The organism is Tautonia marina, from assembly GCF_009177065.1.
In the GTDB taxonomy this organism is placed as follows: Bacteria; Planctomycetota; Planctomycetia; order Isosphaerales; family Isosphaeraceae; genus Tautonia; species Tautonia marina.
The window spans coordinates 57,672-173,014 of sequence record NZ_WEZF01000013.1; the positions used below are offsets into that span (position 1 = coordinate 57,672).

Below are 115,343 nucleotides of genomic sequence, written 5' to 3' on the forward strand. Positions count from 1 at the left end.
CAGCCGGGAATCGGGGCAGGTGACGGCCGATGGCCAGACCTATCTGTTCTCCTGGCTCCAGTTCTTCACCTTCCGCGAGGGCCGGCTCTGCTTGATCCGCGAACGAATCTCCTAACCGGCCTTCGCCTCGGCTCGACTCGGCTCGTTCGAGTCAGGGGGTTGGCAAGGGAGGGCGGATGGACGGGGTCGGCTCGACCGGAGTTTCGGGATCGGGGGTCGGCCGAGGCTCAGGGCGCCGCAGCGGTTCCAGACCCGGCTCGGCCCCGGTGTTCGGCTGGGGCAAGGGCTCGGCGCGGGGCAGCGGTTCCAGAATCGGCTCGGAGCGCGGATCGCCGAGGGGCCTGTCGGTCGCGGAGCCGGGAAGAACCGTCGTGGTGGTCCCCTCCGGCGCGACCAGTTCATTGAAGACCCGCGAGACACCGACGGTCGAAATGGCCAGCGCCGCGGCCCGATCGGCCGCCTCGGGGCTGGGCACGCTCCCTCGCAGAATGACCACCCCGCCGGGCCGGGCGTCGATAACAAACCGGCTGCCGGTCAGTTCCTTCTCCCAGAGCAACCGGCTGTAGACGCGGGAGGTGACTTCCATCGACTCGACCGCGCCTCGGGTGCGGGCGAAGGCGGTTCGCAGGCTCCGCTCGACCGCCCGGCCGGCCGTGTCGAGTGCCCCACCGACGACCTGACCCACCTGCTGCGCCGGCCCCTCCGACCGAATCACCTGCGCCTCGGCGGTCGCCGCCGTTCCGCTCAGGGCCAGGGCTGCCAGCCAGGCCCCTGCATGCTTGACCTGTCTCATGAGATGTTCCTCCGTGATGGACGTTTGCGTGCTCGATCCCTGCCGCCAAGCGGGTTGCAAGGCGGCCCGTCGTGCAAGTATGGCATGCCCTCGGCTGGCGTCGAGCCGAATTCCGGGCAAGGGACGACGCGGGCCGGTGCGCCCCAAGGTGCGCCGCTTCGGATGGCTCCGGTGCGCTCGGCACGCTCGACGCTTCTCCTGACCGGAAAACCTGTTACGCCGACCTCGACCGTTCGTTTCGTCACGGTGCGCCGGGGTGGGAATCGACGAGTCCCGCCAGGGCCAACGCAGGCAGCAGGATCGAGCAGTTCGGGGGCGGATTGGGGCAGGTGCGCGGTGCGGTGCGCCACTCGGTGCGCCCAGGGTGCGCCTGGCGAAAATGCTGTTATCGTTTGTGGAGGTTGAAGTTACGTCGATGGCCATCGGTTCGTTTCGGGGAATTCAAGCGAGCGGTGCGCGTTGGGACGCCTGGGGAACGTGTCGAGCCGAGAGGATCATCCAGCCACGAGAAGGGCGCGCGCCGCGGTTGAGTCGCTGACGTGGGAGAGTCGTTCGGCGGAGGAGGGCTGGCAGGACCGGCGGCGCTGCTGACTCTTTGTAATCATCGTGATTTGGAGGAGGTTCAGTCACACAATCCGTCGAGCGATTGGGGGATGAGGTGTTCGCGTCGGCAAGGTAGATGGGGCGCTGGCGAGGGCACCATTCCCATTGGCTCCACACCCTGGTTCGCCCTTTCGATCGGCCTGTGCCATCCGCCCGGTGCTCGGGGCGATTGGGCCAATTGGGGAACGTCTGCAAAGAACCTGAGAAGATTGTGGGAGGCTGGGGCGCGAGCCTTGTTCGGCACGGGGGGCGGGGCTAAGGTGGGCTCCGGATTGAAGGAAAGAGGATCAACCCCGAGAGGATCATCCGATGAGATGGGGATGGCACATGGTTTCAAGGTCTGGGCGGCTCGCTCGCGAGGCGATCGCGGTGGCGGGGGTGTTGGGATTCACACTCCAGGCCGAAGCGCTGGGTCAGGAGGCGATCGGTCCCGATCGGGAAGCCGTTGCGGCGATCTGGCCGGGGATCACTCCGGAAGGGAGCGTGGTGCTGCCGAACGGCTGGTCGCTGAAGCCGGCCGGCAGTCAGGTGCCGCTGGCCGGCGACTTCCCGGTCTTGATGGCCAGGCACCCGAGCGAGCCGGTGCTGGCGGTGCTGTTCGCAGGATATCGTACGCATGAAGTGGTGACGATCGACCTGGAGTCGAACCGGGTGATCGGCCGGGTGGCGCTGCCGGCGTCGTTCTCGGGCCTGGTTTGGTCGCCGGGGGGAGATCGGCTGTTCGTCGGCGGCGGGTTCGACGACCTGATTTACCGCTTCGAGCATGACAGCGGGCTGCTCTCGGGGAAGGTCGAGATCCGCTACCCCGGGCCGCTGGTCGCGGCCGACCCGCCTCCCGAGAACGAGCAGGACATCCGCCGGACCGGCCAGCGGGTGCCGGGCGGCCTGGCCCTGTCGGGCGACGGCAAGACGCTCTGGGTCGCGAATGTTTGGGGCGACACGGTGGCGAAGTTCGACGCCGAGACCGGCGCACTGCTCGGCGAGTTCTTCACCGGAGTCCGGACGTACCCCTACGGCCTGGCGATCGACGAGGCGCGCGGGCGGGTGTACGCGAGCCTCTGGGGAGCGTCAGCCGTGGTGGCGATCGAAATGGAGACGGGGGACCGGGTCGCGCGCTGGGAGACCGAGGAGCACCCGAACGAACTCTTGCTGGCCAGGGAGGGGAAGATCCTCTACGTCGCCAACGCGAACCGGAACACGGTGAGCGTGATCGACACCGACGAGGGCCGCACCCTGGAGACAATCGGCACGGCGATCGCCCCGGATGCCCCGGCCGGCTCGACGCCGAACGCGCTGGCGCTGTCGCCGGATGAAGCGGTCCTGTTCGTCTCGAACGCGAACACCAACCACGTGGCGGTCGTCAACGTCGAGCAGCCCGGCCGCAGCCGGTCGATGGGCTTCCTGCCGGTCGGCTGGTATCCGACCTGCGTGCGGCTCTCCGAGGACGGCAAGACGATTTATGTGAGCAACGGCAAGGGAGCCATGTCGCGCTCGAACCGGCAGGGGCCGCAGCCAGTCGCAGGCCCGAGGCCGCCGACGGTCGAGTACATCGGCGGATTGTTCGAGGGGACGTTGTCGGTCATCCCCATGCCCACGCCCGACCGCATGGCCGAGCTGACCCGGACAGTCTACGAGTGCAGCCCGATCGACCGCGAGAGCCCGACCGCCGTCATCGCCGAGCGTCCCGAGGGAAACCCGATCCCGGCGAAGGTGGGGGACCCTTCACCGATCAAGTATTGCATCTATATCGTGAAAGAAAATCGAACGTATGACCAGGTGTTCGGCGATCTTCCCGAGGGGAAAGGTGCCCCGGAACTGTGCCTCTTTCCCGAGGAGGTGACGCCGAACCACCACGCCCTGGCGCGGGAGTTCGTCTTGCTGGACAACTTCTACGTGGAGAGCGAGGTCTCGGCCGACGGGCACGAGTGGACGATGGCGGCCTACGCGACCGACTTCGTCGAGCGGACCTGGCCGCTGGGTTACCGGGGGGACCGCCGCGTCCCCTACCCGTCCGAGGGGAACTTCGAGATTGCCCGCCCGGCCGGCGGATACCTCTGGGACCGCGCCCGGGAGGCGGGGGTGAGCTACCGATCGTACGGTGAGTTCATCAGCAACGGCCCGACCCCCGACGCCCCGGGCGTCGCCACCGTCGAGACGCTGGAAGGGCACTTCGACCCCTTCTTCCGCAGCTACGACCTGAACTACCCCGACGTGAAGCGGGCCGAGCGCTTCCTGGAGGAGCTGGCGCGGTTTGAGGAAGAAGGGGAGATGCCGCAATTGATGATCGTCCGCCTGCCGAACGATCACACCGCCGGCACGAGGGTCGGCGGCCTGACCCCTCGGGCCATGGTCGCCGACAACGACCTGGCGCTCGGGAAGCTGGTCGAGGGGGTGAGCAAAAGCAAGTTCTGGCCCGAGACGGCGATCTTCGTGGTCGAGGACGACGCCCAGAACGGCCCGGACCATGTCGATGCGCACCGGACCGTCGCCTTGTGCATCAGCCCGTACACCCGAGGGACCGGGAAGGACTCGACGATGTATTCCACCTCGTCGATGCTGCGGACGATGGAGCTGATCCTCGGCCTGGAGCCGATGAGCCAGTTCGACGCCGCGGCCCGCCCCATGTACGCCAGCTTCCGGCCCGAGGCGGACCTGCGGCCTTATGATCATTTGCCCGCGCGCATTGATCTCGAAGAGGTCAACCTCGCCACCGCCTGGGGGGCCGAGCTTTCCGAACGCCTCGACCTGACCAAGGAAGACGCCGCCGACGATCTGTTGTTCAACGAGATCATCTGGCGATCGGTCAAGGGGGCCGACTCTCCCATGCCCGCCCCGGTGCGCTCGGCGTTCGTCCTCCAGGTCGAGGGGGACGAGGACGACGAAGACGAGGATGAGGACGAGGACGGCGAGTGATCCTCGGCCGAAGGGTTGCCCTGGTGGGGTGGCTGGTTTCGCAAAGAGCCCAGTCACCCCGCCGATGGGTTGGGGGCGTGCTCAGGTGCCGACGAACTCGATGTAGAGTCGGCCGTTGGGGCGATCGACCCAGATGCGGCTGAGCCCCGGGGAGTCGTCGAAGTAGACCTCGGGCAGGGCCTCGATGCGGTCGTGATCCCACCAGGCGGGAAACCCGTAGCGGGCGCTCATCGGCCGATCCCCGGGCGGGGGCGTTTTGAGCCCCCTGGCGGCGATGAGGCGATTGAGGTAGGCGTTGTCGATCGGCTCCAGGACCCAGGCGAAGGAGGGGTCCATGCCCCGCGACTCGCCGTAGTAATGCACGATCCTGACGGTTGCCGGCGGCGCGGCGCCGAACAGCCCCTCCAGCGGCTCGATCGCCTCGTCTCGCGACGGGCCGCACCCGACGCAGGCCAGCACGGCGACCATCGCCCACCGCCCTGCTCTGCCGGCCCGTCGTCCTGATTCGCCCGCGGTGCGCTGCATGGGCATGAGGATCCCTCCTGACGCGGTTGTCGCAACTTCGAACGGTCGTCGGGTGATGGCATCACCCCGATGCTTACGTCTCGAAGTTGGGCAGGGTTCGGCGACAGGGTGGCTTGAGCGCGGGCGGAACCTCAGAAAAGCCCCCCGGTCGGGTGGCACGGGTGACCTCACCAGTGGGGCCCCCATTGCAGGCAGAACCAAGGGAGGACACCCGGGTTTGCCCGGCGTTCGGCTCGGGGATGGGCAGAGCCTGGAGACGCTGGACAGGGGACGAAGGCGATCGCGTCGGCAAAGTGGGCTGAACACTGGTGAGGACACCAGTGCCACCCAGGCCATCATGTGTTGACAACTATGTTCCCACCAGTGCCACCTGCCCGTCTACTTGAACACGCCACCAAGCAATGTCAACCAGTCAATTTGGACAAATCAATCTTCTTAACCGTCTCGTCATTTTCTTTAAGCAACATCACTCTAATGCACATTCTGAATTTGGGATCTTTAAAAACGTAAGAATCGCCTTTTGCTGACCGTTTTATCACTGCTTTTTCCCCTCCAGCAAGCTCGGAAAGCATCCCACTAATATTCAATTTTGTTCCGCAGGTGGAACTCGGGAATTCTCTTCTCACGATATCCTCTATGTCTTGCAACTTAATTTCATCACCATCCATTTTTCCAAGCGAAAACAATACTTGATTCCTTCTTCCTACGCGTGTATCTTTGTTATTCATCAAACTCTCTATGACCGAATAATCATGGGAAAGCGAAGAACTTACCCATTGCCGATCAGCTTCTTCTAGCAAATCCAAATTTATAACATTTCCATTTTTTGCAATAATTCTCGAAAGCTCGAGACAATATTCATGAATTCTTTGGGGTACTCGATCTGTAACCCAGCTAATATAATGAACAAGCTGATCAAGATCTTGGGAACTAGAGGCTCTAAACTTGAGCTCTCCTATCAAACCCCGCACAATCAAAGCCGACGCCTGATCATACGAGAGCCTTGAAACTTCTGGCAATTCATACAGACGATTTGAAATAGTATGCATATTTGGAGTACTAGCAAAATACTCCTTTACCCCGCTTGGCACACCGACAATCAACAATTTTACACGATATCTAGAATAGCGCTCATCGTCAAGCAATGTAATTACATTTGCGAGCTCTTTCATCAAACTTTTATCATCGAACACAGATTCTAAATTGTCTAAAACAACAAATGCATCTGAATCGTTGGCTTTTCTTCTTGCCAGGGCAAAACAGCGTTCCAAAGGATCTATCTCGGCCAATTGATACTCAGCATCGTGACCAAGACCTCCTTCGACACCAGGAACCGATAATGTTGCTGCTTTCGACTCGCGATAAGCAACCTTACGAAAAGGGTCTAAAGTCGCGATTATATTTGAAATTTCATTTGTTATTGATCCCATTCTGGACGCATTAGCCAAGTTTGCAGGAAAGTAAACGTAGGCCAATTTAGACATTACACTTTTATACAACCATGATTTCCCTGTGCCACTTTCCCCATGAATGATGGTGTGGAGTGAGCCTCTCAAGCTTGATTCGAGCGCATTCTCAAGAAACGGCCTATCTACATACATAATTTCATTCACATTGGCAGATCGTGGTGTAAACACTTGTTCGGGATATTTCATTCTATTTACCAAGATAGAAGTTTTGTAAAGATTGTGTTCAAATCTTCCCGGGCGGCGAAGCCGTAAGAGGCGTTCTGAGACCGATCGGTGATTGCTGAAAGAATGGTCCTTGTCGCGCCGCGAGCTGATACCCGGCGATCAACCGACTGGGGCAAAGGGGCGGACGGAGAGGATCTCGTCGGCGCGGAGCGATTCAATCTCCGATTCTCTGACCGTGACGACGGCGATCGACTCGCCGAGGGCGTTGAAGACTTCGAGGATCGCGCCATCCTCGCCGCCCTTGGGATCGGGGATGTAATCGACGAGGGTCACAACATCGCCGCATTTAAGGCCGTACTCGGCGATGTCGCGAAGGAGGGACACACGCTCGTAGAGAGAAGGTCTCATGGTTGGCGGCTCTTGTCGGGCTTGAGTGTCACAAAGCGGTATGATCCGTCAGCTTGCAGGTGGATCCAGACCGTGACCACCTTCAATGATCGGCCGTTCGGACCCGTGATCGCCCCTCGGACAAGGTAGTAGGTTCCTTGCGAGTTGACTCCATCTTCCACCGCATCCACGCGAGCGGCAAGGGCACGAAGTTCATCACGCAACGAGTCGGCACAGGAGACGTCGAATCCAGCCAAGCCGAGGAACTTGGATTTGTCGTCTTCAGGGCGGTGGATCAGTAGGTACTTGGTCAGTTTGTCATCGGCAATGATCGCATCTTCGGGAATCTTCATCGGAGAATCGACCCGCGGGGCTCGCGTGTGCGGATTCAGAGGGGGACGCGTGCGGGGCACGCAAGGGCGGGCCCCACGGGTCGTAGTGCGGGGGGGGTGAGGGTGGGGATGGAGACCCCCTCACCCGGCCTGCGGCCACCCTCTCCCCCGCAGACGGGGGAGAGGGAAGGGAAAGGAAGGCTCAGGAGCAGCCCATCGAGTTGCCGCAGTTGAAGCAGCGGTAGCAGGTGCCGCAGCGGACGGTGAGGGCGCCGCAGTTGTCGCAGGAGGGGGCGTCGGACTGGAAGCGGGCGAATTCTTGTTGCTGGGCGCCGAGGCCGATCTCGTGGGAGGGGACGAGGGAATCGGTGCGGGACGACGAGGAGGACGAGTGAGAGGCGGTGGCCTCGGCGTCGTCGAGGTCGGCCATGGTGGCGGTGCGGTGGCCGTTGGTCTTGATGACGGGGGTGCTCGGCGCGGTGGGGGCGTCGAGGTCGGCGGAAGGACCGGTTAACGCGGCGGCGGGAGCGGGGGAGACGGTGATGGGGCTCGTGGGCTCGACACCGTCGCGGCGAGGGGTGTTGGCCTCGCGGTAGCCGGGGATGAACTGGATGCCGAGCCACCGGAAGATGTAGTCGGTGACGCTCTTGGCGATCGGGATGTCGGGGTTCTTGGTGAACCCGGCCGGCTCGAAGCGGCTGTGGGCGAACTTGTTGACGAAGACTTCGAGCGGGACCCCGTATTGCAGGCCCATCGAGACGAGCGTGCCGACGACGTCCATCAGGCCGCCGACGGTGGAACCCTCCTTGGCCATCGTGATGAACAGCTCGCCGGGGCGGCCGTCGTCGTAGAAGCCGACGTTGATGTACCCCTCATGACCCTGGATGTCGAACTTGTGGGTCATGCTGCGGCGGGTGTCGGGCAGGCGCTCGCGGCGCGGGGGGCCGATCTCGGCGGGTCGGCCGCCGACGGGGGCGGGAGGCTGCGCGGCCGCGGCGGGCTTGAGGCCGGCACGCTCGCGCTGGAGGCGTTCGTGCTCGGCATCGAGGGCGGCGCGGGCGGCGTTGACCTCGTTCCAGGCTTTTTCCAGGTCGGTCTTGGCCTTGGCCAGCTCGGCGGCGATCTTCTGATCCTCGCTGGAAGTGCTGACCGGCTGCGATTCCTTCGAACCGTCGCGGTAGATGGCCAGCGCCTTCAGTCCGAGCCGCCAGCCTTCGAGGTAGGCGTCGCGGATGTCGGCGACGGTGGCCTCGCGGGGCATGTTGACGGTCTTCGAGATCGCTCCCGAGAGGAACGGCTGCGCGGCGGCCATCATGCGGACGTGCCCTTCCCAGGCGATCGTCCGGACACCGTTGCGCGGCGGGAAGGCACAGTCGAAGACGGCCAGGTGGTCGTTGTCGAGGCCGGGGGCCCCTTCAATCGTGTCGTGCTCGTCGATGTAGTCGAGAACGCCGCGGATGACCGGCTCGTCGTAGCCGAGGGTCTTGAGCGCCATCGGCACGGTGCGGTTGACGATCTTGAGCATGCCGCCGCCGGCGAGGCTCTTGTACTTGACCAGGGCGATGTCGGGCTCGATGCCGGTGGTGTCGCAGTCCATCATGAAGGCGATGGTGCCGGTCGGGGCGAGCACGGTGACCTGGCTGTTGCGGTAGCCGTTGGTCCGGCCGAGTTCGAGGCACTCATCCCAGACCTTGCGGGCCTCGGTCAGCAGCGCGTCGGGGCAAGACGGGTCGATCGACTCGACGGCGTCGCGGTGCATCTCCATGACGCGGAGCATCGGCTCGCGGTTGATCCGGAAGCCGTCGAAGGGTCCGAGGCGGCCGGCGTGCTCGGCGGAGGTCCGGTAGGCCTCGCCGTGCATGATGGCGGTGATCGCCCCGGCCAGGGCCCGGCCTTCGGGAGAGTCGTACGGCCGGCCGGTCGACATGATGAGCGCGCCGAGGTTGGCGTAGCCGAGCCCGAGGGGCCGGAAGGCGTGGCTGTTGGCGGCGATCAGGTCGGTCGGGTAGCTGACGTGGTCGACGAGGATTTCCTGAGCGGTGATGAAGATGCGGCAGGCAGCGCGGAAGCCTTCGGCGTCGAAGCTGCCGTCCTCGCGGCGGAACTTCATCAGGTTGATCGACGAGAGGTTGCAGGCGCTATCGTCGAGGAACATGTACTCGGAGCACGGGTTCGACGAGTTGATCGGCGCCGTGTTGGGGCAGGTGTGCCACTTCTGGATCGTGTCCTCGTACTGCATGCCGGGGTCGCCGCAGGTCCAGGTCCCCTCGGCGATCTTGTCGAGGAGATCCTTGGCGCGGTAGGTGTCCATCGGCCGGCCGGTGGTGACGGCGCGGGTGGTCCATTCCTCGTCGTTGACCGCGGCGCGGAGGAAGGCGTCGGTGGCTCGGACAGAAAGGTTGGCGTTCTGGAAGAGGACGGAACTATACGCCTCGCCGTTGAAGTTGGCGTCGTAGCCTTCGCGGATCAGGGCGTGGGCTTTTTGTTCCTCGTTGGTCTTGGCCGTGATGAATTCGAGGATGTCGGGGTGCCAGCACTTGAGCGTCTGCATCTTGGCGGCGCGTCGGGTCTTGCCGCCCGACTTAACGACGCTGGCGACGGCGTCATACACCCTCATGAAGCTGACCGGGCCGGAGGGTCGGCCGCCGCCGGAGAGCTTCTCGCGGCTGGAGCGGAGGGTCGAGAGGTCGGTACCGGTGCCCGAGCCGTACTTGAAGAGCATGGCCTCGGCGTGGGCCAGCTTCATGATCCCTTCCATGTCGTCGGAGACCGACTGGATGAAGCAGGCCGAGCCTTGCGGGTACTTGTAGGCGTCGTCGACGGCGACGACCGAACGGGTTTCCTCGTCCCAGCGGTAGTTGTTGGCGTCTCCGGAGACGCCGCGCTGGTGGTAGAGGCCGACGTTGAACCAGACGGGGGAGTTGAACGAGCCGTACTGGTTGACGCAGAGGGCTGACAGTTCGTCGTAGAAGGTTTCGGCGTCGGCGTCGGAGGCGAAGTAGCCGTCGGCCTTGCCCCAGTCGGTGATGGTCCGAGTGACGCGGTGGACCAGTTGCCGAACGCTGAATTCACGCTCGGGCGTGTTGACCTCACCGTAGAAGTACTTGCTGACGACGACGTTGGTGGCGAGCTGGCTCCAGGAGCGCGGCACCTCGCAGCCGGTCTGCTCGAAGATGACCTTGCCACGCTCGTCCTTGATGGCCGCGGTGCGCTCGTCCCACTCGACCTGATCGAACGGGCTGACCCCCTCGGTGCTGAAGACGCGAGGAACCACCATCCCCCGCCCCGCCGTCCCGGCCCCTTGGCCCCGATCCTGCCCGAGCTCTTCCCGATGATCAACGGTCGCCATCGCCGGCCTCCGCCTGTGATCGAACGTATCTATTATCAGGTATTCGGAGTGAGTCGAATCTCCTGGAGGTGGGCGCATGATTACTGGACTTGCGACCAGTGTCAACAGGTTATTCGACTATGGCCTGATGCTGGTGCTCGATCGAGTCTGAAAGTTCGTCTCGATTGGTTCCTCCGAAAGCGTCGCCATCCATGTGGAAATATCTGCCAGATGAGAGCGACGCCAGAAGACAGTTTTCGCCATGTACACCCTAGAGGGAATACGAGCACCACACAGTTTCGCAGAACATTTTAACCATTCTTCCAAAAATACCAATTTTTCCGAACTGCTGCCAAGTTTCAAAAAAATTTAAAAACAAAGTTTACCATACCGCAATAAAAATAAGCCGTTGCTCGCGGTATATACCGCGAGAAACGGCTTGATCTGGCACAATCGACAAACGTCACTCAGGCGGTCTTGATGCTGACGATCTGGACCGTGGTGAAGGGCTGACGGTGACCGCGCTTGCGGCGGTACCCTTTGCGCCGGCGGAACTTGCGGATGACGATTTTCTTGTCGCGGAACTGACGGACCACCTTGGCGACCACCTGGGCCCCTTCGACAACCGGGGCGCCGATCGTCGGCTCGCCGTCGGTGCCGGAGATGAGCAGCACCTTGTCGAAGGTGATTTCGTCGCCGTCATCTCCATCGCGGCGATCGACGGTCACGAGGTCGCCCTCGCTGACGCGGAACTGGTGGCTACCGTCCTCGAAGATGGCGTACATGGCGCTCGATTCGACTCTCTTGGGCCGGACGATCGGCGACCGCGAAGCCCTTCGGCCCAAGTGGCCGAGTCCTTCGCGATGGCGGTCCTGACCGCTTGGGGGACGAAGTCGCCGGTGGCCGGGACCGGGCGACTTGCCCGATGCTTTGGAAGGTTCCGGTGTTCCTGGCGAAGCGAACCATCATACCGCGTGATTTGTCTGGCGCGAAGAGGGTCTCTTGGCCGCGTACGCAAACATCAGAACGGAGCGTTGATCGGCCCCGGATCAGGACATTCGGTGCGGCGGTTGACGTCGATCGGACGAGATCATGGGGTCGGAATGATGAGATTTCGCCTCTTTTGCTGACGCCGGCCAGCGTCCATGCCCCCGTGTTGCTTGAAATTTGGGAAGACTCTGGCGAGAAGACGGTGCCGAAGCCGGCCGGTTTCTCTATACTGAAATGTTATCGGGAGAGAGCGGTCTCCTTCGGCTGAGCCGGAATGCGCGAAGAATCGGGATATGGCTGGCCCGGCCGTTGCGTTAGGATAGGAGACTGACGCGAGACATCGGGCCTCCCTACGACCCCCGCGCCGGCTCGCGAGGGATCGATCCGATGTCGTTTTTCTCGCCGCCTCCTGGGCAAGCAATCGGGGCCGGGCCGCGTCGTGCGCTGCCGCGCCAGTCGCGCCCGAAGATGAGACACGCTGCGATGAATCGCTCGACGGTCGCCAGTCGGTGGAACCAGGACCTGATCGAAGCGCATTACCTGCGGTGGCAGCAGGAGCCCGAGACGCTCGATGCGTCGTGGCGGCACTTCTTCGAAGGGTTCGAACTGGGCCGGGTCGATGGCGCCCCACCGGGAACCGAACCACCGGGAGACGGTCGGCCCTCGGCCTCCACTCCGGTGGAGGTCGAACCCGAGGCGCTGGAACTGGCCCGAGCCCAGGCCGCCGTCACCCGCCTGGTCGATACCTACCGAGAGGTCGGCCACTACCTCGCCGATCTCGACCCGTTGAAGCTTGCCGGTCGCCGCGAGACGTACGACCCGCTCGATCTGAGCGAGTTCGACCTGGGGGATCAGCACCTGAACCAGCCGTTCTTCACCCGGCTGTTCGACCCGCCGCAAGCGACCCTCAAGGAGCTGATCGAGGTCCTTCGCCGGACCTATTGCGGCACGATCGGTGTCGAGTACATGCACATCCGCGACCGGAAGATCCGCACCTGGTTGCAGGACCGGATGGAGCCGGTGCGCAACCACCCACGGTTCGACATCAAGAAGAAACGGCGAATTCTCTGGAAACTCAATAACGCGAGCCTGTTTGAAACCTTCCTGCATTCCCGGTACGTCGGCCAAAAGCGCTTCTCGCTCGAAGGGGGCGAGATGCTCATTCCCTTGCTCGACGCGATCATCGAGCGGTCGGCGAACTTCGGGGTCAAGGAGATCGTGCTGGGCATGCCGCACCGAGGGCGGCTCAACGTCCTGGCGAACATCCTGAACAAGCCGTACAGCCTGATCTTCCACGAGTTCGAAGGGAACATGCCGAAGACCGTCGCCGGAGACGGCGACGTGAAGTACCACCTCGGCTTCTCGGCTGATCACGTCGGGGCCAATGGTCACCCGGTCCACCTCTCCCTGACGGCCAACCCAAGCCACCTCGAAGCCGTCAACCCGGTCGTCGAAGGGCGGATTCGGGCCAAGCAGCGTCTGTTCGAGGACCGCGACCGCAAGCTCGGCCTGCCGATCCTGATTCACGGCGACGCCGCCTTCGCCGGCCAGGGGCTCGTGGCCGAAACCTTGAACCTCTCGCAACTGCCCGGCTACCGCACGGGCGGCACGATTCACATCGTCGTCAACAATCAGATCGGCTTCACCACCGCGCCGTTCGACGGCCGATCGAGCCGATACGCGACCGACGTGGCGAAGATGATCGAGGTGCCCATCTTCCACGTCAACGGCGACGACCCCGAGGCCGTCGTCTACGTCGGTGAGCTGGCGACCGAGTTCCGCGAAACGTTCGGGCTGGATGTCGTCATCGACATGGTCTGCTACCGCAAGCACGGCCACAACGAGAGCGACGAGCCGGCCTTCACCCAGCCGGTCATGTACGAGGCGATTCGCAAGCATCCCCCCGTGCTCGAAGTCTACACGAAGCAACTGATCGACTCGGGCGACCTGACGCAGGAAGAAGCCGACACCCTCGAAGAAACCTTCCGCGAAAAGCTCGAATCCATCTATAAAGAAGTCCACGACGCCACCGAAGGCCCTGAAATCGCCCAGCCGGGCTTCAAAGGCCCCTGGGACGGACTTCGCCCTGAGTACGACTGGAACCCGGTCGAATCCGGCGTGCCTGCCGATCGGCTCGCCCTGATCACCGATCGCATGGCTTCCGTGCCCGAAGGCTTCACCCGCAACCGCAAGCTCGACCGCATCTTCGGCGCCCGGGTGCAGGCCATGACCGACGGCGGGCCGATCGACTGGGCCTTTGCCGAGCTGCTGGCCTTCGGCTCGTTGATGCTCGAAAAGACCCCGGTGCGCCTCAGCGGGCAGGATAGCCGCCGCGGCACCTTCAGCCAGCGGCACGCCTCGGTCGTCGACGTGCAGACGGGCGAACGCTATTACCCGCTGAACTTCATCGACCCCGGCAACCAGGCCGAGTTCTGCGTCTTCGACAGCATGCTCTCCGAGGCCGCCGTCCTGGGCTTCGACTACGGCTACTCGCTCGACGCCCCGCATATGCTCATCTGCTGGGAGGCTCAGTTCGGCGACTTCGTCAACGGCGCCCAGGTCATCATCGACCAGTTCATCGTCTCGGGCGAATCGAAGTGGGGCCGCGCCTCGGGCATCGTCCTGCTCTTGCCGCACGGCTACGAGGGCCAGGGGCCGGAACACTCCAGCGCCCGGCTCGAACGCTTCTTGCAGCTCTGCGCCGAAGACAACATCCAGGTCGTCAACTGCACGACCCCCGCGCAGTACTTCCACCTGCTCCGCCGCCAGGTCCGCCGCAACTTCCGCAAGCCCCTGGTGGTGATGACCCCCAAGAGCCTCTTGCGGCACAAGCGTTGTGTCTCCGGCGTCGATCAGTTCACCTCCGGCCACTTCCGCGAGGTGCTTGACGACGAGACGACCACGCCCGAATCGGTCCGCCGGGTGGTCCTCTGCTCGGGCAAGGTCTATTACGACCTGCTGGCCCGCCGCGAAGCCCAGAACAAGAACGACGAGGTGGCGATCCTCCGGCTCGAACAGTTCTACCCCTTCCCCGCCGCCCTCTTGACCTCCGCCCTGGAGCGTTATGAGAACGCGACCGAGTGGGTCTGGGCGCAGGAAGAATCGCAGAACATGGGTGGCTGGACGTTCGTCTCTCACCGCCTGCACGAGCTGACCGGCCGTCCCTTCCACTACGTCGGCCGGGACGCCAGCGCCAGCCCCGCCACCGGCTCGAACGCCGTGCACAACCGCGAGCAAGACGAGCTGGTCGAGGCCGCCCTCGGCGCCCCCGTCCTGCCTCACCTCGTCACCGCCATGGCCGGTCGCAAGACCACCGCCCCGGCGAGCGTCAACGGCCAGCGCTGAGCGATTCATCCGGCCGTCTCGCTGGCGGTCGAATGGTTTTCCTCCCTCTCCTCGCCTCTGCGGGGAGAGGGCCGGGGTTGAGGGGTCCTCGCGTTCGGAGTCGAGCCTCGCGTCTCGTCCCCGCCCCCCTCACCCGGCCTTCGGCCACCCTCTCTCCCGTACGCGGGGGCGAGGGTTGAGTGTGTCCTGGAGGCGGCGGGTGGTTGATCGCGGAAAACAGGCCGCCGAGGATGACTCGACCTCAGTGACTCCGCCATCAAGAGATGCTCGTATGGCCGATCGCCCGACCGACGCGCCCGACGACAATCCGTACGCCGCGCCGGAGTTGGGCCGCAAGGAACGGCTGACCGACGTCCTCCAGTTCGACAGCAGGCGGATGACCTTCGGCGAGTCCTGGCAAGGCTCCCGGAATGTGATCAACTTCCTGGTGCTCGCAGCCTGCAAGCTGCTCCGGATTCGCCTCCACTACCAGTTCGCCCTGCCCCGGGTCGATCGGCTCGACCTCCGTGACCGCGAGCGCCTGCCGGCCGCGGTGCTCGACACCCTCCGGCCTCTGGAGGACGCCTGTCAGGCCTCTGGCCTCGGCTTCGGCCTGGCCTATCGGACGCAGGTGGTCGGCCCCGGCCTGGACCAGCATGTTCTGCTATGGCGATCCGACAACGGCCGCATGGTCGCCTTCCTGACGCACAGTTGCTATCGGTTCGGGGTCGGTCAACAGGTCGAATCGCATATGTCGGTGTACACCCGGCTCGACGGTGGGCGATGGCTGCTGACGATTGACCAGGACGTTCGCCACGCCACTCCCCCCGAGATCGACCTGGCCCGGATGCCTGGCCGCCCTCCGCTCGAACTGCTGGCCGAACACCGTCGCCGGATCGAATCGCCGTCGTTGGCGATCGTCCCGATCGCCGCCGAGGAACTGCCGCGCATTCCGCTCGACCTCGATCGGATCTCCCGATCCTGGTACCAACGTACCGGCCTACTTGTCCCAATCACCGAGACCGAGTTGTCTCGCCTGCTGCGGCTGGCCGAGTCTGCGACTCCGCCGAGGTCCCCGCACCCGTGGGCGGTCGCCCTGGTCCGGGCCTATTCGGTGGTCATGATCGGGGGTTGGCTTCTCGGGATCGTGACCCTTGTGATTGCGCCGCTGGCGAATCGTGAAACCGTGCCGTTCGAGAACGGGCGGGCTGTGCTCGTCTTCGGGATCTTTACCCTGGTCAGCATCGCGTTCTTCCGCCATGTCCTGGGAATGCGACCACGCCCCCGAGCCGAGGGTCCTCGCGCTCGCGAGCATCGCCGCGAGTGAAACCGACGCCAGGGACATTGACATCGGTCCTCCTTCTTTGAAATCGAAGGCAGGGCCATGCCTCTTGGCCGAAATTATTTGTTATGCTGGACACAAGCCCCGCGTCGCAGCCCGATCGGCGAGCGCGCGAGGGCCTCTCGGCGAGCCCCGCCAGGCCGGCCGAAGCGATCGGATCGAGCCTCGCCCGATCTGACCGAACCGCTTGAATCGAAACCACTTGCAATCGAACCGCACCGGCCGCCCCTCCGTGCGCCTCGGCCCGGCGATGGGAACGGGGAGGCCCTCGAACCGAGTCTTCCCGCGATGGCAGCAGTCGAGATCAAAGTGCCGAGCGCCGGCGAGTCCGTCACCGAGGGGATCCTGTCGCGCTGGCTGAAGCCGGACGGCTCGCAGATCAAGTCGGGCGAGCCGCTGTTCGAGGTCGAAACCGACAAGGCCAGCACCGAAGTGCCCGCCCCGGCCGACGGCGTCTTGAAAATCAGCGTTCCCGAAGGCGAGACCGTCGAGGTCGGCGCGACCGTCGGCACGATCGACCCCTCTGGCACCCCGACCGAGGCCCCGAAGCCCAAAGCCGCCAAGGAACCCGAAGCCCCGAAGGCCGCCGCCGAGCCCGCAAAGGCCGAGGCGGCCCCCTCCCCTGCCCCGTCTTCGGGAGGCAACGGTCCGATGGCGGGCTCGCCGTCCCCCTCGGCCCGGCGATTGGCGGAGGAGGAGAAGGTTGATCTGGCCAGCGTCGAAGGGAGCGGCCGAGGGGGACGGATCACCAAGGGAGACGTGATCGGCGCGGTCGAGTCGCGCGGATCGGCCCCGGCGGCCGCCGAGCCCTCAGCCCCTGCCCCGTCGGCCGCACCGCGAACCGGCCGGCAAACGCGCCAGCGACTTCCGCTCATCCGCCAGAAGATCGCCCAGCGGCTGGTGCAGGCCCAGCAAACGGCCGCGATTCTGACGACCTTCAACGAGGCCGACATGTCGGCCGTCATGGCCTTGCGCGGCAAATATAAGGATGCGTACAAGGAGAAGCACGGGGTCAACCTCGGCTTCATGTCCTTCTTCGTCAAGGCGACGGTCGAGGCGCTGAAGGCGTTTCCGGCGGTCAATGCTCAGATCGACGGCACCGAGATTGTTTACAACAATTACTATGACATCGGCGTGGCCGTCAGCACCGAGCGGGGGTTGATGGTTCCGGTGATCCGTGATTGCGACACCCTGTCGTTCGCCGGGATCGAGCAGACGATCGCCGGGTTCGGCAAGAAGGCCCGCGAGAACAAGATCTCTGTCGATGACCTGCAAGGGGGCACCTTCACGATCACCAATGGCGGTGTCTTTGGCTCGTTGCTCTCGACACCGATCCTCAACCCGCCGCAGAGCGGCATCCTCGGCATGCACTCGATCCAGAAGCGCCCGGTTGCCGTCGGCGATCAGGTCGTTATCCGACCGATGATGTATCTCGCCCTCTCCTACGACCACCGGATCATCGACGGCCGCGAAGCCGTCAGCTTCCTCGTTCGCATCAAGGAATGCATTGAAAACCCGGAACGCATGATGCTTGAGATCTGAGGGCAGTAGGCAGTAGGCGGTAGGCAGAGGGGAGGGGAAGCGGGGATCGGGATTGCCTCGAATTCGCCCCTTTCCTTCCTCAGACGTTGGTCTGTCTTCCGTCTCCTGCCTTCTCTCCCCTCCGTCTTTTCTGTCTTCCGCTTTCTCTGCCTCCTGTTTACTGCCTCCTGCTTACTGAGAAAGGACCAGCAGTGTCGGACCGTTACGACTTGGTTGTTATCGGCGCGGGACCGGGCGGCTATGTGGCCGCGATCCGGGCGGCGCAGCTCGGGATGAAGGTCGCCTGCGTTGAGAAACGGCCGACGCTGGGAGGGACCTGCCTGAACGTCGGATGCATTCCGAGCAAGGCACTTCTGGATTCGAGCGAGCTGTACGAACTGGCCACGCACCGCTTTTCCAAGCACGGGATCACGGTCGATGGCGTCGGGCTCGACCTCGGCGCGATGATGGGCCGCAAGGATCAGGTGGTCAAGGAGCTGACCCAGGGGGTCGGCGGCCTCTTTCGCAAAAACAAGATTGAACCGGTATACGGGGTCGGCAAGGTCGCCGGCCCGAACTCGGTTCACGTCGCGCTGAACGAAGGCGGCGAGCGGACCCTGGAAACCAACGCCATCTTGCTGGCGACCGGCAGCGAGCCGATCGAGCTGCCCTTCCTCAAGTTCGACGGCCAGACGATCGTCGGCTCGACCGAGGCGTTGGCCTTCGAGCAGGTGCCGGAGCATCTGGTCGTGGTCGGCGGCGGCTACATCGGCCTGGAGCTGGGATCGGTCTGGAAGCGGCTCGGTGCGAAGGTCACGGTCATCGAGTTTTTGCCTCGGATTGTGCCGATCGTCGATCACGAGCTGGGCAATCAGTTGTACAAGATCTTGCAGAAGCAAGGGCTTGAGTTCCAGCTCGAAACGAAGGTCACCGGCGCCGAGGTGAAGAACGGCAAGGCCACCCTCTCGGCCGAAACCAAGGACGGCAAGACCCTGACGTTTGACTGCGACAAGGTGCTTGTCTCGGTCGGCCGACGCGGCTATCTGGACGGGCTCGGCCTGGACGCGGTCGGGGTCGAGCACGACCCGAAGGCGGGCAAGGTGACGATCGACGCGCACTTCCGCACGACGGTTCCCTCCATTTACGCCCTGGGCGACATCGTCAGCGGGCCGATGCTCGCACACAAGGCCGAGGAGGAAGGGGTGGCTTTTGCCGAGCTGCTCGCCGGCAAGGCGGGGCACGTCAACTACGAGACGATCCCGAGCGTCATCTACACCTGGCCCGAGATCGCCAGCGTCGGTCTGACCGAGGAACAGCTCAAGGAAAAGGGGGGCGATTACCGGGTCGGCAAGGCCCCCTTCATCGCCAACGGCCGGGCCAAGGCGATGGACGAGAAGGACGGCATCGTCAAGGTGCTGGCCGATGCGAAGACCGACCGCGTACTCGGCGTGCATATCATCGGGCCGAGGGCCTCGGACATGATCGCCGAGGCGGTCGCCGTCATGGAGTTCGCCGGCAGCGCCGAGGACATCGCCCGCATCTGCCACGGGCACCCGACCCTCTCCGAAACGCTCAAGGAAGCCGCCCTGGCCGTGGATAAACGCACGATCAATTGCTGATTCCAAAGCCGATCGATGACGCCCCGTCTGGGCTCGCTGGGGTCAGGATGACCCCAGCCACCCCGACGCAGTGGGAATCGAAGCCGGGCGATTGGCTCCGATCAGTCCTCGTCGCCGCTGAGCAGGTGGCGGCTTGACTGAAAGTAGCGGCGCTGGCGGGTTTGCGAGGTGGGGGCGTCGGCGGCGAACTGGCCGCGAAGGTCGTCGAGGTTCGCCCGGCAAAAGGGGCACTCGATGACATCGACATGAAACGTGATGTAGTCGTGATAATCGGGATCGAGTGCCTCGATGACATAGCTGCCCAGGTCTTCCCGAGAAGGACAGGAGAGCCGGGCGCGCCGCCAGATGGCGCCAAGGGTGTGAATGGCGCTTTCGGGGCGATCCTGCCGGACGTCTTCAAGGCGCTGCCGGAGCGAGGCCGAGCCGCGCAAGGCCCGCTCGACCCGGGCCATCTCGGCGCCGGAGAGGGTCTCGGCCAGGTAGGCCCGAAGCGTCTCATCGTCGATGGCGAGGGGGGCGGGGTCGGCCATGAGGATAGGGTTCCGTTCCGTTCCAGGTCCGGTCAATCAGTCCAGGCCGCCGAGGCTCATGCCGGCGCGGCGGGCCATTTCCTTCAGGCGGCTGATGGTCTGGAACTTGTAGCTGGCGACGGCCTGTTCGGTCAGGCCGAGATGAGTGGCGACGTCCTTGTTGGCCCACCCCTTGACGATCAGGAGTTCCAGGCATCGCAGGCGAGGGAAGTCTCCCTTGGCCTGCCAATCCTGAATGATCTGGCCGAGGGCTTCAGTCAACAGGCGTTCCTCGGCGTCGCGGCGTTCGGAGCTTCGGGCGATGCTGCTGGCGGCTCGGGCAGGGCCGGCGACTTCTTCGAGGGGGCGGCCGTGGTCGTCGGATCCGAACTGGTCGATCGGCCGGCGTCCTTGACGTCGGAGCTGGTCGGTCAGCTTGTGAGCGGCGATTGAGAACAGATAGGCTTCCAGGTCTCGGCGATCGTCGAAGTTCGGCAGGCTGGTCAGAAAGCCGATGAAGGTTTCCTGCACCACGTCCTCACTGGTGGCCCGGTCGTGCAATCGGCTATCGACAAAGGCGAGCAAGCGTCCCTCGTAGCGCTCGATGAGCACCTGCCAGGCTCGCATATCACCCTCGCGAATCTGGGCGATCAACAGCATGTCGGCTTCGGAAGCAGCCATCAGACCTCGGTCGGCATCAGCCCCGGACGGAGAATCAAGATCGAGGGTCGAATCGAATCGGATCGCGTCGGGTCGGGACGTGTTCCGACCATGATACGATGAGCCGGGGGGATCGAGCCAACGAATTCTCTCGGACGAGGCTCGATTCTCTCCAATTTCTGGATGATCCGGGCGGCGTTCCGAGGCCTCCGGAGTCATTCCGACGAAAATCGACCGATGGCGAAGGTCATGACATTGATGTACCGGTACCCCCCTCCGGTCGCGTTGGCCAGCGTGCGCAACGGGACGGACAGGCCGGAGTCGGGGCCGATCCCGAACTCGATGGCCTGAACACGGATCGAGCCGGCGGCCCGGATGAGCTGCTCGGCTTCGCGGTCGGTCATGTCGTCGGCGTCGGTCAGGAAGAAGATGACCTCGGGTTTCATGGCGTAGGCGGCCAGCAGGGCGTCGACGTGGTTGGTGCCGCCGTCGGCGGGAATCGCGGCCAGCCTCGACTCGAACCGGGCCTTGTTCGCCGAGTCGGCCGGCATCAGCCGAGGCTGACCAGCGGCATCGAGAAACGGGTTGGCACGCTCGTTGTAAAAGACGACGCCGAAGCGGGCGTCGGCGGGCAATCGGCGGAGGCTGGCGAGCAGTTCGCGCTTGGCCATGTCGATCGAGCTGCGGTTGGTCATGCTGGCCGATCGGTCGATGACGTAGACGAACGACGTGGCCCGTTCCTTCGCGCCGAAGAACTCGGTCCCGGCACCGATCCCCTGCCCCTGGCCACCGCCGGAGCCGCCGCCGTCGCCACCGCCGCCGCCGGTGCCGGGTCCGGGCAAGACACCGACTCCGGGCATCTCGGGCAAGGGTAAGGGATCGGCGTTCTCATTCGGAGTGGCGGCCGTCGGCGTGGCGAGAATTTCGTCGATCAGGGAATCGGCCAGGGCGTTGGGATCGGTGGTCGTCGCCTGCACGTCGACCATCGGGCCGAGCCGTTCCATCTGCTCGGGGGTCAGGGTGCCTCCCAGGTCCCCCGGCCCACCGCCGGGAGCCACGCCCGAGGCCCGGTTATCGACCGGCCCGATCTCGCCGACCAGGCCGGGGGGTTCCTCCTCCGAGGCGCGACCGGGCAAGACCGCTCGCAGGACGAACAGCGAGCAGATGATTACGAGCGCGCCGTGAAAGGCCGCCGACCCGAGCAAGGCCCGCAGATCGGTCAGGGGAGATCGGCCGAGTTCAAGGGGCATGGCGCGGTCCTCCTCGGTCGGGGTCCGATCGTCCGTCCGAATCCGGGGAAGGCTCCCTCGCTTCAGCCGCGTCGGCATGAGCCGGACCGTCGAGGAACTCGGGGGGCGGGCCGTCGATCGCCTCTCGGACCCGTCGGCGAGGGCGAGGCCGCGCGAGGACCTGGCGGACGATCACCGAGACGACGGCCGCGGCCACGATCAGGCCGACGAGCCAGTCCACCTGCCGGAACGGGCCGATTGGCTGCCAACGGCCTCGGGCGGGGCCTCGGATCAGCTCGGGAGCCTCGGGGCCGACGAGCAAGGGGGCGAGCCTCGGCTCGTCGGCAGCCTCGTAGCGAACGCGCTTGTGATAGGTGCCGACGAATCGGACGGTGCCGCCCAGTGGGGTCGGGTCGCCCCCTTCGGGCTCGGGGTAGACGAGGCAGGTCGGGTTGCCAGTCCTTGAGGCGATCCAGAGCTCGACCAGCGGGGGATACTCGCCAATCGCCCCTTGATGGAAGCGTCGAGCGGCCCGCCCCTCGATCACGACCCGGCGGCCGAGCCAATCGTCGGGCCGCTCCCAGAGGTCGGCGAAGGTCACGGGCTGGGGATCGGCCGAGCCCGGCTCGTCGGGTTGCAGGGCCTTGCGGTACGCGTCGAGGTCGGCCAGCGTGAGCGGGTCGTCGCCGACCTGATCCTGAACCGCCAGGGTCGAACCAGACAGGCCGATGAGGAGGAGCAACAGAAGCCCGCCCCGACAAACACAAAGGAGCGATCGCCGAAGCGCAAAGCGTCGCGCGATCATGGCAGGGCCTCCCCTCCCGGATCGTTGTCGGCCGGGCCGGCGAGGCGGACGGAATCGACCCCGGCAGCCGAGCAGGAGCCGATGATCCGCGCGGCCTCCTCGTAGCGGAGGCGGTCGTCGGCTTCGAGCCGGACCTTCACCGGCTCACCGGCCAGTTGCTCGCGGTAGCGTTGCAGGCGGTCGCGGAGGGCCCGGGTATCAGGAACGGGAGCCCCCTGCAGGGTCAGCGAAACGAGGTCGCCCAGTTCGTCGGCCTCGGCCCGGACAAGCAGATCGGTTTCCAGGTCGGGCATCGAGGCGGCCGATCCGGGGCGAGGTCTTCCCTCCGAGCCCTCGGGAGCCACGACCAGGGCGGCCGGGGCCGAGGGCAAGTACAGGTCGATCCGCGTCTCGCCGCTCGGGGCCTGAAAGGTGAGGATGAAAAAGGCGAGGAGCTGGAAGGACATGTCGAGCATCGGCGCAACCGGAAACTCGACCATGTGTTCGGGAGATTTCTTCCATCGCGTCTGCGGGGCGGTCTCGGGTCCGAGCATGGTCATGGCCGCGCCTCCTCCATCATGACGACCAGGCTGAACCGGGCGAACCCGGAGCGCTGGGCCGCGGCCAGGCTCGACCGCACGGCCCCATACGGCGCGTCGCGATCGGCCCGAATGATGACCTGGGTGGTCAGCTCATCGAGCGATTCACCGAGCAGCGAAGCCCCCCGGAAGCGCCGGGCGGCCTGCTCGGTCCACCATTCTTGCGCCTCGGCCCCGCTGCGTTCGCGGTTGCCGGCGATCAGGCGGCCGGCGGCGTCGATGACGACCACCAGGCGATCCTCACTGGCCAATGCCCCCGGCAAGGCGGCCGGAGCGACGGGCAAGCGGACCTCGCGGTCGGCCGCCTCGATCTGCGTGCCGAAGTGGACGAGCATCATGAAGAACGTGATGAGCTGCAAGACGACGTCGAGCAGCGGCGTCAGGTTCATTTCCAGGCGGTATGGATCGCCTTCGGGGTCGCGTCTCGGCATGGGGCTTGACCGGCCTGATCAAAAAAGGCGCTGGCTGAGTGGAAGCGGAACAGCGCGAATCAGTCGTCTCGCGAGGGCGGAGGCCCGCCGAGCGGGGTCCGAGGCGGGTTCGGCGAACTCGGCGGAGGCATCGGCATGGCCCCGGTGCTGGGAGCGACGGCCAGGGGATGGGGCGATCGCACTCCCGAGGCGAATTGCTCCAGGAGCGACTCGGCCGCCAGCTCGACCTCAAGCGAGAGCCGGGCGATCCGGTTGCGAAAGATGGCGTAAAAGGTGATCGCCGGGATGGCCACGCCGATCCCGAGCAAGGTGGCAAAGAGGGCCGTCGAGATCCCCCCAGCCAGCAGGCTGGCCTCGGGCTGCCCTTCGGCCGACATGGCCCGGAAGGCGATGATCATGCCGTAAACCGTGCCGAACAGACCAATCAACGGGCCGAGCGTGCCGACGGTGGCCAGATAGGCCGTGCGGTGCTCCATCTCCATCGTCACGTCGTCGTTGACCATCTGCATCGACCGCAAGGCGGCCGGCTGGCCGTTGGGCAGCTTGCGAACGCCGGCCGACAGCACCCGGGCGAGGAACGACCGATCGCTGTTGACGATCTCGAAGGCCGTCGAGTACTGCCGTTGCATCAGTTGCGTGTTCAGGTCGCGGGTCAGGCGCTCCGGGATCGCCACCCCCCGGCGGTACTCGAAGTACATCCAGACGACCAGGGCCACCAGATAGAACGACATCAACAGCAAAACCACGCCGATCGGCCCGGTCGAGGTGACCATGAGCTTCAGGAACGACGTGTCGAAGCCACCGCTCGATTCCTCGGCGGCAGCGGCGGGCATCTCGCCTTCCTGGCCGAACACAACGAGGGGATCGAACAGCACGGCCAAGAGGATGACCGAGGCCGCGATCACACGCCGTCGGCCGATTCGGGGGCACAGCATCCTGGGCACGGATCGGGTCCACCTTGGGTCGGGCGCGGCGTCTCGACCGGCAGCCGATGACCCGAACGGGCCGATTCGGCTGCACGAAGACATTCATCTTAGTCCAATTCTTAACTTGCGACAACGCCAGCCGATTGGGCCCAAAGACGAGTGCTGCGTTCTGGAGGAAACCGTTTTGTCGGGTGCGTCAAGTCTTCGAAGACGTACCGATCCGCCTCTGGGACTTCTCGGCGAGCCTTCGAAGACTCGATCCACCCGACACGACGATACGGCCAAGATGGCCCCAGTCACCTCCGACAGCCGATTCCACAAGAATTCCGCAACCCCGAAGGTCGGCGGGCGTTCGGGTCTCGCGTCGGAAAAAATGGGGGCGGCGGTCGTGGCGATTCCGGCGGGTCGCTCGGGCTGTTCGGGTTTGTCGGTAGGTCAAGTGGGCGATAGCCTTGCACAAAGGCCCCTTGGCGGGGGATGATGGTGCAGTGACCGATGGGGACCCCGTCGAGGTCGCCTGTTTTCAAGGCGATCGAACCGAAGTCCGGCCTCGGTCGTAGAAGCCGCAAACTCCTCCCGCTCCGATCGCTCTGCGCCCCGATCTCGGGGCTCGCGTGGTTGCTCCGGCCGTTCGGCCGGAAAAGGCAAATGGGGGGCGTCTGATCGGATTCTTCCTCGATCGAATCGATCCATCGTCTGCATTGGGGGTCGCGACGCCCGTGGACCCGGAATTGCTCGGGTCGGGCGGAGCCCTTCGCTCGCATTTTCGTTCTTCTTTTTTGAACTCATCCAGCATGCAGGGCGCCTGGCGATGAACTCCGACGTCATCATCGAAACCCGGAACCTGACCAAGGTCTACCGCGATTTCTGGGGGCGCCCGAAGGTGCTGGCCCTCAAGGCGCTGGACCTGAAGGTTCACCGAGGGGAAATCTTTGGCTTGCTCGGCCCCAACGGCTCGGGCAAGACCACGACGATCAAGCTCTTGCTCGGCCTGCTCTTTCCGACCGAGGGGGAAGCCTTCCTCTTCGGCGAGTCGGCCACCAACGTCGCCAAGAACGAGCGGCTCGGCTACCTGCCCGAGGAGTCGTACCTCTACAAGTTCCTCAACGCCGAGGAAACGCTCCACTTCTACGGCCGGTTGTTCAAGCTCAGCCCGAGCGAGCGGAAGAAGCGGGTCGATCAACTGATCGACATGGTCGGCCTGACCGCCGCCAAGCACCGGCAGATCCGCGAGTACTCGAAGGGCATGCAGCGCCGGATCGGCCTGGCCCAGGCACTCATCAACGACCCGGAGATGATCCTGCTCGACGAGCCGACCTCGGGCCTCGATCCGATCGGCACCTCCGAGATCAAGGACCGCATCCGGGAACTCCGCGAGCGCGGCAAGACGATCATCCTCTCCGGCCACCTCCTGGCCGACATGCAGGACATCTGCGACCGCATCGCCATTTTGCACCGTGGCGAGCTGAAGGAACTGGGCGAGGTCCGCGACCTCTTGACCGTGCAGGACGTGACCCAGATCAAGACGAAGGATCTGCCCGCGGCCGCGCTGCCCGAAATCGAGGCGATCATCAAGCGGCACGGCGGCGAGGTCCTGGCCGTCGACCACCCGACGACCACGCTCGAAGAGCTGTTCCTGCGGATCGTCCGCGAGAGCGACCTGCACCCCGGCCGCCGACGGGTGGGCGACCGCCCCGGCATGCCCGCCTCGGCCGCGGGAGACGGCGCCCCTGCCGCTCCGGAGACCGCGGCCAAGAGGTCCTGAGTCAATCAACGCGGGTTTCCCAAGGGGTCGGGTGCATCGAGTCGTTTCAATGACTCGCCTCCCGTCCCCCGAGGAAACCGGTGGGTCCTCGACGACTCGACCCGCCCGATTCCTGCTTCCATCCTCATCTGATCCGTCGCTCCTTGCCCCTGGGTGGCCCCGGTTGCTTTGCCAAATCGGGGCGGCGCAGTCGCAAGAGGCCGCAGGGGGCCTTCCGAGGCCTCGTGTCGCTCCGCGATCCCGGTTGCTCGTCAACCAGGGCCACCCGGAACGCATCAGAATGAGGAGGGAAGATCGACGACGACGATGACACTGATCCTCAAGGCTCATCCCGGGCCTCGCGACTTCGAGTTCCTCCCCGTCCTTATCCGCTTCTGGAGTCTCCCCGAGCGATGTCTGCGCTGAGTTTAATCCTGATGCTGTGCTGGGCGCAGGCCGGCGGCGACCAGGCCGGCCCCGACGCCCCGCCGGGTTCGTCCACCATGCCGGCCCAGGCGATTGTCACCGAAGAGGCCCCTGGCTCCGCGGCCCCCGCAACGGCCCCGGCCCCGGCGCCCGCCGCGCCGGGGGCCGGCGGCCAGAGTGGCCCGATGGTCGCCCCCTCGACCGTCGCGGCCGAGCAGATGGAGGCCTGGCAATACTGGGTTCTCTTGATCGGCGACCCCCGAGCCACGGTGCCGGTCTGGTGGGGTCCACCGCTGAGCTGGGCGAAGGTCGTCTCGCTGGCCGGGTTGCTCGGCTGGGTGGGAGCCTGGGTTCTCTCGTCCTTGCGCGGCCGGCGACGGCCGAAGGTGACGATCGGCGGCGCCCGACCCATCGACCTGGCGTTGCTGCTGGCCATTCTCGTCGGCATCAGCAGCATTTTTGTCCGCGTGGCCCAGGGCTCGGGCCAGCTGGCCGACGTGCAAGTGCTGGGCGTCTCGGTCTCGTCGTTGGTGGGTCTGATCTGCCTGGCGGTCGGGTTGCTCTGGCTCGAAGTGGTGCTCTGGTCCGGCATTCTCCGCCAGCGAAGCGTGGGAGACATGCTGGTTCTGGTCGGTATTCACCTGGCCTTGCTCTTCGCGGTCGCCGTGACGTTGAGTCTGCCGAAAGGGTCGGTGCAGTTCTTCGCGCCTGGCCTGGGCATGACTCCGGGAACGGCGATGGTCAATGTCGACGGCTCGCTGACCCCCTCGGGCGTGGTCGCCCTGACGCTCCTGGCCGTGCAGATGGCCCTGACGTACATGGGCTTCGTGGTCCTGTTCCGCATCACGCTCCTGGTGCTGGGAGAAGTGGCTCGGGTCCGGCCGCGACGGCTCTTCGCGATGGGCAAATTCAGCTGGGTCGAGTCGTTCCGCAAGACGCGGATTCCCTGGGCCGTGCTGGTCATCTTCCTGTTGATCCTCGCCTTCACGCACTGGTTCCTCCAGCCGCCTGATGCGCTTCGGCAGGCCGAGCTGAGCCGCCTGTATGTCGGCACCTTGATGCTTCTGTCATCAATCCTGCTGACAGTCATGGTGGCGATTCTTACCCCCATCTCGCTGCCCAACGACATCCGCTTTCAGACGATCTACACGATCGTGACCAAGCCGGTCCGTCGCCTGGAAATCGTCTGGGGCCGGATGTTCGGCTTTATGGCGGTGGTCACGGTCTTGATCCTCGCCCTGGGCGGCATCAGCCTGATTTACCTCGACCGCAACGTCGGAGGCCGAATCGAGGAACTGGAAGCCGAGATCGCCGAGGCTCGTGAAGCGGGCCTGACGAACCGGGCCTCGCAGCTTTCCTCGCAGCTCGACCAGCTTCAGACCCGCATGTCGGCCCGGTTGCCGATCGACGGGTCGTTGACCTTTATCGACTCGGTCGGCGAGCCGAGGATCAAGGGGGTCGACGTCGGCCAGGAGCTGGAAATCCGCAGCTTCGTCGAGGGGGCAACGCAGGCCGAGGCCTCGTGGCTCTTTGGCGACAACCTCCCTCACCCGGTCGATCGCCTCTTTCCCGATCGGCCCGGCATGCCCTTCCCGACGCTCTCGAAACCCGTTCCCCTGCACCTCCTGCTCGTCTCCGGCACGGTGGAAGACCTGGCCAACCAGATCTACGACCTCGCCTACGACCGCATGGAGCTGGAGGCCCAGAAGCGAGGGGCCGAGCCGAGCGAACTTTCTCGCATCAATGCTCGTATCAGTGGAATCGAGGAACAGCGGGCGAGCCTCAACCAGCAGTACCAGGAACTCGTCGGCCGCTACGTCGACTTGATGGAGCAGGCTCAGGCTACCGAGGACGAAGCCGAGGCCGATCGGCTGCTCGCCGAGGCCACCGCCTTGCGATCGCCCGACGTTCCCGTGCAAATGACCTTCACTGTTTACCGGACCACCAAGGGACGCCCCGGCGAGCCGGTCTATGCGTCGATTCAGGTTGTCCACCCGTTCTCGACCGAGGCCCCGATGCTCCCCGGTGATCCTCAGCCGGGCCCCTTGATCTTCGACCCGCTGGCCCAGGAATTCGCCGGTCAAGCCAACCCCTTGATTCCGGAACTGGTCTACAGCGACACCTTCGACGTGCGGGAGTACTACACCAACAAGTGGTCCTTCCCGGCCTCGATGCTCGTCGGCAGCCGAGGGTACCTGACCATCCAGGTCCAGTGCCTCAGCCCGACCCAGTACCTCGGCATGGCCGAAAGCGACCTGTTCATCGTCGCCAGCCAGGGCTCGTTCCTGGCCAACTACCTGAAGGGCATGGCCGGCATCTGGCTGCAAGCCATGGTCCTGACGGCCATCGGCGTCTGGGCCGGCACCTTCCTGAGCTGGCCGGTCGCCCTCTTGATCACCGTCTTCTTCTTCGTCGCCGGTGAAGTCTTCTTCCCCATCCTCAGCCAGCTGGCCAGCGGCCAGATGACCGGCGGAGGGCCTTTCGAGTCGATGATCCGCATGATCTCGCACGAGAACCAGATGTCGAGCCTCGATGCCACCCTCGGCGTGATCCTGGCCAAATCGCTCGACGCGATCGTCGTGCCGATCATGTCGTTGTTGATCTTCATCGTGCCGAACTTCTCGGCCATGGACCTCTCGAATCTCGTGGCCGACGGCTTCGCGATTCCGTGGCAAACCCTGGGCGCGAACGTCTTGCTGGCCCTGGCCTACGCCCTTCCCTTCTCGATCGCCGGCTATTTCATCCTGAAAAATCGCGAGGTGGCCGCATGAGTACGCTCTCCATTCGGGCCAAACAGATTCTTTATGGCTCCTTGATCCTCGGTCTCTTCGCCGTCATGGTCCCCTACGGCCGTTGGCTGCAAGGGGAAAAAAGCCGGAGAGACCTGGGCGAAGCCACCCTCGGCGAGGTTAACGCCGGAAGCTTCATGCTCAAGCTCGCCATGATCGGCGGCTTCCGAGGGGTCGTCGCCAACGCCCTCTGGATGCAGGCGCAAGACCTTCAGCGCCTGCAAGAGTGGGACCAGCTGAAAACCCGAGTCGACCTGATCACCAAGCTTCAGCCCCACTTCCTCTCGATCTGGACCTTCCAGGGCTGGAACCTGGCCTACAACGTCTCGGTCGAATGGGACGATCCGGCCGACAAGTACATCTGGATCAAAAACGGTATCAACTTCCTCCGCGAAGGCGTGACCAACAACCCGAGAAGCCCCGACCTGGTCTGGGACACCGCCTGGACCTACTACCACAAGATCGGCTTCGCCGACGAGGCGATCATCCTCCGTCAGCTCTTCCACGAAGACGTTGACGAGGACTTCCGCACCGACCCCGTCGACAACCGCCTCTACGACGACAACTTCAAGGTCTCCCGAGGCTGGTTCGAGCTGGCCGTCGACCGCGCCGACGAGTTCCAGCGCCTCGCCACCGAGCTGGAAACCCCCGTCGAGTTCGTCGACCCCGTCGAGAACCGCAAAGGACGCCCCGGCGACCTGGCCTTCCGCACCATGCCCGCCCACGCCCAGACCCGCTACGCCGCGGCCTTGGAAAAGCGGAGCAAGATCAACGTCCCCGCCCAGTTTGGCGAACGTGCTGAAGCCGAGTGGGACCTGGCCGAGCGGGAATGGCTGAAGTTCGGCGACTACGAGTTCCGCTCTCCCAACGCCCTCCGCATCCAGGGAGAACTCGTGGCCCAGCCGATCCGCATCGGCGACGTGCTCGAGCCCGCCCTGATCGAACAGTACCGGACCGATACCCGCTACTGGGCCGAGCTGCTCAGCCGCTACGAAGACAAGGAGATCCGCGAGGTCACCCCCGACGAGGCCGAGCGCCTGACCGACAACAAGATGGCCTGGACCGACCGCTGGGCCAACCAGAACAACTTCCGCTACTGGGTCGAACGCTGCCGGGCCGAGATGGAAACCGATGGCGTCCGCTCCCGAGAATTGTTCTACGAAGGCTACCTGGCCTACCTCAACGCCGACTTCCCGACGGCGGCCAACACCTACCGCGAAGGGCTCGACCTCTGGAAGTCGGTCCTCGACAACTACCCGACCTACCGCGATGACGACCTGAACCGCAAGGACACCGGCCAGGCGGTCCTCCGCTACGTCGAGGCCCTGCGTCAGGCCGGCCGCGAGGTCCCCGAAGACATGCCCTTCGCCGACCTGCTCGAAGACGCCGAGCTCGACCCGATGCTCGACCCCTTCGACGCCCTCGACATGCTCGGCCCGATCGGCGAGACGGAACAGGAAGGCTGATCGCCTGACTGACCTGACCCTCCCGCCCATCCCTTGATTCGCTCGGCCGTCGCCCCGGTCCCCTGTTGCTCAGGTGGACCGGAGCGGCGGCCTTGTCTATTCTATTACCAAAGGGCGGATTCCGACGCACGTGGCAGGAAGGGGACCCCGTCCCCCGACCGGAACGTGACGACCGGGCAGAAGCCGCTTGTGCGCGGTCCCTCGATCGCCCGTCTCGCCTCGTCCGCCGATCGCCCCCTCACCCGGCTTTCGGCCACCCTCTCCCCCGATTGCGGGGGAGAAGGTTGAGATGGCTCTTGCTCCCTCTCCCCCGCCCACGAGGGAGAGGGCCGGGGTGAGGGGGCTTCGCCCGGCCTGGCCCGTGAGAACCGTGCTCAAACGTGCGTACCGCTTCCTGTCTCAAACGAGGCATTGCTCCTTTTTCTGGGTGGCCCCGGTTGCTCGCCAACCGGGGTCGCGCAGCGACGAGAGGTTTTTGTGCGGCCCCCGTGGCCTCGTGCGGCATCGCCGCCCCGGTTGGCGAGCAACCGGGGCCACCCACAACGCACCATTTGAGACGGGAAGCAGCTGTCGGGTCCACTGTGCGGACCATCGGGTTCGGGCCTGGTCCGCACCGCAGCCCCGACGCAGACCAAAGGGGAAGGAGACTCCGTCCCCTGGCCCGATCTGGAGCGAACTCCCTCTCGCCCTCCTTGCCAAACAACCCGCGTTTCCCCTGATCCCGCACCCCCGCCCCGAGGCTTCCGCGATCCCATGAGTACCGACGGCCGGCGCACCATTCGAGTCGGGCACAGCCCCGACTCCGACGATGCCTTCATGTTCTATGCCCTGGCTCACGACAAGTTCGACACGGGCGACCTGCACTTCGTCCACCAGCTCGAAGACATCGAGACCCTGAACCGACGCGCCCTCAACGGCGAGCTGGAAGTCTCGGCCGTCAGCATCCACGCCTACGCCCACCTGGCCGACACCTACGCCCTGCTCGCCTCCGGCTCCAGCATGGGCGACCGCTACGGCCCGAAGCTCATCGCCCGCGAGCCGATGACCCTCGACGACCTCCGCGCCCGCAAGCCCACCATCGCCGTGCCCGGCACCCTGACGACCGCCTACCTCACCCTCCAGCTCTGCCTGGGCAAGGACGTGCCGGTCACGGTCGTCCCCTTCGACCAGATCATCCCGACCGTCCTCGAAGGCAAGGCCGACGTCGGCCTGATCATCCACGAAGGGCAGCTCTACTACCCCGACCAGGGCCTGCACCAGATCGTCGACCTGGGCGAGTGGTGGTTCCAGGAGACCGGCCTGCCGCTCCCCCTCGGCGGCAACGTCGTCCGCCGCGACCTCGGCCAGGAGACCGTCGAGCGCATCGCCCGGCTGCTCAAGCAGAGCATCCAGTACGCCCTCGACCATCGCCAGGAGGCGCTCGACTACGCCCTGACCTACGCCCGCGGGCTCGACCCGAACCTCGCCGACCGCTTCGTCGGCATGTACGTCAACGAGTGGACCGTCGACTACGGCGACCGCGGCCGCGAGGCCGTCCGCACCCTCCTCAAGCGTGCCGAGGCCGCCCAGCTCCTCCCCGGCCCCGTTGACGTCCAGTTCGTCGGCTGACGCGACGCCTTGCCACTGAGGTCATCTTTCCTTGATCTCAGTTTCTGCTTCGACCGCCTTCTGTCCGTCCGCTGGGGTCAGGATGACCCCAGCCGGTTGCCGATGAGGGAAGAGTGTGATCCGATGAGCAAATCGACGGGCCTTGCGGATCGAGATCGATGAAGCGTGGTTCCGCGACTCACGATCCACCTCCGCCAGTAACGGCCCTCGGTCCATCGTCCCCCGTCCGGCTCGTTGCACCCGATTCGCTCACATAGCGGACCGCATGGAGACGAAGGGTAGGCGATCCAGGAGCATTCGTTCCCACCTTGATGATGCCATCGATGGCCTTGGCGCGAGCATCTTCGTCGAGCCAAGCCGAGACCTCGCGCGTCGAACTTACCACGGCGACCACGCCATCCGGGACGTCGAGTATTTCCGTAAGTTCGACTGTGTGGTCATCACAACGCAGGAACGCTCGGGCAGGCCGCGGACCCAGAATCATCCGAGAGGGGCTCGTCGAGAGAAACGGCCGACGTTCCCACAAGAGGGCGACCTCGTCCAAGACGATCTTGGTCCCGCCTTTGCTCAGGGAAATTCGATCTTTGAACGTTCCCAATGACTTGTCGGTCAAGGTCAATCGATAGGAAGCATCCTCATAGACCAGTCCCTCGCCATAAGCAAGACGCCCCGATTTCGAACCGAGAGGCGTGACAGCGAACCGCTCCGGGAAATCGATGTCGGTCAAGCTCGCAGGCTCGCTCCTTTGATGGATAGAGCGATGCGTCCCTTCGAATGACCACTCGGCATCCTCGCCAAGGGTCCCATTCGCGGCAGAGGTCGGGGAGAGTTTGTTTCGCGGGAACGCCATGATCGAAGCCGAGGCGAGGACGGTTCCGAGATTCGTCTCCGCCTTCAGTTGGAAACGCTCCGGCTCATAGTTACCCTTCGCCGTGAATGTCATCCCCAACCCCAGTTGTGCTCCGGGGGCGATGACCGCAGGTAAGGCCGATTTGTCGATGTCGCGGCACGAACACCCGCCATCCACATCGAAAAGAGTCAGATCGTCCACGCCCTCGTTGCTCAGCAGGAGCGTGGCCGCGAACGAATCATCTCGACCTTCATAAAGTACATATGGCTCCTCGAAACGCGCCACTACGCGAGGGCGTGCGCCGATCTCGGCCTCGTCAACGCCCGAGCATCCGAGCAGGCCGGACTGGATGACGAGCAGGGACATCAGCCCCGCCGAGCGTCGCCTGAGGGCGTAGAGGGAAGCGCCGATCCCGGCCGCGATGATGAGCCCGGAGGCCACGACGATCCTCGATCGATGGGATGTCCCCCCCTTGTGCATGTTCAACTCGTCGTGGTCGATGTTCGGCAGCGGATCGGAGGAGGGCGTGGTGAGGCGTCCACCGGCGAGCTTCGAGAGCTTCTCCAGGGTGATGTTCTCCCTGGAGGCCATCAACTTCGCGGACATCGGCCCCCCCGGCGTCGTGACGATGTTCAAGGGCTGCTCGGAGAAGCTCAGGACATCTGACGAGAGGTCTTCACATTCGAACTCGAAGACCACGGCCGCGATCTCCGCGTCCGAGACCACCTCGACTCCTGCGTCAAACTCCGGGTAGCTCCCCTGGAAATTGTCGATCTCGACTTGCGATTCCACCCATGCGGCGGGGACGACGCCTCCTCCCGGGCAGCGATGTGTCCTGAGGACGAAATGCTCGCGTATTTTCGCCGAATCGTCGGTTTCGGAATACTTGGTGAACCGGGCATAGACCGGGATGAAATTCCATTCATGGTCGTAGTAAATATCCAATCGTTTCCAGCCGGCCGCCGCCCCGGTGCGGCCAGTCACGTAGGACTCGACCGACACCGACCGCCGCCCGATCCGCATCTCCGCGACTTCGGGGATCACGTCGGCGAAAACCTCCCCTATCAGTTCGGGGAATTTCATCATGAAGAGATGAAAAGGGCTTTTTGCCCCGTAATAGACGGCGTCGAAGACGCCGTCCCCCCTCGCGTCGATGACGCCGGTATCGTCCAGTCGTTGGGCCAACTTCATGCCGTCGTACAGCACCTCGAGCCCCTCCTCGCCGCCGTCCTGGCGGCCCTCGATGCCGCCGAATTGCACCGGGAATCGATACTTCTCCTCGGCCCCGTTGCACGCCCAATCGCCCTCCGTCGCCGGCCATCGCGACGAGTCGAACCGGAGGCTCCCGGGCTCGCCAATCTCGATCTCCGAGATGAGGCGATAGTTCGTGCGCCCCGTCCGGATCGTGTAATGCCCCTGGACCTGGACGGCGGAGAAGTTGAGCCGGAAGGCGTCAATCGGTCCGACTTGGCCGCACGCGGCCATACCTGCGCCCAGGATGATCATGGTCAGCATCGCCGCATTCCTCCCGAGGTGACGCCGCATACGCGGCCCGCACCGGCCAAACGCGGGCACGAGATGCTTCGAATCCTTCCTCGCCCATGCTGGGCGAAGCATCTCGCGCCAAAGGATCGACGGATTCTCAAGGGCTATCAGGAGCAGGGATCGCTCCCCCCGCCTTGCTGCCTCGCAATCGTCGACCCTCCGGGCGAACTGAGGCAGAGGTAATCGCACTCGTCGTCCTCGAAGTAGAAGACGCTCGCACACGGCTGCGTGGAGCAGGCGCACGACGCCGTATCATCGCCGGATACGGCGCAGGTGGTCCAGCCACTCACGGGGTTGATGCTGACATAGGAGACGGTGGTCCCAATCCCGCACTGCGGCGTGGGAGAGGGGCGATCCGGCTCGGGGAATTGCGACCAGGGGATGCAACTGGCCCCGTTGCATGGCACTGTCGACGGAACCCAGCAGTAGGGGTTCCCGCCCGAGCAATAGGCGACCGCCCACCGCGTCGCGGTGGACCCGATCGCGCCGACGACGACGAGGAGCGCCAGGAATCTCGCTTTCCTGATCGTGGATCCGGTCATCAGGATTCCTCCCGGAATTCTCGAATGCTCAGGGTCAATCCCTTGATCGAACAGGCCTTCGATTTCGTCCTGACCGAAGGCCCCACTTGCACCGCAAATGACTTGGTAACCGTTCAGTCGCCGGCGTCGTGCGTCCCGATCGACTCCCACACGCGGCGAGAGATCGATTCCTCCATCGACTTCACACGTCCGTCCCCGAACAGGACGTTGACGACTCCAGGATGGTATGATCGGGGCGGATGGAGGCCGAAGCCGTTGTCGTCGCCGATCGAAGAGCTGCATGTGGGGCGAACGTCGTTGGGCGAACCGTTGTGGTTGTAGTGCGTGTCGCTGAAGCTGGAGTACAGCCAGTAACGCCCCGCCGTGTACCCCCATCGATCGGCGCTAGCGGCGAGGCAGTACGTGATGAACCGGGGATCGGCGCCGAAGATTTCGCCATTCGAGATCGGGTACTTGATGTCCCTTGCGACGTGAGCGGCCCCCTCCACGAAGCTCCCCGCTATCCGCTCGCTGACGAGGGCCGTCACGGAAAGGCCATCGGTGATCGTCCGTTGGCTCGGGAGGACGCGAATATTGAATGGGCCATCGAATCCCGCCCGCCCGACACCCAGTCGCCCGCGATTCAATCGGTAGGAGTTCCGGTTCTCTGCCCGTGAGTCGCTCGGACAGAGGAAGAGGCCGACGGTCGTGTGCCGCGCCGTTCGGTTCTCGACCGTCGGATGACTCGGCGATTCGTGCCGCACGAAAGCCATGTTGATCGAGTCGAACAGGCTTCCATGCTCGAGATGCGGCAGGAGGTATGCCAGCTCCGAAATCCGATTCGTCGACCAGTTCGACCCGGTCTTCATCTGCGATGGCGGGAACATGCCATGAATCGAGTGATACGAATGCATCCCCAGCCCAATTTGCCTCAGATTCGAGACGCACGACACGCGGCGCGCCGCCTCGCGTGCCGCTTGCACCGCCGGCAGCAGCACCGCGACGAGGATCCCGATCACGCCAATCGCCACGAGGGCTTCAACCAGCGTGAAGCCCGGGCGAGCCCGTCGAAGATCTCGCATTTCCGGTCCGCTCCATTGAAGGATACGGCGGCCATCCGTTGAGCACACGACAAGCCATCAATCGATTCAGGTTGAGCGCCCTGTAGTTCGTGGCATCTGCACGACCAACGTCGCGTCCGATCAGAGGCATTTGCCGAAAATCGCCGATAGGCGCTCAACGATTGCTCGGTTGACAGCAAGCGGATTGATTATGAGGTTCTGAGTATACGACAAATCTTTCCCGGGAAGTCAAGGAAAAAAAGTCGGGGGTCGGTCGCCAATCGAAATGTTCGGCGGGTGGCTGGGGTCATGCCGCCCCCAGCCACCCGCCGGGCGATCAGTCGCCGGCGGCCTCGGCGGCGGCTTCGAGGCGGCGGAGGCGCTCGCCGAGGGTGGGCTTGCCCTCGATCAGCTCGTTGGGCTGGCCGTCTTGCTTGACGAGCTCGAAGGCGTCGTAGAGGGCGCCGAGGGGGGTGCGGGCCTCGTAGGTGAGGCGGTCGCCGTGGAGGTGGATGATCTGATAAAGCTGGGTGTCCTCGGCCTTCCGCTTCATCCAGTCCTGGGCCTGGGTCAGGTCGTACATCTTCGGGCCGCTGACGGAGACGACGTAGACCGTGCCGGAGTCATCGCGGGCGGCGGCGCCGGTGGGGACGTTCTGGTCGCCGACGACCAGGCCGCTGCGGCCGTAGGCGTGGTCGTGCCCCTGGAGCACGAGATCGACGGCGTACTTATCGAAGATCGGCTGCCAGAGGTTGCGGATCGTCGGGTTGTCGCGGTTCCTGGCGGCCGAGTAGATCGGGTGGTGGAAGGTGACGATCGTCCAGCGGTTCGGGTTCTCGGCCAGGACCTGTTCCAGCCAGGGGACCTGCTCCTCCTGCCGCTCGTTCGAGTTGAGCGAGATGATGCGGACCCCCTGGTAGTCGATGAAATAAACACTCTCTTCAAGCCCCTCCGGCCCGTGCTCGGGCAGGGCGAAGGTCGGCCGCCAGTGGGCGGAGAGGCCGCGCGGGCCGTCGCCGGAGCGGGAGTATTCGTGGTTGCCGGGGGTCGGGAGGCTTGGGACCATCGCGTTGACCCAGCCGCCGGCGTAGAACCACTCGCCCCACTCGGCGTCGCGGTCCCCCCGGTTGATCAGGTCGCCGGCGTGGACGATGAAGCGAGCCTTCGGGGCCTCGGAGTAGGCTCCCCGGATCACCCGAGACCACAGTGACTTGAGGTTGTTCTGCGCATCGCCGAAGTAGATGAACGAGAACGGCTCGGCCTCGTCGCTCGCGGTGGTGAAGTGGGCCCACTCGCTCCAGTTCACGCCGTCGCCGACGCGGTAGGCATAGGTCGTCTTCGGCTCCAGCCCTTCGAAGACGACCGAGTGGAACCTCGCCTCGTTCAGGTCGGTGGTCAGGGGGGTCGAGGTGGCCTCCACCGTCTCGGCGCGGTCCACGAACTGCGGTCCGTGGTCGGCCAGGGCAATCTCGGCAATCGCCGTCTCGACCGTCGCGTCGGTCCGCCAGGTGACCGCCTGCGAGGTGGCCGGGTCGCCGGTGAAGGTGAGGATGATCCGATCCGGCATGGCGGTCGGCCGGTAGACCTCGGCCTCGGCCACCGGCTTCGGGGCGTGGGAGTGGTCGTCCCCCTCGTCGTGGGCGATGGCAGGCCATGCTGTCAGGACGATCAGGCCGCCAAGGGCCAGCGGCCGCGCTCGGTGGAGCAGAGAGGTCGAGAAGGTCGTCATCGGGTTGCCTTTTGCGAAAGGGTCCGCAGCTCGATTCGATGGTTCTGGGCAGGGTACTCGGTCTTCGGCATCGTGATCATACCGCGTTGATCGCCGGGACGAACAGAGACATGATCAGTGTTAATATACTGAGAAATCCGCATAAAATTAATCGAATGATCCGTCCCTTCGGATCAGACCACTTCCCGACCATCAGGGCCAGGCAAACGATGAGCGCCACCGCCGCGATGGCCGCCCCCATTGTGCCGAGGCCCGACCAGAACCGCCACCCAAGCCCCGCCCGTCTCCAGCTTGCCCAGCCGATCGGCCCGCTCGTCGCGGCCACGCTCCCCGCCACCGCCAGGAACCCGGCGACCGACATCGCCCGGACGAGCGACGCTAGACCGTCTCGGATCACCTGCCGCGTTGCCATCGGCACTTCTCCTCCAGGGCTCGTCTTCGACCAGGAGCACCCGCCCCCACGGTCCTCACGCCGCCTGAGACGGCCCGCCGCTCACCGGCATTCCCCATTGAGCCCAGAAGGTGACCACCTGAGCCGTGATCGCGACCGCCACACCGATCAACGCGAGCCCGGCCAGGATCGACGACACCTGCACCGCCGGCGACCGTGCCGATCGCGCGTTCCACAGGAGGATAAGCCCGATCAACGCACCTGCCCAAGAGGGGACGAGCAGCACGTGAAAGCCAATCAACCACATGATGATTCCGGACCGCGGCTCCTACGAGGACTCGCCGGCGGATTCGACCTCCACCTGGGCGACCTTGAACCCGGCCCGCTCAACATCCCGGATCGCCGATCCGACGGCGTCTCCGAGCGATTCGGCGTCCCGATCGAATGCGATATGCACGATCCCGCCTCGACTCGCCGGCGTAGCATCGTCGCAACCGGCCGCGAAAAGTGATTCGGCCATCGCGGGAGTAAGCTCCGAGACTCCGGAGAGAATCATCGTGAACGAATAGACCTGTGTTGCGACCGTTGCCATGAGGTTATTCTCCGGTCGAGTGGGGGCATCCGACGATCTCGCGTCGCAGACGCCTGGCATGGGACTCGGGGGAACGTGGTGTCGAGTAGACCGCCACCCGGCACCCATCGCGTGCTGATTCAGGGCAGTAGAGAAAGCCCCAGGCATGCGAACCACCCACCATCACCCGCCATCCCCGGGCTTCGGCCTCGGCGACGACGGCCTCAATCTCCTTGTTCGGATGACGGGATCGGGGCATTGACCGTGACTTCTCCCCCTGAGTCTATCTCAGCCCCGAAGAGGCGTCGATGCACGAAACGCCAGACGATACGTCCGGACCATCACGGGCCGACTGGGGCCGACACGACCCCAGCCACCCCATCGCATCGATTCAACGCTCAGAATGATGAACCGATTTTCACAATCAGAGGTGCACCGACTCTCCCAGCCCCTGGCCGGCGGCCTCCATGACGGCCTCGGAGAAGGTCGGGTGCGGATGCATGGCGTGGAGGATCTCCTCCTGCGTCGCTTCGAGCTTGCGGGCCATGACCAGCTCGGCGATCATCTCGGTCGCATTGGCGCCGATGATGTGGGCGCCGAGCAGCTCGCCGAGCTTCTTGTCGAAGATCAGCTTGACGAACCCCTCCGGCTCTCCCGCCGCAACGGCCCGGCCGGAGGCGATGAAGGGGAACTTGCCGATCCGGATCTCGCGGCCCAGTTCGCGGGCTTTTTTCTCGGTCAGGCCGACGCTGGCCACCCCCGGCTCGGTGTAGGTGCACCCAGGGACGTTGTCGTAATCAACCGTGCGGTCAGCATGGCCGCAGAGCCGCTCGATGCAGCAGATCGCCTCGTGGTGCGCCACGTGGGCCAGCCAGGGGGGACCGATCACGTCGCCGACGGCATAGATCGACGGCACGCTCGTGACGTACCCCTTCTTCGGGTCGGCCTTGATGTGCCCCTTGAAGGTCTCAATTTTGACCGTCTTTTCATCCCAGAGATTCTGGATATTCCCCTCGACGCCGATGGCGACGAGCAGCACCTCGGCCTCAATCGTCTGCGGACCCTTGGGGGTCTCGATCGTCACCTTCACGCCGCCGTCGGTCTTCTCGACCTTCGTGGTCTTCGAGCCGGTGAACACCGACATCCCGCGCTTCTCGAAGCTCTTGCGCAGAACCTGAGAGACCTCCTCGTCCTCGATCGGCAAGAGGTGGTCCATCATCTCCACAATCGTCACCTTCGTGCCGATCGCGTTGTAGAAGTAGGCAAATTCACATCCGATCGCCCCGGCGCCGACGACCAGCATCGACTTCGGTTGCGTCGGCAGGTTCATGGCCTCCTTGTACGAGATAATCGTCTTGCCGTCGAACTCGGCCCCGGGCAAGGCCCGAGCATGCACGCCGGTGGCAATCACAATCGACTCGGCCGAGAGCGTCTTGTCTCCCACCTTCACCTGATTCGGGCCGACGATCTTCGCCGTCGCTTGCTGGTGCTGCACCTTGTACTTGCGGAACAGCCCCTCGATCCCCTTGTTCATCTTGGTCGTTACGTCCCGGCTTCGCTTGATCATCTGGGAGAAGTCCCAGCGCGATTCGCCGGTGTAGCCGAACTCCTTGCCGTTGTGGTTCAACAGTTCAACCACATGAGCATTGGTCAACAGCGCCTTGGTGGGAATGCAGCCCCAGTTCAGGCAGATGCCGCCGAGCTTGTCCTGCTCGACACAAAGCACCTTCTTGCCAAGTTGAGCGGCTCGGATCGCTCCGGCGTATCCGGCAGGTCCGCCGCCGATGACGATCAGGTCGTAGTCGTGGGCCATGAGTAGAGATGTCTCAATACGTGAAAAAAGACTTCAGGGAACGCAACACACGGCGATGGCGAGGACCGATCGCCCGCGACCGGCCCAACGGATCGGAAGGGGCCGGATCGCGTGCCCGGACGCGGCAAACGGGCGGCGCGGGACCGGGAACACAAGCCGAGCCTCGGCTCCGAAGGGGCTCCCCTCGCGTCTCCCAAGGGGATTCGATTCGCCCGAGGAACGTCCTTCGCCAGGCGACCTGGCGTCGTCGTCCCGTTCCCGGCCAATCGGTCGATCTCTTTATTGTGACGTTCCTGCCCCCCTCCGTACAGACGACGTCCGGCCAAGCTCACGTCGCCACCGAGGCCAGATGGTACACTGGTGCCGCGTTTCGCCCCGGAAGGGGTGATGTGCCGCGGCCCCTCGATCTCTCAACAAGGAACGCTCGACCATGGCCGACCCATTCCAGTATCGACGCCTCGACAAGGCTAACGCCGCCGTCCTGCTGATCGATCACCAGTCCGGCCTCTGCAACCTCGTCCACGACTTCTCTCCCGACGAGTTCAAGAACAACGTCCTGGCCCTGGCCGACGCGGCCAAATACTTCAACCTGCCGACCATCCTGACCACCAGCTTCGAAAACGGCCCCAACGGCCCGCTCGTCCCCGAGCTGAAGGCCCTGTTCCCCGACGCCCCGTATATCGCTCGCCCCGGCCAGATCAACGCCTGGGACAACGACGAGTTCGTCAAGGCGGTCGAGGCGACCGGCAAGAAGCAACTGATCCTCGCCGGGGTCGTCACCGAGGTCTGCGTCGCCTTCCCCGCCCTCTCGGCCATCGAGGCCGGCTACGAGGTCTTCGTCGTCACCGACGCCTCGGGCACCTTTAACCTGACCACCCGAGAGGCCGCCTGGTCGCGCATGGAAGCCGCCGGGGCCCAGCTCATGAACTGGTTCGGCGTCGCCTGCGAGTTGCACCGCGACTGGCGCAACGATGTCGAAGGGCTCGGCGCCCTCCTGTCCAACCACCTCCCGGCCTACCGGAACCTCATCACCAGCCACAACGCGAAGTAACGGACACTTGGCACACGCGGGAGCATCCTTCATGAAGCGCCTTCGACGCATCCTCCGCAACATCCCCCAGCACTGGGTCGGAGACGGCTTCCCCGTGCGAAGCCTCTTCTCCTACGGCGGGGGGAACGCCTTCGATCCCTTCCTGCTCCTCGACTACGCCGGGCCACACCCTTTTGAACCGGCGTCGGCCCCGCGAGGCGTCGAGGAACACCCGCACCGCGGCTTCGAAACCGTGACCATCGTCTACCAGGGGGAGCTGGCGCACCGTGATTCCTCCGGCAGTCACGGCACCATTGGCGCCGGTGACGTGCAGTGGATGACGGCGGCCTCCGGCGTCGTCCACGAGGAATTCCACAGCGAGCGCTTCACCCGCGACGGCGGCACCCTGGAAATGGTCCAGCTCTGGGTGAACCTGCCCGCCCGAGACAAGCGGGCGGCCCCCGGCTACCAGAGCCTGCTCGATGCCGACATCCCCCGCGTCTCGCTCGCCGACGGCTCGGGGACGGTCCGGGTCATCGCCGGCGAGTTCCAGGAAACTCCCGGAGCGGCCAGAACCTTCACTCCGATCAACGTCTGGGACATCCAGCTCGACGCCTCCCGAAGCGTGGAACTCCCGCTCCCCGAGGGGCACACCAGCCTCATCGTCGTCCAGTCCGGTTCGGTGCAGCTCGACGGCACCCGTGTCTCCGCCGTCGAGGTCGCCGATCTGACTCGCGAAGGGCACCTCGTCTCCTTGCTCGCCGAATCCCCCACGAGGCTCCTGGTCCTGACCGGCGAGCCCATTGGCGAGCCGATCGCCGGCCACGGCCCCTTCGTCATGAACACCCCCGACGAGATCCAGCAGGCCATTCAGGATTACCGGGAGGGCCGTCTCGGTCGGCTCTCCTAGCGGTCTGCCCGCTCGGGCCTTGGTCTGTCTGCCGGCAGAACGAAGCGACCGGCTCCGAAACCGCGAGGTGCCGGTCCCTCGATGTTCGAAGAAACGCCTTGAAGGAGTGAAAACCGCAAAATTGCTCAGGTTCAGGTTTCTGCTATACCCTCCCACAATCCGTGACTACAATCGGGTCGCTCATCGCTGACGCCTCGGCGTCTTCAACCCATCTTCAGCATATCGACGACGCTCACTTCAAGGCACGAAAACCCGTCGATCATTTCTGATCGAGCGGGATCCCCTCGGAGCAGGGAGCAAGCCCCATGAGCTACGAGTTCACCCCCGAGCAGAACACGCTGATCGGCAACCTCGCGCACAAAATGGGCGTGGTGGGCCTTCTGGCAATGATTGTGGGCATCCTGAACCTGATCTCGGCGTTGATGCTTCTGGTGTTCGTCTTTCAGGACCAGATCCCGGCCGAGGTTGTGCAGCAGATCCCCGAGGAGATCCGAGGCGAGCTGCCGCCCACGAATTTCCTCTGGGGCCTTGCCATCCAGAGCGCCACGTCCGGCCTGATCTTCACCCTGCTCGGCGTCTGGACGCGCGCCGCGGCAGGTTCGTTCCGCGAGATCGTCGCAACGACGGGCCGAGACGTCGGCCACCTGATGAACGCCCTCGGATCGGTATATAAAATGTACTCGCTTCTGTATGCGCTCGTCGTCATCGCCTTGATCTTCTTTGTCGTTGGCCTGGCGCTGCAGTTCTACCTCAGATTCACCTCCTGACCTTCACGAATCCACGAGACGCGCCCTGTATCATCTGGGCGCGTCTCGTTGTGTCGGAACGCCTGAGAGGAATGGGCCTGCCCCCATTCCTGGCAGGACGTCCTACCCAGATCGACCCCAAGGAGAACCTAAAGGAGTCGCTCGGTGAAATTGCACCCTCTCGGAGCGAGCATCGTCTTTCTGAGCCTGGCCGCCTGGCTGGCGATCATGCCCCGGCCGGCCCTGGCCCAGGACGAAGAAGCACCCGCCCCGGAGGCCCCCGCTGAGGAGGCCCCCGAGCCGCAAACCACCGCAGACCCGGAAATCCCCGTCGACCAGCTCGAGCTCTTGCTCCAGCCGCTGACCAAGGACGAACTTGTCGTCGAGGCCGACGCCTGGCGCGACCTGCTCAAGCAAAAAGTCTCGCAAATCAGCTCCGCCGAGATCGCCGTCAAGCGGCAGAACGAGCAGGTGGAGGAGTCCGATGCACAAACAGAAACAGCCAAGGCCAAAACCGAGGCGGTCCAGAAAGACCTCGCCGCGGTGAAGCAGAAAACCGACGAGGTCGCCCAGGACGCAGCCGAGGCTGGCCCCGACGAAGCCGAGGAGGTCTCCTCCGAGGCCAGCGCCGTCGCCGCTGAGGCCGATGCCGTGAAAACCGAGGCCGACTCCGTCCAGGCCGAAGCCGAACAGAACGCCGAGGCGGCCCAGCAACAGAAGGAGGAGCTCCTCGAAGACCTGCCGACCCTGCGCGAACAGAAGACCGCGCTGATCGACCGGGTCAACGCCGTCCTCGACGCGCTGGAGACCAAGGGCGGTGACGTCGAGGAGTACCGGACCTACGTCACGGCCGTCAGCGGCATCAACATCGACACCTCCGACGCCTCGGCCACCTGGACGGCCATCACCGGCTGGCTGACCTCCGAGCAGGGTGGTCTGCGGTGGGTCTACAACATTCTGAAGTTCCTCGGCATCCTCCTGGCCGCCTACTTCATCTCGAAGATCCTCTACCTCGTGACCTACCGGGCGACCGGGGCCTGGCCGCAGGCCTCGAACCTGCTCCGCGACTTCCTCAGCCGGTTCGTTCAGCAAGCGGTCCTGTTTCTCGGACTGATCGCCGGCCTGGCCGCCCTTGAAGTCAACATCGGGCCGATGCTGGCCGCCATCGGCGCGGCCGGGCTGGTCGTCGGCCTCGCGCTGCAGGACACGCTGAGCAACTTCGCCAGCGGCCTGCTGATGCTCGCCTATCGCCCGTTCGACGTCGGCGAGGTCATCGAGGCCGCCGGGGTGATGGGCAAGGTTGAGTCGATGAACATGGTCTCAACCCACATCAAGACGTTCGACAATCGCCACATGGTCGTGCCGAACAGTCAGATCTGGGGCGGCATCATCACCAACGCCAGCACCAGCCACATCCGCCGCGTCGACCTGACCTTCTCGGTCGGCTACGACGACGATCTCGCCAAGGCGCAGGAGATTCTCGAACGCCTGGTGCGCGAGCACCCGAAGGTCCTCGACGACCCCGAGCCGATGGTCAAGCTCAACGAGCTGGGCGAGTCCTCCATCGACTTCATCTGCTGGCCCTGGTGCCAGTCCGCCGACTACGGCGAGGTCAAGTGGGGCCTACTCCGCGCGGTCAAGGACGAGTTTGACCGCAACGGGATCAGCATCCCCTTCCCGCAGCGCGACATCCACGTCTACCAAACGTCGCCGGCCGCCGAGGCCTCCGTCTCCTGAGCAAACCTTGCGGCCGGGCCGGCCCGTTGCGGTTCGGCCGCAGTTCCTGTCCCCCTTTCTTCCTAAAGACCTCCGCCCGGTCTTTCACCCCGAGGTGCTCGCCTCCCATGAGTGATCTGATCTCCAAGCTCCAGTCGCAGACCGGCCTCGATGGCGACCTCGTCGAGCGAGGCGTCGGCGCGATCCTGAACTTCATGAAAGAGCATCTGCCCGACGACCTTTTCGCGAAGGTCGAGCGCGAGGTGCCCCAGGCGGCCGATGCCGTCTCGTCGTTCCTCAACGGCCAACAGGCATCCGGAATGCTGGAAAAGGTCGGCGACCTCGTCGGCGGCCTGCTCGGCGGCAAGGCCGGTGGATTGCCGGACCTCCTCCAGATGCTCTCCAAGACCGGCCTGTCGCTCGACCAGGCCAAAACCTTCTTGCCCAAGGTGATCGAAATGCTCAAGGACGTTCTGCCCGGCGACGTCCTCGATCAGATCATGGAGCGCCTGCCCGCCCTCGGCGACGTCCTCAAACAGGCCGACGCCTGAGCTGAGCCACACCTCCTGGTGCTTCCAGAGCCGCGACTCCGCGGCTGCCCCGACGGACAACGTGAGGTTCCAGCCAATCCGGGGGCGGGTCAGATCGAGACGACCCTAGCTGCTCGGCCGGCGAATCACATCGGTGTTCGCTCGAAGTCTGAGGATCAGCCTCCGGCGGTCTGAATAGCGCGCCGGAGGCCCCTTGAAGGGATCGCTCAGAGCAGCATTGCGGCCGGTTCTTCGAGGAACGCCTTGAGCGTTCGCATGAACTCGGCGGCGGTCGCGCCATCGACGGCGCGGTGGTCGGCGGTGAGGGTGACGGTCATCACCTGGCCGACGACCAGCTGGCCGTTCTCGACCACCGGCCGGGCCTCGGTCGTGCCGACGGCGAGGATGCCGACCTCGGGCATGTTCAGAATGGCGTCGAACTGCTTGACGCCGTACATGCCAAGATTCGAAATCGTGAACGTCCCGCCCATCATCTGTTTCGGGTTGAGCGTGTTGGTGCGGGCGGCCTCGGCCAGGGCGAGCGTCCCCTGGCGGATCTCAACCAGCCCGAGCTGATCGGCATTCGGCAGGACCGGCACAATCAAACCGCCGTCGAGGGCCACGGCGATGCCGATGTTCACATCGCCATGCAAGACCATCGCGTCCTCTTCGTACGAGGCGTTCAGGTCCGGGTGCTTTCGCAAGGCCATCGCAACGGCCTTGGTCACGAAGTCGCCGACCGAGAGCTTGATCTTCTGCTTCGAGAGCTGGGCGTTGAGCTGCTCGCGGAGGGCGACGATCCGGTCCATGCGGATGTCGCTCGTGACGTGGATTTCCGGGGCCGTTTGCTTGGCCTGGAGCATCCGGGCAGCGATCGTCTTGCGCATCCGGGTGTGCGGCACGCGCTGGGTTTCTCGAACCGGGCCACGGGCAACCGGCATGGCCGGGGCGGGGGCAGCGGCAGCGGCCTCTTTCCCCTTGCTCGGGGCGGCGCCGCGGTGCTGGAGGAATTCCTCCACGTCTCGGCGAACGATCCGGCCGTTGGGCCCCGAGCCCTCCACCTGGCCGAGGTCGATTCCCTCGGACGCGGCGATCTTGCGGGCGAGCGGGCTGGAGCGGACCCGTCCGCCGGGTTCTCGCGGTTCGGCCTCGGCGTGCTGGCCGTTCGAGTCGGTCGAGTGGCCGTAATCCGGAGCGGACGACGCCCCTTGTGCTCCGGCTCCGGCTCCGGCTCCGGCCGGAACGGCTTCCTTCTTCGCCTCAGCCTTCGAGGCCGAGCCGCCCTTGAGCTTCTCGGCCACCTGCGCCGGGTCTTCCCCCTTGCTCGCCATCACCAGCACGCGCTGGCCGAGGGCAACGTCATCCCCCTCCTGCACGTCGAGCAGGGCGACCGTCCCCTCGTCGAACGCCTCCATCGGCATGACGGCCTTGTCGGTCTGGATCTCGGCCAGGACGTCCCCTTCCTTGACCGCGTCGCCGACCTTCACGTTCCACTTCACCAGTTGCCCGCTCTCCATCGTCGGGCTGAGTTTGGCCATCGTCACTTCAATGGGCATGGAAGGAAGCTCCGGGGAGGCGGTCGGCGAGACGTGCCAGGAAGGATATCGGGCGTTGAACCAAAGGGAGCAGACCCCCGACGGTCGGCAATTGCTCGACCGACGGGGGCCGGGTCATGAAGGCGGTCGAGGTGATCGAGACGAACCCGACCACCCCGTAAAGACGCTCTGCGGCGGACGACAACGCCGGGCCTGCACCCGGCTCGTCCTCCTCAGCGGTAGAGAACCTGATTCACCGCCTCAACCACCCGCTCGACGCTGGGCAGCATGTCCAGCTCCAGGCGACGGTTATACGGCAACGGGGCGTCCTTGGCGGTCACGCGCTGGATCGGGGCGTCCAGTTCATCGAAGGCGGCGCGGTAGATGCGGTCGGCCACGCCGGCACCGATACCGCAGTACGGCCAGTTTTCCTCGACAATGATGGCGCGATGCGTCTTCGTCACCGAGTTCAGGATGGCGTCGAGGTCGAGCGGCCGGATGGTCCTCATGTCGAGCACCTCGGCGCTGATCCCCTCCTCCTCCAGCTTCTCGGCGGCCTTCAGGCTGGTGATGACCGATCGGGAGTAGGTGATGATCGTCACGTCCGAGCCTTCGCGCTTCACGTCGGCCTTGCCGATCGGCACGACGAAGTCGGGGTCCTCGGAGACCTCTCCCTTGTCGCCGAGCAGGTTCTCGTGCTCGATGAAGATGACCGGGTCGTCGTCTCGAATGGCGGCCTTGAGCATCCCCTTGGCGTCGCTCGGGGTGCTGGGCATCATCACCTTCAGGCCCGGGAAGTGGGCGTAGAGCGCTTCTGGCCGGTGCGAGTGGGTCGCCCCCAGGTTGCCGGCGATCCCCGAGTTGCCTCGGAAAACGATCGGCACGCTGAACTGGCCGCCCGACATGTAGCGCATGTTCGCGGCGTTGTTGACCAGCTGGTCGAACGCGACGTAGCTGAAGCTGAAGGTCATGAACTCGACGATCGGCCGCAGGCCGACCATCGCCGCGCCGATGCCGATGCCGGCGAAGCCGTTCTCGGAGATCGGCGTGTCGATGATCCGGCGATCGCCGAAGCGGTCGAGCATCCCCTGGCTGACCTTGTACGCGCCGTTGTATTCGGCGACCTCTTCACCCATGAGGAAGACGCGGTCGTCCCGCTCCATCTCCTCGGTCATGGCCAGATTCAGGGCCTCTCGGTACTGCATGACGGCCATGGACGCGGTCACTCCTGAGGGATGTAGGGGGAGACGGTAATGTCGGTATAGACCTCGTCAAGCTCCGGCTCGGGGGCTTCCTCGGCGAAGCGGATGGCCTCGTCGATCTGCTCCTTGACCTCGGCCTGCATCAGTTCCAGGGATTCATCGTCGACCCAGCCGCGTTCGCGGAGGACGACCTCGTAGAGCGAGATCGGGTCCCGTTCGCGGGCCTTTTCCAGCTCTTCCTTGGTCCGGTACTTCATCGGGTCCGACATCGAGTGACCGCGGTAGCGATAGGTCTTGGCCTCGATGAAGGTCGGCCCCTCGCCGGCCCGGGCGCGGTTGGCGGCTTCGAGCGTCACCTCGGCCATCGCCTCGACGTCGTTGGCATCCACCGCAATGCTGGCCGAGAAGCCATACGGCGGTCCGCCGCGCTGGGTCAGGTCGAGCACGGCCGAGTGCCGGTGCAGTTGCGTGCCCATCGACATCATGTTGTTTTCAACAACGTAGATGACCGGCAGCTTCCAGAGCCCGGCCATGTTGAAGGCCTCGTGCAAGGCCCCCTGGTCCATCGCGCCGTCGCCGAAGAAGCAGAGCGTCACCTTGTCGTCGCCGCGGTACTTGCTGGCGAAGGCGAACCCGGCGGCCAGCGGAATGTGGCTGCCGACGATCGCGTGACCGCCCATGAAGTTCCGGTCGACCTGGAAGAAGTGCATCGAGCCGCCCTTGCCCTTCGAGCAACCGGCGGCCTTGCCCAGCATCTCGGCCATGCCGGCCTTCGGGTCCATCCCCCGGGCGATGGCGTGCCCGTGGTCTCGGTAGGCGGTGATGACGTAATCGTCGTCACGCAAAACACCGATCGAACCCACGGCGCAGGCTTCCTGTCCGCTATACAGGTGACAAAAGCCGCCGATCTTTTGCCGCTGATAGAGCATTGCGGAACGCTCTTCGAACCGGCGGATCACCAGCATTTGGCGGAGCCAGTCGAGGGCCTGCTCCCGTTCGACAATGGGCTTGGCTTCAGTCTGCGCGTGGGCCATATCTTCCAGCTCCTGCTCGGTCGCGGGTCCGGAGTTCGGTCGGGGCGAGGCCGGGGGGGGCGGTGGGAATTCGTACCGTTGCGGCTCGGACTCAGAATCGGAATCGGAATCAATCGCGGCAGCGGGTCCGGGCGGGGAATCAGTCCGGTGGGGGACCATCCGGGCCAATCGCGGCCAGAGGTCCACCAGTCGCTGCCAGAGAGAAGGCATTCTAAACAAACCGGGGGCTTCCCTGCCAGTCGGGGCGCATCGGACGCGGGACAGTCGGTGCCGGTGAGCCGGGAGGAACGAACCAGAACCGTTTTCAGAACCACCGATCGGGCTGCCTTGCCCGTCCACGGTTCCGGCCGGGCCACCCAAGGCAGGCAGTTGCCACCCGAGGGGCCCGAGGTCGGATCAATACGATCCAGTCCTGCTCGAAATCACCAACCGATCCGCGATCGACATGACATCGACCGAGGGCCGACCACCAATGGCCCACCTCTCCCGTTGTCCCCTTCGGTTCGCGGGCCGTCCCGCGTCGAAACGCAAGAGACGACCAAACCGGTGGGACCATCCGGGCGGTGTGGCGCGGGCAAGTCGGCCCGTCGGGAGGGCAACGGGGCGTGTGTTTCGAATGACACGCCCCGCCGGATCAGCTCTGCCGCGCTTTCAAAAGCTGGCGGAGCACGAAGGAGAGGATCCCTCCGTGCTCATAGTACTTGATTTCCTGCGGCGTGTCGATCCGAACGGTCGCCGGGAATCGCAAGGTTGAGCCGTCGGCCTTCGTGGCCACCACCTGCACCTCGCGCCCCTCGGCGAATTTCGCGTCGAGCACCTTCCGCAACCCTTCAATCGCATAGGTTTCCTCGCCCGTCAAGCCGAGCGACTGCGCATTGTCTCCCGCGCCGAACTGCAAGGGGAGAATGCCCATCCCCACCAGGTTCGATCGGTGGATCCGCTCGAAGCTCTCGGCGATCACCGCCCGGACCCCCAGTAACCGCGGCCCCTTGGCCGCCCAGTCGCGCGACGATCCCGAGCCGTATTCCTTGCCCGCCAGGATCATGAGCGGCACCCCTCGACGCCGGTATTCTTCCGAGGCGTCGAAGATCGTCGTCACCTCTCCTTCGGGCAAGAGCCGGGTGAAGCCCCCTTCGGTCCCCGGGGCCAGTTGGTTCCGCAGCCGGACGTTGGCAAACGTGCCGCGGACCATCACCTCATGATTCCCTCGCCGAGAGCCGTACGAGTTGAAGTCCTTCGCCTCGACCCCGTGCTCCCTCAGATACGAGCCCGCCGGGCTCTGCGCCTTGATCGCCCCGGCCGGAGAAATATGGTCGGTCGTGATGCTGTCTCCCAGCACCGCCAGCACCCGAGCCCCGCTGATCTCCTGCACCGGGTCGGGCTCGACCCCCATCCCCTGGAAGTAGGGCGGGTTCTTCACGTAGGTCGAGGCGTCGTCCCAGGCGTAAAGATCCCCCTCGGGGGTCGGCAAGCTCTTCCAGCGCTCGTCCCCTTCGAAGACGTCGGCATACTTGCGCTGATACATCTCGGCCCGGACCGACTTGAGGATCGTGTCCTGCACTTCCTTCTGGGTCGGCCAGATGTCTTTCAGATACACGGCTTTGCCGTTCGTGTCGGTCCCGATCGGCTCGCTCGTCAGGTCAATGTCGATCGTCCCGGCCAATGCGTACGCCACCACCAGGGGGGGCGACGCCAGGTAATTGGCCTTCACGTCCGAGTTGATCCGACCCTCGAAGTTCCGGTTCCCCGAGAGGACCGAGACGGCCACCAGGTCATCCTCCTGGATCGCCTGGGTGATCTCCTTCGACAGCGGCCCCGAGTTCCCAATGCAGGTCGTGCAGCCGTAGCCGACGGTGTTGAACCCCAATGCATCGAGTGACGCGGTCAAGCCGGCGTCGTCCAGGTAATCGGTCACCACCTTGGATCCAGGCGCGAGGCTCGCCTTGACCCACGGCTTCGGCTTCAGGCCGAGCTCGGCCGCCTTCTTCGCCACCAGACCTGCGCCGATCATCACCGATGGGTTCGACGTGTTCGTGCAGCTCGTGATCGCCGCGATCACCACCGAGCCGTGCGTCAGGTGGCCGTTGCCGTTGCTCAGCGGGTGCGTCTGAGCGGCCGGGGCCTGCGGGTCCTCGGTGCCGGGAGCGACACCGCCCCCCCCTTCGGTTTCGAGCCGATCCTCGCTCCTGGGATCGGTCGTGGCCGGGCCTCCCGCCTGTCGAGCTTTTTCGGCGGCGGCCAGCGCCGTCGGCGAGTCCTTGATCATCTGCGAGAGGACCTGAGCGAACCCCCCCTTCACCTCTCCCAGCGTCACCCGGTCTTGCGGACGCTTCGGCCCGGCCAGGCTCGGCACGACGGTCGAGAGGTCCAGCTCCAGCACGTCGGTGAAGTGCGGCTCCGGAGCCCCGGTCGTGCGGAACATTCCCTGTTCCTTGCTGTACGCCTCGACCAGGCGGATCAATTCGCTCGGCCGTCCCGAGAGTTCCAGATAGCGAAGCGTCTCGGCGTCGATCGGGAAGATGCCGCAGGTCGCGCCGTATTCGGGGGCCATGTTGGCGATCGTCGCCCGGTCGGCCAGCGGCAGGTGATCGAGCCCGTCGCCGAAGAACTCGACGAACTTGCCCACCACCCCCCGACGCCGGAGCATCTGCGTAACGGTCAACACCAGGTCGGTCGCCGTCGCCCCTTCCGGCAGCTTCCCGGCCAGCTTGAAGCCGATGACCTGCGGCACGAGCATCGACACCGGCTGCCCCAGCATTGCCGCCTCAGCCTCGATCCCGCCGACCCCCCAGCCCAGCACCCCCAGGCCGTTGATCATCGTCGTGTGCGAGTCGGTTCCGACCAGCGTGTCGGGATAGGCGATCGTTGCGCCGTTCTCTTCCTTCGTGAAGACGACCCGCGCCAGGTATTCCAGATTCACCTGGTGGACGATCCCCGTCTCCGGCGGCACGACCTTGAAGTTCTCGAACGCCTTCTGACCCCAACGCAGAAACGCGTACCGCTCCGTATTCCGCTGATATTCGAGTTCCGTGTTGTGCAAGAGGGCTAGCTTCGTCCCGGCCTCGTCCACCTGCACCGAGTGGTCGATCACCAGCTCGGCCGGCTGCAACGGGTTGATCTGCTTCGGATCGCCGCCGAGCCGGCTCATCGCGTCTCGCATGGCGGCCAGGTCCACGACCGCCGGCACTCCCGTGAAGTCCTGCATCAACACCCGAGCCGGCCGAAAGGCGATCTCATCCTTCGGCTCGGCCTTCGGGTCCCACTTCGCCAGCGCCAGCACGTCGTCGGCCGAGACGGTCAGGTCGTCCTCGCACCGCAAGAGGTTTTCCAGCAAGATTTTCAACGAAAACGGCAATCGGGCCAGGTCCACCCCCTGCCCACTCAGGGCATCGAGGCGGTAGATCTGATACGGTCGGCCATCAACCTGAATGGTCGCTCGACTCTGAAAACTGTCGGCCATCGGAGGCAGCCCTCGGGCAAGATCGGTTCGTTCGGAGGTCGTCGATTCACGTCAGCCATCGCAGACAGAAAGCCCCATCATAACGATCCCGACGATTTCCTCCCAGATTGCAGCCCGTGGAACCTCGACCCGACCGGCTCCCCCTGCCCTGCCCTTCCCCTTGCCCTTGGCGACCGGCCGTGGCGACACGCTCCGACCCGCCGCCCCCTCCCCCGATCGTCGTCGCGGGTGGCCCCGGTTGCTCGTCAACCGGGGTCGCGGAGCGACGAGAGGCCACGGTGAGGCGCCCTAAGCCTCTTACGGCGACGCCGCCCCGGTTGGCGAGCAACCGGGGCCACCCGCGACTCCAGCTACAAAGAGTCCCCCACCACTATTCCAGAATCCTGACGCTGCCTTCGCGATTTTGTCGGCCAAGTCCGAATCTTTGGTAGCACCGGATTTGTACTCGTGCCGGTCGTCCTCAGCAGATGGGAGCAAAGACAAATCGGAATCTTTGAGAGCAAGAATCGCATCGGGTCTTTGCGGATCGAACACGGTCTAACCCCTCTTGCTTTGCCCACATCCGCGGGTAGCCTCGGTGGCTCGTCAACCGGGGTCGCGGAGCGACGAGAGGCCACGGCGAGGCGCCCCAACACTCTTGCAACTGCGCCACCCTAGTTGACGAGCCACCGAGGCTACCCGCGGATGTGGAATCGAATCTTGGCACCTTTTCCAACGCCCGAAGTCAAGCCACTTCCGGCGCGAGTGTCCGTTTGTCTCGCTCAGCTGCCGACACGAATACCTGTAAGGCCTCTGTGCTCTGCTCAATCAGCTCCTTGTCGCGAAGCCAGTCGTCGATCCCTTTCATACCATGAAACATGTTGTTTCGGACCCGGGATGCTACAAAAAGGCAAATGAATCTGTGGTTTTGCGCCGACAGGTCCTGTCTCGGAAGTTGTAGAAGCTTTCGCAGTTCCTCTAGCAGGTATTGGGGGGTGAATTCTTTGGGCGCAAGTGCGAACAAGCGCTGATCATCTTGATAACGAGCATGAAATAACGATCCAAGTCGCTGAAGCGACTGTTGCTCATCCAAGCTTGTATCGGGTAGCAAACCGTCGACAAGCAGCTTTCTTGCTTCGAAGTTGCCGCTAAAGCATTTCGACTCGAAAAGCGACCATGCGATCAAGAAATGCAAACCCGTTCGATCTTCCAGCAACTGCTTTGCTGCGTATTCTCGTTGACCTAGCAGACCAGCAAGCCATTGTTCGAAGTTAGCCATTATGGTGAAAAACTCCGTGTTCAAACACGCTTGTTCGTCTGTATCATCCCATTCGCTTCGCCAGTGTTCCGGGGTTATGCGGTCGGGCAAGCAAAAAACCGGACAAACCTGGATGAACGGAACGAGGCGAACATGCCCAGATCGCTCGACGAGGCTGAAACGCACGCCTGGCCTCCTAATTCCCGACCGGCTTCGCCAAAACCTGTCGGATTGCTTCACGAACTGCGCCACAGGTGAATGCCAGATCAGAGCAGGTCCCTCACCCGCTCCAGCTCGGCCTGGATGTTCCGCAGCGCCTCCACCGCCCGATCCGGGTTCACGACGCAGCCCTCCAGGCTGCCATAATGTTCCTCCAGGGCCGAGAGGAGCAAGGCCCGGAGCCTCGGCTCGTCGGGGACGGGCGGCAGGGGACTCTCGGCGTAGAGGCGCTCCAGGTGCGACTCCTTCTCGGCGAACCACTGTCGGAGCCGATCCTCGGACCACTCGCCCCGGCGAATCGCCTTGAGCTGGTCGTTGTTCCGCTGCAGGTCGATGTCCCCTTCGAGCAGGATCTGCTCGACCTCGCCGATCAGGCGCACCACGTGGTAGCCGAACTTCGTGTCGTAGCCGTGCTCGGCGACCAGCTCGGCCCGCTTCCCCTGCGGCTGCTTGATCGTCAGCTTGTGCAACTGGCTGTAGGCATACCCCTTGAACTTCGGCCAGGCCCCTTTGTGCAGAAACAGCCTCCGGTTCTCCCGCACAAGGTTCCCAACCCTCGTGCTGTGCAATACGCAGGTTGCAGGCGTGAACAAGCTATCAATGATGTTCGGGTTGTTCTCCATCGCCAGCTGGAAGAACTTGACGATGCCGAAGATCGACAGGTCATACATCCTCCCGTGCCCGGCCAGGGCATCCCGATCCTCGACGTGGTGCTCCTGAAACACCTCGAAGCGTTTGGCCGTCTTGCCGAAGCCGGGGATCTCCCCCCGGAGGTGCGGGAAGATGTCCTCCTTCGGCGGGATCGCCCAGCCGTACACGTCCATGTCGCTCGTGTCCGACGAGACGCCATAGGCGACCGACCCCATGATCGTCTCGTACATGACGTTGTTCGGCAGCCATCGTGGGGGCCGGATGAGCCCTCGATCCGCGAGTCGTTGCAGCGTGCTCATCATGGTCCCTCCCTCAAGCCGCCCGTCCGGTGCGCTTCCGACCCAATCACGCCCCACGCCTCCAGACCCCTGCGTCGCGGCCCGGGTTCGGGGCGTCGTCACGAGGTCCCGGCACCGATCCCGAGCGCAACCCATCGCGCATCGCGGCCGTTCCCGCCGACGAGAGGCCAGTCGCCACCGACTCCCCCTCCTCAAGCCCCGAAGCGCCACCTCGCGATCAGCCGCAACGCCACCAGGCCCCCGAGCACCGGCCCCCAGAAGAAGGTCCCAAGCCATCGCGACACCGCCAACATCCCCTGACTCTCCACCGCATCCGGCCCGAGTCCATCGCGCAAGATCCAGCAGAACGGCCCGACCAGCAACACCCAGAACACGATCAGCCCGTCGATCCCCACCCCAATCACGTGCCGCATCCTGCCCCCTCCTCCTCCTCTCGCCCAGGAGTCCCAAAAGTCGGCCCGCCCAGGCGATCCCTGCCATCTGCCTCCCAGACAGGAGCGGCCATCCCGCATCGACCCCGACTCGACATCGCCGAAAGGATCCGCGGCAGTCTCGAAACGCCCCATCAATAAAGGTGATTTTTATAGGAAGTCTCAATCGCTTCACTCAGCGATCCCACCGTCTGTCCCTCGATCCCGGTCTGATCGACGAGGATTTCGGCAAGCGTCGGCAACGATGACGCGTGGTCGGTCGCGCTCGGCTCCCACAGCTTCGACCGGATGAGGGCCTTCGCGCACTGGAAAAAGCATTCCTCGACCTCGATGACGACCCCAACCAGGGGTGTCTTGCCCTCGACCGCCAGGGGCGCGAGCACCTCATCATCGCGGATCACACACGCCCGGCCGTTGACGCGAAGGGTCTCGCCCATCCCAGGAATCAGGAACAAGAGGGCCGCGCGACCGGTCTCGATGATGTTTCGCAGGCTGTCGGCGCGGCGGTTCCCGCGCCGCTCGGGGATCAGCAGGGTCCGGGAGTCCCGGACAGCCGCCAGGCTTCCGGGCGCATCGCCACGCGGGGAGACGTCGCACGACCCGTCCCGGCCGACGGTACCGATCAGAAGGAACGGCGATTCGGCAATGAACCGTCTCATGTGGCCATCGAGTTCCGCCAGTTGCTTCTTGATCACCAGCTCGCTCGGCGAGCCGATCACCTCCGCGAGTTCTTCGGCAGATGTCACGCGGTTCTTGAATTCGGCGATTCCCATCGGATTGACTTCCCGGACAATGATTTTGGAATGAGCGAAACGGTCCGAACCGAACTCCACGCTGCGCGTCACCCGCCGAGGATACGGACAGGCAGGATCGTCTGCCAGCTTCCCCGAGCGATCTCGTCGAAATCCACCCGACGGCTGACGAGCAACACCCGGAACACGATCAACCCGTCGATCCCCCTCAATCACCTACCGTATTCCGCCCCCTCCTCCTCCTTGCCCCCAGGAGTCCTTTGAGAATCGGCCTGCCCAGGCGATCCCAGCCGATCTGTCTTGCCGTCGGGTGCGCTCAGGCCGGGCTTCGCGCCTCCTCCTGCAAGGCTCGGACGACCCGCCCCAGCACCTCCCGCGTCCCAGGGCTGCCAAACGCCGGGTCCTCCCCCTCCCGCCGGAGCAGTTCCTCCATCAACCCGACCAGCCCTTCCGGCACCGGCGCCCCCGCCGGTATCGCATCCGCCTCGGGCAACGCATCCAGGAACGGCACCAGCCCCGCATCGCCGCCATTGAACACCCGATCCATCAGCGATTCGGTCACATCTTCACAGATTTCGCCCAGGGTCAGCCGAGCATAATCGAGCGAACCGTCGGGCTTCAGCGGCGGATCGTCCCAGAGCCGGCTCATCACGCCCCCTTTTCCCGCACGGGTCTCCTGACATCCCGATGGGGTGGCTCAGGTCATCCTGACCCCGGCGCCCTCCGAGCATGCCGTGCGATACGGACTCCCCTCAATCGGGCTGCCGCCCCTGCCGAACCGGGTGTTCATACGGCCCAGGAGGTGCCTCCTCGGTCGGCGTGACCCCCTCGACGGTCGGCTCGGGCAACGGTTGCCGATCGAGCGTCGGGGCGACCGTGCGGGCCGCGATTTCCCCCTGCCGGGCGTAGTCAATCGCCTCGGCCAGCACCCGAGCGGTTTCCTGAGGGGCGTGGAAGCCCATCGAGTTCTCGGAGAACACGAAGTCGATCCGGAACTGCGCCCGACGCTGCAACGCGATCGCCTCGGCCAGCTCCTCCTCCCCGGCCCCGGCTTCGCGGGCGGCGGCGATCGATTCAATCGTCGCCGTGAGCGCCTCGGCCGAGCGATCGAGCAGCGACCGGGTCCGATCCTGGATCGTGTGCACGCGGTCGAGCAGCTCGTCCTCGGGCACGTTGTGGCAGACCTGGCACGACCGCGACGCATTCAGCAAGGGGCTGCGCACATGATGATCGGAAACCTTCATCGCCCCCTCGCGCTTGTACGGCATGTGGCAGTCGGCGCACGAGACCCCTGCCTTCGCGTGCGTCCCCTGGCTCCACAGCTCGAACTCCGGATGCTGCGCCTTGAGCATCTTGCCGCCGGTCACCTCATGGGTCCAGTCCGCAAACCCAATCTCATCGTAGTACGATTCGATCTCCTCAATCTTCAATCCGTTCGACCACGGATAGGTGACCAGCTTCTCCTCGGGCGTGAAGTAATACTCGACATGGCACTGGGCGCAGGAGAAGGTGCGCATCTCCTGCCGCGTGGCATCGCGGTTCACATCGTAGTCATCAATCCCGCGTTCCTTCTTCATCAGGGCCGCAATCCCCTTGATAAAGGCCGGGCGGGTCACACGCAGCTCCATCGTGTTCGGCACGTGACAATCGACGCAGTTGGCCGGGTGGTTGATGAGCAGGTCCCCGTGCTCGTCGGTCACATTACGCGCCTCCTCGTAGGACATCGCGCAGAGCTTGCGGAACCCTTCCATCACGTCGCCGTCACCGAGGGCTCGGTAGGCCGGAATCACCGACGAATGGCAGTGCAGGCAGGCCCCCGGCTGCGGACGCTGCGTCACCCGCTCGGTCTGCTCCTGATCAAGCAGCATGTAGGCATGTCCTCTTGCCTCTCGGTAGTCGATCGAGAAGGCGTAGCCGGCCCACATCAGGCGGAGCCAGGGGTCCTGGTCAAGCTTCTGCTTCGGGATGGCGCTGGAACCGCCGTAACGGGTCCGGCCGTCTTCCAAGGTCCGCATGAACCCCTCGTACTGGCTCGGCCAGTTGGCCCCCCAAACGGCCGGGTCGGTCGTGTCCTCATCCACCGGGACGGTCACCACGTACGGGGTGCGCGCCTCGTTCTTGCGCTCGAAGATCGACACGGCCAGGGCCGCGGCAAGAAAGGTACCGATCGCCGCTCCGCCCGCGATGGCAACCAGCACCAGGTTGCGCCGGCGTCGGGCGGGGCGGGGCAAGTCGGGTCCCACGTTCGATTCGGGCTGCGAGGCCATGAGCCATCCTCCGCGTCTGGTTTGCGCTCGATCAGGTCGATGGGCGAGGCGAGCGTCGATCACAACCATCCTGGTCTGCCATCGCGTTCGGCGGCCCGGTCATCGCCGCCGCCAGGTGGCGTGCCCCACCTCGGCGTGGCAGTGGACGCACGACATCATGTCCCCCCCCGGCTCGGTCGGCAGCATCTCATGGACGGTGTCGCTGTGGCAGTCGATACAGTTATTCAGCAGATTCGTCAGGTTGCGCTGCTTGATCCGGATCGGCTCATGAAAATTCTGAAACGTGAAGGCCCACGAGTGAAAGAACCCGTTGTCCGCCTTGGCAATCAGGCCATGAATCTTGTCATGCGGCAGGTGGCAATCGGCGCACGAGGCCACATGCCCGTGGCTGCTCTTCACCCACGAGTCGAAGTGGTCGTCCATGATGTGACAGTTGATGCAGGTCTCCGAGCTCTTGCTGAAGTACGACCACCCTTCGCCGTAGGTCATCGTAAAGGCGCTCATGCCAACGAACATGCCGACAAACAGCGCCACCAGCACCCCCAGCGCCCCCAGGTTCGCCAGGATCATCCCCAACGCCCTTCTCGGGCTTACCGTGGGCCTGCGATCGTCCGTCACGGACTGCCCCCTTCCGACCCGAGTTCCGCTCGCACCCCGTCCCCTCGATCGAGGAGAATCCTCGGCCCGACATTACTGCGAATCCCAGACCAGATCGCAAGAGGAAGCCAAAAAACTTCGGCCCCGCCGGTAAGCCCTGATCCCAACCCCTCCCACTCCTCTGCTCCGGGGCCTCACGCTTCCCCCGGATAGGCCGTGATCAGATTCCCTTGAACATCGAGAAAGATCCGCAGGCGCGTGTACGACGGGCTCTCGCCGATCGGCTCGCGGAACTCGCGCACAATCTCAATCGCCGGTTTCCCCAGGTGGTCGCCGTGGACCTTCAACTTGGTCACCTTGATCTCGCTCGGCCCCGACGCCGCCCGCAAAAGCAACTGCCGAAGCGCCTCCTTGGTCCGATACTTCTTGTGAAACAGCAGGTGCGACGGCTTGTCGGGATTCTTCCTGAAGTGATCCGAGATATGCTCAAACGCTTTGTCCCAGTCACTCCCCTGCCGAATCAGCACTCCGCACACCCGCGAGCAGGCGTTCGCCTTCAGCCCCGCGGCGCGTCGCTCCCCGATCTCCGCGAGAATCTCCCGCTCGATTTGGGCCTGATCTTTCGGCATGACGACCCTCCCTTCCTCGCACTCGGACCATCCTATCAAAACAACCTCATGCCCTCGTCACCATCATCCCTCACACCCCCGATCCATTCAAGCTCAAGCGGTTTCCGATCAACCGGATCGCCCCACCCGAACCGCGGACAAACTCCAGGTCTTCGATGCCCCTGGCCCCAGTTCCCGCCGAGCCGAGCCTCATCCCCCGGCGTCAAAAACATTCCCCCTACTTCACATTCCATCCCCCCACCATCAGCACCACCACCACGTACATCACCGCTCCGATCACCATCGAAAGAAGGTTGAATCCCAGCTCCAACACCCCCAACACAATCACCATCTTCGATCCCAGACGATGCCACGAACGGGCTGCGACCACCGTCGCCAACACGATCAGAACCCTCCCCAACGGAATCCCGACCCGGAGCCACGGCCCCACCGGCAAGACGCTCGTCATCACAAGCCCCACACCCAACAACACGAACGCGAGCCCTGGAGATTCCACATTAAAGGTTCTCTTCACAAAACGACCTCCTCTATCACTCGTCATTAATTTCTCTCATTCCTGATTGAACGCCCGAGCGTTTCCCCCTTCGATCCCCGCAAGCCACCGTGCCCGAAGGGGTCGCCACCACCCTCTCCCCTCCCTCCGCCCCCGCTCGCTCGGGAGCCGGTGGCCGCTGGCCAGGGAAGGGGGCTCCGTTCCCCGACACTCCACGCAATCGGCAACCGTCCTAACCAATAATCGTCGGACTGTCGACCGAGTGCTCATCATAAACATCCTTGATTTCCTTCCGCAGCTTCGCCTCCCAGTCCGAGGGCAAATCCAGTTCCTTGACCACCTTCTCCACTTCATCAAGCACGTTGGAAATCGTCGGCACATGACAGGACCAACTGTTATAGAAATCAGCTTGTTTTTGCGAAGCCGCCCGTTTCTTGCATCGTTCAATCGCGTGGTTCACCACGTTCTTCCCGTTGACGAGACCGAGGGTCTGGTGAAGCTGCTGCTTCGTGTTCACAGGCACCCCAAGTGTTGCCAGATACTTCGATCGCGGATCGGAATGGAAACTGGACATGATGCTGCCCTCTGGGTCGATCCGGTCACTCACCCAAGAACCCACCACAGCCAAGCCTACAAAAGCATCAGCCGATCCGCCAGAACCAGATCCATCGATTTCTCAAAACATCTGGCCGAACCCCCGGGAGCCCTCGCAACGCTCGTGCGATCCGATTCCCCTTCGCCAAGATCTGCCACCACGCTCCGCTCCGCCGCCCCCACGTTTTGGTCCCGCTCCGGGAAAAAAGTGCTTAACACGGCCAATTCCCCCGATGATCTCATCATGGGGCCCTTGATCCGTGCGCTTCAGACTTCCCTTCGACTCGGCCCCGGATCGACCGTCAAGCCCGCCCGTTGTTGCAATCAGCGCGTCCACAACCCTTGAACATCTTCAACACGGCAATTCCTCCCATGAGCCACCCCACCCACGATCGCCACCCCGACCCGTCCGCCAACGCCCTCACCCACGGCCTGACCGCCAGGCGTCCCCTCTGCGACGAGGAACGCCAGCGCATGGAAGTGCTCGTCGCCTCCTGGACGAGCAAGGACATGCCCGAAACCCCTCCCGAGGAAGCCCTCATCGCCTCCGCCGCCATCGAATATGTTCGTTACCTCCGTTGCGTCGATGCCGAGGAAGCCCACCTCAAACCCGCCGCCCGCCTCGCCCTGCGCGACTGGCGTGAACGCAAGCAGCACGCCGTCCGACGCCGCGCCCAGGATCTCCCCAAAGATCCGGCCTCTGTCATCGCCGATCTTCATGAAACCGCCTTCGGCATCGACTGGATGCTCCGCCACTGGCGCATGCTTCAAACCCTCATCGCTTCCGGCCAGGGATGGACAAGTCCTGACTTGACGATGGCCATGCACCTGCTCGGCCAGGCTCCCCTGCGCCCCGCCCCCGACGACTCCTCCGACAGCGCCCACCTTTGGAGCGATGCCCGTCTCGCCTACTTCCCCACCGCCGGCACTCCCTCAGGCCCCGACGCCCGCTCCCGCCTGCTCGCCCTCGTCACCGCCACCATCACCCGGCTCGAAACCCTCCGCCCGCTCGTCTGGGACGACCTCGACCGCCCCGAGGCCGAGGCCATCGAGGTTGCCTCGCTCGTCGATACGACCAAGGACGGTCAACTCCGCCACCGTTACCGCCGCGACGCCTTCCGCGACTTCCACAAATCCCTCAACGCCCTGACCCGCCTCCGTTCCGAACGCTCGAAAAACGACGCCCGCGAGCAGAAGATGATGCAAACCTCCCACACGCATCACGCCGAGCGTCCCGCCTACGTCCCTCCCCCGCCCGATTCCCGAAACGAACCGCCTCCGGCCCCCGAATCCTCGCCCGAAGATCGCCGTAACCCTCAATTGGCCAGCGAGATCCGCAATCCCTCGCCCGATGCCTCCTCCTCCCCCGATCCGCGCACCCTGGGGCGCACCGACGGGCGCACCGAAACCGCTCGCCCCGCGTCCGAGGCCCCTTCGCCCCCCTCCGGCCGCCCGATCGACGCCCCCCGAGGCCCGAACGCTCCCCTCGATCGCTCCTGACCTCCCCTTCCCCCTCGATCGACCCGCGCCCAACCGCTCGCCTCCCGAGCCGGTCCCGATCGCCGCCCGTTCAGCCCTCCTCTGGCCGACCGGGTTCCGGAAGGCTACCATCGAACCGACCGGCCAGATCGGCCCTCCCCCCGCGTTCCGCCTCAGGCCCGAGGGGCCTTCGCGATCATCAAGACAGAGGAATTCGTCGATGACCTTCCTGCGTCCGTCGAACCGCCTGGGCCTTGCGGCCGTCCTGCTTCTGGCCTGGCTCGGGGCGGGCATCTCCCCGCCGGCCGCGATGGCTCGACAGGAACCGGCCGAGGGGGGCATCCCCACGGCTGAGTACGCCGAGCGTCGGCAACGGCTCATCGACACCCTCGGCGCCTCGGGGCCGGTCGTCGTCCAGGGGGCCGAGCCTCCGGTCGAAGACTACCTCCGCTTCCGCCAGCGGAACGACTTCCTCTACCTCACCGGCATCGACCAGCCGGGGGCCTTGCTCCTGATCGAGCCTCCCCCGCCCGACGTTCCCGACGCCGATCCTCGGGCCGTCGTCTTCCTGCCGCCTTATAGCCCGTTCGCCGAGCGCTGGAGCGGCCCCCAGATCGTCCCCGGCCCCGAGACCGCCGCCCGCTTTGGCCTCGACGACGCCCTGCCGCTGAGCGACTTCGACGCCCAGCTCACCGCCGCCCTCGGCCTCTCCCCCACCGAAGCCAACCCCGCTCCCGGCTCCGATGACGCCGATCCCCCCGTCCTGTTCACCCATCTGCCCCGAGGCCGCAACGCCGAGCACTCGGCCGAGGGACGCTTCCAGGCCCGCCTCGAACAGCTCGTGCCCGAGCTTCGCCTGCAAGACCTTGCCGGCGCGATGGCCACGCTCCGCTTCCTCAAGTCCGAGGCCGAGCAGGCCCTCATTCAAGAGGCGATCGACATGACCATCGAGGCCCACCGCGACGCCGCCCGCGTCATCCGGCCGGGGGCCTTCGAGTACGAGGCCCAGGGGGCGCTCGAGTACGCCTTCACCCGCAACGGAGCCCAGCGCCCGGCCTTCGCCTCGATCGTCGGCTCAGGGCCGAACAGCGTCATCCTCCACTACCACGCCAACCGGCGGCAGATGGCGGACGGCGACCTGGTCGTCATCGACATCGGGGCCGAGTTCAATGCCTACGCCGCCGACCTGACCCGCACCTATCCCGTCTCCGGCCGCTTCACCGACCGCCAGCGCGCCGTCTACCAGCTCGTCCTCGACGCCCAGCGCGCCGCCGAGGCCGCCTTCGAACCGGGCAAGACCACCCTGGCCGACCTCCAGCGCGCCGCCGCCGATTGCATGCGAAGCAGCCCGCTCCGAGACGCCGAGGGCGAGACGCTCGACCGCCACTTCGTTCACGGCATCGGGCACTGGCTGGGCATGGACGTCCACGACGTCGGCAGCACCCGCCAGCCGATCCCCGCCGGGGCCGTCTTCACGATCGAGCCTGGCATCTACCTTGCAGACGAACTGCTCGGCGTTCGGATCGAAGACGACTACCTGGCCACCGCCGATGGTCTGGTGAAGCTCAGCGCCGCCTTGCCCTCGGAACCGGACGAGATTGAAGCGATGATGGCCCCCACCCCCAATCACCCGGTGCCGTGATGGCGGATCAGCTCCACCACCTCCTCATCATCGGGGGGCCCGAGCGTGGGCAAGGCCGCCGACAGCACGGCCGCAATCCGGCCCTCGGGTCCGAAGATCGGTACGGCCACCGACCGCTCGGCCCCGAAGGCCCGCAGCCAGTAGCCCGAACCGACCTCGACCGGCAAGCGACCGGCCACCGAGATCGACGCGGCCTGTTCGACCACCGCGTTGACGATCCCCAGATCGGTCCGGTCGAGCGAGACCTCGCGCGAGGCATCCTGGAACCGACTCGCCACCTCGTCGGGCATGTCCGGCGCCGGGGCGAAGGCCACCAGCTCCAGCCGGTTGTCATGGTACGACCACAAACCGGTCGCTCTCGCGTCCAGAAACTTCCTGAGCGCCTCGACATGATCGCCGGTCGCTCGCCCGTTGTTCTCGGACATCGTTGCCTCGGCGACAGGGCGGGGCGGAGAGAGCACCGCCGCCTTGGGGTTGCTTGGGAGATGAATGAGGGCTGCAAGCCGTCTTGTTCGGCACCGCGGCGTCTGGAACTCGCCCTGGAGACGATGCCGAACCAAGGTGACCACGTCAAACCAATCTACCGAACCACTGACTTACTTGATGCCAAGCAGTTCGACCTCAAAGATCAAGGTGGCATTCGGAGGAATCACTCCCCCGGCCCCTCGGGCGCCGTATCCTTCCTCAGGAGGGATCGTCAGTTTCCGAAGCCCGCCGACCTGCATGCCGGCCACCCCGACGTCCCAGCCTCGAATCACCTGGCCGGCCCCGAGTGCAAAGGCAAACGGTTGACCACGATCTCGAGAACTATCAAATTTCGTGCCGTCTTCGAGCGTCCCCACATAATGCACCGACACGGTCTGACCCGCCTTGGCCTCCGGCCCGGTTCCCGGCGTCAGGTCTTCAATCTTCGTTGCGAAATCCGCCATCGCGGCCACCTGTCCCAAGCAGTAACAACATGCAATGTTCGGCCCGATCGACGGGAGATCCGGCCATCCTTGACCACGATCGTACGGCCACAACGCCTGTCCAGCAACCGGAATCCCCCCCGATCCCTGTCAATCGACCGACACACCGAACGATTTTCGGTTTCTCCGCTTCCCAGGAATTTCGTCATCGCCGTTGCCGGTCCCTGGTTGCCTTTTGACCCGATTGACTCGCCCGGAGCGCTTCCCCGATGCGTCAGAGTGTCCACGTCAGCGTCTCGACCCACGGCCCCCGGCACCTCGCCTCGACCGGCTCGCCGTGGGAGCCGAAGGTCGGCTACTCGCGGGCCGTCCGAATCGGCTCGACCATCGCCGTCACCGGCACGCTCGGCCTGGAGGCCGACGGCTCGCTCGCGCCCAGCGCCGGGGCGCAGGCCCGCCGGGCGTTGGCGATCATTCTGGCCAGCATCGAGGCCCTCGGCGGTTCGGCCTCCGACGTGATCCGGACCCGGATCTACGTCACCAACCTCGACCACTGGCCCGAGATCGCCGAGGAACACGCCGAGATCTTCGCCGCCATCCGACCGGCCACCACCATGGTCGAGGTCTCCCGCCTGATGACCCCCGAGGCCCTCGTCGAGATCGAGGCCGACGCCGTCGTCACCCCCAAAACGCCCTGAGCCGGTTCCCGACCGCAACCGCGGCCGACCACCCCGATTCCTTCTTGATCCGTTGAAACGCTGATGGGACGGCCCGAGCCGTCCCGATGGAGCACCGCCGAACCCGTTTCGGCCTCGTCCAAGACGGATTCCCCCGCGCCGCCCGCTGGTGCATTCCGCAGGGAAATCCGAACCATGCCTCCCGCCTCACTCTGCCTGTTCCCTCTGCAATTCCTCCGGCACCTCCCGACCGGCCAGGCGGTACATGTAAGCCGCCAGCGCCCGGATCTGCCCTTCGTCGAAGGCCGAATCCCAACCGGCCATCTGGGTGCCGGGAATCCCCTTGGCGATGACGGCGATCACCTGATCGGGCTGGTCGCCGTGTTTCCAATCATCGTCGGTCAGGTCGCCGGGGCCCGGCCCCGAAAGCCCCTGAGCGATCGGCCCGTCTCCCCGCCCCGAGTTGCCGTGGCAGGACGAGCACCGCGACTCGAACAGCCGCTTCCCCTCGGCCACCACCCCTTCGGTCGATCCTCCTCCACCTCCCGGCCCCGGCGGCATCAGCGATCGCCCCGCGATTGCCGCCACCACCAGCACCGCCACCACGGCCCCGGCAATCAGGAACCCTCGCCCCCCCGCCGCAGAACCACCGCCCGGCATCGCATCAAGATCGTCGTCCACAATCATCTCCTCAGTCGTGAAATCGAACACACGTACACGCGATCGTGTTTCAGCACAACCCCGCCGTCATGCTTCGGAAACATCTTCCAGCAAGGTCAGGGCCACCACTTCATCGAGGCGGATCAGGACCCGAGCCCGGTTGCGGCGGATGCCGAGCCGGGCGGTGTCGACGACGTAGATCTCGCGGGTCGATCGGCCGTCGCGGAGGTCGTGCAGGTCGGCGTCGCGGAGGTCGAGGAAGGCGGAGTCGGCCTCGGCCAGGGTGCCGATGCAGACGAACGGCGAGGTCAGATCCACGACGACCGGGCGGCCGAGGTAATCGTCGAGCAAGGCAGAGCGGTCGGTCATGGCGCGGGTCCTTCGGGCAGTCGATCGCGGTGGTCAGGGGGTTTGGTTGGCCTCGGAACGCGTCCGGCACGCAGGGGCGGTCCCGAGCCCTTGGAATCGGCCGGATCGGCCCGTCGAGGGCGGGGTCCGGAACTGGGCTCGGCTCGCCTTGACGGATTTTAAGGGGGACGATAGGGTCCGGCCACCATGTCCAACCATATCTCCTCCATCGTCGTCGGCCTGGGCGTCGCCGTGTCCGCGTTACCGATCGTGGCCGTGGCCGGGCCCCCGCCCGTCCCCTCGGCCGCGCAATCGGTCTCGGACGACGGCCTGCCCGCCGACCTGGCGCCGGCCGAGGGATCGCTCGCGGCGCCTCCGTCGTCCCTGGCTTCGCCCGAGGGGGAGGCCACGGCACCGTCTCGGACGGTGCTTCTGATGAAAGACGGCAACGTCAAGATCTTCGATGGACCCGCCACCGAGGATCGTCTCGACCACATTATTACCCTCGACATCGGCCAGATCCGCATTCCGAAGGCCGAGGTCGAGCAACGCCTCGGTTCGCTCCGCGAGGCGTACGAGTACCAGCGCGACCACCTGCCCGACCGCGACCCGGACGAGAACCTTCGTCTGGCTCGCTGGTGTCTGACCCACGGCATGCAGGCCGAGGCCGCCGAGCAGCTCCAGGCCCTGCTTACGTGGAGCCCCGACGACGTCACGGCCAAGAACATGCTTCGCAACCTGAGCATTGCCAGCCGCGACCAGGGGGCCCGCGATTCGGGGGTCGTCCGCACCGGAGCCAACGCCGGCCGGGGCGGTAACGAGCCGAGAGAGCTGGATGTCTCGGTCCTTGGGCAGCTTCGGGCCTTCAAGGGGCGGATTCCTCCTCCGGTCGTCTTCGACCTGCCCGAGCCGCTCGCCGTGCGCCGCTTCCAGGAGTACGGGCAGACGGTCCACCGCGTGCTTCAGGTCCGTTGCGCGAGCTGTCACGATGAAACCTCCGATCGCAACTTCCGGCTCATCCGGGCCCGCGATCCGAAGGACCTGACCAACGCGATGCTCGTTCGCACAAACCTTGACGCGACGCTCGGCCTGATCGACCGAACGAATCCGGGGCACAGCTTGCTGTTGATCAACGCGATCATGCCGCACGGCCCGGACCAGAAGGCAATCCTCACCAACCCGAACTCGCCCGAGTACCGGGCCATGTGGAGCTGGGTCGAATCGCTCCGGCGAGACGCGACCCAGACCGCCCAGGCCGAGGCCCCCGCCCCCGACTCCCAGCTCGTTCCGACCGCCGCCCCCTCGCCGGCCGGATACCCGCAAGGCTACGGCCAGGGACAGGGACAGGTCATGCAGGCCAATCCCGGCTTCGGCGGCGGCTTTGCCACACAACGAAGCGGCCAGGTTCCGCCTCAGCAGGCGCCCTCTGCCGCACAGGCACCAGGCCCCTACCCGATTCCCGGAGCCCCGGGGACGACGCCGTACCCGAACGCCATCAATCAGCAGATCCAGATGGATGCCGTTCACCCGTCGGCCCCTGAGGATCTGAACTTCCAGACCGTCTCCCCCCTGCTCGGCTCGCCCGACTCGGCCTCGTTGATGATCAACGGCCGAACGGTGCAACCGCCCTCGGCCAGGCCGACCGCGCCGGCTCCCGGCACGATCGGTCCCGGAGGAGCAGCGGCCATCCCGCCTCCCGGAATCGTTCCGCCGGGTGGCGTGATGCCCCCGAATGCGGTCGGCAATTCGGGAATCACGCCCCCTCCCGGGTTCGTCTTGCCGCAGGGAGTCACAATTCCCGGCGTCAACGGCCCGGGGACGACGACGGTCCCACCGGGGGCCTCGCGCGCGGCCCCGGCTCCCGGATCCGCTCCGGCTCCGGGAGGCGCCACGCCGGACGGAACCGTCACAACGCTGCCGGACGGGACACAGATCATCACGCAGGCCGACGGCTCGAAGATGATGCGTCTGCCCGACGGTGAGCTGGCCCCGATCATGGACAAGGCCGCCATCAACAACGCGTCGGGGGCCTCCCGAGGCGACTCGTCGTTGCAAATCGACCCTGCCCTGCTGGAGCGTCTCCAGCGGCGGCGGATGGGGAACGCCCCTTGATTCCCTGCTGATCGTCCGGACGCCCGATTCACGAGCCAAGGGCCTGCCCTCCGAAGTCGGAAGGCAGGCCCTCAACCCATTAACACACAAGCACGTTTCGCCATTACGATCAACCGAGAACCCACCGAGCGATGACGGCTCCGGCCGCCCCGGCCGAGGCGAGGGCGACGACCCGGAGGCGAGGGGTGTAGTAGCCTCGGGTTGCCTCGTCGGCCCGGATGTAGAGGGCGAGGATCGCCAGGCAGGTCAGGACGAAGCCGACGAGCCCACCGAGCAGGGTCAGGCGACGGACACCGACCTCGCGTCGGTAGACGTCGAGGAACGCCTCGCGATGGTCGGGGGAAAGCTCGGCCCGCACGGCGGCGACGTGGAGGACCTGGGGCAAGGCCGCCTCGGGATCGCCGGCCAGACTGAGGCCGAGGCGGTCGAGGTCGAGCACGATCGGCTCGACGTGCTGGTCGAGGATCAGGGCGTCCACCTGCTCCTCGGGCAAAGGCCAACCCTCGGGGATGTCGGGGGCAAGCCATTCGGCCACGGTCTGTTCGAGCAGGGTTCGGGCATCGCTCAGGGCGCGTTCCTCGCTGTACGAGCGGCGCCCCTTGGCCACGATCAGGCCGCCGTCGGGCTCGAAGTCGCCCCGAGGGGTGACGGCCCCTTCGGAGAGATCGGCAAACCAGGAGGGGAGCGACACCGGCCGCACCTCGGCGCCAGGGGAGGGCCGGTCGGCCGAAGCCGGCAAGCCCGCGGCGAGGCCGAGGGCCAGGGCAATGCTCAGGGCGATCCGGTTCATCGTGAGACGGTCCTTACCTGTGCCGAAGGCGAGGGGCCGCGCTGGTCCCCAGCGTCGACTCGCCCCGGCCGAGAGGGCGGAGCAGTCCGCCCAGGTGATCATTCGCTCAGAAAGAAATTCGCTTTCGAACGGCCAAGCTTGAGTCAAATCGGTCGATCGGGTGCGAATCGGCGGCCGGGAGAGGAGGTCAGGCCCGTCGGGCCGCGACGAACTGGGAGTAGCGGGCCGCCTCCTCGCTGCGGGGGCTGACCAGTTGCAGCACGATGGTGATGAGCATGACCGAGGCGACCCCCATCGCCACCGGAGCCGGCACGACCTGGGCAACGATGAACCCGAGCAAGCCGGTCCAGATCACCGGCCAGACCCGGAGCCGCCGGCGACGGTCGCGGGCGACCAGCTTCGACCACGGGCCGAGCGCGAAGACCAGGCCGAAGTAGAACAAGGGGCCGATGGCGGCGACCCGGGTCGCCGCCAGGCCGGTCAGGCCGGTCCAGAGGTCAACCGGGTCGCTCTCGGCGAATCGAACGAAGTTCCTGGGCAGGTCGAGGTTGGTCCAGTCGACGGCCGTCATCAGGACGGCGCCGACGGCCATGCCGATGGCCCCGAGCGTGAAACGACGAGTGGCCGGGTCGATCGCTCGGCCTTCCCAGAACTTCGTCGGGATCAGCAAGCTCCAGGCGCCGAGCAACGAGGCCCCGACCAGAACCCCGGTTTGCCCGGCCAGGGTCGCGCCGTCCTTGCCGTCACTCATCAGGGCGACCAGGGGGATCGCCAGCAACAGGCAGACCGGCGCGGTGACGAGCATCGAGGTGGCGGCCTCGGCCACCCGGATCCGGGGGCTCGGCAAGGCGGGCGGCGTGATCGGGGTCGGCGTCGCCTGGCGACGGGCCATTGCCGGGTTTGACCGGGCGGGTCGATCGCTCGGCCGTCTCGAAGCCAATCGGGAGGCCGGGGCCGGGGTCCGGCGGGCCTGGCGGCCAAACCGGGGGCGGAACCAGCCTCGACCGCGAAGCGGCCGGGGGGGCATCGTGTTCGGGCCGATGTAGAGGACCGAGTCTTCCTCGCCGATGTGCAGGACGTCCTCCTGCTCGCGCGGGGCCTGCGGATCGGGAGTGGGAACCGGGACCGGTTCGGCCACGGGAATCGGCCCGGCGGGGCTCGATTTCCCCTCGCCGATGAAGCGCATGTCGGGGGCTTTCGGCGCGTCTTCGGGGACGAGCAGCTCGACGGCGTTCTGGGGTCGTCGGGTCGGGTCCTTGGCCAGGGCTCTCGTGACGATCGAGTGGTAAGGTTCGGGCAAGGGGGAGAGGTCGGGCCGGGAGGTCAGGTGCTTCATCAGGACTTCGTGGGGCGTCTCGCCGTCGAACGGGACGCGGCCGGTGAGCATCTCGAAGATGATGATGCCGATGGCGTAGATGTCGATCGGCTTCTGGTACTTGCCGGTCGAGATCTCGGGGGCCATGTAGTGGCAGGTGCCGACGCTGGCCGAGTGCCCGGCCTCGGCGGTGTTGGCGATGAACTTCGAGAGGCCGTAGTCGCCGATCTTCACGACCCCCTCTTCGAGGAACAGGTTGGCCGGCTTGAGGTCTCGGTGGACGATGCCGTGGTCGTGCAGGTACGAGACGCCGTCGACCAAGCCCTTGAGCCACATCCGGGCCTCGTGGATGGGAAGGCCGTCGGGATGCTGTTCGAGGATCTGGGCGAGGCTCGGGCCAGGGACGTATTCCATGACGACGAAGGTGTCACCCTCGTCGGTGGTCTTCATGTCGAAGATGGTGATCAGGTGAGGGCTTTTGAGGTTCATGCACTGCTGGACACCGCGTTTCTCGATCTCGACGTTGCGCAGCAGGAGCTTCAGGGCGACATCCTTGCCGGCGTCGGAGACGGCGTAGTAGACCTCGCCGAAGCCGCCTCGGCCGATGGCGCGCTTGATGGTGTAGCCGTCGAGCGGTCGGTCGCCCGAGCCGAAGAAGTAGCGTTCGCTCAGCCGGCCGTTCGATTGGGGGGAGCGATCGCGATCGGGCATCGGAGGGGGCTCCACGGCGAGAGGCTCCGACCCGTCGGCATTCGGCCGAGGGACGTAGGCCGGCGTGTGGGCGATCGTCTCGGCCAGCGGCTCGCCGGATTTGGGTCGGGCCAGGGGGTTCATCGGAAAGAGACTCCGTCGGCGAGAGTTCGAATCGGGCTCAGCCGGTCGTGGTCGTGATTGCAGGGGCTTGGGCTTCGGGGCGATCAGGGGAGGCCCCATCATCGGACGAACTCCAGGATACCGTATGGATCAGACACTCGCCGCAGTTCGGGGTTCAAGGGGTTCGAGGCTGAAGGAGAAGCCCTCTCCCTTGACGGCCGAGCTGGTGGTCAAGGGGGCTCGGGAGAGCGCCGGGGAGCCGTCCACCTCGAAGCTGCCGGGGCATCGGCACCAGAGGGTGTCGGCCTGGCGGAACAGGACGATCGGCTGGTCGAGTTTCGGGGCGGCGATGTGGCATTGCCGGGTCGGCCCGATCAGGCAGGACTGGGCCATGAGCAAGACACCGTCGATGGCCATCGGCGGGCGATGGCGGCTCATGAGACGCAGGGTCGCGGTGGCGCTGATGGGGCTCGGCCGTCGGAATTCGAGTTCGACGTTGGCTCCGAGGCGGATCAGGTCGCCATCCCGCAAGGGAGCCGAGTCGATCGCCCGGCCGTTGACGAAGGTCGGTTGCAGGGCTCGAAGGGTGTAGTGTTCACCGTCCCGAACAACGACGGCATGGCGTCGGGCCAGGTCGGCCAGCAAGGGGAGGTCGGCGGTGCTGTCGGGCCCGGCGCGACCGATCGTGATTTCGTCGTCGAGGCAAACCAGATAGCCGCCGATCACATCGGCCCAGAGCAAGAGCCGGCCATGAGGTCCGCCATGACGCGACGGGGTCCGCCCGGCTTCCGTGGTGGCAGTGGCCGCGGGAGCGGGACTTGCCGGCGAAGGATCGGTGAGGGTGCGATCGTCGAGGAAGCGGATCTCGGCGGTTCGGGCCCCCTTGACCGTCGAGCCGCGTTGCGGCAAGGTCGGCACGCGGGGACCGATCGCGCCGATCTGCTGCCAGGCCCGGCTGCGAGCCTGTCGGGCGGCGGGATGATCGGGGACGGTCTGGAGCAGGTCCTCGGCGGCGGCGAGGATGGCCGGCCACTGATCGGGCGAATCGGCCAGGGTGCGGTAGAAGCGATCGGCCTTGGCCGAGGCGGCCTGCTGGCGCGTTTCCAGCTCGCGACGGTACGAGCCGAGGGCCGATCGGGCGTCGTCACCAGCCAGGTGATCGGCGCGATCGAGCAGCTCGAAGGCCAGGCCGAACTCGCCGCGACGGGCCTCGGTTCGGGCCACTTTCCAGGCCTCGGCGGCCTCTCGGAGCCGGCGGAGGGTGGGGCTGTTGAGCTTGTGATCGGCCAGGGCGGCCAGGCGCTCCACCACCCGGTCGGGGGCGCCGGTGGCCAGGTCGGTTCGCAGGTCGTCGGCCAGGCGATCGGCCAGCTTCGACCGGCGGGAGGCGAGCAGATCGGGAGCCGCGCCGAAGGATTCGGCCGAAGCGAGGTCGGCCAGAGCGCCTTCGAGGTCGTCGGCCTCGGCGCGTCGAGCGGCGCGATGGACGAGTTCTCTGGCCCACTTGCCGCGAAGCACGACGGCCTGCCGGTACTCGGCGACATCGGCCCGGGAGGCCAGCGCGAGCGCCTCGTCGAGCCGCCCGGCCCGGGCCGACTCCTCCGCCTGCTTCAAGACGACTCGCCAATGTCCCAACATGGTGGAGTTGCCGCCCTGGTTGACGTTGCCCATGGGGGTGTCCTGTTCGCCTGCCTCGCCCCTTTGACCAGCCCTGGCCGACCATTTGACCGATTCTGCCCTGCCCTACCCGTTGCGTCGGTCACCGAGTCGGTCGAGGGGTTGGCCTGGATTCCGGCTCGGTCGGTTCAGGGGGGAGGAGGTCTCGATCGTCGCGTCGGCCGCCGGCCGCATGCTCGGAACACTCCACGATCCGTCATTCACGAAGGAACGTCCAGGATCGAGGACCGGGCCGAGCGGGAGGCCCGAGTGATGCCCGTGTCGGGTCGCGTCTGCTCGTGTCTCCTCGGGGGGTTATTCGTCGGCTCGACCAATCAATTGGGAGGAATACCGAGGTTTCTCTTTGTGACATGGCCCGGATTGGACGGTCAAGAGGCCAGCCAATCGCGGGCCAGACCAGGACCGACTCGAATCGAGGCCGAGCACGGTCGGCCGCTCTGGCCCGACAAACGGCGGAAGCCCGAGCCCGCGTCCCCATCCGGAAAGTTCCGGAGGAAACGCGGGCCGGGCCATTGCGATCGCCGAAGCAAAGGGCCGATCCGGGCGACCCCGGATCGGCGAGCGAGCGGTCCGAGACTCAAGGCTCAGGTGGCCGGGGTCGGCTCGGGGGTCGGGGTGAGGTTCAAGCCTTCGAGGGCCGATTCGACCTCGGAGGAGATGTCCCGATCCGGGGCGACCTCAACCTTCACGCCTTGCTCGATGTATCGCCCTTCCAGCTCGGCCTTGCGGGCCATGATCTCGAGCTGCTTGTCCAGTTCGGCGATCGTCTTCTTGGCCTGGGACAAGGGGGTCGTGTCGAAGGTGAACTCGTTGCTCGCCTGCTCGGCCTTGATCTGGGCCAGGCGGCTCTCGATGGCCTCGATCTTGACCATCAGGTCCTTCTTCTGGGCGGTCATCTCGTCGAGGGCTCGCTGGATGGCGAAGGTCCGCTCGACCTTGGCCTTGAGCGTCTCTTCAAGGCTGTTGACCGTGTCCTGGGTTCGGTTGAAGGTGTCGAGGCGGCGGGCCAGGTCGGCCTTGACCTCCTCGGCGGTGTAGGTGACGCCGCTGGTCAGTTGCAGACGACCCTGATCGAGCCCCTCCTTCAGGGCGAGCATTTCCTTGCCCTGGGTCTGGAGGTTGTCCTTGGCCACCTGGATCTCTTGTTTCAGGGCGTCAACCTCGACCTGGGCACGAGCCAGCGACTCGATGCTCTCCAGAATCGCCGGCTCCAGCGCGGTGACCTGCTGGCGGGCCTCGTCAATCTTGTACTCGATGGGCACCTGCGACTGCGCCAGCGCCCGGGCCTGTTCGACGGCCGTCCGGGCATGGTACTTCGCCGAGGTCCCGAACAGGAGCCCCAGCACCGCCACGCCCAGGCCAGCCCCGACGACCGCCTTCTTGACCGTCTTGCACATCTTCGTTACTCCTCGTAGATTCCCGAAACTTCGCTTCGGCGTTCGCTCAAATGTCGAGTGATTCGGCCGTTTGGCCCGGTTGGTTCTGGCCAGGAGGCCGGATGATTCCGGGTGGAATCGGCCGCTCTACCAGGAATTCGGGCCTCAGCTCCGATTATTCGGGAATTCCGCGCTGGAGTGCCACGATTGGGCTGAGAAGAGGATCGCTCGATCACCCTGAAGAGGGAGCGAGGCGACCAAGACAGAGATTGAGTGGAGCTTTACGAGGGAAGCCCCTCTCCCTCTCGCTGGTTTGATTCAGAAGGGGAGAGCCCTTCGAGCGAGGACTCGGGGTTAAGCCCGACCTCGATCAGGAGCTCTCGGGCGAACGCAAGGGCCGCGGGAGAGAGGGAGCGGTCGGCGAGCCAGGCCATGCCGGCATGGATGGCCAACGGAGGGGCGTCGAAGTGGAGGATCACGAAGTCGCCGCTGGCGATCTCGGATCGGACCATGGCCGGGTGCACCAGCGAGACGGCATCTCCCTCGCGGATCATGGCCTTGATCATCGCGACCGAGGTGGTGTCGATCTTGCGATCGGGCCGGGCGTGTCGAGAGGAGCCGGAGTCGAGCCAGTGGCGGATCGAGGGGGGGATCGGGGGGCCGATGAGCGGATAGTCCTTCAGGGCCGATCGCTCGGGCGACTTCAGGGCGCTCAGCGGATGATCGGCGCGGCAGACCCAGATCCCTTCCTGGGGGGGGAACTCGATGATCCGGAATTCTTTCTGATCCCGGAGGTGCTCGACATTGGCAACGAACAGGTCGATCTGCATGCGACGGAGCATTTCCGGCAGGAGGTGCCAGTGTTCGACATGGAGGGTCAGGCGGAGCTGGGGGAAACGCCGCATGACCCGGCCGACCACCGGGCCGAGCCAGACGTCGGACACATACGAACCGGCACCAAGCGACAGTTCCCCGTCTTCGAGATCCACATATTTCCTAATTGCCCGAGTCATCCCATCGATGGTCGTGATCACGTCCTGGGATGACCGGGCCACCAGCTCGCCGAAGACGGTCGGGACGACGGTTTTGCCGTGCCGGTCGAACAGGCTGACCCCCAGTTCGCGCTCGAGCTGCTGGATGCTTTTCGACAGGGCGGGTTGGGTCAGTTGCAGCCGTTCGGCCGCCCGGTGGTAATTCCCCACCTCGACGAGGGTCAGCACATGGCGGAGCTGCCGCAATTCCAAGCCGGTACCCTCGGTTATTGGATCGATAAATTGGAGAAATCCGGATGCAGGCTTCTTGTGTCGAAGAGATCCCGGACGTATGACTGATCGTAGCAATCCGCAAATGCGACCACCAGCGATCACGTCGGTCTGGTTTCCGAATCCACGCTGAAATTCACCTGATCTATCGAGGCGACGGGCCTCCCGAGCGAGGCACCCCGGGTCGATCGGATCGCGTGCATCGAGCGCACCGAGGAATCTCATGAAATCGTTGAAGAGTGTGTTCGTTGTTGGGGTGGCCACCCTGGTCATCGGGGGAGGTGCCCCGGTTGCGGCGCCTCCCTCGGGAGACGACGATCACGCCGCCGTTCGGGCCGTAATGGAGTCGTTCGTCACGGCGTTCAATGCCGCGGATCCGAAGGCCCTGGCCGGCCACTGGACCGCCCAGGGAGAGTACATCGACGAAGAAGGGGCGACGATCCGAGGGCGCGAGGCCCTGGAGGAGGGGTTCACCGCCTTCTTCGAAGGTGCTCCCAAGGCCCAGGCCGAGGTGAAGTCGGACGCATTGCGGTTCCTCTCCCCGAACCTCGCCGTGGACGAGGGGCGGGTGACGGTCCGGTTCGAGGATGCTCGCGGGACGACCCGGGCCTTCTACACCGCCCTGCTCGCCCGAGAGGAAGACCAGTGGCGTCTGGCATCGCTCCACGAGATGACCGACACGGGGCCATCGCTTGAGGCCCTCGACTGGCTGGTCGGGGAGTGGAAGTCGACCGACCCGGCGGGCACCGAGATCGCCACGCGATATTCCTGGAACGCGACCAAGACGTTTCTGACCGGTCATTTCACGATCGAATTCGGCGATCGGACTCTGGACGGTGTGCAGGTCATCGGGATCGATCCGGCGACCGGCGGCATTCGCTCCTGGACCTTCGAAGCCGAAGGCGGGATCGGTGAGGCCGACTGGGAGCAGGACGATCCGGACCATTGGGTCTTCGTGGCCGAGGCGACCCTTGCCGACGGGGCCAGCTTGACGGCGACGAACATCCTCCGCCGGATCGACGAAAACACCTTCACGCTCCAGTCCGTCAACCGCGCAATCGACGAGCAGGAATTGCCTGATATGCCGCCGGTCAGGGTCTCTCGCGTGACCCCGGAGCCGTGATCCGTTCCGCCAGAATCCCTTCGACGCTGATCAACTCCGACACACCACGCACCAGGAGCGGGCCATCATGAGACGACTCATCTCAAGACTCTCTGTGATCACACTCTGCCTTCTGTTCGTGACCGCCGAGGTCCAGGCCCAACGCGGACGCGGAGGCGGCGGGGCGCGGGGCGGAGGCGGCGGGGCGCGGGGCGGAGGCGGGGGCATGTCCCAGCGCGGCGGGGGCGGCTTCAGCGGCGGCGGGATGCAACAGCGCGGCGGGGGCGGCTTCAGCGGCGGCGGGATGCAACAGCGCGGCGGGGGCGGCTTCAGCGGAGGGGGCATGTCCCAGCGCGGCATGCCCCAGGGCGGCGGATACGGCGGCGGGATGCAACAGCGCGGCGAATATGGCGGCGGGATGCAACAGCGCGGAGGCTTCGGCGGCGGCCTGCCGACCACCAGCCAGCCGGTCAGTCGAGGAACGGCCGCGGCCGGACCGTTCGGCGGATCGGGCACGGGACAGAGAACCTCTCGCAGCGCGACCGGCCCTGGAGGCGGGCAGTTCCAGGCGGGTTCGGGCTCGGGCAGCTACACCACGAACCGAGGCGGCACGATTGATTACGGTGGCGCCGGTGCCGCCGGGACGGGACCTGGCGGCGTCTCAGCGGGGCGAGGTGCTTACGGCATCCAGGGGACCACGGCCGGAGGTCGAGACTACACGAACTATGGCCGGGTCGGCGGGGTCTCCGGCCCTGGCGGGAATACGGTTGCCGGCCGTTCGAGCGTCGGGTCAGTGACCGGAGATCGAGGGACCGCCTACGGAGCCTCACGAGGAGTTGCTGGTGTCGGCCCCGAGGGAGCGTTTGGCGGAACGCAGCGCGCCGGAGTCGCCAGCGGAGAGCGGGGTACCATCGCCTCGGGAAGCCGCGCCGGATTTGCGACCGGCCCCGAGGGGACGATCGCGGGAGGGTCTCGGGGGGCCATCGCGGGCAACGAGTACGGGGCCGTCGGCCGATCGCGAGGCACCTTCTATGCGTCGTCCGGAGACCTGGCGGCGCGGGGTGACTATGCTCGGCGGGCCTATGTGGGAGCCCCTTACTTCACGCCGAACTGGATGGTCGGGTATCCCAACGCCTGGATCGCCCCGGCCACGATGGCAACCGCGGCCGCGCTGAACTGGGCTACCCTGGCCAACTACTGCGGCTACCCGGCCCAGCCGGCCTACTACGACTATGGCGGCAATGTCGTCTACCAGGGCGACGCGATGTACATCGACGGCAACGTCGCCGGCACTCCCGAGCAGTATGCCGATCAGGCATCGCAACTGGCCGCAAGCGGCGGCGAGGCTCCGGCCGATCCCAACGCCGATTGGCAACTGATCGGCGTGTTCGGCATCGCCCCGCCCGATGACACTCCTCCCAACGAATTCTTCCAGCTTGCCATCAATCCGCAAGGAGTCTTGCGGGGCAACTACTACAACTCCAGCAACGATACGGTGATTCCCATCGCCGGCGCGGTCGACAACACCACGTATCGCGCGGCCTGGTCGATCGGAGATCAACCAGTGCCTGTCTTTGACGTCGGAATCGCCAATCTGACCAAGGACGAAACCACCATGCTGATCCACGACCAGGAGGCCCAGCCGATCCAGGTCACGCTGGTCCGCATGCCACCGTCCTCGCCGGGAAATGCGCCGCAAGGGGGAGCCCCGCCCACCCCCTAATCCCCCGAGCAAGGGGCCAAAACATAACCAGATCAATTGACCAGAGAAATCATACACTGCCCCCATCACAATCCCGTATGATGGCGGAACCGAGATTCCGAACGGTCTGGCCCGAGGTCGGGTTGACCGTTGAGAATCGAGCGTCGAGACGACCGAAGCGGCTGAGGCGTGGAGCCTGAGCGGTTTATTGTTCTGACAGAGAGGATCGTCATTATGAATTCTGATTTACGAAGGCTCGCTCTTGCCGGGTTGATGAGCCTGATGACAGCTTCGTTCGCCCATGCCCAGTACGGCATGTACGGGTGGAATGGCTGGGGGTCGACCACGGTCGGGGGCGACCGGGCCCGCGGGATGGGTGCCTATGCCGCCGGTGCGGGCATCTACAACGAGCAGACCGCCGAGGCCCGCGCGATCAACACCCAGACAAATATGAACCTCAATGAATATCTCTACGAATCGGAACAGATCCACGAACAGCAATATTACCAGAAGATGGCCGGACGGGAGGCCCGCACGAGGGAGGCCGGCCGTGAGATCCAGGATCGACACCTGAACAATCCGACGCCGGCGGACATCACAAGCGGCGACGCGGTGAACGCGCTCTATCGATGGCTCTCGAACCCGAAGATCCCCTACGACCTCATGCACAGCGCCGGTGCCGACCTGACCCTGAGCGGCGACGAGGTGCGGAAGATCCCCCTGAACTCGGCCGCACAGGGGGTCGTGGTTTCCATCGCTCGGCTGGCGGGTGAGGATCAATGGCCGGGGGTTCTCCGAGGAGAGCCCTTCGATACGCTCCGGAAGCAATACGCCGCGCTGGTCGAAGAGCTCCGAGAGCGTCCCGACGGGGAACCGGTCCCGGACGAGGCCTTCGATCAGGCCATCACCCTGCTCGAACGGATGCGATCGGCCGCAAGGTCTCAGCTCAAGGGTCCTGATTTCGCCGCCGCGGAACGCTACCTGAAAGCGCATGTGGGCCTGCTCCAGATGACCCGCAAGCTCGACTTCCGGGACCAGCTTGAACGTGCTCGGGACGTGAAGGAAGTCCCGCTGACGAATGCGCTGACCTTCTTGCAGGTGCACAACCTTCAGTTCGGCAAGGCGGAAGGACCGGAGGAACAGGCCCTCTACCTCAACTCCCTCTACCCGAAGCTGGCCGAGATGCGGAACCGCATCCTGTCCATGGCCGGCGGCCCCCCCCCGGTGCCTCAGACCGACCCCTCGCAGGGCGCTCCCACGGCGATGTTCGGGAACATGCCCTGGGAGCAGATGACCGGCAAGGGGCAACCGGCCTCGCGGTAACTCGTCACGGAATGCTCCCGATCGGCGGTCGACACGCGCACCTCGGCGCGTGTCGGCTGTCGCGGTGTCAGCCTCACGGGGCGATCGGGAACTGGACCCCCTGGGCCAGGGGAAGGGACGAGCCGGAATTGACGGTGCAGGTCTGGCGGCGCATGTAGGCTTTCCAGGAGTCGGAGCCGGCCTCGCGACCGCCGCCGGTGGCCTTCTCGCCGCCGAAGGCTCCGCCGATCTCGGCGCCGGAGGTGCCGATGTTGACGTTGGCGATGCCGCAATCGGAGCCCTTGGCCGAGAGGAATCGTTCGGCCTCGCGCAAATCGTCGGTGAAGATGGCCGACGAAAGCCCCTCGGCCACGGAATTGTGCAAGGCGATGGCTTCGTCAAGATCGGCGTAGGTCATCACATAAAGGATTGGGGCAAAGGTTTCCTGACGGACGATCGGCATGTCGGCCCTGGCCCGAATCAGGGTCGGCTCGACGAAGAAGCCGGGGCGATCGACACGGCGGCCTCCGCAAATGACCTCCCCCCCTTGAGCCTCCGCGGCCTCGACGGCGCGGAGCATGGCCGCGACGGCCGCCTCGCTGATGAGCGGCCCAACCAGGACCCCTTCGTCCCAGGGGTTGCCGATCGGGAACGACCGATAGGCCGCCGCCAGCCGATCGACGAAGCCCTCAGCGATCGACTCGTGAATGATCAACCGTCTGAGGGTGGTGCAGCGCTGTCCTGCCGTGCCGACAGCGGCGAAGGCGACCGCCCGAAGGGCCAGGTCGAGGTTCGCTCGGGGGGTGACGATGATCCCGTTGTTGCCACCCAGTTCCAGCAGGCTCCGGCCAAGGCGACCCGCAATCCTCGGCGCAATCGCCTTGCCCATCGCCACGCTGCCCGTGGCCGAAACGAGGGGCAATCGCTCATCGTCGGCCATCCGAGCGCCCAACTCGGCACCACCGACGGCAAGGTTGAACACACCGTCATACTCAGTCTTGCTGAGAATCTGATTGACCAGATGTTGCACAGCGAGGCTGGTCAAGGGGGCCTGCGGCGACGGCTTCCAGATCATACTGTTGCCGCAAACGGCCGCGATCATTGCATTCCAGGCCCAGACGGCGACCGGAAAGTTAAAGGCGGTGATAATGCCCACCGGCCCGAGGGGAAGCCATTGCTCGAACATCCGATGGTCGGGACGTTCGGTGGCAATCGTCAATCCGTAGAGCTGCCGGGAAAGACCGACGGCAAAGTCGGCCATGTCGATCATCTCCTGGACCTCGCCCAGGCCTTCGGATCGAACCTTGCCCACCTCAAGGCTGACAAGCAGGCCGAGATCGTCCTTATGCTCGCGCAAGGCGTTGCCGATCAGCCGGACGATCTCACCGCGATGCGGCGGCGGTACGGTTCGCCAGCGTCGGAAGGCATCGAGCGAACGATCGACGGCGCGGTCGTAATCGGCGATCGAGGCCCCGACGATTGAGGCAATCGGCTCGCCGGTGCTCGGGTTGATTGAGGGAATCAGTTCCCCTCCAGGCTGATCGATCCACGATCCCGCCCAGACGCCGGAATGACCATCGTGAATGCCGAGCCGTCGCAAGAGGTCCTCGATCATGGCGGGGCGCTCCATTCGTTGTCGGATCATCCGGGGCAAGGGTGAGCAACCGACGACCTTCTGAGTTCACGCATTCGCATCGCCGAACAGTTCGAGCACCGAGAGGGAAAAGCCGGGGAGCAGATCACCGCCGTCGAGCGATTCGCCGAGGGATCGAATTGTCACCGAAGTAGGAGAGGTGAACACGTAAACGCGGTTGACTCCCGGCACGACGAGCCAGACCTGGCGAGTGCCGGCTCGGAAGTAGTCCTCGACGGCGCGGAGGTCGTCGGCTGTCTTGTTGCTCGGACTGATGACCTCAATCGCCAGATCGGGCACGACCTCCCAGGCGGCGGCCCGGGGAACGGGTCGAGCCTTGGGCCAGCGATCAAACGAGATGAAGGCCAGGTCTGGACGTCGGTCGAGGCGCCGCTCGGCATCGAGCCGAAACAGGAGCTCGCTGGCAACGCGGCCCTGTTCGACCACCTGTGAGTTTGTGACCAACCCGCGAAACAAGACGGAGGCAACCCAGGCTTCAAACGCTCCCATCGGCGGCTTCTCCACAATCTGCTCATCGATCACCTCGTAAAGCCCTTCGGGCTCATCTCGTAAGAGATCGGCCTCGGTGGTCGAGCGGCTCAGGACCGTGGTTTCGGTGGCGGTCGCCATGGTCGGGCTCCGGTGGGGACACGGGAAGACTGGGAACGGAAGAACGCCGGTCGAAGCCGAGGGAGCGATCGGGCAATTCGATGCCATTGTAACCGAATCGGTCACGCATCAAGGCGGGTGGTCCGACCGGTCCGGGTGCGATACACTCGAACGTGATGGGTCAACAGGTCGAAGGTTCGGACCGATCACCACAGAACGCTCGACCCGCCTCGCGAGGCATCGAAGGACAGGCCGCCATGCCGACGACCGCTTCGGTCACCACCTCCGCCGAGCCGCCATTGCAGCCGATCACCGTGGCGATGTTCCGCGCGATGGTGCGCTCGGGGATCATCGGCGAGAAGGAACCGGTTTACCTCTGGAAAGGGAGGCTCGCCCGGCGGATGGCCCCGAACCGCCCACATTCGATCACCGTCGATCGCTCACGGAGAGCCCTGGAATCGGTGATCCCGCCCGGGCTTCACGTCCAGCAGGAACAGCCCGTGGCGATGCGTACCGAGCACAGTACGCCCGAGCCCGACCTGGCCGTCCTTCGGGGTCGACCGGAGGATTACCCCGACAACTTCCCGACGACGGCCGACCTGGTCCTGGTGGTCGAAGTCGCCGATTCGTCGATCGCACTGGACCGGGACCAGGCTGACGACTTCGCTCGCGAAGGGGTTCAAGCGTACTGGATCGTTGACCTGAAGGGTCGGCGGATCGAGGCGCATGACATCCCGAACCACGGAACTTATCAACGAACATCGGTCTATTCCGAATCGGACGACATCCCCGTCGTCATAGACGGCCGAGAGGTCGGACGCCTTCGCGTGCTCGACCTGTTACCTCCCCGTTGATCGCTCACCGACCCGAACCAACCGCCCGACGGACCACCATTGAACCGGAGCCGGAGATTGATGCGACTGCTCGCGACCGCCGCGGCCCTTGTCCTGGGGGTGCTTCTCGCACCGGGGGCCGGAATGGCCCAGGACCTTGTCGCCGAGACCGACCCGAAGACGCCCGAGGAGGAACGCCAGGCATTGCGCTTGCCTCCGGGGTTCGAGATTCAGCTCGTCGCGTCGGAACCTGATATCTACAAGCCCATGAATCTCGCCTTCGACGAGCAAGGGCGGCTCTGGGTGACCTCGTCGATCGAGTATCCCTTCCCTCCCGAGGATGGGGCCCCCGGACGTGATCGCGTGACGATTTTGAGCGACTTCGGCCCCGATGGCCGGGCGCGGTCGGTCACGCAATTCGCCGAAGACCTGACCATCCCGATCGGCCTCTTGCCGCTGTCGTCGAACGAGGCCCTGGTTCACAGCATCCCGCACATCCTCCGCCTGACGGACACGGATGGCGACGGCAAGGCCGATGAGCGCGAAGTCGTCTTGCGCGAGTATGGGTTTCAGGATACGCACGGCATGACCAACGCGTTTACCCTCGGGTTCGACGGCTGGATCTACGCCTGCCACGGCTTCTCGAATACCTCGACCGTCGAGGCGAAGGACGGCGAAGAAATCACGATGCAGTCGGGCAACACCTACCGGTTCCGCCCTGATGGCTCGGCGATTGAGCAGTGGACCTGGGGCCAGGTCAACCCGTTCGGACTGGCGCTTGATCCGCTCGGGAACCTCTGGTCGTGCGACTGCCACACATTGCCCATCTACCACCTCTTGCGGGGGGCCTATTATCCGAGCTTCGGCAAGCCGCACGACGGCCTCGGCTTTGGCCCGGCGGTGATGGAACACTTGCACGGATCAACAGGCATTGCGGGGATTTCGTACTACGAGGCCGACCACTTTCCCGAAGAATGGCGCGGCACGATCTTTGTCGGCAACCCGGTGACGGCTCGGGTCAACCACGACCGCATCTCATGGGCCGGTTCCAGCCCGACAGCCATCGAGCAGCCGGACTTCATCATCAGCGATGACCCGTGGTTCCGGCCGGTCGATATCGAGCTTGGACCCGACGGCGCACTTTACATTGCCGACTTCTACAATCGAATCATCGGCCATTATGAAGTGCCGTTGACCCATCCCGGCCGCGACCGGGACCGAGGGAGAATCTGGCGCGTCGTCTACGTCGGCGGGGACGGATCGAACCCGCCGCCGACCATGCCCCGAGCCGACTGGGGAGCGGCGAGCGTGGCCGACCTGATCGACGACCTAAGCCATCCCAATCTGACCGTCCGCCTGCGGGCCACGGACGAACTGGCCAGTCGGCCCGACGCCGAAGCGATCGTTCCGGCCTTGCTCGCGGCTGTGACTGACGCGACATCGTCCGAACGGCGAGTGCATGCTCTCTGGGCACTCGATCGTCGCGGGGCCTTGCCGGAGGATCGGCTCGCGGCGGCCCTGGCCGACGAGGACCGCGCCGTCCGGACGCACGCCGTGAAAATCCTGGCCGAGCGATCGGCGTGGGACGATGCCCAGGGTGCCGCGGTTCGTAACCGCCTGGGTGATTCCGACCCGTTCGTCCGCCGCGCCGCGGCCGACGCAATGGGACGGCATCCGGCCCCGTCGCAGATCGCTCCTCTGCTGGATGCCTGGAGCGCGGCCGATCCAGACGACACGCACCTGGTCCACGTCGTCCGGATGGCCTTGCGTGATCAGCTCCGATCGGCCGACGCCTGGGCCCGCCTTCCCAATCCCTTGACGGAGGCAGACCGATCGAAAATTGCCGAGATGTCGCTCGGTGTCCCAACGGTTGAAGCCGCGTCGTTCCTGCTCGATCACCTGCGAGCGAACCCGGAGGCGGTTGGCGATGCATCACGATTCGTCGAGCATATCGCCCGCTATGGCGAGGAATCGTCGCAGGCGGATGCGAGAGAGTTTGCCCGGTCGGCCTCGGAAGGGGATCTGCGGCAGAGCCTCGCCCTGTTGCGAGCGATTCACCGAGGCGTACAGGCACGCGGCAATCGGCTCGACGACGCGTCACGATCCTGGGCGGAGGAGGTGGCCGGGGCCTTGCTGGCATCGAGCGAGGACCGCGACCGGCTCGACGGAATCGAGGTGACGGGCACGCTCCGCCTCGGTGCGAAGGCCGGAACGCTCGAATCGATGTTGCTCGATCGGAACACCGCCGAACCGCTGCGGCTGGCAGCGATCGACGCAAGAGCATCGATGGATCCGGCCGGAGCGGTCGAGCCGCTGGCCACGCTGCTCGAAGCGGTCGATGACGCTCCTTCGATCCGAGACCGGGCCGCCGAGGCGCTCGGCCGTACGGGACGCCCCGACGCAGACGCGGTGTTGCTGGAGGTGCTGGCAATCGCGCCAAGCCGCCTGCAACGGACGATCGCCGTCACCCTCTCGGCCACTCAGACCGGGGCCGAGGCGTTGCTCAAGAGCGTCGAGGAGGGCCGCGCCCCCGCGGAGTTGCTGCGCGAACCGCCGGTACAGATCCGGATGACCAACGCGGGAGTCGAGGCGATGGCTTCGCGGATCGAGGCCCTGACCGCCGGCTTGCCACCGGCAGACGAGGGGCTCAGGAAGTTCATTGATGAACGATTAACGCGATTTTCCTCTCTGAAATCGATGCCCGACGCCGAGGCCGGCCGCGCGGTCTTTACCGAATACTGCGCGGGGTGCCACAAGATCGGCAGCGACGGGGCCGAGGTTGGACCGCAGCTCGATGGTGTGGGTATCCGGGGGCCGCTCCGCGTGCTGGAAGACATCCTGAACCCAAACCTGAATGTTGATCAGGCGTTTCGCACCACCACGCTTGGCCTGAGCGATGGCCGGGTCTTGACGGGCCTCTTGCTGGCCGAGGAAGGGGACGTCCTGGTTCTGGCCGATGCCGAGGGGAAATCCCAGCGCATTCCGGCCGATGAGGTTGAGGAGCGGCTCACCTCGTCCCTCTCTCCCATGCCCGCGAACTTCGGTGAACGGATTCCGGAGGAGGAGTTTCACCAGCTGATCGCCTACCTGCTCTCGCAGCGAACCAAGGAAGACTGAGACGAGATGCTCTGTCCCGCCCCGGACGATCGGGGTCGGGGCAAACCTCATTGGGTGAGAGCGCAGGGATCATGAGCCACGGATGAAACACAGATGAAACACCGATAACTACGAGAACAGAGAGAAGAGACAGGGAGAAGACGCATGCGGTTGGCCCAACGAATGACGGCGGGAGCGGTGCTGATGGTGGCGGCGATGGCCGCGAACGCGATCGCGCGGGAGGAACCGGAATCTTTGAAGAAGGCGGAAGGATACCGGGGGATCTGGTATTTCAACCAACCGTCGAACGACGAGTACCGATACAAGTATAGCGGCGGATTTGCCACCTATCCGCAGCAACATCTCCCGATCGCGCTTTATGCGGAAGAAGTGGACACAACCTTTTTCGTCTTCGGTGGTCGTCCGGCGGAAGAAAACCGGCTCCTTATCATGGTCGGCGCGTATGATCATGCAAGCGGAACGGTGCCGAAGCCGACGATTCTGCTCGACAAGAAGACGACGGATGCCCACGACAACCCCGTTCTCAGTCTCGACGACGAGGGGCATTTGTGGGTCTTTTCAAACGCGCACGGCACGGGAAGGCCGGCGTTCGTGCATCGGAGCGTCAGGCCCTTCGACATCGACGCCTTCGAACTTGTGAGCGAGACAAACTTCTCGTACGGTCAGCCCTGGTTTCTGGGCAAGGACAAGGGCTTCCTGTTTCTTCACACGCGGTATCAAGGTGGCCGACGCATCCTGCACTGGATGACAAGCCCCGACGGCCGGGAGTGGTCGGAACCTCAGCGGCTCGCAGCCATGGCCAAGGGGCACTATCAGGTGAGCTGGAAGCACGGCAAGACCGTTGGCACCGCCTTCAACTACCACCCCGAACCCGTGGGCCTGAACGCTCGCACAAATCTCTATTACGTCCAAACCGACGACGCCGGCACCACCTGGACCACCGTGGATGGTTCCCCCGTCGAATTGCCGCTGATCGACCGCGATCATCCTGCCCTGGTGCATGATTATGAAGCCGAAGGATTGCTCGTTTATTTAAAGGACCTCCAATTCGATGCTGACGGCCACCCGATCCTCCTCTACCTGACAACACTCGGCTACGAGTCGGGCCCCGACAACGGCCCGAGGACCTGGCAAACGGCGCGCTGGACGGGATCGGATTGGGAGATCCGGCCGGTCACGACCTCCGATCACAACTACGACTTCGGTTCGCTCTACGTCGAGGCCGACGGCACCTGGCGGCTCATTGCCCCGACCGACCCCGGCCCTCAGCCCTTCGGCACGGGGGGCGAGATCGTCATGTGGACGAGTCACGACCAGGGAGCGAACTGGAATCGGGCCAAGACCCTGACGAGCGAAAGCGCATACAATCACACGTATGTGCGTCGTCCGTTGAATGCCCATGCGGATTTTTACGGCCTCTGGGCCGACGGCAGCGCGTGGGAGCCGTCTCCCTCATCGCTCTACTTTACCGACCGGGACGGCTCGCACGTTTGGCGATTACCGGAGGTGATCGAGGGGGATCGAGCCCGTCCTGAAGTGGTGCGCTGAGCAACGTCAGGCCAAGCTCCAGGGGCCGACCGAACGGCCCCTGACCAGGCTTTACACGTCGAGCGGCTCGTAAAGCTCGGGAGTGCGGCTTTCGAGCAGGGGGATCAGGCCGTTGGCGACGTACTGGGCGAAGTGGGGGGCGGCGCGGTGGGCGTCGAGGGCGGCCTGGTCGTCGTACTGTTCGTAGAGGAAGAAGCGGCGAGGGTCGGTCGTCGATCGGTGGACGAGGTACATCCGGCAGCCCGGCTCGGCGCGGGTGGCGGGAATGAGGTCGCGGAAGAAGGCGATGGCGTCTTGCTCGCGGCCCTCCTTGACGACGTAGGTCACGGCGACGCAGATCATCGGCACGCGCTCTCCTTGGGTGAAAGCACCGCGGCGCCGCCCTGCCTGGATTCGATCGGGAGGGCGGCGCGAGCGGTTCAAATCCGAACTCAGACGGACTTCGAGTCGATCCAGGTCATCAGGCTGCGGAGGCGCTTGCCGACCTCCTCGACCGGGTGCTCGCGTTCGACGCGGCGGGTGGCCTTGAAGCCGGGCTGACCGGCTCGGTTCTCCAAGATCCACTCGCGGGCAAACTGGCCGGTCTGGATCTCGTGGAGAATCTTCTTCATCTCCTTGCGGGTCTCCTCGGTGATGATCCGGGGGCCCCGGGTGTAGTCGCCGTACTCGGCGGTGTTGGAGATGCTGTAGCGCATGTAGTTCAGGCCGCCCTGGTACATCAGGTCGACGATGAGCTTCAGCTCGTGCAGGCACTCGAAGTAGGCGCTTTCGGGCTGGTAGCCGGCCTCGACGAGCGTTTCGAAGCCCATCTTCACCAGGGCGGAGACACCGCCGCAAAGCACCACCTGTTCACCGAACAGGTCAGTCTCGGTCTCCTCGGCGAAGGTGGTTTCCAGCACGCCGCCGCGGGTGCCGCCGATTCCCTTGGCGTAGGCCAGGGCCAGGGCCTTCCCTTGCTCGGAGCAGCCGTCGCCGGTGGCGATCAGGCAGGGGACGCCGCCCCCTTTCTCGAACTCGCTGCGGACCAGGTGGCCGGGGCCTTTCGGGGCGACCAGGGCGCTATCGACGCCCGAAGGAGGCTCGACCTGGCCGAAGTGGATGTTAAAGCCGTGCGAGCAGAGCAAGAGGTTGCCCGGCTTGAGGTTCCCCTTGATGTCGCGGTTGTAGACGTCGGCCTGGACCTCGTCGGGCAGGAGGATGTTGACGAGGTCGCCGGCCTCGGCGGCCTCGGCGGCCGAGACGGGCTTGAAGCCGTGCTCGACGGCCAGCTCGTAGTTCTTCGAGCCGGGGCGCTGGCCGACGACGACGGTGCAGCCCGAGTCCCTCAGGTTCTGGGCGTGGGCGTGCCCCTGGCTGCCGTAGCCGATAATGCTGATCGTCTTGCCTTTGAGCAAACCAAGGTCGGCGTCCTGGTCGTAATACATCGTCGCCGGCATGGGCGGGTGTCCTTCTCTCTCAGTCGGAGTCTGGCAGCGGTTGCACGAAACGGTGGGATGCGGTCGCGATGGTGTTCATCAGTTGGTCGCGCGCGGTCGAAGACCCGCCCGCGCGGCCGCGCGACCTTTGGGAGATTGTCTTACCATAAGAGCGGGTCCGATCGCCAGATGGGTCATCCGCCGGGGGGAAGATCGACCGACATCCTGACCCTCCAGGCGCCGGGAAGGCTTGCATCCCGGTCAGCGACTCGACGAAGCCCCCGCCGCCTTGAGTCACGCGACAGCCTTCGACAGGCGGGGACCGGGACAACACCGGGGTGTCCCAGTCGTCAGGGCAGCCCCCCCGCCACCTCGGTGCGCCAGAGGAACACGGAACCGTCGTGAACGGTGCAGGTTAAGGCAGAGCCGTCCTGAGAGAAGGCCAGGCCGTTGATCAGATCGGAGGGGCCGTCGAGGGTGAGCAGCCCCTGGCCGGTAAGGGGGTCCCAGAGACGGACGGTGCGCGAGGTGCCGGCGGCGGCGGCGAGGGAGCCATCGGGAGAGCAGGCGACGGCGCGGAGTTCGCCGTCGGCAGTATGGTCGATTCGCTCAACCGCACCCTCGGCTTCGCCTACCTCGGCGGCCGCGTCACGACCTTCGGCGTCTCGAATCCCGGCGGGGGTCTCTTCGACACCTACGCCCTGGGGGTCAACGACTTCGGCAAAATCGTCGGCTTCTCCTTCGACGAGAATGGCAGGCAGCATGGTTTCACCGCCCAGTTCATCCCCGAGCCGTCGAGCCTCGCCCTGGCGGGCATGGGCGGACTGGGGATGATCGGCCTGGCGGTGCGGAGGCGACGGTCGGCGTTGAAGAGGTCGGCGACGGCGTGATCGGCTGACGATCGCGGGAGCCGGCCGCCGGAATCGGGGCGGCTGGCCCGTCTTCGACAGACCTCCGACGCGACGACGATCGATGAGCCATGCCCCGACCCAGCGACGGGCCGGCAAGCACGGCCGGTTCGCCAGGGGAGAGCAGGCCACGGCTCGACATCTCCCGGCCGGGGCTCGTCGTCGACGTGGCCGAGGCGCTGGAGGCTCGCCGCTGAAGGAGAGGAGCGGCGACCCGATCAGCCGGCCGGCTCGATGATCTCGACGGCCTGGTCCATCGGCACGTCTTGAACAATCTGGTCGGCAGCATCGAGCGCCGGCCACCGGATCGTGACGGACTCGATCCCCGAGGCGTGGCCGAGGCCGATCGTCTGGCTCAGGGCGTTGCCGCCGAAGCTGGTTCCGCCGGAAACGAGACGGTGCAGCCACCGGGTCGAGCCGTCGGGGTCGCGCAGGGTGATCGTGATGCGTGCACCGAGGGCCGAGCGGTTCGATCGGGTGCCGATCAGCGTGAGCGTCAGCCAGTGATGGTCGTGTCCGGGGTTCTGGAAGAGGGCGTTGTAGGAGCGGTCTCCCGGCACTGCGCCACCGAGTTGGACAAAGAGATCGGCGGCACCGTCGTCATTGAAATCGGCGATCGACACCCCATGCCCTTTTTGCAAGTGGCCGGTGCCGCTGGAGGCGGTTGCGTCAACAAACCGGCGGCCGGCATCGTTGCGCAGGAGGACGTTGGGCATCAGGTACGAATAGCCGGGGCGTCCGGTGGCGAGGTAAAGGTCGATCCAGCCATCGCCGTCGAGATCTCCGAAATTCGATCCCATCGGCAGGAAGACGCGACCAAGACCCATCGCGGGGGCGACATTGGTGAACGTGCCGTCGCCCAGGTTTCGATAGAGCCGGAGTGACGGGGGACCGCTCTGCTCCGCCAGAAACAGGTCGTAGGGACCGGGATTGTGAACCGATCGCTCCTGAGAGGTCGCCGGACCCTCGACCTGATCGAGCACGAAGCCGAGCAGATCGGCTGAGTAGTCGGTGACGAACAGATCGAGCCGGCCGTCGTTGTCGCAATCGAACCAGCCGCACGAGAAGCTGTCGATTGGCCCGAGCACACCAGCCTGGGGGGCGATGTCCTCGAAGGTTCCGTCGCCGAGGTTCCGGTAGAGCCGGTTCGGGGCGGCCATGTTGGACACGTAGAGATCAGGCCATCCGTCGTTGTCGACGTCTCCCCAGCTCGCCCCCTTGGCGTATCGAGCGTTGGCAACGCCGGCCTCGGCGGTGACATCGGTGAACGAGCCATCGCCGCGATTGCGGTAGAGCCGGCAGAGGCGCTGATGGTCGTCGCCGCGAAGGGCGTCGGGATCGAGGAATAACCGGGAGGCGTCGAGATCGCCGCCGCGTGCTTCGCCGCAGACGAACAGATCGAGGTGCCCATCGCGGTCGAAGTCTCCCCACGCGGCCGATTGACTGGCGATCGGTTGGGTGAGGCCGGCCCGAGCGGTCACGTCTTCGAACCGCTCGCCGCCGAGGTTGCGGAGCAAGGTCATCGGCGCCGGATTTTCCCAGCCTCCTCGCACGAGCAAAACATCAAGATGCCCGTCGTTGTCGAAATCGGCATGCGCACAATTGACCGCAAGCACATGCGAATCGAGCCCGAACCGAGACGAGGCATCGGAGAAGGTGCCGTCTCCGTTGTTCAGGAACAGGCGGGGTCCAAGATCGGTTTCGTAGCTCGTCCAGAACAGGTCGGGCAGGCCGTCTCGGTCGAAGTCGTCGAAAACGCTGCCGCCGGCCATGTCCGGTCCAGCCGAGAGCAACCCGGCGGCCTCGGAGACATTCGAGAACCGGGAAAGCGTTCGGTCGTCGTCTCGGCTCGGAAGGGGCAAGACGCGGGCCGACTCACCCGCCGAGGTTCGGCCGAGCAGGTCGAGGGCCAGTTGCAAGCCCCAGTGCATCGCCAGGTCATCCGGCCGCTGGCGAAGGTACTCCGAAAGCCGATCGGCCGCCTCGCTTGCCCCGTCGGGCAGAATGTGAACGGCCCCCGGCGCGATCGGCCAGAGGCAGGTCGAGGGGCCGACGCAGCCGATGCAGTTCTCCGTCTCTCCTCGACGCAGGGCCGCCACCCCTCGAAGGGCCAGGAGGTTCTGCCTCAAGCCGACGGGCACGAGCGGATTGTCGGCCGACCTTGCAGCGCGATCGAGCCATGCCTCGGCCTCATCGAAGGCTCCTTCGTAGAGGAACAGAACCGCGATGTCGCGTTCGATCGTCGCGCGCAGTTGCGGAGCGTCGAGACTCTGCGGATCGATCGCCGCGCGTTGCTCCTGAAGCGCCGCAATCCCCCGGCGGTTCCTCCCCCGGATCGACGCCACCACCTGCTCCAGGTTACCCCGATCCGCCACCGGTCCGCTGAACCGGGTCGCGAGGGTAAAGCCGCTCTCGTCGATCGGCTCCGTCCCGTAGGGAGGGATGGTCAGATACCGTTCGGCCGCCGAAAGTGCCGGAGCATTGGCCCCGCCTCTGGAGACGGCAGGGCTGGGATCGGGAACCGGAACGTCGACCGGCACGGGGTCTCGTGAACATCCAGAGGACGGAACCAGGGTCAGGCCCGTCAGCACAATCGGGATCGAGAACGAGCCGACCCCGAGTGATTTCCGAAAGAGTGTGGTCGACACGGCGCATCTCCCATCTCCAGAATCTCCTCGGGAACGGACTCAGCGGACTCGGGCTCGGCAAGGCTCAGAGCTGCGAGTGACCGACGACTTCTTCGGGCTCGTCGTCCGCATCGACCACCTCGCCGGGGGCGGTGCGCACGGGACGGCTGGAGCGGACCAGGGCAATACGGCCGGTCCGGGCCAGTTCCCGGATGCCGTAGGGGCGCATCAGCTCGATAAACGCCTCGACCTTCGACTCCTGGCCACTGACTTCGATGATCAGGTGCTCGGGGCTGACATCGACGATCCGGCCTCGGAAGTCCTGCACCAGGCCGCGCAGCTCGGCCCGACGCTCGGGAGAGGCATCGACCTTAATGAGCATCAGGTCGCGCTCGACGAACGCCTCTCGGGAAATGTCGATGACCTTGACAACCGTGACGATCTTCTCCAGCTGCTTGCGAACCTGCTCCAGCTGGCTATCGTCGCCGATGACGACGAAGGTGATCCGGGAAAGGTTCGGGTCCTCGGTCTCTCCCACGGCCAGGCTGTCGATGTTGTAGCCTCGCGAGGCGAGCATGCCGGAAATGTGGGACAGGACTCCCGGCTGATTCTGCACCAAGGCGCTGAGCACGTGGCGATGGCGGTGGCGGTCGCGGGCCGGGCGGTTCGTCTCGGACATCGATTCCTCTTCGAATAAGTCGGGTGCGGTCGGTCCCGCGCAGGACGGCGATCCGGCCGGGAGGCCACAGCCCTCTCGGCTCGCCGAGTCGCCGGCCTCGGGCCGTCATCGCGGTTGATGGCTCGATTGAATGACCAGTCTACGGGGCCGCTTCCCGGCCTCGCAAGGCCGAGCGTCGCGCCCCCACCTCTCGACACCCCGGGACCGCTCGCGGTTCGTCCCGATCGAAGGCGCCGGGCCGCCTCCGTCCCGCGATCGCCCGGCAGGCTCGCAATCTGAAGGCAGGACGCGACAAGGCCCGGGGCTCAGGCCTGTTTCAGGCGCCAAAACCCCGATCACACGCCTCCGACACCCCCTCTCGCAACGAACGGAGCAGGGCCGAAAAATTCCAGAAATAAAATTTTATCCCATTTCATTTCGAAGACTTACGAAAAACACGACTTGGAAGAAACGGCCCGCCAGACGGTTGAGTGGGTAGGAGTCCCGGGACGATGAACCACGCGGTTCAGCCCAGGGCTCCCCACGGAACGGAGCCCATTTCCGATGATTCTCCCGACTCTGAACACGACCCTTCGGGTCCTGGCGTTGGCGACGGTTGTTGCCTTCATGGCCCCCAGCCCGGCCCAGGCCGGAGGGTTCGCGAGCCAGGTTGCCAAGAAGGTTGAGAAGAATGCCCGCAAGAGCATTGCGGCGGGCGAGAAGCGCTTCCGCAAGGGGGCTGCCAAGGCCGAGACCCGGGTCCGGAAAGGCGCGGCCAAGGCCGAGACCCGGGTCCGGAAAGGTGCGGCCAAGGCCGAGAAGCGTCTTCGGAAGGCATGGGAGGGCAAGCTTCGCCGCCCTATTTGCCGTTTCTAAGTTTCGATCGGCCCACGCCGCCGCCGTGGCGACGGTGATGGGCCGGGAGTCGATGGAGAGGCCTGCGGGCCTCTCCATCGGCCGTCCGCAACGGACGCGAGACACCGCGGCCCGGGCATTCCATCGCCAACCGGCTGAATCCCCCCACGAGGCCGCCCCGGACACCACGAAGCATTCGCTCGATCCCGAACCCGACCGCACCCGGATCTTAACACGAAAGGACGATCGATGATCATTTCGTTCCCGAATGTGCCCGCCCAGGTGATGGTGATCGCCTCGCTGCTCACGGGAGCAGTGGCCGCGCCGCCGAGCGACCTCCGCTTCGACCCCGACGCCCGAGATGTCGAGGTGCTGATCGCGATCCACGACCTGCATGATCGCGCCGACGACGGGGCGACACTGCTCGCGTGGTCGGTGCTGCATGAGTTCCTCACCGCCCTCCCGAAGGCGAGGGCGCCGGGAGAGGCGGTTTCGGAAGAAACCATCGCCACGCTGACGCAGAAGACGATCGAGATCGGCGAGGACGACTGGAATTCCCTCGACGAGAAGGTCGGCGCGATCACGAACCTCAAGCGGGCCTCGCTGCTGAAGGCGGCCTCGCTGTGCCATGAACGGTACACGAAGCACCGGAAATCGGCAGATGCGAGGCGATTCTGGGGAGGGCTCAAGGAGCGGTACGAGCAGATGGCGAATCGACTCCCCAGGTAAGCCCTCCGAGCCCCGACCGGCCGTCCACGCGCCGTGATCCGGGGTATGGCAATCTCGGGCGAGTGGTCGCCCAACGACGCGGGGTCCGGGACGCTCGGACCTCGCCAACCTTGGCAGGTGTGGGGTCCCCGGGAAGGTTCAGGAAACCGAACGTGCCCGGGGACTCGACAACTCAGCTCGCCCGTGCAATCAGCCCCGGATAGGCGCTCCAGGGGATTCGAGCCTGGACATACGATTCCGCTTCAGGATAAACATACACTTGGCGCATTCGCGCCGATTCGAACCGAGGAAACTGCACATGAACCACTGGCCATGCGAATGCGGCGGTAGGTTTTCCTTCGACCCTCCCATGGTCCACGGCAAGACGGCCTTCTGCAAGAAATGCAGACGCGTCTACGAACTCCAGGAGATCGCCGACGATCTGATCCGCGTCCAGCAGCTCTACTGGGACCCCGGCCGGGATCCGAGCCGGAAGGAGGCCGCGAAGGGGGACACGAAGGGCGGGGGCCCGGTGCCCGGCTCTCCCCCGTCCACCGGCAGCCCTCGCCTCCGCCGGTTCGCGGGGCTGGCCGCGTTCGGGATCGTCGTCGCGGCCTTGATGCTCGGCTTCGGCCGGAACGCCCCGGCCCCCTTCGTGCTCGAGAACGAGTTCGGCGACGAGGTCGAGATGCTCGCCGAGGGCCGGGATGTCTATGTCTTCACCATCGCGAGCTGGTGCGGCGGGAGCCGGTTGTTCGTCGAGACCGTCCTGCTGCCCGTCTCTCGGGAGATCGGGTCCGGCGCGGATCGCCCGCTGATCTGCCTCGTCTTCAGCGATGACGAATGGCCCAGTGCCGAGCGTTTCTTGTCGACCCAGGAACAGGTCGACCGGGCGAGGGCGTCGGCCAGGTCCGTCGATCCCGGCCTGGGCGAACGGTTCTACGACCCGAGGTGGGTCGTCGAGCACGTCGTCAACAGCGACATGCTCCTCTGCCGATTCAAGACCTGGAACGACCAGGACGCACAGCCAGGGGCCTATCCCCTCTTCTACTCGGCGGAAGACGCCTCCTGGAAGGACATCGTCCACGAGGATATGTTCTACCCCGACATCCAGGAACTCGTCGACCGATACGACCCGGAGGCGCTCGGCCGATTCGCGCGTGAGCTCGCCCGAAAGCAACGCTCGCAGGAGCTCCGGCTTCGCGAAGAATTCGATCGAGATCCCTTCTTCAATGGGTTCATGTAACTTCAACCGATTTCCTTGCCCACCCGGTCCCGCCCGATCCCATTGAGAATTGCGAGGTGCCCCGATGGTTGGAATTCAGTTCAAGCGGCCGGCGCTGGCCCTCTGGATCCTGCTTCTCGTCCCGGTGGCCTCCCCCTTCCTCGTCTCTGCCGACGATCGGAGGGGATACGACTACGGCGAGCCGGGGCTGGACGACTCCATCCTCGGCAGGCTCGAAGCGTCGTATCCCGGGGACGCGCAGCTGTTCAAGATCCAGGACCCCGGGCTGTATGCCTCGATCGTCCACCACACGGCCAAGAAATTCCTCAGCACCCGTTACCGCCTCGACGCGGCGACGACCGCGGACATCGCCCAGGAGATCGTCACGAAGCATCTCCAGAACGACCTCTCGGAGAAATGTTCGACGCACAAGGAATTGATCACTTACATCAAAGCCGCCTGTCATTTCGAGAAGATCAATCTCGGCCGGAAACCGAGGCATTCCAGGGAAGTGCCCCTTGATCCCTCATCGATCAACGACTCGATCGCGGGGGAACACGCCCAGACGCACGAGAAACGACTCGTCGATAGAGACATCCTGGAAACGCTCATCAGGCTCTCGAAGCTCAACGCGAACGAAAAGAAGGTCGTTCGCCTGTGTTATCTCAAGGAAATGACAGACAAGGAAGCATCAAAGAAGATCAATTTGAGTGGCGAGCGTGTGCGTCAGATCCGCCACGATGCGCTGCGCAAGCTCGAGGCAACGGCCCATTCCATGGGGTTGCAGTACGGCGTTGAACCAGAGGAATTGTTCCTGTGCTGGTGATGCTCGGCAGGCGGCTCAAGGGATGATCACCGGCCACGAGATCGGATCAATCAAAGGTGATTGGGTGCGGAGTCCCCTCCGGAAACGGCGGCGCGGCCGCCCGCTCCGGGCCGGCCTGGACCCCTTCCCGAAGGATGCCCGCCGGGCGTAGAATGCTCCGTGCGGCCGCGACGGCTCCCCAACGGTCGGGCCGAGGTGACCCGGAGCGGCCTTCGGAAGCGGGAGGGGAGCCCCCCCGGCACCGTTGCGGGCCCCGCGGCATCGCACTAAGATAGACCACCCCACACCGGCGCGAATCGAGGCGAAGGGACATCTCCGTGACGGCCGGGAATCGACCGCGATCACCCCGTTTCGCGGCCGTCCCGGCACCGGACGCGAGCCTCGTCGCGTCGGAGCGTCCACACCGAGACTGACCCACCCCGTGGCGTCGCGTGAAGGATGGCTCTGGCATCATGACCACGCCCGTGATGATCGAGGCCCGAGGCCTCACCAAGCAGTTCGGTTCGTTCCTGGCGATCCGCGACGTGAGCTTCCAGGTTCCGAGCGGACAGGTCGTCGCCTTCCTCGGCCCCAACGGCGCAGGCAAGACGACGACGATGCGGCTCCTGACCGGCTTCATCGCCCCAACGCACGGCCAGGCATTCATCGCCGGGATCGACGTGCAGCAGGACCGGATCACAGCCGCCGAGCGGCTCGGCTACCTGCCCGAGAACGGACCGCTTTACCCCGACATGACCCCCATGGCGATCCTCGAATTCTTCGGCCGGGCCCGAGGCATGGGCTCGTCGGCCCTGAAGGATCGGATCGAGACGGTCGTCGGGCTTTGTTCCCTGTCGACGGTCGCCTACAAGCCGATCGCCAAGCTCTCCAAAGGCTACCGCCAGCGCGTCTCGATGGCCCAGGCGATCCTGCACGACCCAGACGTCTTGATCCTCGACGAGCCGACCTCCGGCCTCGACCCGAACCAGATCAAGGGGGTCCGCCAGTTGATCCGAGACCTCGGCCGATCGAAGACAATCCTCGTCTCGACCCACATCCTCCAGGAAGTCGAGCCGGTCGCCGACCGCGTCCTGTTCATCCACGACGGCCGCCTCGTCTTCGACGGCGCTCCAGCCGAAATGCGGGCCGGAGTGGCCTCGCTGGAGGAGAAGTTCTACCAGCTCACCGCCTCTCCCGCCTGAGCCCGATTCTCAGAGGCCCTCGAAATGGCCAAACCGGCTCGGACTCAACCACCAATCGATTCCTGGCAGTGGGGGTGGCAGAGGTCTCGATGAGCCCAGCCACCCCGACGTTGGTCTGAACCAGACAATCCCACGGACACAATCCTGCAATCTTGATTCAAAAGGGACCGCAACGGTGACGACGATCCAGAACGAATCAACCCGGACGACCGCCCCCGAGCGGCCGGCGGGGGCCAGTGCCCTGGCCTTGCCTCGGCCGTTCGTGGTGGGAGCCGTCTGCCGGCGCGACCTGGCCCGCTACTTCACCAACGTGGCCGGCTATGTGTTCATCGTCCTGTTCATTGTCACAAGCTCGGTGGCTGCCTTCTGGCCCGAGGCCTTCTTCGCCAACAACCTGGCAACCCTCGGCCAGCTGAACGAGCTGATGCCGTACTTGCTCCTGCTGTTTATCCCGGCGATCACCATGAGCGTCTGGGCCGACGAGCGGCGGCAAGGAACCGAGGAGCTCCTGCTCACCCTTCCGGCCCGAGACCTGGAGGTCGTGCTCGGCAAGTACCTCGCCGCGCTCGGCATTTACACCGCCGCGCTCGGCTTTCTGGCCTTTGGGCTGACGGTCGTGCTCGCCTGGCTCGGTCGGCCGGACCTGGGAGTCCTGCTCGCCACCTTCGTCGGCTACTGGCTGATGGGAGGGATGCTTCTGGCGGTCGGGATGGTCGCGTCGTTGCTCTCGGGCAATGTGACGGTGGCCTTCATCCTGGGGGCGCTTTTCTGCGCCGTGCCGGTGTTTGCCGACCTGCTCGGCGGGCTCTCGGGAGCGGGAGCGGCCCGGGTGATCGAGTCGGCCTCGGCCCCGTCGCAGTTCCGCGAGTTCGGCCGGGGCGTCGTGCCCTTCTCGGGCGTGCTCTACTTCGTCGGCCTTGCCGCGGCAATGCTTTATGTGAACGTCGCCCTCGTCGGCCGTCGTCACTGGGCCGGTGGTGAGCGCAGCGCGGGGCTGTGGGGACACGCGTTGGTCCGTATCGTCTCGGTGGTGGTCGTGGTCTTGAGCCTTCAAACCCTCGTCGCCCGAGCCGGCTGGCGGCCCGACCTCAGCGCCGAACGGCTCAACACCCTTTCGCGCGAATCGCGCCAGTTGCTCCGCGAGATCCCGAGCGATCGCCCCGTCTTCATCGAGGCCTTTTTCAGCCCCGAGGTGCCCCGAGACTACGTCGAGGCCAAGCAGAACCTGATTGGTTTGCTCAAGGAGTTCGCCGCGATCGGCGGCAGCAAGATCCAGCTGAACCTGATCGAGACCGAACGCTACGGCGAGGAAGCCCGACGCGCCGAGCAACAGTACGGCATCGTCCCCCGCCGCGTCATCACCATCAGCGCTGCGAGGCAAGGGTTTGATGAGATCCTCATGGGAGTCGCCTTCACCAGTGGCCCCGAACAGGTGGTCATCCCCTTCTTCGACCGCGGCCTGCCGGTCGAGTACGAGCTGACGCGGTCGATCCGCACGGTGGCCGGGGCCGACCGCAAAAAGGTCGGCATCCTCGACACCGACGCCGGCCTGCTCGGCAGCTTCGATTTCCGCTCGATGGCCTCGAACCGCGAGTGGCAGGTCGTCACCGAGCTTCGGAAGCAGTACGAGGTAACCAGCGTTCCGGCCGATGCACCGATCCCGACCGACCTCGACGCCCTGCTCGTCCCGCAGCCGTCGAGCCTGACCGAGCCGCAGGTCGCCAACCTCGTCTCCTACGTCGAATCGGGCGGGCCGACCCTGTTGTTCATGGACCCTCTGCCCCAGTTCGACCGCTCGCCGCAGATGTCCCTCGCCCCCACACAGCCGAAGGAGCAGCCCGGAGGCATGTTCGGCGGCGGCCAGCCGCCCGAGCCGAAGGGGGATCTGACCCCCCTTCTCGATCGCCTCGGCATCGACTGGCCGCAGACCGAGATCGTCTGGAACCCGTACAACCCGCACCCGAGATTCACGGAGCTGCCCCCCGAGTACGTGTTCATCACGCCCTCCAGCGGCGCGGCCGACGCCTTCAACCCGGACGAGCCGATCGCCTCAGGCTTGCAAGAGCTGATCGTCCTGTTCGGCGGCTACGTTCTGCCCCGGAGCGGAGCCGAAACCGACTTCACCCCGTTGCTTCGGACGAACGACGAGGGGGGGATCGCCCCCTTCGACAGCCTGGTCAGCCCCAGCTTCTTCGGCATGGGGATTGATCCCGACCGCGCCACCCGCCTGGCCACGAACCGCGCCTATACCCTGGCCGCCCGCCTTGAAGGCAAAGGACGGAGCGAAGGCGAAGGCGAAGGTGACGAGCCTGAGGGCAGCGTCAACGCGATCGTCGTCATGGACCTCGACCTGATTTCCGACGCCTTCTTCCAGCTCCGCCAGGCTGGGTCGGAGGACCTGGAGTTCGACAACGTGGCCTTCGTGCTCAACTGTGTGGACACCCTGGTGGGTGATGACTCATTCATCGACCTGCGCAAGCAACGCCGACGCCATCGGACCCTCACGCGGCTTGAGGCCGCCGACCGCGCCTTCGAGGCCGATCGCCTGGCCCAGGAGCGCGAGGCCGAAGACGAGGCCGACGATCAGCTTGAGGCCGCTCGCGCTCGGATGAACGAGAAAATCGATGCGATCGATGCCAACACCGAGCTGGACGACCGTACCAAGCAGGTCATGCTTGCCCAGGTCCGCGAGGTCGAGCAACGCCGCCTGAACGTGGCCGAGGCGAACATCGAGGACGCCAAGCTCCGCAAGATCGAGGACAGCATTTCCGCCAAGGAGACGCAGCTCCGCGCCATCCGAGGCCAGGTCCGCATGGCCGCCGCCCTCGTCCCCGCCCTGCCCGCGCTGGCCCTTGGCATCGCCGTCGCCATCATCCGTTCCCGCCGCGAGAACCGCGGCGCCAACCCGAACCGATTGGCATGATCGCAGTCGGCAATACGCGGTAGGCAGCAGGCAGGAAGACGCCGGAGATCGGAAACTGCTTTCTGTCTTCTTCTGACTTCCCTCTGCCTACTGCCCGCTGCCTACCGCCTACTCCCATAAAGAGCCACCACCATGAACGAAACCGCCAAGACGCTCGCATTCGCCGGTGTCGCCCTGGTGACGCTGGCCGCCGCCTCGCTGGCCACCTGGCTGCCCGACTGGCGAAGCCCGGGGGCCGGATTCGACGATCAGGGGGAAGCCTTCTTCCCCGCCTTTGCCGAAGCGGTCGACGCCGACCCACTCGCCGCCAAGGTGCTGGAGGTCGTCTCCTACGACGAGGACACCGCCGAGGTCCGTCCCTTCCAGGTCGAGTTCCGCGACGGCGAGTGGACGATTCCCTCGCACCACGACTACCCCGCCGACGCCCAGGACCGCATGGCCCGCCTCGCCGCTCAGGTGGCCGACCTGACCAAGGAGGCCATTCGATCCGACCGCGCCAGCGATCACGAAGAACTCGGCGTCATCGACCCGATGGATGAGAAAATCACCAGCCTCAAGGGCCGAGGCACGCGGATCACCCTCCGCGGCGCTCCCGGAGGCGAGGCCCTGGCCGACCTCATCCTCGGCCGCCCCATCCCCGACCGCGAAGGGCTCCGCTACGTCCGCATCCCCGGCAAGAACCGGGTATATTCGGCCGCCGTCGATCTCGACCTCACCACCCGGTTCGCTGATTGGATCGACACCGATTTGCTTGATGCCTCCGCCCCGCAGACCCGCCTGATCTCCTACGACACCCGCAAGGTCAACCCCGACGAACGCACCGCCGACGGCGCGTTCGTCGTTCGACCCGGCGACCCGCTCGTCATCGCCCGCAACGACGCGAACGAGTGGACCATCGAGGGCCTTGGCCCCGACCAGGAGGTTGACTCCAGCAAGGTCGGCGACCTGATCCAGGCGGTCGATGCCTTGAAGATCGTCGGCGTTCGTCCCTTGCCCTCGGCCCGCAACGCCATCCTCCGATCGCTCGTGAGCAAGGGGTTCTACCCGACCCAGCAAGGCGACCTCCTCTCGAACGAGGGGAGCCTGACGGTGGCCAACGACGAAGGGATCGTCACCACCCTCCGCTTCGGCGAGATCACCCTCGCCACCGGCGACGAGCTCACCGCCGGCGTTGGCGAAGATCAGGACGCCTCGGCCGAGGACGAATCCGCCGACGCATCCACCGATGACGAATCTTCGGAATCCGGTCAAACCGAAGGGCGCTACCTCATCGTCTCCGTCGCCTTCGATGAAACCTACCTCGCCGAGGAGGACGATGCCGACACGACCGGCACCCTTCCCGACGACGTCTTTGCCCGAGCCCCCGACGACCCCGCCCGCATCGAGGCCGAGGCGAAACTTGCCGCCGAGGCCGAACGCAAGCAGCAGGCCCGCGACCAACGCATCAAGGAAAGCCAGGAAACGGTCGCCGAGCTGAACCGCCAGTTCGCCAACTGGTACTACGTCGTCCCCGGTGACGACTTCCGCAAGATCGCCCTCGATCGTGACGCCTTCCTCAAGGCCGCCGGCGAGCCCGACGCCGCCGACGCCGCCGCGCCCCCTCCCTCGTTCGGCCCCGGCGGTTTCCCCCCCGGCGGTGGCCTGCCCCCCGGCCTGAACCTTCCCGGCCTTGGCGGCCCGCAAGGGTGACCCGGACCGGACCAGAACCGTTCGAAAGCGACCTTTCGCGTCGGAGGATCGATGACTCCCCCGCTCGTTCCCTCCGACGCCCGAACCGATCGCATCATGCGGCTGCGAGGCGTCCGGGTCCACAACCTCAAGGGGGTGGACCTCGACCTGCCCCGCAACGAGCTGATCGTCTTCACCGGCGTCAGCGGATCGGGAAAAAGTTCGCTCGCATTTGACACCATTTATGCGGAAGGCCAGCGGCGCTACGTTGAGACCTTCTCCCCCTACGCCCGGCAGTTTCTGGAAACGCTCGACACGCCCGAGGCCGACCGGATCGAGGGGCTGCCCCCCGCCATTGCCGTCTCCCAGCGGCAGGGAAGGCGATCGAGCCGAAGTACCGTCGGCTCGGTCACTGAGATCCATGATTATCTGGCGATCCTTTATGCAAGGCTCGGTCGGGTCCTCTGCATGAATTGCGGGCTGGAGGTCCGACCGGCCGACGCGGAAGCGGTGGTCGCCGCCATCGAGGAGCTGCCCGACGGGAGTCGCTACCAGATCGGCTTCCCGCTGGAAATCCGGCCCGACACCGACCGCGCCGCCCTGGCGGCCTTGCTGCGCGAGGATGGGTTCCTCCGTGTCCGCGTCGGCGATCGGGTCGAGACGATCGAGGACAGCCCCATCCCCGAACCGGTCGGCGAGGCTTCAGTCGATGTCATCGTCGATCGTCTCGTCCGGGGCCGAGAGGACTCGGGACGTCGAGGAGACTCGATCGAAACCGCCTTCGATCGCGGCCTCGGGCGCTGTCGGGTGATCGCCGAGGACCACGTTCGGACCTTCTATCGCGGCTGGCGGTGTTCCGGTTGCGGCACCGATCACCTGGCCCCCGAGCCCCGATTGTTCCGCCCGAACAGCCCGATCGGCGCCTGTCCGTCGTGCCAGGGGTTCGGCCGGGTGATCGACCTCGACCTGGACCGAATCGTCCCCGACCGTTCGAAGTCGATCGAGGACGGGGCGATCGCTCCCTGGACGACGCCGAACTACCGGGAACATCTGGACAACCTACTGCGCGTTGCTCCGACGCTGGGCATCCCAACGGATCGGCCGTTCAAGTTCCTGGAGCCGGAGCAGGTCCGATTGATCGTCGAGGGGGCTTCCCGGCTGGGCTTCGCCGGGCTCCGCCGCTTCTTCGATGCTCTGGAGCGGAAGACGTACAAGATGCATATTCGCGTCTTCCTCAGTCGATGGCGCGGCTACCGCTCCTGCCCTGATTGCGGCGGGGCTCGCCTTCGGCCCGAGGCATTGGCGGTGAAGGTGGCCGGGCTCGATATCGCGAGCCTCTCGGCCTTGCCAATTGGCGAGGCCCGAGCGGTGATCGACACCTTCGCCTCGACCAAAGCCGGGGCCGGCTCGATCGCCCGCCGCGCCATCGAACCGGTTCGGGCGAGGCTCGGTTACCTCGGTCGCATCGGCCTCGATTACCTGACGCTCGACCGCCAGGCGCGGACCCTCTCCGGAGGAGAAACGCGACGGGTTGCCCTCACAAGGGCCCTGGGATCGGGACTGGTCAATACCCTGTACGTCCTCGATGAGCCGTCGATCGGCCTGCACCCGAGCGACATCGACCGGCTCGTCTCGACCCTGCTCGATCTCCGAGACCGGGGGAATGCCGTCGTCGTGGTCGAACATGACGAAGCGATCATGCGATCCGCCGACCGGATCGTCGATGTCGGCCCCGGAGCGGGGGCAATGGGAGGCCGCATCCTCTACGAGGGCCCCCCCGACGGCCTGGCCGCCGCCCCCGAGTCGGCCACCGGAGCCTTCCTCGCCCGCCGGCGCCGGGTCGTGCCACCCGCTCGGCGTCGGGAGCCGACGAAGGACAAAGCCCTGACCCTTAAGGGGGCGACTGGAAACAATCTCAAGGATCTCGATATCTCGTTTCCGCTCGGCCTGATCTGCGTGGTGACGGGGGTGAGCGGGTCGGGCAAGAGTACGCTGGTCGACCGCACGCTTTACCCCGCCCTGCTCCGCCGCCTGAAGGGAGAGCATGAGCCGGGTGAGCCATTCCGCGAACTGCTCGGCACCGGGTCGATCGACGATGTGGTCCTCGTCGATCAATCCCCGATTGGCCGATCGGCCCGGTCGAACCCGGCGACGTACGTCAAGGCGTTCGACGAGATTCGCAAGACCTTCGCCGCCACGCACGAGGCCAAGCTGCGCAACTACGGCCCCAGCCGATTCAGCTTCAACGTGGCCGGCGGGCGGTGCGAGGCGTGCGAGGGGAACGGCTACCAGATCATCGACATGCAGTTTCTCTCCGATGTCATGGTCCGCTGTCCCGAATGCCACGGCACCCGGTTCCGGTCGGAGACGCTGGAGGTCACCTACCGGGGGAAGTCGATCGCCGAGGTGCTCGATCTGACCGTTCGCGAGGCGTTCGCCTTCTTCAAGAACCGGCCCAAGGTCCAGGCAAAACTGCGACCGTTGATGGGTGTCGGGCTCGATTACCTCCGCCTCGGCCAGCCGGCCTCGACCCTCTCCGGCGGTGAGGCCCAGCGCCTGAAGCTGGCGTCGTACCTCCCGACCTCGGCCGCTTCGGCCGCGACGCGGTCGGCCCTGCCGTCGTCTCTCTTGCTGCTTGATGAGCCGACAACGGGCCTGCATCCCTCGGATGTCCTGACGTTGATTGATTGCCTGAACACGCTGGCGGATCTCGGGCATTCGTTGATTCTCGTCGAGCACAACCCCGAGCTGATGCTCTGTGCCGACTGGATCATCGACCTCGGCCCCGGCGCCGGAGACGCCGGCGGCCGGATCGTCGCCGAGGGTCCTCCCGAGACGATCGCCCAGGCCGACACCCCCACCGGCCGCGTCCTCGCCGCCGCCCTTGCCGCCGCGGCAGGGGAAACGGATCATGAGGTGTGAGACCGATGAAACGCTCCATCGGATTGGGGAGCACACCATGTCGGCCCAAGATGAGGCTGCCGCCATCGAGTTCCAGCGTTTGGGGCAAACGCCCATCGCAATGGCCAGGGATGCGACCCTGGTCAGGCGGAATCTGGGAAACTTCGCCAGGATCCCCGGATGAAGTGCCGAGGACTGGACGAGCGATGCGGAGCCATCGGAGCCGGAAATACGAACATCCTGATCGGAGAACATGAATGATTGCCATAATAACGCTGCTTTCGGTGACGGTGACAATGGTCGGAACGAGCCTTCCAGAGCAGGTGACAGAAGGCCAGCGGGTTACCGTCGCCGATGTCGGAGACCTGCGCAGGGTTCTGGGATCGGCACGGCCGGGGATGACGATCGCCCTGGAGCCAGGGGTGTACGAGGGGGGGACCTTCGTGCGCGACCTGATCGGTGAGCCGGGAAGGCCGATCGTCATCACGGCGGCCGACCCCGATCGGCCTCCGGTGATCCGGGGGGGCGGCTCCGCGTTTCAACTGAGCGGCCCGGCCCATGTGGAACTGCGGGATCTGGTGCTTGAAGGGGCGACCGGCAACGGCCTGAACATCGACGACGGCGGATCGGCCGAGGGATCGGCGCATCATATCGTCTTGCGTCGATTGGTCGTGCGAGACGTGAGGCCTGACGGAAATCGAGACGGAATCAAGCTCTCGGGCGTCGATGCGTTCCGGGTCGAAGATTGCACCATCGAGCGCTGGGGGTCGGGCGGGTCGGGCATCGACATGGTCGGATGCCACGACGGCGAGATCGTCGGCTGCGTCTTCCGGGACGGAGGTGGTCGAGGGGGAAACGGGGTGCAAGGCAAGGGAGGGACCGCCCGAGTCGCGGTCAAGCGATGCCGATTCGAGCAGGCGGGCGACCGCGCCCTGAACCTCGGCGGCAGCACCGGAACGCCGTTCTTCCGGCCGCTCGATCCGGGGTACGAGGCGAAAGACCTGCTGGTCGAGGACTGCGTCGTGATCGGCGGTCAGGCGGGTGTGGCGTTCGTTGGGGTCGATGGAGCGACCGTCCGGCACTGCGTCTTCTACCGGCCGGGTCGGTTCGGCCTGCGGATCCTGCAAGAGACCGTGGGGCCGAACTTCGTCCCAAGCCGCAATGGGCAATTTGTTGACAATATCGTCGCGTACCGATCGGACGAAATGGTCTCACCCATCAACATCGGTCCAAACACAGCGCCCGAGACCTTCACACTGGCCCGGAACGTCTGGTACTGCCTCGATGCTCCGGAACAGAGTCCGAGGCTCGATCTGCCGGAAGAAGGAGGCCGATCGGGCGTCGATCCCGGCTTCGTCGATCCCGAAGGGGGGGATTTCCGACTCCGCCCGGGGAGCCCCGCCCGACCCGCGGGCCCCCGGGAAGCGGGGCGAGATTGAGGCCGATCCCCCTCGCGGGGGCTTCGGGGAATCGCGCACGGTGACGAAATGGGGCGGATTGTCAAAGAGCAAGAGGGACCGGGCCTTCGTGGTTCATCCAGCGATAGGAACGGTTTTCACCCACGTTCCGGAGTTATAGTCGGGGGGCTGGGACGATGCGTCGGTGTTGGCTCCAAACGCGAGGACCCCTCTCCCCGGCCCTCTCCCCGCCCGCGGGGAGAGGGGGTCGGAACCGTTCGGCAAGAGACGCTGAGGGACGCTTCATGGAGGTCATTGCTCCTGACCGAGAACCCAGGATTCATCAAAGATGGCGTGATTGACGACGGAGCGGCGGTCGGAGGTGAAGACGACGTGGATGCGACCGTCGCGGGCCTGGAAGGCGATCGGGTAGCCGTAGTCGCGGTCGCCATCGGCCAGGATGCGGCGGTGGGGGTATGAGGCGTCGTGGTCGGTCGAGAGGGCGACGGCCAGTGGGGTGCGGCGGGTCATGCTGTCATTGTAGACGAGCAAGAGGTTGCCGCTCTGAAGCTTCAACAGGTCGACGGCGGCGTTGGGGTTCGGGAAGGCGGAGTTCAGCCCTTCGGTCCAGGTCTGGCCACGGTCGTCCGACTCGGCGCGGATGATGTAGCCGTCGGTGGTGGGTCCGTAGTCGCCGCCGCGTCGGCAGTAGGCGACGATCCGGCCGTCGGGCAGTTGCACGGGGGCGGGTTGCAGGTTCCCGCGGGCCGACCGGATGCGGCCCAGCTCCTGCCAGCCGGCGAAGGGGTCGGCCGGGTCGAAGCGGTAGAAGACCGAGCAGGTGTCGGGGCCGACCGATTCGGTGTCCTCGCCCGTCTCGAAGTAGGCGGGCAAGAGGTACGAGCCGTCGTCGAGAACGATCGGCCGGTTGCGGACCATCATGCCGGCCTCGGTGGCGAGGATTGAGGCGTCGGACCAGGTCTGTGCGCCGTCTCGGGACACCTTGAACTGGATGCGGGAGCTGGACCAGGTGTCGCCGAACCGGACAACGTAAAAGAGCCAGACGAGGCCGTCGGGAGCCTGCCAGATCACGCCGTTGCCGGCCGATCGGAGGGGGTCCTTGGCGATGACCTCGGGGAAGGTCCAGGCGTCGGTCCCTTTGGCCAGGCGAGATCCGTAGACGGCCGTATCCGTCGCGTACTCGCCCGCGCCGCCGTAGTAGACGAGGTACAGGTCGCCATTGGCCAGCTCGTCCATGCAGGCGGGATGCTTGTAAGGGCCGGTCTCGATTTCCGGTCCGAAGATGCGGCGGATCGTGAGCGATCCATCGGCCGGGGCTTCGGTCTGGGGAGGGGCAGCGGCGAGCACGGCGAGGCCGGCGGCGAGCGTGAGGATCAACATGGGTGCGCAGTCCTGGAGTCGAGAGAACGGTCCTGGAATGGGGTCGGATCGAGAGCGGAGCAAAGCGAGGCGAAGCGAGGCGGATGGGATCACGGGGTCGTGGGCGACCCGGCCCGGAGTGGGAATTACCCTATCGCTCGGCGCGGCGTTCGACAACGACCTCGTCGAGCCTCACCGGGACGGCCCGAGCGTCGTCGAGCCCGGCGGCTCGGGTCGGTGCGCGCGCCGGTGCGCTCCTGGGTGCGCCTCGGACAGGGGAGGGAGGATCGACGTAACCTCTTTTTGGATTTAACAGTTGAAGCCATGAGCCGGATTTCGTTTCGGCAACGGACCTCGTCGGTTTCTTGGGCCGGCGCCCCGGACTCGGACGGCAAGGGCGAGGAGGGTGCGCCCTCGGGTGCGCCGGGCGGTGCGCCTTCGGGTGCGCCACCGTGCCGGCCTCGGAACACCCCAAAGAGAATACCGCAACCCAATACACAACAATTAGTTGCAGCAAATGACACCGAGAGCGAGGGGGGGCTGTCTGGGTTCGTTTCGAGAAGGAGGACGCAGGAGAGGCGGAGGCGAATCGAGCCGGGGAAGGAACTGGAAGGAATCGTTTCTCGAAGGGGGACGGCCGAGGTCCCATCGGGCCGCGCGGTGCGGTCGGGTGCGCGGGGCGGTGCGCCTCGGGTGCGCCAGTCGGTGCGCTGAAGGGGAAGAACGGAACGTCTTTCATGACAGGAGCATCGGGAAATTCAGGACGTTTGTTTCGAGACTTTCTTCGGTGTGGAGAGCGGTCAGGGTGGGAAAGGCGAGGACCAATAACAACCAACCAAGCACTGAATCAATTTGGGGGAATGACGGGGTTCAGCCATCTCAGACGACGAGCCGAGGATCGGGGAAGGACGCCATAACAAGAGAATCGTGAGAAGGGGGAGGGGCAGTCACAAAAACCGATTGAGGAAGGCGGATTCTCGACGGGGAGGGTCAGGAAAGCGGGGAGTGAGGAGAAGGGGAAGGGCGGCGGTCTCGCGGTCGGTCGGTGGCCACTGCGTCGCAGGCGCACGGCGCCTCCGGCGGCTCGAAACCGAGAAGCAATCGAGTTGCCGAGGCATCGGGAGGAGGTCACGGGTCGGGGAAACGCCTTGAGGGAGGCAGGCGTTTCCCCGAAAGACGGGAACGGGAGCGGCGTCAGGGGGCAGGGGCGGGAGCGGGGGCGATGGGGCGGCCGTCGAGCAGGGTGTCGAGCTGGGTGGTGAGCGTGTCGAGCACGGCGTCGCCGGTGCCGAGGTGGACGGCCTGAACGGTGCCGTCCCTGGCGATGAGGACGAGGGTCGGGATCGAGGTCACGCCGTAGGCGTCGGTGGCTCGGCCGTCGGGGTCGAGGGGAACGGCCAGATCGAGTTCCAGGGCGTCGAGGGTGCGGCGGATCTCGTCGGGCTCCTCGCCGACATTGATGGCGTCGCAGACAACCCCGCGCTCACGGTACGGTTTCAAAGCGGTCGAAAGGCGAGGGAGCAGGTCGAGGCAAGGATTGGCCCAGCTCGCCCAGAAGCAGAGGACGACGACATCGCGATTGGCGTGGAAGGCCAGGTTCGTCTTGCTCCCGTCGAGGCGGTTGAGGTCGAGCTCGGGGGCAGGGCCACCGATCAGGGTGCCGGTTGCGCCGTTGGCGAGGGCGGAGTAGATGTCCTCGACCTCCTTTGCATCGTCGGGCAATTCCAGGGCGAATGCCTCGTCGGGGATCGGCCCGCCGAGGGTCCAGTCGAAGGTGGCGGTGGTGATGAGCCGGTCGGCGCGGTCTTCTCCCGAGGGGACGGTGAGGATGCGGACGAGCTTCCGGGGCAAAGGCTCGGCGTCGGGTCCGATCCAGAGTTCCTCCTCGTCCCCTCGCCAACTCAAGGAGTAGCGATCGAGCGTCTGGCCCTCGACCTCCTCGGTCCCGAGGAAGGCGCCGTCGGTCGCGTGAGACTGGACGAGATCGACGAGGTCGGGACGCATGAGGGTGTCAATGAGCGATCCGCTGATGCTGATGGCGACGATCGGGTTCCGTTCCAGGGCCGCGGCGGGGTCGTTGAGCTGTTCGGCCTGCGAGTAGAGGGCCCTGGCGGTGTAGAAGGTGGTGGCGGTCTGGCCGTCGCCGACGACGATCAAGCTCGGCTCGGGACGGTCGCCGGGGCGGACCTCAATCCGGAAGTGGCCGGGGCGCTGCACCTGGAGCCGGTAGAGGTTGGTGCCGGCCTGGTCGTCGTCGCGAGGCCCTTCGACCTTCCAGTCGAGCCGCACGGTCAGGTCGAACGCCTCCAGCCCGGCGAGGTATTCGACGAGCCGTTCGTAGGCCGCGATCAGTTTCGGGTCGTTGGCGCCGGGAGCCGGCGGAGCGTCTTCCTGAACAGGGGTCGTGGGAACCGCCAGCGCCAGGAGGAGCGTCGGGACGATCGAAAGCATGGAAAGGTGATCCTCTGAACGCGTTTCGGGTCGTGTCAACTTCGTCAGTACGGAGACGGATACGGAGCCGAACCGGACACCACGTTGCGGGCCTCGTTGATGAGGTCTCGGATGCGAAGGAGCCGCGCGTTGTTGGGGCCGATCTGCCCCCGGCCGACGCGGAGGGTTCGATCGACCAGGCGCTGCACAATCGCCTCGGCCTCGGCCTGCTGGCGTCCGACCGAGGGGTTCCAGCCGCCGGCCGAAAGCCCCTGGCGGAGCCCGATCAGGGCGTTGCGCAGCTCTTGCGCGTCGCGGTGGAAGCGAGGACCTTCGGGGATGACCGAAAGGTTGGGACGAATGCCGAGAAGATAGACATCCACTTCTCGGATCGCCTCGTCGATCAAGGGGACCGCCTGGGCGGTGGGGGGAAGCACTCCCCCGCCGCCGCCGAGGCCGGGAAACCCGGGCCAGGGAAGCTGATCGTAGCCGGGGGGATCGATGAGGACCGGCTGATTCGGGTCGATGATGAAATCACCGCCCAGGCCGAGCAACCGGCTGAGCTCGTCGATCCCGCGCTCGACGTCGTTCCAGGATCGGGCGATCCCGCGAGGGGGTCGGGCCCCTTGAAGCACGGCTCCGGTGCGGCGGGCCTGGTTGCGAATCGGCTGAAGGATGGGGCCGAGCTGCGAAACCAGGAGCTGCCGACGCGCCAGATCGTTCACGCGAGCGAGGCCGGAAGCCATGCCATCGAGATCTCGAAGAACTCCATCGTAGGGGGGGAACTGGCCGACCTCTCGGTCGATCCGGTTTTGAAGGACCTGGATGCTGGCCAGAGTTTGCTCAGAGACCTCGGCCACGCGGCGCCAGTCGTATCCGGGAGCCGAGGGGGGAACCGTCGGTGGGCGGCCGGGGGGAGGAGGAATCGGCGGGCGGCCGGGGGGTCGGCCGATCGGAGGGCGGCCCGAGCCCTGCGACTCCTGGCGCAGCTGAGAGACGATCCGATCCATCCGGCGGGCCGAGTCGAGGGCCCTCGGCGCGGTGCCGGGAGGACGATTCAGCTCGCGCTGGACCTCGGCCAGCGAGCGTTCGACAGCGTCGAGGGCCCGGAGCCGACGGTCCTCATCGGCGTGGCGCTGGCGGACCTCCTGCTGGTAGCTTTGGGCGGCCCCGAACAGGGCATTGCCGCGGATTTCGAGGTTGCGTCCCTGGCGGGTGCCCGCCAGCTCGTCGCGGACCTCCCAGAGAAACCGCTCGGACTCGGCCACGAGCTGATCGGCCAGCACGCTGGTCGCGCTGCCCCGGCCGAAGGGTGCCTGAGCCTTCGCCCCGACCTCCAGCCCCCTCCCCAACGTCAGCACCGCAACCGCCACCACGACGCAGGATCGGCACATCGGAATCCCCTGTTGATGGAAGATGCCTCCGAGATCGCCTTCCGTGGACGCGGCCATCCTCGACCAACTCGGGGATCAGGGCCGGATCAGAGTGTTACGAAAACCAAGGGAGCAAATAGCGGACCAGCAACGCGGGCGGTTGCTTCGGCAAGATGAGCAAGAGGCCGAGCGCGATGCAGGTCATTTGAGTCAGCACGGCGAGCCAGACGATCCCGAGACTGACGGTTCGGGCCTCTCCCGATCGTCGCTGCCGACGGCGACGGCGAGGACCGCCAGGCCGGAGCAAGCTCCGGGCCCGGTGAATATAGGCGTTCCCGAGCGCGAAGTGAACCAGGGCGCAGCAGAGCACACTGAACAGCAGGAAGACGCTTCCGGCATGCTGCGCGACCCCTTCGCCGCCGCGGAGGTCCTGAAAGGCGAGGGCGGCAAAGGCCACGAGCGTGGCATTGTCGGACCCTCTCAGGATCTCCTCGTTGCCGAAGAGAAGCAATTCCTGAGTGACCCCGTCCTCGGGAGTCGCCGACGATGGCGGAGTCGTCTGATCCTCGGGAGGCGGGGAACTGGTCATGATTCCCTGGGTTCCACGAATCAAATAAAAGGCCGCTCAAGGAAAGCGACTCGGGGCCGCCGCGGCCGGAGAAGGGCCGGGGGAAGTGTGGCCGCACGGGACCATCAATTCAAGGGGTCTTGAGAGTCAACAGGTCAGAATCCTCGGGCCGACGATGCTCAGAACCGGGCCGATCGAACCGAGGCCGACCTGAGCGACTTGCGAATGCGAGTTCCTCCCCGGCGCACGGTCAAGGCGGCCACGATCAGCACGGTGGCCCGCATGGCCTTCGATCCCGAATCGGCGTCAGAGTCCTCGGCGGCCCCGGTCGATGAGGCCGCATCGGCCGCCGCCGCATCGGCCCCCTCGGCACTGGCAAGGACGACGCTCGACGGAGCGGTTGGCGCGTCGGAATCGGCTACGGCGTCGACGGTGGAGGGGGATCCCGGAGCCGAAACGATGTCCTCGGAACCGAGTTCCGCATCGGCCTGGGCCTCGGCCGCGGCCACCTCGGACGAATCGGGAGCCGCAGCGGCAGGCGGAGGGGCGGGCGAAGGCTCCTCGGCCGAGGCGATCGGCACGGGAGCCTCGCCCACGGCCGGGGAGAACGATCTCGGGGCCGGGTCGGGAGCATCCTGGCCAATCAGAATCGCGATGGGAGCGGCCTCGGGCGGCGGAATCGCCGGGGCCGGGGCTCCGGGATCGCTCGGCGATCCGAGCAGGGTCTCGACCGTCGGCTCGACCGAGCGAGCCGGCAGCAGGGCCTCGGCCAGCTGCTGGGCGGCGGAGGGGGGGGCGGCCACCGGCTCGGGATCGAATCGGAAGGTGGGAAGCGAAGGAGGCTTGGGGGGCTCGACCGTCACCGGCACGGCCAGCACGGCCGCCGCGTCCCGATCATCGACCACCGAGACCGTGACGAAGAAGGACCCTATGCGATCATAATGATACGTGGCGTCGACCGACGTGGAGCCGGGAGGCAGGACGAGCCGAGAAGGCTCGCCGATTCCCCAGTCGATTGCGACCGCGAGCGGGTCGAGGCTCCCCGGATCGGCGATCTCGGCGGTGATCGTGAGCGCGTCTCCCAGCGTGACGGTGCCGGGAACGCGGACCTGGCGAAGCTCGGGAGGGGCGTTGCGCACCCGGACCAGGGCCGAGGCGGCGGCCTGGTCCGTTCCATCGTGCAGGCGAACCGTGATGGTGTAGTCGCCATCCTGAAGGTAGCGATGAGACCGATTTGGCAACAGGCCGGGCTGATCGACCTCGAACGCTTCGATGGCCGAACCGTCTCCCCAATCGACCTCGACCGCCCAGCGATCCTCGGCGCCCGGGTCATCGAACGCTCCGACGGCGAGAATGGTTTCGCGGCCTTCGATGGTGTCCTGGGTTGCGGGGAGCGTGACCGAGGGGGCACGGTTGCGGACAACGAGGGACCGATCGGCCTCGTCGAAGGCTCCCAGCTCATCCTCGACCCGCACCGCGAGGCGAACATCGCCCTCCTGGGGAACGGTCAGCCAGGCCTGGCCGGGCTCGTCGGACGGCTCGATCCGGCCGTCTCCCTCCAGGGAGAAGGCGAAGGAGAGCGCATCGTTCGCATCGGGATCTGAGGCGACGACGATCACCCGAACCGGCTGACCCTCAACGATCGGTTCCTCGAACTCAATCGACGTGATGCGGGGCGCCTGATTTTGGGGTTCGGGGGGCAGGTCGACGTCGATCAGGCCGGCGTCGATCCCGACCGTGAAGTCGAAGTAATTGTCGATCGGATCGTCGTCGAGGAGTTGCACGGCGACCTGGCCGGTGTCCCGAATCGTGTCGAGGACGAGGCGAAGAACCTCGGGATCGGTCACGTGGAAAAAGCCGGTGTCGACCCGATCGTTTCGGAATCCCCCTTCAAGGTTTTTGGAAAGGATGACCGTTCCCAAGGAGTTGGTTTCGACCGTTGTGACCTGGTCGAACCGGCCGACGGGAATACCGTTGAGCAGGAGGGTGTTGTCTTCTCGGTCGAAATCGCCGGGGCCGGTGTCGCCGTCGTCGACGGTCAGGCGAACGCTCAGCTCGGCCAGGGAACTGCCAAGGGCATCGACCACCGCCGGGGAGAAG

94 protein-coding genes (2 of these 94 cut by a window edge) are annotated in these 115,343 nt (G+C 65.4%); 36 read left to right on the forward strand and 58 right to left on the reverse strand.

The features are described from left to right. Positions 1 to 115: the 3' end of a nuclear transport factor 2 family protein gene (locus tag GA615_RS16320; RefSeq protein WP_161602381.1), read on the forward strand. Its footprint begins 296 nt before the window's first position; the window shows 115 of its 411 coding nt (coding positions 297-411); the start codon falls outside the window, past its left edge; its stop codon occupies positions 113 to 115. A 36-nt stretch (positions 116 to 151) separates the two neighbouring features. Here the strand turns inward: GA615_RS16320 and GA615_RS16325 are convergent, their stop codons facing one another. Next, positions 152 to 793, reverse strand: coding sequence for a BON domain-containing protein (locus GA615_RS16325; RefSeq protein WP_152052383.1), 642 nt, complete (start codon positions 791 to 793; stop codon positions 152 to 154). Positions 794 to 1,705: 912 nt separating this feature from the next. On the opposite strand from GA615_RS16325, the gene GA615_RS16330 reads away from it, so the two are divergent. After that, positions 1,706 to 4,309, forward strand: coding sequence for a bifunctional YncE family protein/alkaline phosphatase family protein (locus tag GA615_RS16330; RefSeq protein ID WP_235905515.1), 2,604 nt, complete (start codon positions 1,706 to 1,708; stop codon positions 4,307 to 4,309). A gap of 81 nt (positions 4,310 to 4,390) precedes the next feature. Here GA615_RS16330 and GA615_RS16335 read toward each other — a convergent pair whose 3' ends face one another. From GA615_RS16335 to rplU, 6 genes are all read right to left on the reverse strand, one after another. Next, positions 4,391 to 4,840, reverse strand: coding sequence for a hypothetical protein (locus GA615_RS16335; protein ID WP_152052384.1), 450 nt, complete (start codon positions 4,838 to 4,840; stop codon positions 4,391 to 4,393). 398 nt (positions 4,841 to 5,238) lie between these two features. Further along, complete coding sequence (locus GA615_RS16340; protein WP_152052385.1) at positions 5,239 to 6,489, reverse strand: ATP-binding protein; 1,251 nt, start codon at positions 6,487 to 6,489, stop codon at positions 5,239 to 5,241. A gap of 138 nt (positions 6,490 to 6,627) precedes the next feature. Continuing rightward, positions 6,628 to 6,876, reverse strand: coding sequence for a DUF4926 domain-containing protein (locus GA615_RS16345; RefSeq protein ID WP_152052386.1), 249 nt, complete (start codon positions 6,874 to 6,876; stop codon positions 6,628 to 6,630). After that, positions 6,873 to 7,208, reverse strand: a complete 336-nt coding sequence (locus GA615_RS16350; RefSeq protein ID WP_152052387.1) for a DUF6883 domain-containing protein — start codon at positions 7,206 to 7,208, stop codon at positions 6,873 to 6,875. Before GA615_RS16350 ends, GA615_RS16345 begins: the two co-directional genes overlap by 4 nt. A gap of 181 nt (positions 7,209 to 7,389) precedes the next feature. After that, positions 7,390 to 10,614: a vitamin B12-dependent ribonucleotide reductase gene (locus GA615_RS16355; RefSeq protein WP_390622240.1), complete on the reverse strand. Its 3,225-nt coding sequence runs from the start codon at positions 10,612 to 10,614 to the stop codon at positions 7,390 to 7,392. A gap of 368 nt (positions 10,615 to 10,982) precedes the next feature. Further along, a complete protein-coding gene (gene rplU / locus GA615_RS16360) occupies positions 10,983 to 11,300 on the reverse strand; it encodes a 50S ribosomal protein L21 (RefSeq protein WP_152052389.1) in 318 nt (105 codons plus the stop codon). A gap of 688 nt (positions 11,301 to 11,988) precedes the next feature. On the opposite strand from rplU, the gene GA615_RS16365 reads away from it, so the two are divergent. From GA615_RS16365 to lpdA (GA615_RS16380), 4 genes are all read left to right on the forward strand, one after another. After that, on the forward strand, positions 11,989 to 14,850 hold the full coding sequence (locus tag GA615_RS16365; RefSeq protein WP_152052390.1) for a 2-oxoglutarate dehydrogenase E1 component: 2,862 nt from the start codon (positions 11,989 to 11,991) through the stop codon (positions 14,848 to 14,850). A 271-nt stretch (positions 14,851 to 15,121) separates the two neighbouring features. Beyond that, complete coding sequence (locus GA615_RS16370; protein WP_152052391.1) at positions 15,122 to 16,156, forward strand: hypothetical protein; 1,035 nt, start codon at positions 15,122 to 15,124, stop codon at positions 16,154 to 16,156. Positions 16,157 to 16,459: 303 nt separating this feature from the next. Then, positions 16,460 to 17,713, forward strand: coding sequence for a 2-oxoglutarate dehydrogenase complex dihydrolipoyllysine-residue succinyltransferase (gene odhB / locus GA615_RS16375; protein ID WP_152052392.1), 1,254 nt, complete (start codon positions 16,460 to 16,462; stop codon positions 17,711 to 17,713). 191 nt (positions 17,714 to 17,904) lie between these two features. Beyond that, positions 17,905 to 19,311 carry a dihydrolipoyl dehydrogenase gene (gene lpdA / locus GA615_RS16380; RefSeq protein ID WP_152052393.1) on the forward strand — a complete coding sequence of 469 codons (1,407 nt, stop codon included), beginning with the start codon at positions 17,905 to 17,907 and terminating at the stop codon, positions 19,309 to 19,311. A 101-nt stretch (positions 19,312 to 19,412) separates the two neighbouring features. Here lpdA (GA615_RS16380) and GA615_RS16385 read toward each other — a convergent pair whose 3' ends face one another. From GA615_RS16385 to GA615_RS16415, 7 genes are all read right to left on the reverse strand, one after another. Beyond that, entirely contained in the window at positions 19,413 to 19,841 is a 429-nt protein-coding gene (locus tag GA615_RS16385; protein WP_152052394.1) for a hypothetical protein, read from the reverse strand. Positions 19,842 to 19,877: 36 nt separating this feature from the next. Then, positions 19,878 to 20,501 carry an RNA polymerase sigma factor gene (locus tag GA615_RS16390; RefSeq protein WP_152052395.1) on the reverse strand — a complete coding sequence of 208 codons (624 nt, stop codon included), beginning with the start codon at positions 20,499 to 20,501 and terminating at the stop codon, positions 19,878 to 19,880. Positions 20,502 to 20,695: 194 nt separating this feature from the next. Continuing rightward, positions 20,696 to 21,730, reverse strand: coding sequence for a VWA domain-containing protein (locus GA615_RS16395; RefSeq protein ID WP_152052396.1), 1,035 nt, complete (start codon positions 21,728 to 21,730; stop codon positions 20,696 to 20,698). Further along, a complete protein-coding gene (locus GA615_RS16400) occupies positions 21,720 to 22,514 on the reverse strand; it encodes a hypothetical protein (RefSeq protein ID WP_152052397.1) in 795 nt (264 codons plus the stop codon). The genes GA615_RS16395 and GA615_RS16400 overlap by 11 nt, the downstream gene beginning before the upstream one ends. Beyond that, entirely contained in the window at positions 22,511 to 23,053 is a 543-nt protein-coding gene (locus GA615_RS16405; RefSeq protein ID WP_235905516.1) for an ExbD/TolR family protein, read from the reverse strand. Before GA615_RS16405 ends, GA615_RS16400 begins: the two co-directional genes overlap by 4 nt. Then, positions 23,050 to 23,523 (reverse strand): ExbD/TolR family protein, encoded by a 474-nt coding sequence (locus GA615_RS16410; RefSeq protein WP_152052398.1) that lies wholly within the window; start codon positions 23,521 to 23,523, stop codon positions 23,050 to 23,052. The genes GA615_RS16405 and GA615_RS16410 overlap by 4 nt, the downstream gene beginning before the upstream one ends. Positions 23,524 to 23,582: 59 nt before the next feature. After that, a complete protein-coding gene (locus GA615_RS16415) occupies positions 23,583 to 24,458 on the reverse strand; it encodes a MotA/TolQ/ExbB proton channel family protein (protein WP_152052492.1) in 876 nt (291 codons plus the stop codon). 802 nt (positions 24,459 to 25,260) lie between these two features. Here GA615_RS16415 and GA615_RS16420 point away from each other — a divergent pair. From GA615_RS16420 to GA615_RS16435, 4 genes are all read left to right on the forward strand, one after another. Further along, complete coding sequence (locus GA615_RS16420) at positions 25,261 to 26,214, forward strand: ABC transporter ATP-binding protein (protein WP_152052399.1); 954 nt, start codon at positions 25,261 to 25,263, stop codon at positions 26,212 to 26,214. 392 nt (positions 26,215 to 26,606) lie between these two features. After that, positions 26,607 to 29,390, forward strand: coding sequence for an ABC transporter permease (locus GA615_RS16425; RefSeq protein ID WP_152052400.1), 2,784 nt, complete (start codon positions 26,607 to 26,609; stop codon positions 29,388 to 29,390). Continuing rightward, positions 29,387 to 30,874, forward strand: coding sequence for a hypothetical protein (locus tag GA615_RS16430; RefSeq protein ID WP_152052401.1), 1,488 nt, complete (start codon positions 29,387 to 29,389; stop codon positions 30,872 to 30,874). Before GA615_RS16425 ends, GA615_RS16430 begins: the two co-directional genes overlap by 4 nt. Before the next feature lie 753 nt (positions 30,875 to 31,627). Further along, positions 31,628 to 32,482, forward strand: a complete 855-nt coding sequence (locus tag GA615_RS16435; RefSeq protein ID WP_152052402.1) for a menaquinone biosynthesis family protein — start codon at positions 31,628 to 31,630, stop codon at positions 32,480 to 32,482. Between the two features lie 178 nt (positions 32,483 to 32,660). Here the strand turns inward: GA615_RS16435 and GA615_RS16440 are convergent, their stop codons facing one another. The 9 genes from GA615_RS16440 to lpdA (GA615_RS16480) form a co-directional block, all read right to left on the reverse strand. Further along, positions 32,661 to 34,847 carry a hypothetical protein gene (locus GA615_RS16440; RefSeq protein WP_152052403.1) on the reverse strand — a complete coding sequence of 729 codons (2,187 nt, stop codon included), beginning with the start codon at positions 34,845 to 34,847 and terminating at the stop codon, positions 32,661 to 32,663. A 137-nt stretch (positions 34,848 to 34,984) separates the two neighbouring features. Next, positions 34,985 to 35,419 carry a hypothetical protein gene (locus GA615_RS16445; protein ID WP_152052404.1) on the reverse strand — a complete coding sequence of 145 codons (435 nt, stop codon included), beginning with the start codon at positions 35,417 to 35,419 and terminating at the stop codon, positions 34,985 to 34,987. 113 nt (positions 35,420 to 35,532) lie between these two features. Then, positions 35,533 to 36,480: a DUF1559 domain-containing protein gene (locus GA615_RS16450; RefSeq protein WP_152052405.1), complete on the reverse strand. Its 948-nt coding sequence runs from the start codon at positions 36,478 to 36,480 to the stop codon at positions 35,533 to 35,535. Between the two features lie 316 nt (positions 36,481 to 36,796). Next, entirely contained in the window at positions 36,797 to 38,188 is a 1,392-nt protein-coding gene (locus GA615_RS16455) for a purple acid phosphatase family protein (RefSeq protein WP_152052406.1), read from the reverse strand. A gap of 76 nt (positions 38,189 to 38,264) precedes the next feature. After that, complete coding sequence (locus GA615_RS16460; RefSeq protein WP_152052407.1) at positions 38,265 to 38,600, reverse strand: hypothetical protein; 336 nt, start codon at positions 38,598 to 38,600, stop codon at positions 38,265 to 38,267. A 55-nt stretch (positions 38,601 to 38,655) separates the two neighbouring features. Beyond that, the gene (locus GA615_RS16465) at positions 38,656 to 38,886 is read right to left on the reverse strand and encodes a hypothetical protein (protein WP_152052408.1); all 231 of its coding nucleotides are present in this window, start codon (positions 38,884 to 38,886) and stop codon (positions 38,656 to 38,658) included. 21 nt (positions 38,887 to 38,907) lie between these two features. Further along, entirely contained in the window at positions 38,908 to 39,171 is a 264-nt protein-coding gene (locus tag GA615_RS16470; protein ID WP_152052409.1) for a hypothetical protein, read from the reverse strand. Between the two features lie 4 nt (positions 39,172 to 39,175). Next, positions 39,176 to 39,409 (reverse strand): hypothetical protein, encoded by a 234-nt coding sequence (locus GA615_RS16475; RefSeq protein ID WP_152052410.1) that lies wholly within the window; start codon positions 39,407 to 39,409, stop codon positions 39,176 to 39,178. A gap of 165 nt (positions 39,410 to 39,574) precedes the next feature. Beyond that, positions 39,575 to 40,963: a dihydrolipoyl dehydrogenase gene (gene lpdA / locus GA615_RS16480; protein ID WP_152052411.1), complete on the reverse strand. Its 1,389-nt coding sequence runs from the start codon at positions 40,961 to 40,963 to the stop codon at positions 39,575 to 39,577. Positions 40,964 to 41,393: 430 nt separating this feature from the next. Between lpdA (GA615_RS16480) and ycaC the strand changes: the two genes are divergently transcribed. The 5 genes from ycaC to GA615_RS16505 all read left to right on the forward strand — a co-directional run bounded on the left by ycaC (position 41,394) and on the right by GA615_RS16505 (position 45,916). Further along, positions 41,394 to 42,014: an isochorismate family cysteine hydrolase YcaC gene (gene ycaC, locus GA615_RS16485; RefSeq protein WP_152052412.1), complete on the forward strand. Its 621-nt coding sequence runs from the start codon at positions 41,394 to 41,396 to the stop codon at positions 42,012 to 42,014. A gap of 31 nt (positions 42,015 to 42,045) precedes the next feature. Then, entirely contained in the window at positions 42,046 to 42,903 is an 858-nt protein-coding gene (locus GA615_RS16490; RefSeq protein WP_152052413.1) for a pirin family protein, read from the forward strand. Positions 42,904 to 43,208: 305 nt separating this feature from the next. Beyond that, positions 43,209 to 43,670, forward strand: coding sequence for a hypothetical protein (locus tag GA615_RS16495; RefSeq protein ID WP_152052414.1), 462 nt, complete (start codon positions 43,209 to 43,211; stop codon positions 43,668 to 43,670). A gap of 144 nt (positions 43,671 to 43,814) precedes the next feature. Further along, entirely contained in the window at positions 43,815 to 45,386 is a 1,572-nt protein-coding gene (locus GA615_RS16500; RefSeq protein WP_152052415.1) for a mechanosensitive ion channel family protein, read from the forward strand. A gap of 26 nt (positions 45,387 to 45,412) precedes the next feature. Then, positions 45,413 to 45,916, forward strand: coding sequence for a DUF2780 domain-containing protein (locus GA615_RS16505; protein ID WP_261343945.1), 504 nt, complete (start codon positions 45,413 to 45,415; stop codon positions 45,914 to 45,916). A 206-nt stretch (positions 45,917 to 46,122) separates the two neighbouring features. Here GA615_RS16505 and GA615_RS16510 read toward each other — a convergent pair whose 3' ends face one another. From GA615_RS16510 to GA615_RS16575, 14 genes are all read right to left on the reverse strand, one after another. Then, on the reverse strand, positions 46,123 to 47,451 hold the full coding sequence (locus tag GA615_RS16510; RefSeq protein WP_152052417.1) for a dihydrolipoamide acetyltransferase family protein: 1,329 nt from the start codon (positions 47,449 to 47,451) through the stop codon (positions 46,123 to 46,125). A gap of 212 nt (positions 47,452 to 47,663) precedes the next feature. After that, positions 47,664 to 48,644, reverse strand: coding sequence for a pyruvate dehydrogenase complex E1 component subunit beta (locus GA615_RS16515; protein WP_152052418.1), 981 nt, complete (start codon positions 48,642 to 48,644; stop codon positions 47,664 to 47,666). Between the two features lie 8 nt (positions 48,645 to 48,652). Further along, a complete protein-coding gene (pdhA, locus tag GA615_RS16520) occupies positions 48,653 to 49,666 on the reverse strand; it encodes a pyruvate dehydrogenase (acetyl-transferring) E1 component subunit alpha (protein ID WP_152052419.1) in 1,014 nt (337 codons plus the stop codon). Between the two features lie 634 nt (positions 49,667 to 50,300). Continuing rightward, on the reverse strand, positions 50,301 to 53,126 hold the full coding sequence (gene acnA / locus GA615_RS16525) for an aconitate hydratase (RefSeq protein WP_152052420.1): 2,826 nt from the start codon (positions 53,124 to 53,126) through the stop codon (positions 50,301 to 50,303). 724 nt (positions 53,127 to 53,850) lie between these two features. Continuing rightward, positions 53,851 to 54,549, reverse strand: coding sequence for a hypothetical protein (locus GA615_RS16530; protein WP_152052421.1), 699 nt, complete (start codon positions 54,547 to 54,549; stop codon positions 53,851 to 53,853). Between the two features lie 80 nt (positions 54,550 to 54,629). Continuing rightward, positions 54,630 to 55,532, reverse strand: coding sequence for a nucleotidyltransferase domain-containing protein (locus GA615_RS16535; RefSeq protein ID WP_152052493.1), 903 nt, complete (start codon positions 55,530 to 55,532; stop codon positions 54,630 to 54,632). 191 nt (positions 55,533 to 55,723) lie between these two features. Next, positions 55,724 to 55,945, reverse strand: coding sequence for a hypothetical protein (locus tag GA615_RS16540; protein WP_152052422.1), 222 nt, complete (start codon positions 55,943 to 55,945; stop codon positions 55,724 to 55,726). A 152-nt stretch (positions 55,946 to 56,097) separates the two neighbouring features. Beyond that, on the reverse strand, positions 56,098 to 56,736 hold the full coding sequence (locus GA615_RS16545; RefSeq protein ID WP_152052423.1) for a pyridoxamine 5'-phosphate oxidase family protein: 639 nt from the start codon (positions 56,734 to 56,736) through the stop codon (positions 56,098 to 56,100). A 295-nt stretch (positions 56,737 to 57,031) separates the two neighbouring features. After that, the gene (locus GA615_RS16550; protein WP_152052424.1) at positions 57,032 to 57,364 is read right to left on the reverse strand and encodes a hypothetical protein; all 333 of its coding nucleotides are present in this window, start codon (positions 57,362 to 57,364) and stop codon (positions 57,032 to 57,034) included. A gap of 103 nt (positions 57,365 to 57,467) precedes the next feature. Continuing rightward, the gene (locus tag GA615_RS16555; RefSeq protein ID WP_152052425.1) at positions 57,468 to 58,982 is read right to left on the reverse strand and encodes an ammonia-forming cytochrome c nitrite reductase subunit c552; all 1,515 of its coding nucleotides are present in this window, start codon (positions 58,980 to 58,982) and stop codon (positions 57,468 to 57,470) included. 99 nt (positions 58,983 to 59,081) lie between these two features. Next, positions 59,082 to 59,552, reverse strand: coding sequence for a cytochrome c nitrite reductase small subunit (gene nrfH, locus GA615_RS16560; RefSeq protein WP_152052426.1), 471 nt, complete (start codon positions 59,550 to 59,552; stop codon positions 59,082 to 59,084). Between the two features lie 221 nt (positions 59,553 to 59,773). Then, on the reverse strand, positions 59,774 to 60,208 hold the full coding sequence (locus tag GA615_RS16565; RefSeq protein WP_152052427.1) for a hypothetical protein: 435 nt from the start codon (positions 60,206 to 60,208) through the stop codon (positions 59,774 to 59,776). A gap of 217 nt (positions 60,209 to 60,425) precedes the next feature. Then, complete coding sequence (locus GA615_RS16570; protein WP_152052428.1) at positions 60,426 to 60,722, reverse strand: hypothetical protein; 297 nt, start codon at positions 60,720 to 60,722, stop codon at positions 60,426 to 60,428. A 211-nt stretch (positions 60,723 to 60,933) separates the two neighbouring features. Then, positions 60,934 to 61,308 (reverse strand): hypothetical protein, encoded by a 375-nt coding sequence (locus tag GA615_RS16575; protein ID WP_152052429.1) that lies wholly within the window; start codon positions 61,306 to 61,308, stop codon positions 60,934 to 60,936. A 359-nt stretch (positions 61,309 to 61,667) separates the two neighbouring features. Here GA615_RS16575 and GA615_RS16580 point away from each other — a divergent pair, with 359 nt between their 5' ends. Both GA615_RS16580 and GA615_RS16585 read left to right on the forward strand, forming a co-directional pair. After that, complete coding sequence (locus GA615_RS16580) at positions 61,668 to 62,795, forward strand: hypothetical protein (protein WP_152052430.1); 1,128 nt, start codon at positions 61,668 to 61,670, stop codon at positions 62,793 to 62,795. 199 nt (positions 62,796 to 62,994) lie between these two features. Further along, positions 62,995 to 64,416, forward strand: a complete 1,422-nt coding sequence (locus GA615_RS16585) for an aminopeptidase P family protein (RefSeq protein ID WP_152052431.1) — start codon at positions 62,995 to 62,997, stop codon at positions 64,414 to 64,416. Here the strand turns inward: GA615_RS16585 and GA615_RS16590 are convergent. Together GA615_RS16590 and GA615_RS16595 are read right to left on the reverse strand one after the other, a co-directional pair. Continuing rightward, the gene (locus GA615_RS16590) at positions 64,401 to 64,841 is read right to left on the reverse strand and encodes a hypothetical protein (protein WP_152052432.1); all 441 of its coding nucleotides are present in this window, start codon (positions 64,839 to 64,841) and stop codon (positions 64,401 to 64,403) included. The two genes, GA615_RS16585 and GA615_RS16590, sit on opposite strands and share 16 nt — an antisense overlap. 171 nt (positions 64,842 to 65,012) lie before the next feature. Beyond that, complete coding sequence (locus GA615_RS16595; RefSeq protein ID WP_152052433.1) at positions 65,013 to 65,345, reverse strand: FKBP-type peptidyl-prolyl cis-trans isomerase; 333 nt, start codon at positions 65,343 to 65,345, stop codon at positions 65,013 to 65,015. A 248-nt stretch (positions 65,346 to 65,593) separates the two neighbouring features. Here GA615_RS16595 and GA615_RS16600 point away from each other — a divergent pair, with 248 nt between their 5' ends. After that, positions 65,594 to 66,022 carry a RidA family protein gene (locus tag GA615_RS16600; RefSeq protein WP_152052434.1) on the forward strand — a complete coding sequence of 143 codons (429 nt, stop codon included), beginning with the start codon at positions 65,594 to 65,596 and terminating at the stop codon, positions 66,020 to 66,022. Between the two features lie 186 nt (positions 66,023 to 66,208). Here GA615_RS16600 and GA615_RS16605 read toward each other — a convergent pair whose 3' ends face one another. Continuing rightward, a complete protein-coding gene (locus GA615_RS16605) occupies positions 66,209 to 66,682 on the reverse strand; it encodes a c-type cytochrome (protein ID WP_152052435.1) in 474 nt (157 codons plus the stop codon). A gap of 66 nt (positions 66,683 to 66,748) precedes the next feature. Continuing rightward, on the reverse strand, positions 66,749 to 67,030 hold the full coding sequence (locus tag GA615_RS16610; protein ID WP_152052436.1) for a hypothetical protein: 282 nt from the start codon (positions 67,028 to 67,030) through the stop codon (positions 66,749 to 66,751). 186 nt (positions 67,031 to 67,216) lie between these two features. Between GA615_RS16610 and GA615_RS16615 the strand changes: the two genes are divergently transcribed. Further along, positions 67,217 to 69,121 (forward strand): hypothetical protein, encoded by a 1,905-nt coding sequence (locus GA615_RS16615; protein WP_152052437.1) that lies wholly within the window; start codon positions 67,217 to 67,219, stop codon positions 69,119 to 69,121. Positions 69,122 to 69,230: 109 nt separating this feature from the next. Here the strand turns inward: GA615_RS16615 and GA615_RS16620 are convergent, their stop codons facing one another. From GA615_RS16620 to GA615_RS16640, 5 genes are all read right to left on the reverse strand, one after another. Continuing rightward, positions 69,231 to 69,911 carry a hypothetical protein gene (locus GA615_RS16620; protein WP_152052438.1) on the reverse strand — a complete coding sequence of 227 codons (681 nt, stop codon included), beginning with the start codon at positions 69,909 to 69,911 and terminating at the stop codon, positions 69,231 to 69,233. A gap of 187 nt (positions 69,912 to 70,098) precedes the next feature. Then, positions 70,099 to 72,060, reverse strand: coding sequence for a serine/threonine-protein kinase (locus GA615_RS16625; RefSeq protein ID WP_161602382.1), 1,962 nt, complete (start codon positions 72,058 to 72,060; stop codon positions 70,099 to 70,101). A 129-nt stretch (positions 72,061 to 72,189) separates the two neighbouring features. Further along, positions 72,190 to 73,710, reverse strand: coding sequence for an FHA domain-containing protein (locus GA615_RS16630; RefSeq protein ID WP_152052440.1), 1,521 nt, complete (start codon positions 73,708 to 73,710; stop codon positions 72,190 to 72,192). A gap of 590 nt (positions 73,711 to 74,300) precedes the next feature. Next, the gene (locus GA615_RS16635; RefSeq protein ID WP_152052441.1) at positions 74,301 to 75,113 is read right to left on the reverse strand and encodes a hypothetical protein; all 813 of its coding nucleotides are present in this window, start codon (positions 75,111 to 75,113) and stop codon (positions 74,301 to 74,303) included. A 260-nt stretch (positions 75,114 to 75,373) separates the two neighbouring features. After that, entirely contained in the window at positions 75,374 to 76,336 is a 963-nt protein-coding gene (locus tag GA615_RS16640; RefSeq protein ID WP_161602383.1) for a LysR family transcriptional regulator, read from the reverse strand. A gap of 241 nt (positions 76,337 to 76,577) precedes the next feature. Between GA615_RS16640 and GA615_RS16645 the strand changes: the two genes are divergently transcribed. The 3 genes from GA615_RS16645 to GA615_RS16660 all read left to right on the forward strand — a co-directional run bounded on the left by GA615_RS16645 (position 76,578) and on the right by GA615_RS16660 (position 80,481). Next, the gene (locus GA615_RS16645) at positions 76,578 to 77,477 is read left to right on the forward strand and encodes a YybH family protein (RefSeq protein ID WP_152052443.1); all 900 of its coding nucleotides are present in this window, start codon (positions 76,578 to 76,580) and stop codon (positions 77,475 to 77,477) included. Between the two features lie 67 nt (positions 77,478 to 77,544). Then, the gene (locus GA615_RS16655) at positions 77,545 to 79,179 is read left to right on the forward strand and encodes a hypothetical protein (RefSeq protein ID WP_161602384.1); all 1,635 of its coding nucleotides are present in this window, start codon (positions 77,545 to 77,547) and stop codon (positions 79,177 to 79,179) included. A 261-nt stretch (positions 79,180 to 79,440) separates the two neighbouring features. After that, positions 79,441 to 80,481: a hypothetical protein gene (locus GA615_RS16660; RefSeq protein ID WP_161602385.1), complete on the forward strand. Its 1,041-nt coding sequence runs from the start codon at positions 79,441 to 79,443 to the stop codon at positions 80,479 to 80,481. A 73-nt stretch (positions 80,482 to 80,554) separates the two neighbouring features. Here the strand turns inward: GA615_RS16660 and amaB are convergent, their stop codons facing one another. Together amaB and GA615_RS16670 are read right to left on the reverse strand one after the other, a co-directional pair. Beyond that, the gene (gene amaB / locus GA615_RS16665) at positions 80,555 to 82,075 is read right to left on the reverse strand and encodes an L-piperidine-6-carboxylate dehydrogenase (protein WP_152052446.1); all 1,521 of its coding nucleotides are present in this window, start codon (positions 82,073 to 82,075) and stop codon (positions 80,555 to 80,557) included. Between the two features lie 66 nt (positions 82,076 to 82,141). Then, a complete protein-coding gene (locus GA615_RS16670) occupies positions 82,142 to 82,723 on the reverse strand; it encodes a Uma2 family endonuclease (RefSeq protein WP_152052447.1) in 582 nt (193 codons plus the stop codon). A gap of 236 nt (positions 82,724 to 82,959) precedes the next feature. Between GA615_RS16670 and GA615_RS16675 the strand changes: the two genes are divergently transcribed. The 3 genes from GA615_RS16675 to GA615_RS16685 all read left to right on the forward strand — a co-directional run bounded on the left by GA615_RS16675 (position 82,960) and on the right by GA615_RS16685 (position 88,200). After that, the gene (locus tag GA615_RS16675; RefSeq protein ID WP_161602386.1) at positions 82,960 to 83,556 is read left to right on the forward strand and encodes a Uma2 family endonuclease; all 597 of its coding nucleotides are present in this window, start codon (positions 82,960 to 82,962) and stop codon (positions 83,554 to 83,556) included. Positions 83,557 to 83,616: 60 nt separating this feature from the next. After that, the gene (locus GA615_RS16680) at positions 83,617 to 86,652 is read left to right on the forward strand and encodes a PVC-type heme-binding CxxCH protein (RefSeq protein WP_152052449.1); all 3,036 of its coding nucleotides are present in this window, start codon (positions 83,617 to 83,619) and stop codon (positions 86,650 to 86,652) included. 144 nt (positions 86,653 to 86,796) lie between these two features. Beyond that, entirely contained in the window at positions 86,797 to 88,200 is a 1,404-nt protein-coding gene (locus GA615_RS16685) for a BNR-4 repeat-containing protein (protein ID WP_152052450.1), read from the forward strand. A 51-nt stretch (positions 88,201 to 88,251) separates the two neighbouring features. On the opposite strand, the gene GA615_RS16690 is transcribed toward GA615_RS16685, so the two are convergent. From GA615_RS16690 to GA615_RS28740, 3 genes are all read right to left on the reverse strand, one after another. Beyond that, the gene (locus GA615_RS16690; RefSeq protein WP_152052451.1) at positions 88,252 to 88,542 is read right to left on the reverse strand and encodes a putative quinol monooxygenase; all 291 of its coding nucleotides are present in this window, start codon (positions 88,540 to 88,542) and stop codon (positions 88,252 to 88,254) included. Positions 88,543 to 88,631: 89 nt separating this feature from the next. After that, on the reverse strand, positions 88,632 to 89,636 hold the full coding sequence (ilvC, locus tag GA615_RS16695; RefSeq protein WP_152052452.1) for a ketol-acid reductoisomerase: 1,005 nt from the start codon (positions 89,634 to 89,636) through the stop codon (positions 88,632 to 88,634). 329 nt (positions 89,637 to 89,965) lie between these two features. Further along, positions 89,966 to 90,379: a WD40 repeat domain-containing protein gene (locus GA615_RS28740; RefSeq protein ID WP_152052453.1), complete on the reverse strand. Its 414-nt coding sequence runs from the start codon at positions 90,377 to 90,379 to the stop codon at positions 89,966 to 89,968. Between the two features lie 42 nt (positions 90,380 to 90,421). On the opposite strand from GA615_RS28740, the gene GA615_RS28745 reads away from it, so the two are divergent. Both GA615_RS28745 and GA615_RS28750 read left to right on the forward strand, forming a co-directional pair. Beyond that, positions 90,422 to 90,505: a hypothetical protein gene (locus GA615_RS28745; protein ID WP_390622242.1), complete on the forward strand. Its 84-nt coding sequence runs from the start codon at positions 90,422 to 90,424 to the stop codon at positions 90,503 to 90,505. An 89-nt stretch (positions 90,506 to 90,594) separates the two neighbouring features. Beyond that, positions 90,595 to 90,720, forward strand: coding sequence for a hypothetical protein (locus tag GA615_RS28750; RefSeq protein WP_390622241.1), 126 nt, complete (start codon positions 90,595 to 90,597; stop codon positions 90,718 to 90,720). A gap of 21 nt (positions 90,721 to 90,741) precedes the next feature. Here the strand turns inward: GA615_RS28750 and GA615_RS16710 are convergent, their stop codons facing one another. Next, a complete protein-coding gene (locus GA615_RS16710; RefSeq protein ID WP_152052455.1) occupies positions 90,742 to 93,171 on the reverse strand; it encodes a CRTAC1 family protein in 2,430 nt (809 codons plus the stop codon). Between the two features lie 64 nt (positions 93,172 to 93,235). Then, positions 93,236 to 93,829, reverse strand: coding sequence for an acetolactate synthase small subunit (gene ilvN, locus GA615_RS16715; protein ID WP_152052456.1), 594 nt, complete (start codon positions 93,827 to 93,829; stop codon positions 93,236 to 93,238). Positions 93,830 to 94,372: 543 nt separating this feature from the next. Between ilvN and GA615_RS16720 the strand changes: the two genes are divergently transcribed. The 9 genes from GA615_RS16720 to GA615_RS16760 all read left to right on the forward strand — a co-directional run bounded on the left by GA615_RS16720 (position 94,373) and on the right by GA615_RS16760 (position 107,534). Then, positions 94,373 to 94,684, forward strand: coding sequence for a hypothetical protein (locus GA615_RS16720; RefSeq protein WP_152052457.1), 312 nt, complete (start codon positions 94,373 to 94,375; stop codon positions 94,682 to 94,684). A gap of 228 nt (positions 94,685 to 94,912) precedes the next feature. Continuing rightward, positions 94,913 to 95,392: a hypothetical protein gene (locus tag GA615_RS16725; RefSeq protein ID WP_152052458.1), complete on the forward strand. Its 480-nt coding sequence runs from the start codon at positions 94,913 to 94,915 to the stop codon at positions 95,390 to 95,392. A 298-nt stretch (positions 95,393 to 95,690) separates the two neighbouring features. Continuing rightward, positions 95,691 to 96,617: a hypothetical protein gene (locus tag GA615_RS16730; protein WP_152052459.1), complete on the forward strand. Its 927-nt coding sequence runs from the start codon at positions 95,691 to 95,693 to the stop codon at positions 96,615 to 96,617. Positions 96,618 to 96,681: 64 nt separating this feature from the next. Continuing rightward, positions 96,682 to 97,422, forward strand: a complete 741-nt coding sequence (locus GA615_RS16735) for a sigma-70 family RNA polymerase sigma factor (protein ID WP_152052460.1) — start codon at positions 96,682 to 96,684, stop codon at positions 97,420 to 97,422. Positions 97,423 to 97,874: 452 nt separating this feature from the next. After that, positions 97,875 to 98,603, forward strand: coding sequence for an ABC transporter ATP-binding protein (locus tag GA615_RS16740; protein ID WP_152052461.1), 729 nt, complete (start codon positions 97,875 to 97,877; stop codon positions 98,601 to 98,603). 175 nt (positions 98,604 to 98,778) lie between these two features. Next, a complete protein-coding gene (locus tag GA615_RS16745) occupies positions 98,779 to 101,526 on the forward strand; it encodes a Gldg family protein (protein ID WP_152052462.1) in 2,748 nt (915 codons plus the stop codon). Between the two features lie 132 nt (positions 101,527 to 101,658). Then, positions 101,659 to 103,215 carry a DUF4340 domain-containing protein gene (locus GA615_RS16750; protein ID WP_152052463.1) on the forward strand — a complete coding sequence of 519 codons (1,557 nt, stop codon included), beginning with the start codon at positions 101,659 to 101,661 and terminating at the stop codon, positions 103,213 to 103,215. Positions 103,216 to 103,266: 51 nt separating this feature from the next. Next, positions 103,267 to 106,116 (forward strand): excinuclease ABC subunit UvrA, encoded by a 2,850-nt coding sequence (gene uvrA, locus GA615_RS16755; RefSeq protein WP_201750212.1) that lies wholly within the window; start codon positions 103,267 to 103,269, stop codon positions 106,114 to 106,116. A gap of 236 nt (positions 106,117 to 106,352) precedes the next feature. Beyond that, a complete protein-coding gene (locus GA615_RS16760; RefSeq protein WP_235905517.1) occupies positions 106,353 to 107,534 on the forward strand; it encodes a right-handed parallel beta-helix repeat-containing protein in 1,182 nt (393 codons plus the stop codon). 270 nt (positions 107,535 to 107,804) lie between these two features. Here the strand turns inward: GA615_RS16760 and GA615_RS16765 are convergent, their stop codons facing one another. The 5 genes from GA615_RS16765 to GA615_RS16785 form a co-directional block, all read right to left on the reverse strand. After that, positions 107,805 to 108,893, reverse strand: a complete 1,089-nt coding sequence (locus tag GA615_RS16765) for a sialidase family protein (RefSeq protein WP_152052465.1) — start codon at positions 108,891 to 108,893, stop codon at positions 107,805 to 107,807. A 1,173-nt stretch (positions 108,894 to 110,066) separates the two neighbouring features. Then, entirely contained in the window at positions 110,067 to 111,323 is a 1,257-nt protein-coding gene (locus GA615_RS16770) for a DUF2092 domain-containing protein (RefSeq protein WP_152052466.1), read from the reverse strand. A 44-nt stretch (positions 111,324 to 111,367) separates the two neighbouring features. Beyond that, the gene (locus tag GA615_RS27550; protein WP_161602387.1) at positions 111,368 to 112,753 is read right to left on the reverse strand and encodes a hypothetical protein; all 1,386 of its coding nucleotides are present in this window, start codon (positions 112,751 to 112,753) and stop codon (positions 111,368 to 111,370) included. A 37-nt stretch (positions 112,754 to 112,790) separates the two neighbouring features. Beyond that, entirely contained in the window at positions 112,791 to 113,264 is a 474-nt protein-coding gene (locus GA615_RS16780; protein WP_152052468.1) for a hypothetical protein, read from the reverse strand. A gap of 158 nt (positions 113,265 to 113,422) precedes the next feature. After that, on the reverse strand, positions 113,423 to 115,343 hold the 3' portion of the coding sequence (locus GA615_RS16785) for a PKD domain-containing protein (RefSeq protein WP_152052469.1). The gene runs 302 nt beyond the window's last position; only the last 1,921 of its 2,223 coding nucleotides appear in the window; the start codon falls outside the window, past its right edge; it ends in the stop codon at positions 113,423 to 113,425.

What these genes read in the sequence shown, in the direction of transcription:
- GA615_RS16610 (WP_152052436.1), bottom strand. Translation starts at nt 67,030, where the DNA reads ATGACCGACCGCTCTGCCTTGCTCGACGATTACCTCGGCCGCCCGGTC.
- GA615_RS16435 (WP_152052402.1), top strand. Translation starts at nt 31,628, where the DNA reads ATGAGTACCGACGGCCGGCGCACCATTCGAGTCGGGCACAGCCCCGAC.
- GA615_RS16730 (WP_152052459.1), top strand. Translation starts at nt 95,691, where the DNA reads ATGAACCACTGGCCATGCGAATGCGGCGGTAGGTTTTCCTTCGACCCT.
- GA615_RS16515 (WP_152052418.1), bottom strand. Translation starts at nt 48,644, where the DNA reads ATGGCCGTCATGCAGTACCGAGAGGCCCTGAATCTGGCCATGACCGAG.
- GA615_RS16740 (WP_152052461.1), top strand. Translation starts at nt 97,875, where the DNA reads ATGACCACGCCCGTGATGATCGAGGCCCGAGGCCTCACCAAGCAGTTC.
- lpdA (WP_152052411.1), bottom strand. Translation starts at nt 40,963, where the DNA reads ATGGCCCACGACTACGACCTGATCGTCATCGGCGGCGGACCTGCCGGA.
- GA615_RS16660 (WP_161602385.1), top strand. Translation starts at nt 79,441, where the DNA reads ATGACAGCTTCGTTCGCCCATGCCCAGTACGGCATGTACGGGTGGAAT.
- acnA (WP_152052420.1), bottom strand. Translation starts at nt 53,126, where the DNA reads ATGGCCGACAGTTTTCAGAGTCGAGCGACCATTCAGGTTGATGGCCGA.
- GA615_RS16450 (WP_152052405.1), bottom strand. Translation starts at nt 36,480, where the DNA reads ATGCGAGATCTTCGACGGGCTCGCCCGGGCTTCACGCTGGTTGAAGCC.
- GA615_RS16345 (WP_152052386.1), bottom strand. Translation starts at nt 6,876, where the DNA reads ATGAGACCTTCTCTCTACGAGCGTGTGTCCCTCCTTCGCGACATCGCC.
- GA615_RS16550 (WP_152052424.1), bottom strand. Translation starts at nt 57,364, where the DNA reads ATGAGCCGGCTCTGGGACGATCCGCCGCTGAAGCCCGACGGTTCGCTC.
- GA615_RS16340 (WP_152052385.1), bottom strand. Translation starts at nt 6,489, where the DNA reads ATGAAATATCCCGAACAAGTGTTTACACCACGATCTGCCAATGTGAAT.
- GA615_RS16690 (WP_152052451.1), bottom strand. Translation starts at nt 88,542, where the DNA reads ATGATCTGCGTCGCCGTGACCTACGTCGTCAAGGAGGGCCGCGAGCAA.
- GA615_RS16670 (WP_152052447.1), bottom strand. Translation starts at nt 82,723, where the DNA reads ATGGCGACCGCCACCGAAACCACGGTCCTGAGCCGCTCGACCACCGAG.
- GA615_RS16470 (WP_152052409.1), bottom strand. Translation starts at nt 39,171, where the DNA reads ATGGCAACGGTCGCAACACAGGTCTATTCGTTCACGATGATTCTCTCC.
- GA615_RS16615 (WP_152052437.1), top strand. Translation starts at nt 67,217, where the DNA reads ATGTCCAACCATATCTCCTCCATCGTCGTCGGCCTGGGCGTCGCCGTG.
- GA615_RS16455 (WP_152052406.1), bottom strand. Translation starts at nt 38,188, where the DNA reads ATGACGACCTTCTCGACCTCTCTGCTCCACCGAGCGCGGCCGCTGGCC.
- GA615_RS16780 (WP_152052468.1), bottom strand. Translation starts at nt 113,264, where the DNA reads ATGACCAGTTCCCCGCCTCCCGAGGATCAGACGACTCCGCCATCGTCG.
- GA615_RS16465 (WP_152052408.1), bottom strand. Translation starts at nt 38,886, where the DNA reads ATGTGGTTGATTGGCTTTCACGTGCTGCTCGTCCCCTCTTGGGCAGGT.
- GA615_RS16685 (WP_152052450.1), top strand. Translation starts at nt 86,797, where the DNA reads ATGCGGTTGGCCCAACGAATGACGGCGGGAGCGGTGCTGATGGTGGCG.
- ilvC (WP_152052452.1), bottom strand. Translation starts at nt 89,636, where the DNA reads ATGCCGGCGACGATGTATTACGACCAGGACGCCGACCTTGGTTTGCTC.
- GA615_RS16635 (WP_152052441.1), bottom strand. Translation starts at nt 75,113, where the DNA reads ATGTGCAAGACGGTCAAGAAGGCGGTCGTCGGGGCTGGCCTGGGCGTG.
- GA615_RS16420 (WP_152052399.1), top strand. Translation starts at nt 25,261, where the DNA reads ATGAACTCCGACGTCATCATCGAAACCCGGAACCTGACCAAGGTCTAC.
- GA615_RS16565 (WP_152052427.1), bottom strand. Translation starts at nt 60,208, where the DNA reads ATGCCGAAAGATCAGGCCCAAATCGAGCGGGAGATTCTCGCGGAGATC.
- GA615_RS16645 (WP_152052443.1), top strand. Translation starts at nt 76,578, where the DNA reads ATGAAATCGTTGAAGAGTGTGTTCGTTGTTGGGGTGGCCACCCTGGTC.
- GA615_RS16765 (WP_152052465.1), bottom strand. Translation starts at nt 108,893, where the DNA reads ATGTTGATCCTCACGCTCGCCGCCGGCCTCGCCGTGCTCGCCGCTGCC.
- GA615_RS16770 (WP_152052466.1), bottom strand. Translation starts at nt 111,323, where the DNA reads ATGCTTTCGATCGTCCCGACGCTCCTCCTGGCGCTGGCGGTTCCCACG.
- GA615_RS16440 (WP_152052403.1), bottom strand. Translation starts at nt 34,847, where the DNA reads ATGCTGACCATGATCATCCTGGGCGCAGGTATGGCCGCGTGCGGCCAA.
- GA615_RS16600 (WP_152052434.1), top strand. Translation starts at nt 65,594, where the DNA reads ATGCGTCAGAGTGTCCACGTCAGCGTCTCGACCCACGGCCCCCGGCAC.
- GA615_RS16415 (WP_152052492.1), bottom strand. Translation starts at nt 24,458, where the DNA reads ATGCTGTGCCCCCGAATCGGCCGACGGCGTGTGATCGCGGCCTCGGTC.
- rplU (WP_152052389.1), bottom strand. Translation starts at nt 11,300, where the DNA reads ATGTACGCCATCTTCGAGGACGGTAGCCACCAGTTCCGCGTCAGCGAG.
- GA615_RS16680 (WP_152052449.1), top strand. Translation starts at nt 83,617, where the DNA reads ATGCGACTGCTCGCGACCGCCGCGGCCCTTGTCCTGGGGGTGCTTCTC.
- GA615_RS16760 (WP_235905517.1), top strand. Translation starts at nt 106,353, where the DNA reads ATGATTGCCATAATAACGCTGCTTTCGGTGACGGTGACAATGGTCGGA.
- GA615_RS16490 (WP_152052413.1), top strand. Translation starts at nt 42,046, where the DNA reads ATGAAGCGCCTTCGACGCATCCTCCGCAACATCCCCCAGCACTGGGTC.
- GA615_RS16625 (WP_161602382.1), bottom strand. Translation starts at nt 72,060, where the DNA reads ATGAACCCCCTGGCCCGACCCAAATCCGGCGAGCCGCTGGCCGAGACG.
- GA615_RS16430 (WP_152052401.1), top strand. Translation starts at nt 29,387, where the DNA reads ATGAGTACGCTCTCCATTCGGGCCAAACAGATTCTTTATGGCTCCTTG.
- GA615_RS16405 (WP_235905516.1), bottom strand. Translation starts at nt 23,053, where the DNA reads ATGACCATGCTCGGACCCGAGACCGCCCCGCAGACGCGATGGAAGAAA.
- GA615_RS16335 (WP_152052384.1), bottom strand. Translation starts at nt 4,840, where the DNA reads ATGCCCATGCAGCGCACCGCGGGCGAATCAGGACGACGGGCCGGCAGA.
- GA615_RS16580 (WP_152052430.1), top strand. Translation starts at nt 61,668, where the DNA reads ATGAGCCACCCCACCCACGATCGCCACCCCGACCCGTCCGCCAACGCC.
- GA615_RS28750 (WP_390622241.1), top strand. Translation starts at nt 90,595, where the DNA reads ATGCCCCGACCCAGCGACGGGCCGGCAAGCACGGCCGGTTCGCCAGGG.
- GA615_RS16675 (WP_161602386.1), top strand. Translation starts at nt 82,960, where the DNA reads ATGCCGACGACCGCTTCGGTCACCACCTCCGCCGAGCCGCCATTGCAG.
- GA615_RS16325 (WP_152052383.1), bottom strand. Translation starts at nt 793, where the DNA reads ATGAGACAGGTCAAGCATGCAGGGGCCTGGCTGGCAGCCCTGGCCCTG.
- ilvN (WP_152052456.1), bottom strand. Translation starts at nt 93,829, where the DNA reads ATGTCCGAGACGAACCGCCCGGCCCGCGACCGCCACCGCCATCGCCAC.
- GA615_RS16460 (WP_152052407.1), bottom strand. Translation starts at nt 38,600, where the DNA reads ATGGCAACGCGGCAGGTGATCCGAGACGGTCTAGCGTCGCTCGTCCGG.
- GA615_RS16630 (WP_152052440.1), bottom strand. Translation starts at nt 73,710, where the DNA reads ATGGGCAACGTCAACCAGGGCGGCAACTCCACCATGTTGGGACATTGG.
- GA615_RS16720 (WP_152052457.1), top strand. Translation starts at nt 94,373, where the DNA reads ATGATTCTCCCGACTCTGAACACGACCCTTCGGGTCCTGGCGTTGGCG.
- ycaC (WP_152052412.1), top strand. Translation starts at nt 41,394, where the DNA reads ATGGCCGACCCATTCCAGTATCGACGCCTCGACAAGGCTAACGCCGCC.
- GA615_RS16655 (WP_161602384.1), top strand. Translation starts at nt 77,545, where the DNA reads ATGAGACGACTCATCTCAAGACTCTCTGTGATCACACTCTGCCTTCTG.
- GA615_RS16545 (WP_152052423.1), bottom strand. Translation starts at nt 56,736, where the DNA reads ATGGGAATCGCCGAATTCAAGAACCGCGTGACATCTGCCGAAGAACTC.
- GA615_RS16540 (WP_152052422.1), bottom strand. Translation starts at nt 55,945, where the DNA reads ATGCGGCACGTGATTGGGGTGGGGATCGACGGGCTGATCGTGTTCTGG.
- pdhA (WP_152052419.1), bottom strand. Translation starts at nt 49,666, where the DNA reads ATGGCCCACGCGCAGACTGAAGCCAAGCCCATTGTCGAACGGGAGCAG.
- GA615_RS16555 (WP_152052425.1), bottom strand. Translation starts at nt 58,982, where the DNA reads ATGGCCTCGCAGCCCGAATCGAACGTGGGACCCGACTTGCCCCGCCCC.
- GA615_RS16390 (WP_152052395.1), bottom strand. Translation starts at nt 20,501, where the DNA reads ATGGCTGCTTCCGAAGCCGACATGCTGTTGATCGCCCAGATTCGCGAG.
- GA615_RS16330 (WP_235905515.1), top strand. Translation starts at nt 1,706, where the DNA reads ATGAGATGGGGATGGCACATGGTTTCAAGGTCTGGGCGGCTCGCTCGC.
- GA615_RS16355 (WP_390622240.1), bottom strand. Translation starts at nt 10,614, where the DNA reads ATGCGCCCACCTCCAGGAGATTCGACTCACTCCGAATACCTGATAATA.
- GA615_RS28740 (WP_152052453.1), bottom strand. Translation starts at nt 90,379, where the DNA reads ATGCTGCCTGCCATTCTCGTCGAAGGAGAAGCCGACGATTTTGCCGAA.
- GA615_RS16590 (WP_152052432.1), bottom strand. Translation starts at nt 64,841, where the DNA reads ATGTCCGAGAACAACGGGCGAGCGACCGGCGATCATGTCGAGGCGCTC.
- GA615_RS16535 (WP_152052493.1), bottom strand. Translation starts at nt 55,532, where the DNA reads ATGAGCACGCTGCAACGACTCGCGGATCGAGGGCTCATCCGGCCCCCA.
- GA615_RS16395 (WP_152052396.1), bottom strand. Translation starts at nt 21,730, where the DNA reads ATGCCCCTTGAACTCGGCCGATCTCCCCTGACCGATCTGCGGGCCTTG.
- GA615_RS27550 (WP_161602387.1), bottom strand. Translation starts at nt 112,753, where the DNA reads ATGGCCGCGTCCACGGAAGGCGATCTCGGAGGCATCTTCCATCAACAG.
- GA615_RS16350 (WP_152052387.1), bottom strand. Translation starts at nt 7,208, where the DNA reads ATGAAGATTCCCGAAGATGCGATCATTGCCGATGACAAACTGACCAAG.
- GA615_RS16410 (WP_152052398.1), bottom strand. Translation starts at nt 23,523, where the DNA reads ATGCCGAGACGCGACCCCGAAGGCGATCCATACCGCCTGGAAATGAAC.
- GA615_RS16510 (WP_152052417.1), bottom strand. Translation starts at nt 47,451, where the DNA reads ATGCCCATTGAAGTGACGATGGCCAAACTCAGCCCGACGATGGAGAGC.
- GA615_RS16735 (WP_152052460.1), top strand. Translation starts at nt 96,682, where the DNA reads ATGGTTGGAATTCAGTTCAAGCGGCCGGCGCTGGCCCTCTGGATCCTG.
- GA615_RS16445 (WP_152052404.1), bottom strand. Translation starts at nt 35,419, where the DNA reads ATGACCGGATCCACGATCAGGAAAGCGAGATTCCTGGCGCTCCTCGTC.
- odhB (WP_152052392.1), top strand. Translation starts at nt 16,460, where the DNA reads ATGGCAGCAGTCGAGATCAAAGTGCCGAGCGCCGGCGAGTCCGTCACC.
- amaB (WP_152052446.1), bottom strand. Translation starts at nt 82,075, where the DNA reads ATGATCGAGGACCTCTTGCGACGGCTCGGCATTCACGATGGTCATTCC.
- GA615_RS16585 (WP_152052431.1), top strand. Translation starts at nt 62,995, where the DNA reads ATGACCTTCCTGCGTCCGTCGAACCGCCTGGGCCTTGCGGCCGTCCTG.
- uvrA (WP_201750212.1), top strand. Translation starts at nt 103,267, where the DNA reads ATGACTCCCCCGCTCGTTCCCTCCGACGCCCGAACCGATCGCATCATG.
- GA615_RS16365 (WP_152052390.1), top strand. Translation starts at nt 11,989, where the DNA reads ATGAATCGCTCGACGGTCGCCAGTCGGTGGAACCAGGACCTGATCGAA.
- GA615_RS16495 (WP_152052414.1), top strand. Translation starts at nt 43,209, where the DNA reads ATGAGCTACGAGTTCACCCCCGAGCAGAACACGCTGATCGGCAACCTC.
- GA615_RS16620 (WP_152052438.1), bottom strand. Translation starts at nt 69,911, where the DNA reads ATGAACCGGATCGCCCTGAGCATTGCCCTGGCCCTCGGCCTCGCCGCG.
- nrfH (WP_152052426.1), bottom strand. Translation starts at nt 59,552, where the DNA reads ATGATCCTGGCGAACCTGGGGGCGCTGGGGGTGCTGGTGGCGCTGTTT.
- GA615_RS16385 (WP_152052394.1), bottom strand. Translation starts at nt 19,841, where the DNA reads ATGGCCGACCCCGCCCCCCTCGCCATCGACGATGAGACGCTTCGGGCC.
- GA615_RS16400 (WP_152052397.1), bottom strand. Translation starts at nt 22,514, where the DNA reads ATGATCGCGCGACGCTTTGCGCTTCGGCGATCGCTCCTTTGTGTTTGT.
- GA615_RS16595 (WP_152052433.1), bottom strand. Translation starts at nt 65,345, where the DNA reads ATGGCGGATTTCGCAACGAAGATTGAAGACCTGACGCCGGGAACCGGG.
- GA615_RS16750 (WP_152052463.1), top strand. Translation starts at nt 101,659, where the DNA reads ATGAACGAAACCGCCAAGACGCTCGCATTCGCCGGTGTCGCCCTGGTG.
- GA615_RS16425 (WP_152052400.1), top strand. Translation starts at nt 26,607, where the DNA reads ATGTCTGCGCTGAGTTTAATCCTGATGCTGTGCTGGGCGCAGGCCGGC.
- GA615_RS16370 (WP_152052391.1), top strand. Translation starts at nt 15,122, where the DNA reads ATGGCCGATCGCCCGACCGACGCGCCCGACGACAATCCGTACGCCGCG.
- GA615_RS16725 (WP_152052458.1), top strand. Translation starts at nt 94,913, where the DNA reads ATGATCATTTCGTTCCCGAATGTGCCCGCCCAGGTGATGGTGATCGCC.
- GA615_RS16475 (WP_152052410.1), bottom strand. Translation starts at nt 39,409, where the DNA reads ATGCCCCGATCCCGTCATCCGAACAAGGAGATTGAGGCCGTCGTCGCC.